General features: G+C 58.7%; 86 protein-coding genes and 1 pseudogene. 27 read left to right on the forward strand and 60 right to left on the reverse strand.

The features are described from left to right. Positions 1-379: 379 nt before the first annotated feature. Together FHW68_RS23650 and FHW68_RS23655 are read left to right on the forward strand one after the other, a co-directional pair. The gene (locus FHW68_RS23650; RefSeq protein WP_183683370.1) at positions 380-799 is read left to right on the forward strand and encodes an organic hydroperoxide resistance protein; all 420 of its coding nucleotides are present in this window, start codon (positions 380-382) and stop codon (positions 797-799) included. 32 nt (positions 800-831) lie between these two features. Further along, entirely contained in the window at positions 832-1,845 is a 1,014-nt protein-coding gene (locus FHW68_RS23655; protein WP_183683372.1) for an alpha/beta hydrolase, read from the forward strand. A 164-nt stretch (positions 1,846-2,009) separates the two neighbouring features. On the opposite strand, the gene FHW68_RS23660 is transcribed toward FHW68_RS23655, so the two are convergent. Further along, entirely contained in the window at positions 2,010-2,579 is a 570-nt protein-coding gene (locus tag FHW68_RS23660) for an elongation factor P (protein ID WP_095634698.1), read from the reverse strand. A gap of 48 nt (positions 2,580-2,627) precedes the next feature. Continuing rightward, positions 2,628-3,785, reverse strand: coding sequence for an elongation factor P maturation arginine rhamnosyltransferase EarP (earP, locus tag FHW68_RS23665; RefSeq protein ID WP_260296803.1), 1,158 nt, complete (start codon positions 3,783-3,785; stop codon positions 2,628-2,630). 124 nt (positions 3,786-3,909) lie between these two features. Between earP and FHW68_RS23670 the strand changes: the two genes are divergently transcribed. Together FHW68_RS23670 and FHW68_RS23675 are read left to right on the forward strand one after the other, a co-directional pair. Continuing rightward, positions 3,910-4,308, forward strand: a complete 399-nt coding sequence (locus FHW68_RS23670; protein ID WP_183683374.1) for a hypothetical protein — start codon at positions 3,910-3,912, stop codon at positions 4,306-4,308. Positions 4,309-4,322: 14 nt separating this feature from the next. Beyond that, the gene (locus tag FHW68_RS23675) at positions 4,323-4,805 is read left to right on the forward strand and encodes a GreA/GreB family elongation factor (protein ID WP_183683376.1); all 483 of its coding nucleotides are present in this window, start codon (positions 4,323-4,325) and stop codon (positions 4,803-4,805) included. 9 nt (positions 4,806-4,814) lie between these two features. Here the strand turns inward: FHW68_RS23675 and cysB are convergent, their stop codons facing one another. From cysB to FHW68_RS23700, 5 genes are all read right to left on the reverse strand, one after another. Then, on the reverse strand, positions 4,815-5,789 hold the full coding sequence (cysB, locus tag FHW68_RS23680; protein WP_008023282.1) for an HTH-type transcriptional regulator CysB: 975 nt from the start codon (positions 5,787-5,789) through the stop codon (positions 4,815-4,817). Between the two features lie 112 nt (positions 5,790-5,901). Next, complete coding sequence (locus tag FHW68_RS23685; RefSeq protein ID WP_183683378.1) at positions 5,902-6,405, reverse strand: universal stress protein; 504 nt, start codon at positions 6,403-6,405, stop codon at positions 5,902-5,904. A 97-nt stretch (positions 6,406-6,502) separates the two neighbouring features. Further along, positions 6,503-7,408, reverse strand: a complete 906-nt coding sequence (locus FHW68_RS23690) for a 5'-nucleotidase (RefSeq protein ID WP_095634703.1) — start codon at positions 7,406-7,408, stop codon at positions 6,503-6,505. Positions 7,409-7,592: 184 nt separating this feature from the next. Then, positions 7,593-8,549, reverse strand: coding sequence for a putative 2-dehydropantoate 2-reductase (locus FHW68_RS23695; RefSeq protein ID WP_183683380.1), 957 nt, complete (start codon positions 8,547-8,549; stop codon positions 7,593-7,595). After that, on the reverse strand, positions 8,546-8,932 hold the full coding sequence (locus tag FHW68_RS23700) for a co-chaperone YbbN (RefSeq protein ID WP_095634706.1): 387 nt from the start codon (positions 8,930-8,932) through the stop codon (positions 8,546-8,548). The genes FHW68_RS23695 and FHW68_RS23700 overlap by 4 nt, the downstream gene beginning before the upstream one ends. On the opposite strand from FHW68_RS23700, the gene FHW68_RS23705 reads away from it, so the two are divergent. Together FHW68_RS23705 and FHW68_RS23710 are read left to right on the forward strand one after the other, a co-directional pair. Beyond that, entirely contained in the window at positions 8,931-9,359 is a 429-nt protein-coding gene (locus FHW68_RS23705; protein WP_095634707.1) for a PilZ domain-containing protein, read from the forward strand. The genes FHW68_RS23700 and FHW68_RS23705 overlap by 2 nt on opposite strands. A gap of 143 nt (positions 9,360-9,502) precedes the next feature. Further along, positions 9,503-10,579, forward strand: a complete 1,077-nt coding sequence (locus FHW68_RS23710; RefSeq protein WP_095634708.1) for a 3-deoxy-7-phosphoheptulonate synthase — start codon at positions 9,503-9,505, stop codon at positions 10,577-10,579. Positions 10,580-10,644: 65 nt separating this feature from the next. On the opposite strand, the gene FHW68_RS23715 is transcribed toward FHW68_RS23710, so the two are convergent. Further along, positions 10,645-10,926, reverse strand: coding sequence for a GNAT family N-acetyltransferase (locus FHW68_RS23715; RefSeq protein WP_030132333.1), 282 nt, complete (start codon positions 10,924-10,926; stop codon positions 10,645-10,647). 628 nt (positions 10,927-11,554) lie between these two features. Here FHW68_RS23715 and oprI point away from each other — a divergent pair. After that, complete coding sequence (oprI, locus tag FHW68_RS23720; RefSeq protein ID WP_003172710.1) at positions 11,555-11,806, forward strand: outer membrane lipoprotei OprI; 252 nt, start codon at positions 11,555-11,557, stop codon at positions 11,804-11,806. Positions 11,807-11,935: 129 nt separating this feature from the next. Here the strand turns inward: oprI and FHW68_RS23725 are convergent, their stop codons facing one another. The 3 genes from FHW68_RS23725 to FHW68_RS23735 form a co-directional block, all read right to left on the reverse strand. Continuing rightward, entirely contained in the window at positions 11,936-12,907 is a 972-nt protein-coding gene (locus FHW68_RS23725; protein WP_095634709.1) for a L,D-transpeptidase family protein, read from the reverse strand. Between the two features lie 117 nt (positions 12,908-13,024). Then, positions 13,025-13,318, reverse strand: coding sequence for a hypothetical protein (locus FHW68_RS23730; RefSeq protein ID WP_008075246.1), 294 nt, complete (start codon positions 13,316-13,318; stop codon positions 13,025-13,027). 56 nt (positions 13,319-13,374) lie between these two features. Further along, entirely contained in the window at positions 13,375-13,980 is a 606-nt protein-coding gene (locus tag FHW68_RS23735) for an arylesterase (RefSeq protein WP_183683382.1), read from the reverse strand. Between the two features lie 10 nt (positions 13,981-13,990). Between FHW68_RS23735 and FHW68_RS23740 the strand changes: the two genes are divergently transcribed. Genes FHW68_RS23740 through greB form a run of 3 tightly spaced genes read left to right on the forward strand, consistent with a single transcriptional unit; the run spans position 13,991 to position 17,721 of the window. Further along, positions 13,991-14,674, forward strand: coding sequence for an ABC transporter ATP-binding protein (locus FHW68_RS23740; RefSeq protein ID WP_095634711.1), 684 nt, complete (start codon positions 13,991-13,993; stop codon positions 14,672-14,674). Next, positions 14,674-17,178: an ABC transporter permease gene (locus FHW68_RS23745; protein WP_095634712.1), complete on the forward strand. Its 2,505-nt coding sequence runs from the start codon at positions 14,674-14,676 to the stop codon at positions 17,176-17,178. Before FHW68_RS23740 ends, FHW68_RS23745 begins: the two co-directional genes overlap by 1 nt. A gap of 45 nt (positions 17,179-17,223) precedes the next feature. Then, positions 17,224-17,721, forward strand: a complete 498-nt coding sequence (gene greB, locus FHW68_RS23750) for a transcription elongation factor GreB (RefSeq protein ID WP_095634713.1) — start codon at positions 17,224-17,226, stop codon at positions 17,719-17,721. Positions 17,722-17,754: 33 nt separating this feature from the next. Here greB and FHW68_RS23755 read toward each other — a convergent pair whose 3' ends face one another. From FHW68_RS23755 to FHW68_RS23765, 3 genes are all read right to left on the reverse strand, one after another. Then, positions 17,755-18,063 carry a hypothetical protein gene (locus FHW68_RS23755; protein ID WP_095634714.1) on the reverse strand — a complete coding sequence of 103 codons (309 nt, stop codon included), beginning with the start codon at positions 18,061-18,063 and terminating at the stop codon, positions 17,755-17,757. 259 nt (positions 18,064-18,322) lie between these two features. Beyond that, positions 18,323-18,757: a DoxX family protein gene (locus FHW68_RS23760; protein ID WP_095634715.1), complete on the reverse strand. Its 435-nt coding sequence runs from the start codon at positions 18,755-18,757 to the stop codon at positions 18,323-18,325. 103 nt (positions 18,758-18,860) lie between these two features. Beyond that, entirely contained in the window at positions 18,861-20,282 is a 1,422-nt protein-coding gene (locus FHW68_RS23765; protein WP_183683453.1) for a transglycosylase SLT domain-containing protein, read from the reverse strand. A 237-nt stretch (positions 20,283-20,519) separates the two neighbouring features. Between FHW68_RS23765 and FHW68_RS23770 the strand changes: the two genes are divergently transcribed. The 3 genes and pseudogenes from FHW68_RS23770 to FHW68_RS23780 form a co-directional block, all read left to right on the forward strand. Beyond that, on the forward strand, positions 20,520-21,329 hold the full coding sequence (locus FHW68_RS23770) for a TatD family hydrolase (protein WP_183683384.1): 810 nt from the start codon (positions 20,520-20,522) through the stop codon (positions 21,327-21,329). 278 nt (positions 21,330-21,607) lie between these two features. Beyond that, on the forward strand, positions 21,608-23,089 hold the full coding sequence (locus tag FHW68_RS23775) for a methyl-accepting chemotaxis protein (protein WP_183683386.1): 1,482 nt from the start codon (positions 21,608-21,610) through the stop codon (positions 23,087-23,089). 216 nt (positions 23,090-23,305) lie between these two features. Continuing rightward, positions 23,306-23,566: pseudogene (locus FHW68_RS23780) on the forward strand (terminase); the annotation flags it as partial. A gap of 40 nt (positions 23,567-23,606) precedes the next feature. Here FHW68_RS23780 and FHW68_RS23785 read toward each other — a convergent pair. The 3 genes from FHW68_RS23785 to FHW68_RS23795 form a co-directional block, all read right to left on the reverse strand. Further along, positions 23,607-24,404, reverse strand: coding sequence for an acyl-CoA thioesterase II (locus tag FHW68_RS23785; RefSeq protein WP_095634719.1), 798 nt, complete (start codon positions 24,402-24,404; stop codon positions 23,607-23,609). A 132-nt stretch (positions 24,405-24,536) separates the two neighbouring features. Next, positions 24,537-25,304, reverse strand: a complete 768-nt coding sequence (locus tag FHW68_RS23790) for a CHAD domain-containing protein (RefSeq protein ID WP_183683388.1) — start codon at positions 25,302-25,304, stop codon at positions 24,537-24,539. Positions 25,305-25,348: 44 nt separating this feature from the next. Next, entirely contained in the window at positions 25,349-25,627 is a 279-nt protein-coding gene (locus FHW68_RS23795; RefSeq protein ID WP_095634721.1) for a hypothetical protein, read from the reverse strand. A gap of 245 nt (positions 25,628-25,872) precedes the next feature. Here FHW68_RS23795 and FHW68_RS23800 point away from each other — a divergent pair, with 245 nt between their 5' ends. Next, positions 25,873-26,913 (forward strand): patatin-like phospholipase family protein, encoded by a 1,041-nt coding sequence (locus tag FHW68_RS23800; RefSeq protein WP_095634722.1) that lies wholly within the window; start codon positions 25,873-25,875, stop codon positions 26,911-26,913. A 37-nt stretch (positions 26,914-26,950) separates the two neighbouring features. On the opposite strand, the gene FHW68_RS23805 is transcribed toward FHW68_RS23800, so the two are convergent. From FHW68_RS23805 to kdpF, 6 genes are all read right to left on the reverse strand, one after another. Then, positions 26,951-27,640, reverse strand: coding sequence for a response regulator (locus FHW68_RS23805; RefSeq protein ID WP_095634723.1), 690 nt, complete (start codon positions 27,638-27,640; stop codon positions 26,951-26,953). A 48-nt stretch (positions 27,641-27,688) separates the two neighbouring features. Continuing rightward, entirely contained in the window at positions 27,689-30,340 is a 2,652-nt protein-coding gene (locus FHW68_RS23810) for a sensor histidine kinase KdpD (protein ID WP_095634724.1), read from the reverse strand. A gap of 129 nt (positions 30,341-30,469) precedes the next feature. Beyond that, on the reverse strand, positions 30,470-31,015 hold the full coding sequence (gene kdpC / locus FHW68_RS23815) for a potassium-transporting ATPase subunit KdpC (RefSeq protein ID WP_183683390.1): 546 nt from the start codon (positions 31,013-31,015) through the stop codon (positions 30,470-30,472). A 291-nt stretch (positions 31,016-31,306) separates the two neighbouring features. Beyond that, a complete protein-coding gene (gene kdpB / locus FHW68_RS23820) occupies positions 31,307-33,364 on the reverse strand; it encodes a potassium-transporting ATPase subunit KdpB (protein ID WP_183683392.1) in 2,058 nt (685 codons plus the stop codon). A gap of 12 nt (positions 33,365-33,376) precedes the next feature. Continuing rightward, positions 33,377-35,086, reverse strand: a complete 1,710-nt coding sequence (kdpA, locus tag FHW68_RS23825) for a potassium-transporting ATPase subunit KdpA (RefSeq protein WP_183683394.1) — start codon at positions 35,084-35,086, stop codon at positions 33,377-33,379. Positions 35,087-35,094: 8 nt separating this feature from the next. Beyond that, positions 35,095-35,184: a K(+)-transporting ATPase subunit F gene (gene kdpF / locus FHW68_RS23830; RefSeq protein WP_007899818.1), complete on the reverse strand. Its 90-nt coding sequence runs from the start codon at positions 35,182-35,184 to the stop codon at positions 35,095-35,097. A 379-nt stretch (positions 35,185-35,563) separates the two neighbouring features. Between kdpF and FHW68_RS23835 the strand changes: the two genes are divergently transcribed. Continuing rightward, the gene (locus FHW68_RS23835) at positions 35,564-35,731 is read left to right on the forward strand and encodes a DUF2897 family protein (RefSeq protein ID WP_095634729.1); all 168 of its coding nucleotides are present in this window, start codon (positions 35,564-35,566) and stop codon (positions 35,729-35,731) included. Between the two features lie 256 nt (positions 35,732-35,987). On the opposite strand, the gene FHW68_RS23840 is transcribed toward FHW68_RS23835, so the two are convergent. The 27 genes from FHW68_RS23840 to mtnA form a co-directional block, all read right to left on the reverse strand. Beyond that, positions 35,988-36,839: a DUF1989 domain-containing protein gene (locus FHW68_RS23840; protein ID WP_183683396.1), complete on the reverse strand. Its 852-nt coding sequence runs from the start codon at positions 36,837-36,839 to the stop codon at positions 35,988-35,990. Positions 36,840-36,854: 15 nt separating this feature from the next. Beyond that, entirely contained in the window at positions 36,855-37,508 is a 654-nt protein-coding gene (locus FHW68_RS23845) for a GntR family transcriptional regulator (protein ID WP_183683398.1), read from the reverse strand. Positions 37,509-37,579: 71 nt separating this feature from the next. Then, on the reverse strand, positions 37,580-38,854 hold the full coding sequence (gene fabF / locus FHW68_RS23850; protein ID WP_183683400.1) for a beta-ketoacyl-ACP synthase II: 1,275 nt from the start codon (positions 38,852-38,854) through the stop codon (positions 37,580-37,582). A 32-nt stretch (positions 38,855-38,886) separates the two neighbouring features. Next, entirely contained in the window at positions 38,887-39,681 is a 795-nt protein-coding gene (locus FHW68_RS23855; RefSeq protein WP_183683402.1) for an SDR family oxidoreductase, read from the reverse strand. A 397-nt stretch (positions 39,682-40,078) separates the two neighbouring features. Further along, positions 40,079-40,414, reverse strand: a complete 336-nt coding sequence (locus FHW68_RS23860; protein ID WP_095634989.1) for a helix-hairpin-helix domain-containing protein — start codon at positions 40,412-40,414, stop codon at positions 40,079-40,081. Positions 40,415-40,526: 112 nt separating this feature from the next. Next, positions 40,527-42,521 (reverse strand): nucleoside-diphosphate sugar epimerase/dehydratase, encoded by a 1,995-nt coding sequence (locus FHW68_RS23865; RefSeq protein WP_183683404.1) that lies wholly within the window; start codon positions 42,519-42,521, stop codon positions 40,527-40,529. Positions 42,522-43,142: 621 nt separating this feature from the next. After that, complete coding sequence (locus FHW68_RS23870) at positions 43,143-47,027, reverse strand: glycosyltransferase (protein WP_183683406.1); 3,885 nt, start codon at positions 47,025-47,027, stop codon at positions 43,143-43,145. 4 nt (positions 47,028-47,031) lie between these two features. Next, positions 47,032-48,291, reverse strand: coding sequence for an ABC transporter ATP-binding protein (locus tag FHW68_RS23875; RefSeq protein WP_183683408.1), 1,260 nt, complete (start codon positions 48,289-48,291; stop codon positions 47,032-47,034). After that, on the reverse strand, positions 48,291-49,079 hold the full coding sequence (locus FHW68_RS23880) for an ABC transporter permease (RefSeq protein ID WP_183683410.1): 789 nt from the start codon (positions 49,077-49,079) through the stop codon (positions 48,291-48,293). The genes FHW68_RS23875 and FHW68_RS23880 overlap by 1 nt, the downstream gene beginning before the upstream one ends. A gap of 70 nt (positions 49,080-49,149) precedes the next feature. Beyond that, a complete protein-coding gene (locus FHW68_RS23885) occupies positions 49,150-50,247 on the reverse strand; it encodes an acyltransferase (protein ID WP_183683412.1) in 1,098 nt (365 codons plus the stop codon). A 217-nt stretch (positions 50,248-50,464) separates the two neighbouring features. Next, positions 50,465-51,478, reverse strand: a complete 1,014-nt coding sequence (locus FHW68_RS23890) for a glycosyltransferase family 4 protein (RefSeq protein WP_183683414.1) — start codon at positions 51,476-51,478, stop codon at positions 50,465-50,467. Then, entirely contained in the window at positions 51,475-52,434 is a 960-nt protein-coding gene (locus FHW68_RS23895; RefSeq protein ID WP_183683416.1) for an SDR family oxidoreductase, read from the reverse strand. The genes FHW68_RS23890 and FHW68_RS23895 overlap by 4 nt, the downstream gene beginning before the upstream one ends. Then, positions 52,431-53,354 (reverse strand): glycosyltransferase, encoded by a 924-nt coding sequence (locus FHW68_RS23900; RefSeq protein WP_183683417.1) that lies wholly within the window; start codon positions 53,352-53,354, stop codon positions 52,431-52,433. The genes FHW68_RS23895 and FHW68_RS23900 overlap by 4 nt, the downstream gene beginning before the upstream one ends. 43 nt (positions 53,355-53,397) lie before the next feature. Further along, the gene (gene rfbA / locus FHW68_RS23905; RefSeq protein ID WP_183683419.1) at positions 53,398-54,288 is read right to left on the reverse strand and encodes a glucose-1-phosphate thymidylyltransferase RfbA; all 891 of its coding nucleotides are present in this window, start codon (positions 54,286-54,288) and stop codon (positions 53,398-53,400) included. Further along, entirely contained in the window at positions 54,285-55,178 is an 894-nt protein-coding gene (rfbD, locus tag FHW68_RS23910) for a dTDP-4-dehydrorhamnose reductase (RefSeq protein WP_183683421.1), read from the reverse strand. The genes rfbA and rfbD overlap by 4 nt, the downstream gene beginning before the upstream one ends. Beyond that, a complete protein-coding gene (gene rfbB / locus FHW68_RS23915) occupies positions 55,175-56,251 on the reverse strand; it encodes a dTDP-glucose 4,6-dehydratase (RefSeq protein WP_095634977.1) in 1,077 nt (358 codons plus the stop codon). Before rfbB ends, rfbD begins: the two co-directional genes overlap by 4 nt. Before the next feature lie 230 nt (positions 56,252-56,481). Further along, the gene (locus FHW68_RS23920) at positions 56,482-56,721 is read right to left on the reverse strand and encodes a LapA family protein (RefSeq protein ID WP_183683423.1); all 240 of its coding nucleotides are present in this window, start codon (positions 56,719-56,721) and stop codon (positions 56,482-56,484) included. 27 nt (positions 56,722-56,748) lie between these two features. Beyond that, a complete protein-coding gene (ihfB, locus tag FHW68_RS23925) occupies positions 56,749-57,045 on the reverse strand; it encodes an integration host factor subunit beta (RefSeq protein WP_007899751.1) in 297 nt (98 codons plus the stop codon). Positions 57,046-57,195: 150 nt separating this feature from the next. Continuing rightward, positions 57,196-57,474, reverse strand: coding sequence for a hypothetical protein (locus tag FHW68_RS23930; protein ID WP_095634975.1), 279 nt, complete (start codon positions 57,472-57,474; stop codon positions 57,196-57,198). Between the two features lie 311 nt (positions 57,475-57,785). Further along, a complete protein-coding gene (gene rpsA, locus FHW68_RS23935; protein ID WP_092327163.1) occupies positions 57,786-59,477 on the reverse strand; it encodes a 30S ribosomal protein S1 in 1,692 nt (563 codons plus the stop codon). 119 nt (positions 59,478-59,596) lie between these two features. After that, a complete protein-coding gene (gene cmk, locus FHW68_RS23940; protein ID WP_095634974.1) occupies positions 59,597-60,286 on the reverse strand; it encodes a (d)CMP kinase in 690 nt (229 codons plus the stop codon). Beyond that, a complete protein-coding gene (locus tag FHW68_RS23945; RefSeq protein WP_260296807.1) occupies positions 60,283-62,490 on the reverse strand; it encodes a bifunctional prephenate dehydrogenase/3-phosphoshikimate 1-carboxyvinyltransferase in 2,208 nt (735 codons plus the stop codon). The genes cmk and FHW68_RS23945 overlap by 4 nt, the downstream gene beginning before the upstream one ends. 28 nt (positions 62,491-62,518) lie before the next feature. Then, positions 62,519-63,631 carry a histidinol-phosphate transaminase gene (gene hisC, locus FHW68_RS23950; RefSeq protein WP_183683427.1) on the reverse strand — a complete coding sequence of 371 codons (1,113 nt, stop codon included), beginning with the start codon at positions 63,629-63,631 and terminating at the stop codon, positions 62,519-62,521. A 12-nt stretch (positions 63,632-63,643) separates the two neighbouring features. Continuing rightward, positions 63,644-64,738, reverse strand: coding sequence for a prephenate dehydratase (gene pheA / locus FHW68_RS23955; RefSeq protein WP_090317904.1), 1,095 nt, complete (start codon positions 64,736-64,738; stop codon positions 63,644-63,646). Beyond that, entirely contained in the window at positions 64,738-65,823 is a 1,086-nt protein-coding gene (gene serC, locus FHW68_RS23960) for a 3-phosphoserine/phosphohydroxythreonine transaminase (protein ID WP_095634971.1), read from the reverse strand. The genes pheA and serC overlap by 1 nt, the downstream gene beginning before the upstream one ends. 228 nt (positions 65,824-66,051) lie before the next feature. Continuing rightward, on the reverse strand, positions 66,052-68,721 hold the full coding sequence (gene gyrA, locus FHW68_RS23965; RefSeq protein ID WP_095634970.1) for a DNA gyrase subunit A: 2,670 nt from the start codon (positions 68,719-68,721) through the stop codon (positions 66,052-66,054). 427 nt (positions 68,722-69,148) lie between these two features. Then, the gene (gene mtnA, locus FHW68_RS23970; RefSeq protein ID WP_183683429.1) at positions 69,149-70,225 is read right to left on the reverse strand and encodes an S-methyl-5-thioribose-1-phosphate isomerase; all 1,077 of its coding nucleotides are present in this window, start codon (positions 70,223-70,225) and stop codon (positions 69,149-69,151) included. Between the two features lie 109 nt (positions 70,226-70,334). Between mtnA and FHW68_RS23975 the strand changes: the two genes are divergently transcribed. The 5 genes from FHW68_RS23975 to FHW68_RS23995 all read left to right on the forward strand — a co-directional run bounded on the left by FHW68_RS23975 (position 70,335) and on the right by FHW68_RS23995 (position 75,273). Then, complete coding sequence (locus FHW68_RS23975) at positions 70,335-71,669, forward strand: TRZ/ATZ family hydrolase (protein ID WP_095634968.1); 1,335 nt, start codon at positions 70,335-70,337, stop codon at positions 71,667-71,669. Positions 71,670-71,739: 70 nt separating this feature from the next. Beyond that, a complete protein-coding gene (gene ubiG / locus FHW68_RS23980; RefSeq protein WP_095634967.1) occupies positions 71,740-72,438 on the forward strand; it encodes a bifunctional 2-polyprenyl-6-hydroxyphenol methylase/3-demethylubiquinol 3-O-methyltransferase UbiG in 699 nt (232 codons plus the stop codon). A 4-nt stretch (positions 72,439-72,442) separates the two neighbouring features. Continuing rightward, positions 72,443-73,114: an N-acetylmuramic acid 6-phosphate phosphatase MupP gene (gene mupP / locus FHW68_RS23985; protein ID WP_095634966.1), complete on the forward strand. Its 672-nt coding sequence runs from the start codon at positions 72,443-72,445 to the stop codon at positions 73,112-73,114. Positions 73,115-73,231: 117 nt separating this feature from the next. Then, positions 73,232-73,972 (forward strand): YciK family oxidoreductase, encoded by a 741-nt coding sequence (locus tag FHW68_RS23990; RefSeq protein WP_183683431.1) that lies wholly within the window; start codon positions 73,232-73,234, stop codon positions 73,970-73,972. A gap of 374 nt (positions 73,973-74,346) precedes the next feature. Next, entirely contained in the window at positions 74,347-75,273 is a 927-nt protein-coding gene (locus tag FHW68_RS23995; RefSeq protein WP_183683433.1) for a GGDEF domain-containing protein, read from the forward strand. A gap of 110 nt (positions 75,274-75,383) precedes the next feature. Here the strand turns inward: FHW68_RS23995 and FHW68_RS24000 are convergent, their stop codons facing one another. Beyond that, entirely contained in the window at positions 75,384-76,145 is a 762-nt protein-coding gene (locus FHW68_RS24000; RefSeq protein WP_221217261.1) for an iron-containing redox enzyme family protein, read from the reverse strand. Between the two features lie 77 nt (positions 76,146-76,222). Continuing rightward, the gene (locus FHW68_RS24005) at positions 76,223-78,679 is read right to left on the reverse strand and encodes an EAL domain-containing protein (RefSeq protein ID WP_183683438.1); all 2,457 of its coding nucleotides are present in this window, start codon (positions 78,677-78,679) and stop codon (positions 76,223-76,225) included. Between the two features lie 179 nt (positions 78,680-78,858). Here FHW68_RS24005 and FHW68_RS24010 point away from each other — a divergent pair, with 179 nt between their 5' ends. Next, positions 78,859-83,217, forward strand: coding sequence for a deaminase domain-containing protein (locus FHW68_RS24010; protein ID WP_183683440.1), 4,359 nt, complete (start codon positions 78,859-78,861; stop codon positions 83,215-83,217). A 13-nt stretch (positions 83,218-83,230) separates the two neighbouring features. Here the strand turns inward: FHW68_RS24010 and FHW68_RS24015 are convergent, their stop codons facing one another. The 5 genes from FHW68_RS24015 to FHW68_RS24035 all read right to left on the reverse strand — a co-directional run bounded on the left by FHW68_RS24015 (position 83,231) and on the right by FHW68_RS24035 (position 87,631). Then, a complete protein-coding gene (locus FHW68_RS24015; RefSeq protein ID WP_095634959.1) occupies positions 83,231-85,048 on the reverse strand; it encodes an ABC transporter ATP-binding protein in 1,818 nt (605 codons plus the stop codon). Beyond that, complete coding sequence (locus tag FHW68_RS24020) at positions 85,041-85,643, reverse strand: DsbA family protein (RefSeq protein ID WP_183683455.1); 603 nt, start codon at positions 85,641-85,643, stop codon at positions 85,041-85,043. Before FHW68_RS24020 ends, FHW68_RS24015 begins: the two co-directional genes overlap by 8 nt. 39 nt (positions 85,644-85,682) lie before the next feature. Then, positions 85,683-86,624, reverse strand: coding sequence for a rhodanese-related sulfurtransferase (locus FHW68_RS24025; protein ID WP_095634957.1), 942 nt, complete (start codon positions 86,622-86,624; stop codon positions 85,683-85,685). A 143-nt stretch (positions 86,625-86,767) separates the two neighbouring features. Next, a complete protein-coding gene (locus tag FHW68_RS24030; protein WP_095634956.1) occupies positions 86,768-87,097 on the reverse strand; it encodes a BolA family transcriptional regulator in 330 nt (109 codons plus the stop codon). A 12-nt stretch (positions 87,098-87,109) separates the two neighbouring features. Continuing rightward, positions 87,110-87,631 carry a DUF2059 domain-containing protein gene (locus tag FHW68_RS24035; RefSeq protein WP_183683442.1) on the reverse strand — a complete coding sequence of 174 codons (522 nt, stop codon included), beginning with the start codon at positions 87,629-87,631 and terminating at the stop codon, positions 87,110-87,112. Between the two features lie 192 nt (positions 87,632-87,823). On the opposite strand from FHW68_RS24035, the gene FHW68_RS24040 reads away from it, so the two are divergent. After that, a complete protein-coding gene (locus FHW68_RS24040; protein ID WP_095634954.1) occupies positions 87,824-89,218 on the forward strand; it encodes a class II fumarate hydratase in 1,395 nt (464 codons plus the stop codon). A gap of 138 nt (positions 89,219-89,356) precedes the next feature. Here FHW68_RS24040 and FHW68_RS24045 read toward each other — a convergent pair whose 3' ends face one another. Next, positions 89,357-90,319: a DMT family transporter gene (locus FHW68_RS24045; protein ID WP_095634953.1), complete on the reverse strand. Its 963-nt coding sequence runs from the start codon at positions 90,317-90,319 to the stop codon at positions 89,357-89,359. Between the two features lie 201 nt (positions 90,320-90,520). On the opposite strand from FHW68_RS24045, the gene FHW68_RS24050 reads away from it, so the two are divergent. Then, a complete protein-coding gene (locus tag FHW68_RS24050) occupies positions 90,521-90,715 on the forward strand; it encodes a DUF6316 family protein (protein ID WP_095634952.1) in 195 nt (64 codons plus the stop codon). Between the two features lie 136 nt (positions 90,716-90,851). On the opposite strand, the gene FHW68_RS24055 is transcribed toward FHW68_RS24050, so the two are convergent. Both FHW68_RS24055 and pap read right to left on the reverse strand, forming a co-directional pair. Beyond that, entirely contained in the window at positions 90,852-92,036 is a 1,185-nt protein-coding gene (locus FHW68_RS24055) for a thiolase family protein (RefSeq protein ID WP_183683444.1), read from the reverse strand. Positions 92,037-92,141: 105 nt separating this feature from the next. After that, positions 92,142-93,665: a polyphosphate:AMP phosphotransferase gene (gene pap, locus FHW68_RS24060; protein ID WP_095634950.1), complete on the reverse strand. Its 1,524-nt coding sequence runs from the start codon at positions 93,663-93,665 to the stop codon at positions 92,142-92,144. 164 nt (positions 93,666-93,829) lie between these two features. Between pap and mnmC the strand changes: the two genes are divergently transcribed. The 4 genes from mnmC (at position 93,830) to FHW68_RS24080 (ending at position 100,913) form a co-directional block, all read left to right on the forward strand. Further along, on the forward strand, positions 93,830-95,812 hold the full coding sequence (gene mnmC, locus FHW68_RS24065) for a bifunctional tRNA (5-methylaminomethyl-2-thiouridine)(34)-methyltransferase MnmD/FAD-dependent 5-carboxymethylaminomethyl-2-thiouridine(34) oxidoreductase MnmC (RefSeq protein ID WP_095634949.1): 1,983 nt from the start codon (positions 93,830-93,832) through the stop codon (positions 95,810-95,812). Positions 95,813-95,935: 123 nt separating this feature from the next. Further along, positions 95,936-97,708, forward strand: coding sequence for an N-acetylglutaminylglutamine amidotransferase (locus FHW68_RS24070; RefSeq protein ID WP_183683446.1), 1,773 nt, complete (start codon positions 95,936-95,938; stop codon positions 97,706-97,708). 3 nt (positions 97,709-97,711) lie between these two features. Continuing rightward, positions 97,712-99,460, forward strand: a complete 1,749-nt coding sequence (gene ngg, locus FHW68_RS24075) for an N-acetylglutaminylglutamine synthetase (RefSeq protein WP_183683448.1) — start codon at positions 97,712-97,714, stop codon at positions 99,458-99,460. 262 nt (positions 99,461-99,722) lie between these two features. Next, positions 99,723-100,913 carry an osmoprotectant NAGGN system M42 family peptidase gene (locus FHW68_RS24080; protein WP_095634946.1) on the forward strand — a complete coding sequence of 397 codons (1,191 nt, stop codon included), beginning with the start codon at positions 99,723-99,725 and terminating at the stop codon, positions 100,911-100,913. The last annotated feature ends 174 nt before the right edge of the window (positions 100,914-101,087 follow it).

Raw genomic sequence — 101,087 nt, forward strand, 5'->3', positions numbered from 1 at the left:
ACGTTGTTCATGGCAATGATCTCCGATGAGCCCCCGGTGAAAGCTTAGTGGGCGATCACAGGGGGGGAGGCGGGGGTAGCCATTTCATTAGGTTTCCGGTCGATTACATAAAGTGTGTACGACACAAAACCTGTGGGAGCGAGGCTTGCCCGCGAAGGCGTCCTCCCCGTCGCAAAAAATTTCACCACGCAAAAATCCCGCACGAAAGCCTCTACCTCAAGCCTCTCCTCCCCAATCGAATTGCTGAATGACAACTCAAAACAAATTTTTTCGAAAATTTATCTTGCGCACTAAATATTAGCGAGCTACATTCACCTCGCACTTACTTAGCGCGCAAACATTTAGCGCAAAAATATCAAACCCAAACGAGGCTCACACCATGCAAACTCTCTACACCGCAATCGCAACCTCCACCGGCGGCCGTGACGGTCGTGCGATCTCCAGCGACAACGTGCTCGACGTCAAACTTGCCACCCCGAAAGAACTTGGTGGCGCAGGCGGCGCGGCAACCAACCCGGAACAACTGTTCGCCGCGGGCTACTCCGCCTGCTTTATCGGTGCGCTGAAATTCGTCGCCAGCCAAAACAAACGCAAAATCCCCGACGATGCGTCGATCACCGCCCATGTCGGCATCGGCCAGATCCCTGGCGGCTTCGGTCTGGACATCGATCTGCACATCAGCTTGCCGGGTCTTGAGCAGGCTGACGCACAAAGCCTGGTCGAAGCTGCCCACCAGGTTTGCCCGTACTCCAATGCCACCCGTGGCAACGTCGATGTGCGCCTGCACGTTACCGTCTAACTGCTGACTCCAAGGCCTGACAGGAAATGAACATGAACACTTTCAGCAACGTCTTGACCGGTACCCTTCTCGCCCTGTCCATCAACAGTGCATTCGCAGGCAATGGGGTTGAACACAACACCCAGGCGTTCCTCGATGCACTGAACGCCGGCACCGGCAAACCGATTGAACAGCTCACGCCTGCCGATGCCCGTGCGGTGTTGGTGGGTGCGCAGGCCGGAGTGAAACTGACACTGCCCAAAGCCGATGTCAGCGAGAAGACTATCCAGGTCGACGGCCAACCGATCAGCCTGACCATCGTTCGGCCGGCGGGGGTCAAAGGCGAGCTGCCAGTGTTCATGTTCTTCCATGGCGGTGGTTGGGTGCTGGGGGATTTCCCGACCCACGAACGGCTGGTTCGGGACCTGGTAACAGGTTCGGGCGCGGCGGCAGTATTCGTCAATTACACCCCTTCGCCAGAGGCGCATTACCCGGTGGCGATCAATCAAGCGTATGCCGCGACGAAGTGGGTGGCCGAGCACGGTAAAGAAATCAACGTCGATGGCAAACGTCTGGCCGTGGCCGGCAACAGCGTCGGTGGCAACATGGCAGCCGTGGTTGCGCTGATGGCCAAAGACAAAGGCACGCCAGCGATCAGGTATCAGGTGTTGTTGTGGCCGGTGACTGACGCCAGCTTCGAAACGGCGTCTTACAACCAGTTCGCCGAGGGGCACTTCCTCACCAAAAACATGATGAAGTGGTTCTGGGACAACTACACAACCGATGCCAGACAACGGAACGAGATTTACGCCTCACCGTTGCGGGCAACCACCGCGCAACTCAAGGGCTTGCCACCTGCGCTGGTGCAGACGGCCAGCGCCGATGTCCTGCGCGATGAGGGTGAAGCCTATGCCCGCAAACTCGACGACGCGGGTGTGCCGGTCACAGCAGTGCGCTACAACGGCATGATCCACGACTACGGTTTGCTCAACGTAGTGAGCCAGGTGCCCGCAGTGCGTTCGGCAATGCTGCAGGCCTCTGAAGAGCTCAAGCAACATTTGAAATAAAGCAAAAAGATCGCAGCCTCGTTTCACTCGACAGCTCCTACAGGGGGAATACAAAACCCATGTAGAGCTGTCGAGTGAAACGAGGCTGCGATCTATTGATCCTGATCTTCGGTCACAAAAAAGCCCGACTCAATGGTCGGGCTTTTTCATTCCTCAAGCGGTGCTTATTTAGCACGGCCTTTGTAGGAACCGCCTTCGCGGGTATCGATTTCGATCATGTCGCCGATTTCGATGAAGTCAGCAACCGACAGCTCGGTACCGTTCTTCAGTTTGGCAGGCTTCATCACCTTGCCGGAAGTGTCACCGCGAGCGGAACCTTCGGTGTAGTCAACCTGACGCACGATAGTGGTCGGCAGCTCTACGGAAACCAGACGGTCTTCGAAGAACACGGCTTCACAGACGTCGGTCATGCCTTCTTCGATGAACGGCAGAACGCTTTCGATGTCTTCAGCGTTCAGCTCGTACATGGTGTAGTCAGTGGTGTCCATAAACGTGTAGGAGTCGCCACTGATGAAGGACAGGGTCGCTTCTTTGCGGTCGAGGATCACGTCGTCCAGTTTGTCGTCGGCGCTGTAAACGGTTTCGGTCTTGTAACCGGTCAGCAGGTTCTTCAGCTTGGTCTTCATGATCGCGCTGTTACGACCCGACTTGGTGAATTCAGCTTTCTGAACCAGCCAAGGATCGTTGTCGATACGGATCACGGTACCGGGTTTGAGTTCTTTACCAGTTTTCATTGCGAATATCCGAATTTGGATGGGATTTACAAAAATCTAGGCCGCGTATCATATCCAATTTAGGTAAAACTGTACCAGCGCTGCGGCAAGATCTGCCTGCAAGGCTTGTTCCAGACACCATGTCTCGGCATGTTTTTCCAGTTCAGGCCAGTGTTTGCGGGTTGATTTCCAATGATCGGTCATTGTCTCACCTGCATTCCACGCCCGCCATAGACCGCTGATCGCCTCGCGAGCGGGCCCGGACAGGCCTTGGGTGTAGAGGGTCAGGAAGGCGTCGAGCTTATCCAGGTGAATGTCTTCGTCCTGGCGATAGATGTGCCAGAGCAGCGGACGGCCAGCCCATTGGGCGCGGATGAAGGAGTCTTCGCCACGCACAGCGTTAAAATCGCAGCTCCACAGCAACAGGTCATATTGATCCTGTCGGACGAATGGCAGCACTTGCACGGTCAACGCGTCACGTACATGCACCGCCCCGGCCGTCAGCCTGTCCACCTTAAGCCAGCGTTCGACGTCGCCGAGAATCCGCCCTTCGGGGACCAGCAGATGAGTCGGCGTCGAGTCGGCCGCCATCGTGTCGAGCCAACTGGCCAACCCGGGATTTTCGTAGGCAAACAGCGAGATCAGTTGTGCATTCGGCGCACGATCAATTCCCAGGCCTTGCAGGAATTCTCGCTGCGCTTGCGGGCTTTGTTGAAACTGCCGACGCCGCTCGAGTAATCCCCTTTCACGCAACAAGCCACCAGTGCCCTTGCGAAAGCCCGGGAAGAAAAAGAACTTCTGCACGTTCTTGTACTTCACCGACGGCAAGCCGTGACAGCCGACGACCCAGTCTTCGGCACTCAAGTAATCGAGGTTCATCCACAGCGGCGGTTTTTCCCGTGCGGCCATGGCCTCCATATAGGCACTTGGCAACTGGCACGCGAAGGCGGCGATGACGACATCGGCGGCTTCGGTGGGCTGCCAGTCCCCCGACCACTGTCGCACCTCGACGCCCTGCTGCCACTGCTGCGCAGCGTTGATGTCGATGTCTGGACACAAACGCTCGAAGGCCCGCAGGTCATCGACCCACAAACGCACCGCCATTGAATGTTCGGCCACCAGTTGTCGGGCCAGGCGCCAGGTCACACCGATGTCGCCGAAGTTGTCGACCACGGTGCAAAAAATATCCCAGCGCCAGCGGTTTTTCACTTGAGGCATTTCAGGCATTCCAGGCTCCCGTTGGCAAAGGCGCCGATTGTCCGCATAAATTACTCCGCGCAGAAGAGCCGACGGCGATTAATCTTCATGCGACAATCGCCACTTGCCCGCGACCACCCGCCAGGAGGCAGTCATGCCCTACCGCCCCAACCCGCGCCGTCCCTTACCGATTCAGTTCAGTGCGCTGCAACTGACCGGCAGTATTGCCCTCGGTCTGTGGCTGGGATTCATCGCGATCGCACTGACTTGCTGGCTCGCCGGGCGTCTGTTGTTCAATGAGCAATTGGCATCCGTGACCCAGGCGGTGGAACAACTGGCCAAGCCACCGGTGGTTGAGCAACCCACCTCGCAGAACCCGATGTTCGAACAGTACGAGGACCACCTGCGCAGGAATGAACAGCAGCAAATGGTGGAACAGGCCCGAAGCAGCAAAAACAACCTGTCCAATCCAAAATGCCAGTTCTGGCTGCAGCAGAATCAAACGGCGCCGAGCGAAAAAAGCCGCGCCAACGTCCTGCAATTCTGCGACTGATCAAGAAGCTCTCCATGCACAAGCCGACCGTCCACCAACTGATTATCGACAAGCTGCGGATCGATCTCGATATCGCCGAACGCGCCGCGCAAACCGCCTACGAAACCGCGACCCACGAAGAAAACATAGCCGAAAACAAGTACGACACGCTGGGGCTGGAGGCGTCTTACCTGGCGGCCGGACAGGCTAGACGAGTGGAAGAAATCCGTCAGTCATTGACCCTTTGCCAGAACCTGACATTACGACCTTATGACGATCAGCGCGGCATCGAAATCGGTGCCCTGCTCGGCCTGGAAGACGAAAAGGGTCGCGAACAATGGCTGTTCCTGGCCCCCGACGCGGCCGGGCTGAAGATCGATCTGGTGGGGCAATTGATTACCGTCATCACCCCTCGCTCGCCGCTGGGCAAAAGCCTGCTGGGCAAGTTCGAAGGGGATGAAGTGGAGGTTCTGGTGGCGGGCACTCGGCAACAGTTTTCTGTCACCGAGGTCATGTAGAAAAAACGATTAATGCACCGGCAGTTCGACGCCGTCGAACAGCTCTTCCAGTTCCTGTTTGTTGTGGCACTGAATGGCCTTGGCCATGACTTCGCGGGTCAGGTGTGGCGCGAACTTCTCGATGAAGTCGCACATGAAGCCACGCAGGAAGGTGCCGCGACGGAAACCGATCTTGGTAATGCTGGATTCGAACAATTCGCTGGCATCGAGCACCACCAGGTCGCTATCGAGCTTGGGGTCGACCGCCATTTTTGCCACGATGCCCACGCCCAGGCCCAGACGCACGTAAGTCTTGATCACGTCGGCGTCGGCGGCGGTGAACACCACTTTGGGTGTCAGGCCGCGATGGCTGAAAGCTTCGTCGAGTTTCGAACGACCGGTGAAACCGAACACGTACGTCACGATCGGGTATTCGGCCAGGGCTTCGAGGGTCAGCTTCGACAGCTTGGTCAGCGGGTGGCCCTGAGGCACGACCACGCAGCGGTTCCAGCGGTAGCACGGCATCATCACCAGGTCGCCGAACAATTCCAGCGCTTCGGTGGCGATGGCGAAATCGACGGTGCCGTCAGCGGCCATCTCGGCAATCTGCATCGGCGAACCCTGGTGCATGTGCAGGGCAACGTCCGGGTATTGCTTGATGAAATTGCTGATCACCGGTGGCAACGCATAACGTGCCTGGGTGTGCGTGGTGGCGATCGACAAGGTGCCTTTTTTCTCGTTGGAAAATTCCTGGGCGATCTGTTTGATGCTTTCAACTTTGCGCAGGATTTCGCCGGCGGTGGTGATGATGCGCTCGCCGGCCGGGGTAACCCGGGTCAGGTGCTTGCCGCTACGGGCGAAAACCTCGACCCCCAATTCGTCTTCCAGCAGGCGGATCTGTTTGCTGATGCCCGGTTGCGAGGTGTAAAGGCTTTGGGCTGTAGCTGAAACGTTGAGGTCGTGGTGCGCCACTTCCCAGATGTAGCGCAATTGTTGGAGCTTCATATGAATCCCTCAAAGCAGGTAGACGCCACGGGCATCAGCGACGATATATAACTATATTAATGGTTTGATTAATAAATCTAGAACTTTTTATCAAAACGCCATTATTCGTGTCCTAGCGATCCCCTTTGCGGCGACGCTCCATCAGCGGCACCAGATAGACCGGCACTCGAGACAGTTGCAACACGCGCGCAGCGGTTCGGCCCAATGGCGTTTCCGCGCCAGCACCATGACTGTGACTCCCTACGATCAGCAAATCGACGGAGAGTTTCTGCGCCTGGTCGAGAATCACCTGCGACGGATCACCCTGCAGCACGCGCACTGCCTTAATCCGTTCCAGGTCCTGCTCCCCATCCCCTCCCAACTCTTCGCGAAAGCTGTCGAGCACCCGCTGCTCGATATTGGCAATCACCGTATTCAGGCCCTGACTGTGAAACTCGTTCAAGGCCTGCTCATCGAGGTAACTCTGAAGCACCGATTCGGCGAACAAACCCATCGGCTCAACCGCATGCACTACATACAAATCGGCGTTGAATGTTCGAGCCAGTGCCAACGCATGCTGCATCACAAAAGGTGCGTACAGACCGAGGTCGGTGGCATACAGCATCGAATGAATCATAGGGACCTCCTTTAATGCCAACACGGCGGAGATTGATTCAGCTTAGCAGTGCCGTGGCGAGTGCGACGCTCGGTGCAGTGCATTGGACCGCAGCGCTTTAAATCGACGACTCGTTACTGATGCCATGCGGCACGTGACCGGTAGCAACCACTTCGCGGGCCAGCTCGCAATGGCCGGCCTGGTCATCGAAAAAAACGTCGGCGGCAAAGGCTTCGAGAAAAGCTGATTTGGTCAACCCTCCAAGGAACAGCGATTCGTCCAGACGGATGTCCCATTCGCGCAAGGTGCGGATCACCCGTTCATGGGCCGGCGCCGAGCGCGCGGTTACCAAGGCGGTGCGGATCGGACAGGCCTCCTCGGGAAACTCGCGTTGCAGCAGATTGAGCGCCGCGAGAAAGCCTTTGAACGGCCCGCCGCGCAAAGGCTCGCGGGCCGCCTTACGCTCGCTGGCCTGAAACGCTGCAAGGCCTCCCGACTGATAGACCCGCTCCGACTCATCGGAAAACAGCACCGCGTCACCGTCGAACGCGATACGCAATTCATCGCTGGCAGCACGACTGGCACCGCCCGACAGAATAGTCGCTGCTGCGAAACCGGCATCCAGCGCACTGCGCACATCGTCGGAATGGGTCGAAAGAAACAGGTCACAACCAAAGGCTTTGAGGTAGGGATAAGGACTGCGCCCGCCGACAAATGCCGCACGGGAAATCGCCAGGCCATAATGATGAATCGAATTGAAAACCCGCAGGCCGGTGTCGGCGCTGTTGCGCGACACCAGGACTACCTCGACCCGTGCACGGCCAAGACTGGCGTTCAGGTTCAAGAGTTTTTCGACTAACGGGAACGCGTCGCCAGGCTCGAGAATTTCGTCTTCGTGTTCGATCTGATATTGCCGATAGGCCTCGACGCCGCTCGACAGATAAACCTTGTGGCTCTCGCTCAAGTCGAACAGCGCTCGCGAAGAAATCGCCAGCACCAGTTTGTCGTCTATGCCATTGGCCATGCCCTTCCCCTAATGCTCAATCAGTTAAAGCCGCAATGCTATCGAGGCTGCGTTCGGCTGCGAAGCAGTCGTGAATCCGGCCGACGGTCTGCCGGATGGTCTGGTTTTACGACTGCTTCGCAGCCGAACGCAGGCTTCGCCAGCTGCTACAAGAAGGTGCTATTGCTGAACTCCTTTGGCCGACTCAGTGATTACGTCGGTCGATGAAACTCAAGCTGCGATACAACGCCTCGATGCGCGGTAATTCACATCCCGCGGCCTTCGCCGCTGCCAGTGGCCGAGTGTAGATGGCATCCAGTTCCAGCGGTCGCTTGTGCAGGAAGTCGTGGTACATGCTCGGCCAGTAGTCGGGCATTTTCTCAGTCATCATGAACAGATAATCGGCGTAACCGGGCGGCATCTCGTGACCGCAGGCCTGGGCCCCTTGAACCACTTCGGCCATCAGGGCCTGAATCAGCGCGCGGCTGTCGGCATCCGCCATTAACGGCGTGGTGCTGGCGCCGAGCAGAACCGACAGGCCGTTGTAGGGGATATTCCAGACCAGTTTCTGCCAACGCGCCTGATGCAGGTTCGCCATGGCCTGAGCGTCGATGCCGGCGGCGCGGAACAGCCCGGCGCCCTCCTCGACAATGTGCATGCGCGCCTGTTCATCGGCGACGGGGCCACTGTGGTAGCCAAGGTTCACCGCACCGAGCGCCTGATGGGTAATGACCCCTGGGCCGGCGCGATGGACGCAAATCAGACAGAGCCCGCCCAGCAGGTGCAGCGAGTCGGGGAGCAACTCGCGCAGACAGTCTTCAACGTCCAGGCCATTTTGCAGCAACAGCACTTTGGCACCCGGTGCCGCGGCTTGAATAATGGCGGGGGCCAGGTCCGTGTTACTGGTGGTCTTTGCGCCCACCAGTAACCAGTCGCACGGCGGCATGTCGGCAGCCGACGAATAAGCCTGGACCGGGTTCAGGAGCAGCGGCCCCAACGACGCATGATCAAGTTGCAAGCCGCGCTCAGACACCGCTGCAAATTCACTGCGCAACAGGAAATGCACATCGAAGCCAGCACGCGCGAGCATCAGCCCGTAGAAACCACCGATCGCGCCGGTTCCGATAATGCCGATGGTCGGTTTGGTTCCTGTCTCAGTCATGGCAATTCCTCTGCTGGTCGATTCAACGCCTGCCCCACGGCTTCGTTGAGCGCTGTGCGGGTCAAACGCGACTGTAGTGCCCCGAAGAATTCACCGTCGCGCACTACAAACAGCGCCGGCAAATGAAAGACCCGATAACGCTCGACCACTCCGCCATTGTTCCCGGCATCGATCCAGCACAGTCGATCGACCGCCAGATCGAGCATGGGCAATTGCTCACGGGCAAAACGGCAACTCGCGCAACCGACGCTGGTAAAGATCACCAGGGAAACGCCGTTCATCGCCAATAGCCGTTGGTCGGCGTCGAAATCGGTCAGTTCCGATTCGACCACTATACTGGGAGAAACGATGTCAGATGGCCGACACAGGGAGTCCGTGTTCATGGGACGTTATCTTCCTCATCCTGACGATGTACCCGTCGAATTAACGTTGCTCAAACGTGAGTGCATTTCGCGACAACAGCTGCACACTATCAGCCTCGGCGGCATGGCTTGCAATTACCACCGCGGATGGCGAAGGGGCACCGCACTTCAAGTGCGCATGCCGACCCTGAGCACCACGATCTGTTACCTGGGCTATGTGGCCTGGTGTCTGCGACGAAAACGCAGCTATCTGGTGGGCATCGCCTTCGTTGATGAACAGACCCTGTTCAGCGCGCGAATGGGCGAGCAGGTTTGCCAGATCGAACGTTACTGCCGTCAGCACGAACCCCAAAGCGAACAGCTGAATAACCAGACCCTGGCCCTCGAATGGGTCCAACTGCACGCCAACGAGTTCTCCCACGACACGGTTCGCAAGGCATTTGCATAAGTAATGCTGGATTAAACCGGTGTCTGCCCATTGTCGAGCCACGGTGTAACGCGCTAAGGTTCGGCTCCCCGACGCGCTTAATTTGCTGTGCTCCGCCGCGCGGGTTCGCTGGCGGCCGGCACCTGTGACCTGACGAGTAAACGATGGCTGATTTACCGATCAACGACCTTAACGTCGCCTCCAACGAGACCCTGATCACTCCCGATCAGCTCAAGCGTGATATCCCTCTGAGCGACGCTGCCTTGCGCACCGTCACCAAGGGCCGCGAAGTCATTCGCAACATTCTTGATGGCACCGACCACCGCCTGTTCGTCGTGATCGGGCCGTGCTCGATCCATGACATCAAGGCTGCCCACGAATACGCCGAACGTCTGAAAGCGCTTGCGGCGGAAGTGTCCGATACCTTGTATCTGGTCATGCGCGTGTACTTCGAGAAGCCACGCACCACCGTAGGCTGGAAAGGCCTGATCAACGACCCATACCTGGATGACTCGTTCAAGATTCAGGATGGCTTGCACATTGGTCGTCAGTTGTTGCTGGACCTGGCCGAAATGGGCCTGCCGACCGCAACCGAAGCCCTCGACCCGATCTCCCCGCAATACTTGCAGGACCTGATCAGCTGGTCGGCGATCGGTGCACGCACCACCGAATCCCAGACTCACCGGGAAATGGCGTCCGGCCTGTCCTCGGCTGTCGGCTTCAAGAACGGCACCGATGGCGGCCTGACCGTGGCCATCAATGCCTTGCAATCGGTCTCCAGCCCGCACCGCTTCCTGGGCATCAACCAGGAAGGTGGCGTGTCGATCGTCACTACCAAGGGCAACGCCTACGGTCACGTGGTGTTGCGCGGCGGTAATGGCAAACCGAACTATGATTCGGTCAGCGTCGCGCTCTGCGAGCAAGCGCTGAACAAGGCGAAGATCAAGCCGAACATCATGGTCGATTGCAGCCACGCCAACTCCAACAAGGACCCGGCCCTGCAACCGCTGGTGATGGAGAACGTCGCCAACCAGATCCTCGAAGGCAACCAGTCGATCATCGGCCTGATGGTCGAAAGTCACCTGAACTGGGGCTGCCAGGCGATCCCCAAAGACCTCGCCGACCTGCAATACGGTGTGTCGATCACCGATGCCTGCATCGACTGGACCGCCACCGAAAACACCTTGCGCAGCATGCACGCCAAGCTCAAGGATGTATTGCCGAAACGCGATCGCACCTGATCGCCGTTTCACCCATAAAAAACGCCAGGCTTTAACCTGGCGTTTTTTTTATGCGTCCGTTTTGATCACAGCTTGGCGGCATGCCGCTGGTGACGCTCCATGTAGCGCTCCACATAGGAACACGATGGAATGACTGTGTAGCCCATTTCCTCGGCGTACTGCAGTGCCTGCTCGGTCAACGCCGCCGCGATGCCGCGACCACGCAGCGCATTGGGCACAAAGGTACGATAAATATCCAGGGTCTGTTTCCCCAGATCCATATAGGTCAGGTAGGCACGATAACCGTCCACAGTGGTCTCGAATTGATGACCAGCCTGGTCATGGTGGATGGACAACGCCTCGCTCATCACTACTCCTCGCGGGTCTTTGATTCTGACCCCTACCTTACCGATGTTTTTCCGGCGAAGGAACATCTACGCCACCCTGTGCCTGAATGGACACCGAGAGAGCAACACCAATCTCGCGCAACCGAGCACGTATCAAATAGTAGGCACCATTGGCAGAAATGCTCAAGGGACGCTCGTCATGCTGGCTGGCGGATGTTGCTGGGTAATGCAGGGGCGGCCCGACCGGAATCTTCCCGAGTCCGGGCCTGAACATTGCCGGATATTGAGACTTGAGACGAGCGCCCTTTGTTTAAGTCACCTCAACATGGATAAAGATATGAGAGCCGCTGCGCAAAATTCGAACAAAAGTGTGGACGATTCCATCTAGACGGACTTTAGTGGTGACTGAAAAACAGCTGTGCGCTGAGGAACTTTCCTTTGGCGGATCGCTCTGTTCGGGCCTCGCAGCTGGATATTTTTTATACAATGCAGTTAAAAGTTGATCGAAAAAGAATCAACGCCTACAATTTTTTTTGCTTCTTGCTCTACGTCAGTTTACTTACTACAAGTAATGGGTAGTATGTACGCCGGCTATTTCCTCACTCTGAGGAGACAGCTACTTAATAGAAAGTCCTTGAAGGGGAACACGATGAACAACGTTCTGAAATTCTCTGCTCTGGCTCTGGCCGCAGTTCTGGCTACCGGTTGCAGCAGCGTATCGAAAGAAACCGAAGCACGTCTGACTGCTACTGAAGACGCAGCAGCTCGCTCCCAGGCTCGTGCAGACGAAGCTTACCGTAAAGCTGATGAAGCTCTGGCTGCTGCTCAAAAAGCACAACAGACTGCTGACGAAGCTAACGAGCGTGCTCTGCGCATGCTGGAAAAAGCTAGCCGCAAGTAATAGTCCTTCGGGATTGTTATCAAGCCGACCCATTTTTTGGGTCGGCTTTTTTATGGGCTGACGTTTGTGCAGGCCATAAAAAACCCGCCGACGCGGCCTGCGTCGGCGGGTTGCTTTAAAGCGAAAGCTTTACTGCTGCAGGTCGATCGGCGCACTCGTGACCATCGACGCCGACGCATTCGGCACGGCGATTTCCACCGGCAGGCCATCTTCAGCGGCAACCACGTCACGCACCACATCCCAGTTCATGCGCAAGTTGTTGGTGATGTCCTCACGCTTGAGCATCGCATTGATCACTGCGGTGTGCTTGTCGACCACCGAAGGATTGCCCGAATCGTCCAGCGGTGTGTGCGCTTCCAGATAAACCTTGCCGGCGCTGAGGCCGAACTTGTAGGGATCGTTGATGATCCGCACCGACGTCCCGACCGGCACCATGCTGGCCATTTCCAGCACGTTGTTGTTGAACATGCGGAAGCAACCGTGGCTGGTGCGCATGCCGATACCGAATTTCTTGTTCGAACCGTGGATCAGGTAGCCCGGAGTGCCAAGAGTGAACTTGAACGGCCCCAGCGGGTTGTCTGGGCCGGCTGGCACTACGTTCGGCAGCGGATCGCCATCGGCGGCGTGCTCGGCCTTGATCGACGCTGGAGGCGTCCAGGTCGGGTTCGGCGTCTTGGCGATGATGCTGGTGTGGGCGATCGGCGAGCCCCAGCCTTCACGACCGATACCCAGCGGGAAGGTGTACACCACGTCCCGGCCTTTCGGGAAATAGTAGAGACGGTATTCAGCCAGGTTGATGACGATGCCTTCACGGGGGCCCGGCGGCAGGATGAAACGCGTCGGCAAGACGATTTCGGTCCCGGCGCCCGGCAGCCATGGATCGACTCCAGGGTTGGCCGCGACCATTTCCGAATAGCCCAGATCGTAGGTGGTGCCAAGGTCGGCGAAGGTGTCTTCGTACTTGGCCTTGATCACTTGCACCTGACCGATGATGTCTTCACCGGCAGGTGGCAGGGGTAGCTCCAATGCTGCTACCGGACCCGCGACACAGAGGGCGGCAAGAGACAGGCAGCGGGTGACGGCGGGAAAGCGCGGCAACATCCGGAAAATCCTTCGCATGATCGACAAGGGTATAAAAACAGGATTGTACACCGCTGCCCGTTATTTCGGGGAGACGTAAAGACCTGTGGTTGAGGGTAAGCCCCTTACCACAGGGATCTACAGCTCGAACCGCAACTCAGGCCAGATCGGCGAGGTGCCGCGTTTTTGCGACTCCAGAATGGCCCGGCACAGCGAGCACAGACGCTGGTCCTGGAACACGGTACGGTCGACGCTCGACCAGCGCGGTTGCGCCGGCAACAGGCTGCCGCACAAGGTTCGGTCCACCGAGCCGCCCAATTCCAGCTGACGAGTCACCAGATGCACCCGCACTTCCTGGCAGGCAAACAGATCCAGCTGTTCGTCAGGCTCGATCAGTTGGTAGGCAAAAAGGGACCAGGCAGGACGCGGCATCGGGGGCTCCAAATCGGGGGCGCCACCTTAGCCGAAACACCGCCGCTAGAAAAGCGTCAAAGCAGCGGTTTCAGTGTCGGCCAGACATTTTCCAGCAACTTGTCCTGAGCCGCCGCGGTCGGGTGCAGGCCGTCGCCTTGCATCAGGTCTGGATGACCGCCCACGCCGTCGAGAAAAAACGGCACCAGCGGGATTTTTTTCTCATCGGCCACCTTGGTGAAAACCTCGGCAAAGGCCTGGGTGTAACGCGCACCGTAATTGGGCGGCAACTGCATGCCCAGCAGCAGCACCTTGGCACCACTGGCGCGGGAGCTGTCGATCATCGACGCAAGATTTTGTTGCAATTGTATTGGCAGCATTCCCCGCAACCCATCGTTGCCCCCCAACTCGAGGATAACCAGCTCGGGCTTATGCTCTGCAAGCAGCGCCGGCAGGCGCGCCCGGCCTCCGGCGCTGGTGTCGCCGCTGATGGATGCATTGACCACCCTATCGTCGAAACCTTCGCGCTTGAGCCGTTGCTCAAGCAATGACACCCACCCCAAGCGGGTATCCAGGCCGAAACCGGCGCTGATACTATCGCCAACGATCAGGACTGTACCCGCCGCTGCGCTCTGGGCCATGCACATCAAGGCCAGGCCAGCACTCAAAAACCACACACGCATCGGATTCTCCATGGGCGCAAGCATTCTCACCGCGAAGAACCTCAGCAAAGTGGTTCCGAGCGCGGAAGGTGAACTGACTATCCTGCACGAACTCAGCCTGGAACTGAACACGGGCGATAGCCTGGCCATCGTCGGCGCCTCCGGTTCCGGCAAATCCACCCTCCTGGGTCTGCTTGCCGGCCTCGATCTGCCAAGCAGCGGCGAAGTCACCCTCGCCGGGCAAGGCCTGAGCAATCTCGATGAAGACCAACGGGCACGCATTCGCGCTGAGCATGTGGGGTTTGTTTTTCAATCATTCCAGCTGCTCGACAGTCTCAATGCTTTAGAAAACGTCATGCTGCCGCTGGAGCTCGATGGCCGCAAAGACGCCCGCGAGCGCGCTACCGAATTGCTGCAACGGGTCGGTCTGGGCCAACGCCTGACCCACTCGCCGCGCCAGCTTTCCGGTGGCGAGCAGCAGCGCGTGGCGATTGCCCGGGCCTTCGCCGCCGAACCCGACGTGCTGTTCGCCGATGAGCCCACCGGCAACCTCGACAGCCACACCGGCGAGCGCATCAGCGATTTGCTGTTCGAACTCAACCAGGAAAGCGGCACGACCCTGGTGCTGGTGACCCACGATGAACGCCTGGCACATCGCTGCCGGCGCCTGATCCGCCTTGAAGCCGGCCTGCTGGTCGCCCCTCTGGAGCCTTGATGGCACGCTTGCCGCTGTTGCGCCTGTTCAGTATCGCCCTGCGCCAATTATGGCGCGATGCCCGCGCCGGTGAATTGCGCGTTTTGTTCTTTGCCTTGCTGGTGGCGGTAGCAGCGAGTACCGCTATCGGTTACTTCGGTGCCCGCTTGAACAGCGCCATGATGCTGCGCGCCACCGAGTTTCTCGGTGCCGATCTGGTGCTTGAAGGCAGCTCTGCGGCGCGCCCCGAACAAATCAGAAGCGGCGCGGAGTTGGGCCTTGAACACGCTCAAGTCGTGGAGTTTTCCAGCGTCATCGCCACCGACAACGGCATTCAGCTGTCCAGCATCAAAGCCGCCGATGACGTCTACCCGTTGCGCGGCGAACTGAAAAGCGCCCCCGCGCCCTTCGCGCCCGAAGAACCCGGTGGCGGACCGAAACCCGGCGAAGCCTGGGTCGAAGCGCGACTGCTGACCGCATTGGACTTGAAGATCGGCGACAGCATCGACGTCGGCATGAAAACCCTGACCCTGGCGCGAGTGCTGACCTACGAGCCGGATCGCGCCGGCAATTTCTACAGCCTGACGCCACGTGTGCTGATCAATCTCAGCGACCTTGAGGCAACCGGTGTGGTGCAACCCGGCAGCCGGGTCAGTTACCGCGAACTCTGGCGCGGCAACGCCTCGGCGCTGGAAACCTATCGGCAGCTGATCAAGCCAGGCCTGGCGGCCAACCAGCGTATCCAGGATGCTCGCGATGGCAATCGGCAGATCGGTGGCGCCCTGGGCAAGGCTGAACGCTACTTGAACATGGCCAGTCTGGTGGCGGTGTTGCTGTCCGGCGTGGCGGTGGCGTTGTCGGCGACACGCTTCGCCACCCGCCGCTTCGATGCCAGTGCATTGCTGCGCTGCCTGGGCCTGTCCCGTCGGGAAACCATGGTGCTGTTCAGCCTGCAACTGACCGTACTTGGATTGCTCGCCAGCGTCAGCGGCGCCCTGCTCGGCTGGCTGGCGCAGCTGGGGCTGTTTGCATTGCTGCATGATTTATTGCCGACCGATGTTCCACCGGGTGGCCTGCTGCCGGCCATCGCGGGGATCGGCACCGGGTTGGTAGCGCTGGCCGGTTTCGCCCTGCCGCCATTGGCCGCTTTGGGTCGAGTACCGCCGTTGCGCGTGTTGCGTCGGGACATGCTGCCGATTCCGTCCAGCAGCTGGATCGTTTATGGCACGGCATTGGGCGCCCTCGGCCTGATCATGTGGCGCTTGAGCCTGGACCTGTTGCTGACTTTCGCCCTGCTCGGTGGCGGTGTGATCGCGGCACTGGTGCTGGGCAGTTTGCTGTTGCTGTTACTCAAAAGCCTGCGCCGGATGCTGGCGCGCGCCGAATTGCCATGGCGCCTCGGCTTGGGCCAACTGCTGCGCCATCCATTGGCGGCGGCCGGCCAAGCCCTGGCCTTCGGTTTGATTCTGCTGTCCATGGCGCTGATTGCTTTACTGCGTGGCGAGTTGCTCGATACCTGGCAAAACCAGTTGCCGAAAAATGCCCCGAACTACTTTGCCCTGAACATTCTGCCGGCGGACAAACAGGCCTTTATCGATCGACTGATGGAGTTGTCGGCACAATCGGCGCCGCTGTACCCGGTGGTGCCGGGACGGCTGATCAGCGTCAATGGCGAGCCGGTGCAGGAGATCGTCAGCAAGGATTCGGCCGGTGATCGCGCCATTCAACGCGACCTGAGCCTGACCTGGGCGGCCGACTTGCCGGCAGGCAACAAACTCATTGCCGGCAACTGGTGGGATCAGCAACCATCGGATGAAATACCGGGTGTATCGGTGGAAGGGAAAGTCGCCGAAAGCCTCAAGCTCAAACTCGGCGATCACATGGTATTCACCGTTGGCGGAATGAATAGGGAAGCGAAAGTCACCAGCCTGCGGGAAGTCAACTGGGACAACTTCCAGCCGAACTTTTTCATGATTTTTCAACCCGGCACCCTGAAGGATTTGCCGGCGACCTATCTGACCAGTTTCTACCTGGCGCCCGGTCACGATCAGCAGATCGTCGATCTGTCCCGAAGCTTTCCAGCAGTGACCATTCTGCAAGTCGAAGCGTTGCTGGCGCAGCTGCGCAGCATTCTCGGCCAAGTCACTCTGGCGGTGGAATACGTGCTGTTGTTTGTGTTGGCGGCGGGCATGGCGGTGTTGTTCTCCGGCTTGCAGGCAACGCTGGATGAACGCATTCGCCAAGGTGCCTTGTTGCGAGCGCTAGGCGCCGAGCGACAGTTGCTGGTCAGGGCCCGGCGGATCGAGTTCGGCCTGCTCGGCGCGGTCAGCGGATTGTTGGCGGCACTGGGTTCGGAATTGGTGAGCCTGGTGCTCTACCGCTACGCCTTCGACCTGCCCTGGCATCCGCATCCATGGCTGTTGGTGTTGCCATTGATTGGTGCCGTACTGATCGGCGGTGCCGGTGTGTTCGGTACGCGCCGCGCCTTGAACGCCAGCCCCCTGACAGTCTTGCGCGAGGGTTGATAAACTCAAGGGCCCTGACACGCATTTAACTATATAGAAGTCGCCATGAGCCGTTATCGCCCTCCCCGCACCGCTGGCACCGCGCTGATTACCCCCGAAGGTGAAGCGCGGATGCGGGCCGAGTTCCATGAACTCTGGCATGTGCGCCGACCGCAAGTCACGCAATCGGTCAGCGAGGCGGCGGCACAGGGCGATCGCTCGGAAAACGCCGAGTACACCTACGGCAAAAAGATGCTGCGCGAGATCGACAGTCGCGTGCGCTTTCTCACCAAACGCCTGGAAGCACTCAAGGTGGTCAGCGAAAAGCCCAGCGACCCGAACAAGGTCTACTTTGGCGCGTGGGTCACGATTGAAGATGAAGACGGCAAAGAATCGCGCTATCGCATCGTCGGGCCGGATGAGCTGGATCTTAAACTGGGCCTGATCAGCATCGACTCACCGTTGGCGCGCGCCTTGATCGGCAAGGCACTGGATGCCGAAGTGCGGGTCCAGACACCGACCGGTGAACAACTCGTGTATATCGTGGCGATCGACTATTTTTGAGCCGCGACGCTCTGAGCCGCAGCGCTCTGAATCTCAGCGACGGGTAATCAACCCTTGGCGTGCCACGCGAGTCAGCTGCCGGATCACTTCCGGCGCGTCCTCGATGCCGGGTGCCAGAATCACCGCCAGATCGAAACTGTCGTTGGCAAACCGTGCCAGTGACTCGCCATCGTCGACAAACTGAATCAGGAAGGCAGCGGGTCCACCGGTACGACGTGGCCAGCCGTCGAGGTAACGCAGAAGCGTCGGCTGATGTTTACCGCCAAGCAGGATTTTTGGATTGCGCTGGGTGAGGTGTGCCGTGATCGGCGCGGGGCGTATAACGGGGCTTAATGCATTCATTGTGTCGTGTCTCTGCCTCAAAAGTCTGCATGGCAGGTGAGAGGCAACACCGAACCAGCGCTTTAGCGGTATTTCGAAGCCTGCTTCAAGCTTCTATCGGCAACTGAATGAGTCACCTGGCGCCCCGCAAGTAGCTGTTTAAATCGGCGCATGGGCAGCATCCTAGAGAAGCTGACCGGACAGTGTCAAGAATCGCGCGCAACAAAAAAGGCCTGCACAGTGCGTCGCACAATGCAGGCCTTTTCGTTGAACCAGGGGATCAGTTGGTGATGGCGCGGTCGACCGACAGCTTGCCTGCACCTTCGATCAGCACCGCGAGGCTGCCACCGAGCAAAGCCAGGGCGAATTCATAACCGTTGTTGGTCATGAACAGACCGTTACTGATGTGTACCGTGAAAATAGCCACCAGCGCGAGGAAGGTCAGCCCCAGCGCTGCCGGGCGTGCCAACAAGCCGATGATCAACGCCAGACCGCCGAAGAACTCAGTACCACCGGCCAGGATTGCCATGACATTGCCCGGCGCCAATCCAATGCTTTCCATGTACTGCGCGGTGCCGGCAATGCCGTAGCCGCCGAATGCCCCGAAGAGTTTCTGGGCGCCATGGGCTGCGAAGATGATCCCGACGAAAATTCGCAGAATCGTCAGACCGTAGCCCGCGCGAGTGAACAGTACCTTGTTGATCAGAGTGCTCATGCTGTGTCATCCATTGTGAATGTGTGTTGGTTGGCCGCTATATTAATCAGAAAAACTCATGTTAAAAGCGCAAAAAACGCACCATAACAATCAGCTTAGTCGATCATTTCCGTGAGACCACTTTTTGTCCCTGGGGCTCCAACGATTCCCGCTCCCGATCGAACGCCAAGTAATACTTGTTCACGCTATTAACATAGCTGACAGCCCCCATTCCCACCTGCTCCATGGCGATGCGCTCGACCTGGAAAAACCACTGATTAGGATTCAAGCCACGCCGCCGGGCTTCGGTGCGCATGCCTTGAACCCGCTCCGGTCCCATGTTGTAAGCCGCCAGCACGAACGCCATGCGCTCGCGTTCATTGAGTTTGGGGCTGGCAAAAAACTTGCGGCGGATCATCGCCAGGTACTTGGCCCCGGCCTGCACATTGGCGTCCAGGTTCTGAATGTTGCTGACACCCACCCGTTGGGCGGCGGACGGGGTGATTTGCATCAGGCCGGTGGGGCCGCTGCCACTTCTGGCGTTGGGTTGCAGCGCCGATTCCTTGAAGGCCAGCGCCGCCAGGTTCAGCCAGTCCATGCCTTGGGCTTCAGCGTGTTTCTGCAACACCGGTCGAAGTTTTTCCAGGCGCTGCCGATCAGCCTTGGCCAAGGGATAGTGCACTTGATACAGGCGCCGATAGATCCGCATGAACGCCGCATCCTGGTCCGACGGTTTCTTGTATGTCGTCAGGAAGCGATCGATGCTCGAACGCAGCATCGAGGCGTCGCGGCGCACGAACCAGTATTCCTCGCCTGGCTCGCTGATAACGACCTGTCGATCGAAGCGTAATTTGGGCAGGATCTTGCCCCAGCGTTCGGCAATCGGTTGCTCGACAATCGTCAGATGAAAAATTCCGCCCTGGACCATTTCCAGCACGTCCTCGACCGCCAGACTGGGATCGACCCATTCGATCTGCACTGGCGGCAGTTTGTGCAGCGCGAGCTTCTGATTGATCTGACTGACCGCATCCCCGGCGGCACTGCCGGTGGGCAGCGCGAGGGTTTTGCCCGAGAGCTGTTCGAGACGGGTGTAACGTCGTTCGCCTTTGATTCCCACCAGCAGCAACGGCACGTTACTGGAAACCGGCTGACTGGTACTGACGGCGAGGCCCGGTTGCGGATCGAGCAATTCCCCCGGCGCAACCAGATCACCCTCCCCGCGCTGTAACGCGCCGAGCAGCTGGTCCTTGGCTTTGGGGATGATTTTGAGGGTGATTTCCTGGCCATCGCGGGCATGGCCATTGAGGTATTGCTCGAAAGCACGCAAGCGGTGATATTCGACGCCGATGGCCTGGCCCTGGACTTCACCGGAGCTGTTGCGGCTCTGGTTGACCAACACCCGCAACACCCGACTGCTGCGAATTTCCGCCAGGTCGCGGACCTTGGCCGCCGGCACGGCTTGCAACGGCCCGGCTAGACGTGCGACCGCCGGCATGGGCAGCAGCAACGAACAACATAGCAGTAGCAAAACCGAGGGACGAATCATCCACTCTCCGGAAAGAATACGGGTCGACTTCATGGGTAACTTCACGATGTCGAGCGACAGAAACAGAGCGCCTGAAGCGCCAGCAAAGTGCGTGAGAGTGGCACAGTGATAGCAAATCCACCAACCCGACCTCGCGCGCGGGCCTCAACAGACAGTTTTAACTCGTTGTAGTTCTTGGTTTTTCTTATAAATCTACAGCTCTGATATGCTTTCCGGCCTTTGGTCCGAGGTAGCACCATGCAACTCATCGATATCGGCGTCAACCTGACCAATCCCAGTTTCGCCGACAAACACCAGGCCGTGCTCGACCGCGCCTATGCGGCCGGGGTCTGCCAACTGGTGCTCACCGGGACCAGCGTCGAGGGCAGCGAACAGGCGCTGGAGCTGTGCCAGCAACTGGACGAAAGCGCTCAACGGCTGTTCGCCACCGCCGGTATTCACCCGCACTCGGCCAGCGACTGGAACGCCGACAGTGCTCAGCGTTTGCGCAGTTTGCTCAAGGAGCCGAACGTGGTGGCCGTGGGTGAATGCGGCCTGGATTTCAATCGTGATTTCTCGCCCCGCCCGCAACAGGAAAAAGTCCTGGAAGAACATCTGGCGATGGCGGTCGAACTGCAATTGCCGGTGTTTCTGCACGAACGCGATGCCAGCCAACGATTGCTGGAGATCCTGCGTGATTACCGCGACCAGTTGCCAGCGGCCGTGGTGCACTGTTTCACCGGCGAAAAGAAAGCGCTGTTCAGTTACCTCGATCTGGATCTGCACATCGGCATCACTGGCTGGATTTGTGACGAGCGCCGAGGCACGCACCTGCATCCACTGGTCAAGGAGATCAAACGCGGGCGCTTGATGCTGGAGAGCGATGCGCCGTATCTGCTGCCCCGCAGTTTGCGCCCCAAGCCGAAGAATGGCCGTAACGAGCCGGCGTACCTGACTGAAGTGTTGCGTGAGGTGGCGTTGCATCGCGGGGAAAGCCAGGAAGACCTGGCAAACCACACCACAGCATGCGCACGGGCATTCTACGGGCTGCCTTCGATCCCCCAGTAACCACAATTCCCTGTGGGAGCGGTATGTGGCGAGGGGGCTTGCCCCCGTTCGGCTGCATAGCAGTCGTAAACCATTGCATGCGGTGTACCTAATACACCGCGATTGCAGGTTTTGGGGCCGCTTCGCGACCCAACGGGGGCAAGCCCCCTCGCCACACAGGCTCGCTCCCACATTTGGATAGGCTGTGCTCGTTGACCTGCATCAACATCTGCATCCCTGCATAGCGGCACAATGCTGGCACCTTGCCAAAACTGTTTCCGCTATCAGAGAAGACCTCCATGGGTGCCTGGCTTAGCAATATCTCGTTGAAATACAAATTCTGGGCGGTCAACGCCGTTGCCTTCGTCACCACTTTGTTGCTGGTGTTGTACGCGGTGCAGCTTGAACAACAAGCCCGCAGCCACGCCGCCCAAGCGTCGGCCCAGGCTCAGGCGCGGTTGCTCCAGGCCTGGCCCGCCGGGCAGCCGCTGCCCAAGGCCGATAACCTGTTGACCTTCAATCGCGGCCAGGCACCGTTATTCAACGGGCAACCGCTGCTGGAGCTCACGGGTAACCAGGGTTGGACCGAAATCAACACCTTGCCGCTGTTCGGTGACAACCCGTTGATGGGCGCCGAGGTATTCACTCGCCCCGAGGGTCAACAGGTTGCGGTGATTGCCCATGGCCCGAGCCTGAGCCAAGTGTTCGGCGAACGCTTCACCCACTATGCGGTCGCGGTATTCATCCTGATGCTGGCAATGCTCGGCGCCTCGCAACTGTTGATCCGCTTCCTGCTCAGCCAGCTCAACACGTTGAAAGACGTGATGCTGCATGTCGAGAAAAGCGGCGACCTGTCGGCCCGTGTGCCGCTGGCTTGCAAGGATGAAGTCGGGCAGATGGCCAACGCCTTCAACGCCATGCAGGCCGGTTACCAGCGGGTAGTCAACACCGTCGCCAGCACCGCGCGGCAACTGGATGTCGGGGCCGCGCGGCTGGCTTCGAGCATGAACGAGGTGCGTCACGGCATGCTCGGTCAGCAAAGCGAAACCGATCAGGCCGCCACAGCGATCAACGAAATGACTGCCACGGTCCATCACATCGCCCAGCACGCCGGCGCCACCCGCGACCTCTCGCAAACGGCCGACACCCTGGCCGGCAGCGGCCAGGAAGTGGTCACTCGGGTGCAGAAGTCGATTGGCGGGTTGTCCATCGGTGTGCAGCAAACGGCCGAGATGATTCAGCGTCTGGCCGAGGACAGTCAGAAAATCAACGGCGTGGTCAGCGTGATCCACAGCATCGCCGAACAGACCAACCTGCTGGCCCTTAACGCCGCCATCGAAGCGGCCCGGGCCGGTGAAATGGGTCGCGGGTTTGCGGTGGTCGCCGATGAGGTGCGTAACCTGGCCAAGCGAGTCCAGGCGTCCACCGACGAGATCACCACCATGGTTTCAGCGCTGCAGGCCGGCACTCGGGACGCCGTGGACTTCATGCAGGAAAGCTCGTACAAGGCGGACGACTGCATGCAGCAGGCTCAGGAAGCCAGCGTGGCCCTGGCCGAGATCACCGGCGCGGTGGCGCAAATGCGTGAAAGCAATACGCAGATCGCAGTGGCGGCCGAGCAGCAGAGCCATGTGGCGGAGGAGATGAATCGGGCGGTGGTGAGCATTCGCGACGTCACCGAAAACACCGTGCAGCAGACCGTGAATTCGGCGATCACCAGCAATGAATTGGCGATGCTGGCGGGGGAATTGAGCAAGGCCATAGGTCAGCTGAAACTGTGACGGCCTCATCGCGGGCAAGCCCGCTCCCACAGGATTAGCGCTATTTTAAAATTTGCGCATTACCTGTGGGAGCGGGCTTGCCCGCGAAGGCGTCAGATCGAGCAACATCGATCTTGACCATCACACCTATTGCGCCGATAGCCAGCCTTGATTCGTCGACCGCTTTTGCCGGGCCTATTCTTTATTCAAGCGCCTCACGAATAAAGGACAAGCATCATGGGCAAACGTCATCCCAACTTCCCCGCCTGGCAATGGCGAACCTACCCGCATCATCAGGATCCGCCCCACCGGGTGTTGCACCGGATTGCCGTGCCGCTGTTCATTGTGGCGTTTTTACTGATGGTTTCGGGGGTGTTCAGCCGGGATCCGGCGAGCATCGCGATTGGCATAATCGGCCTGATCGCCGCCCTGGGCCTCAAGCGTCACGGCCACCGCCTGGAGGCGCAAGCCGACGAGCCGTTCAGTGATCGCAAAGACCGTCGTCATTGATCAGGAATCAGGAATCAGGAATCAGGAATCAGGCGAAAATTGTGACTGTCTGCCGGCTCATGGCAATCAACTGACCGTCTTCGCTCCACAGTTTTGCGGCGGCGTGCCCGTAGCCGTCTGCGGCATACTCGATTTCCACCAGGTACTTGCACCAGTCCAGCGTGCTGAATGCGAGCAATGGCTGAACGAATTCGATGGTCCAGGTCAGCGTGCTGCCTGCCGCCGGTTTCTTCAGATGTGACAACAGAGACGGCGGCCAGGCATCAACCAGCGCCAGAATATGCGCCTCGCTGACCACTTCGTCCTTCCCTTCTCCACGCAAGCGCACCCAACCTCCCATGTCGCGGGAGGTATTGCCGGTGAACGGCAGGCCACCGACACTCCAGCGCATTGCCAAATGACGCATGAATTCCGGAGTAACCCCTTTGATATAGGGCATTTCCTGACAGTCGTCCCAGTGCTTCATCTCGGGCGCAGCATTGGCCGTGACCGCCACTTCGGAAGGTCGCGAGGCGCCGAAGCTGCCCTGGACCAAGGTCACCACTTGCCCCTTCTGTATTGCCCGGCCCAGTACCTGGCTGACGGCTTTGCCTTCGCGCAACACATCGACTTCAAAACTGACCGGCACATCGGGCTCGACCGGGCCGACAAAGGTGATGGCCAGCGAACGCACCGGACGATCCGCCGGGACTTTTGCGCGCATGGCTTCGTATTGCAAGGCGGCTATCAGCCCCCCAAAACTCGCCCGGCCCTGGCCCCATTCGGCCGGAATAGACAGCTCCTGCGGCTGACTGCGTACAGCGTCGAGCAGATCGGAAAAGTGCATGGGAACCTCAGAGGCATGAAAATGGATGGAACGATCTTAACCAGCGCACAAAATAGACACAGCGCTTATTCCGGCCAAAGAACCTGACAGATAAGCCGGATGACGCCACAACCCCGTAGGAGCGGTGGGTGTTCAGGATTTGAAGCAGTCGGCGCTCAGTTTGTCGAGCACGCGGTCGGCATGCGCTTCGGCCTCGGCCAAGGTGGTTTTCCAGGTCGCGACACAGGGCTGCAAATCGGGCTCTTCTTTCGCGCGCTCCAGCCACTGCCAGCTGTCGTGCCAATCGCCCAAGGCCGCCTGCGCGGATTTCAGTCTGGGCAGGGCCACTTTGGGCAAGCGGTCCAGCTCGGGGTAGGCTTCGATGCCATAGCGCACGCGCTTGATCAGCAGGCGCAGGCGATGGCGGTCATGGGCGGGATCATGCAGGGCCTGGTCGAGTTTCTTCCATTGTTTGGCCAGGCGTTTTTCGATGCGCTTGCGCAAGCCCTTGAGCAAACCCTGACGCTGGGAAGCCCGCAGGAAACGCGGAAAAGCATCGAGGATCATCAGCATCTGCGCCACTTCCGGGCTTGCCGCGACGACGGGATAAACCTCGTGCATCCGCACCATACGCCGGTGCGCGGCCTCGGGTTGATCGTGCTGGAGCAGGTAGGCCGCCAGCACTTCGCGATCACGCAATGGCGTGGTCAGGTCACCGACCCGGGATGCCGCCGCTTCCAGTTGTTCGACCCCGGGCAAACCGCGCAAGGGCCGCAGCAAGCTGCGCAAACGCCGCACGGTGGTGCGCAGATCGTGCAGCGCTTCAGCGTCGGTACGGGCACTCAAGCGTGCCTGGCAGGCGAGCAGGCGAATGTCCAGGCTCAGAACGTGAGCCACCAACCGATCAACCAAGGCAGACATCGCTTGCTCCGTGAATCGTATTCCCCCATTGGCTATAGCATGCTTCAACGGCCGGCGCGAGATTCACGAATGTAGAAGCGCGCCTTCTCGGCCTTCTTGGTGCAACCCTCGTACGCTTCGAATTGCTGCTGGGTCTTGGCGCCGGTCAACAACGACAATGCCTTGGAGTAGCTGACAGTCCCGGCAAAGCCCTCGACCTTGGCCAGATCCAGTTCACGCCAGGCGGCGTCGAGCTGGTTACCACAGCTGTCACGGTAAGCGGTTTTACCGGCACAACCGGCGAGTGCCAAGGCAATCAAGGGCACACAGATCCAGACTTTCATTACTCACACCTCAACGATAGGTAAACATGCATGCACGTAAGACGGTCTGGCACGTGAAAAGTGCCTTGGGCCCGCCGCGGAAACATGCCGTGGAAACATGCTGTGGAAGCATACGACCGGCGAGAATACCCATTCGCCTCTCCACAGTGTCAAAAAACGACGCACCGGCCCCCTCGAACGACCATAGCAATTGAAGCGTGCCCCTCGATGGGTGCATTGTTGAACCTTGTCAGAGAGGTCGATTCATGAAAAAGCGTGTCGCACTGGTGTTGGGCTCGGGTGGCGCCCGGGGCTACGCCCATATCGGCGTCATTGAAGAAATCGAACGACGCGGCTACGACATCGCCTGCATCGCCGGTTGCTCCATGGGCGCAGTAGTCGGCGGGATTTATGCCGCCGGTAAACTCAAGGATTACCGCGACTGGATCGAGAGCCTGGATTACCTGGACGTGTTGCGTCTGGTGGACGTGAGCTTTCGCCTGGGCGCGATTCGCGGAGAAAAAGTCTTCGGGCAGATCCGCAAGATCGTCGGCGAAATCAACATCGAAGACCTGCGCATTCCTTACACGGCGGTGGCCACGGACCTGACCAACCAGCAGGAAATCTGGTTCCAGGAAGGCTGCCTGCACCAGGCCATGCGCGCTTCGGCGGCGATCCCCAGCCTGTTCACGCCGGTGATGCAGGGCAATCGTATGCTGGTGGACGGTGGTATCCTCAACCCGTTGCCGATCGTGCCGGTGGTGTCGAGCCATTGCGACCTCATCATCGCAGTCAACCTCAACTCCACCAACCAGCGTCATTATCAATTACCAGTGATCCAGCGCCCGGCCGCGTTCAAGACCCGCTTCGACAGCCTGATCAACTCACTGGGCTCGAAATTGCCCTTCCGCCGCAAACAGGCCGAACAATTGCTGCTGCTGGAAAAGGAAGCGTTGATGGCCGAAGCGGCCGATATCAATCCGTGGATCGAATCCGCCGAGCCCGAAGGCCAGCAACCGGCGGCGGCCCCGGAAAGCAACGGCGCACCGAAATCCGCCACCGGCTCGTTCATCATCGACAACGTCGGGCCGGCGTCCTTGCTGGACCTGATCAACCAGAGTTTCGAGGTGATGCAGACCTCATTGGCGCAGTACAAGATTGCCGGCTATCCGCCGGATATCCTGATCAACGTGCCCAAGCGGGTGTGCCGGTTTTTCGAGTTCTACAAGGCGCCGGAGTTGATCGCGCTGGGGCGTGAGATTGCGCGGGATACGCTGGATCGCTATGAGAATGAGCGGGAATCTTGAGGCCTGACGATCGTTCCCACGCAGAGCGTGGGAACGATCAGGCATCAAGCAATCGATACCCAACCCCCGCTTCGGTAACGATGAACCGTGGCCGAGTCGGGTCATCCGCCAGTTTCTGCCGCAAGTGCCCCACCACAATCCGCAGATAATGGCTGTCTTCGGTGTGAGTCGGGCCCCAGATGTCCTTGAGCAATTGCTGCTGGGTGATGACCCGCCCCGGATGCCGTGCCAGTTGCGCCAGTACCGCGTATTCCTTGCGCGTCAGCGCCACTTCGGCGCCATCCAATAGCACCCGGCGATAAGCCAGGTCGACGGTGAGCGGGCCGAAGCTGAGCGCCGCTTGCTGGGCCTCACCCGTCGGCGCCTGACGCAACAAGGCGCGCACCCGGGCCAGAAATTCCTGGATGCCGAACGGCTTGGTCACGTAGTCGTTGGCGCCGCCATCCAGAGCCTGGACTTTCTGCCCTTCGCTGGCGCGCACCGAAAGCACCAGCACCGGCATCGTCGACCATTCGCGAAACTCGCGCAGCACCTGCTGGCCGTCCATGTCCGGCAGGCCGAGGTCGAGCACCAGCAGGTCGGGCTTGTTCAATGCGGCCTGGGCCAGGCCTTCCGTGCCGGTGCCGGCCTCCAGCACTTTGTAGCCTTGGGAAACCAGGCTGATGCGCAGGAATTTGCGGATCTGCGGTTCGTCGTCGATGACCAAAATGGTCGCGGTCTGGCTCATGAATTCACATCAACACAAAGAAGTGGCAAGAGAGTAGCGCAGGCGAGATCAGGCTTCACTGTCCAGTCCCGGCTGAGTTTGCAATGGCAGGTGCAGCGTGATGCAGGTGCCGCGTCCGCCGATACCGTCGGCGACGCTGATCCGCCCGCCATGGGCACCGACCATGCCCTGACAAATCGCCAGCCCCAGCCCGGTGCCCTGCCCGCCGCGATCGCCGCGAGCAGCGGTGTAAAACATGTCGAAAATCTTCGCCCGGTCCTCCTCGGGAATCCCCGGCCCTTCATCGCTGACGGAGAAAAACAGCTCGCTGTCAGTGGCCCCGGCACGCAATTCCAGGCGCCCGCGGGGCGGCGAGAAACGCGCGGCGTTTTCCAGCACATTGACCAGTGCTTGCTCGATCAACGCGGCATGCACATAGAGCAGCGGCAATTCGGCCGGCACGTCGGTGATGACCTGCAACGATGCCAGCACCGCGCGCAGACGATTGAGCGAACTACCGACGATGTCTGCCGGTGACACCCAGTCCCGCGAAAGCTTCAGGGCGCCGTGACCGAGGCGCGTCATGTCCAGCAGGTTTTGAATGTAGCGATCCAGCCGCTCGGCTTCATCGCGGGTGCCTTCGAGCAGTTCGCGGCGGTCCTCCAACGGAATCGCCTCGCCCAGCGCCAGCAGGCTGTCGATGCTGCCGCGCATGGAGGTCAGCGGCGTGCGTAAATCGTGGGACACCGACGCCAGCAGCGCGCTGCGCAATTGCTCGGTTTCGCCATGCAAACGTGCCGCCTCAAGGTCATCGGCCAGTTGCGCGCGGGCCAATGCCTGGGCCAGCGGTTGGCTCAACGCGGTCAACAAGCGCCGCCGCTGGCCGCTCAGGGTCTGGCCTTCTTTGGCGCACACACCGAGCAGCGCCAGCGGTCCATCGTCCACCGACAGAGGCCACCACCACCAGCGCCCGAACGGCAACGTACCAGTGCCCGCGCCGGCCGGTTGATCATGTTGCCAAGCCCAATCGGCGGCAGCGCGCTCGGCTTCGGAGAACTCCAGCGGCCCGCCGGTTTCGACTTTCCAGCCGCTCTGGCCATCGCGATTGAGCAGGCACAGTTTCAGGCCCGCCCAGCCGTTGAGGTGCTGCGCCGCAGCGCTGATCACAGCCTGACGGTCGGTGGCGGCGGTGAGTTTGCGGGACAGATCGAGCAGTTCGCTGGTTTCTTCCTGGGTGTCGCGCAAGGCCTGCAATTGCCGCCGTTGCCGCGCCGCCAGGTTGCCGGTGAGGGCCGCCATCAGCAGGAAGAACAGCAAGGTCAGCACGTCTTCTTCGCGCTGGATGCTGAAAGAGAAGTTCGGCGGGATGAACAGAAAGTCATAGGTCAGAAACGACAGTGCCGCGCAGGCCAAGGCCGGGCCGAGACTGCTGCGCACCGCCACCAGTAACACGGCCGCGAGGAACACCAAAGAAATGTTGGGCAACGGCAAGACGCTCGAAACCGCCCAAGCCAGGGCAGTGGCAAGCACTGTCGCCACCAGCGCCAATGCGTAGTCGAACCAGACCAGCGACTGCGCCGAGCGTTGGCGCGGTTGATGCTGTTCCTGATCGCTGTCGAGCACGTTGATTTCCAATCCGCGAGCATTGCGCAGCAAACGTGACGCCAGACCGCCGCCGAACAACCGTCGACGCCAACGCTGGCGTGACTGGCCCACCAGCACCAGGCTGGCGCGTCGTTCAGCGGCGTGCTGGATCAGGGTTTTGGCCACCTCACCGGCGCGCAGCAACACCACTTCACCACCGAGGCGTTCGGCCAGTTGTTGGGCGCTTTGCAGGCGCAGTCGCGATTGCTCGTCGCGCACACGGCCGTTGTCCACATGCACCAGGCTCCACGGCAGATGCCGCCGCTGGGCCACACGACTGGCGTGACGCACCAGCCGCTCGGCCTGAGCATCGCCATCGACGCCCACCAGCAAACGACCGCGAACCGCCGGTGCGGCCTGCCCCAACTGGCGATAACCCTGGGCCAGATCGTTATCGACCTGAGCGGCGGCGGTTTGCATCGCCAGTTCGCGCAGGGCGGTGAGGTTGGTCTGGGTAAAGAAGGCATCGATGGCCGCTCGCGCCTGCTCCGGCACGTAGACCTTGCCCTCGCGCAAACGCTCCAGCAATTCACGCGGCGGCAAGTCGATCAGCAGCAATTCGTAGGCTTCTTGCAGCACCCAGTCCGGCAAGGTTTCGCGCACCTGAACGCCGGTGATGCCGCGCACCTGATCGTTGAGACTTTCCAGATGCTGGACGTTGACCGTGGTGAACACGTCGATGCCGGCGGCCAGCAATTCCTGAATGTCTTGCCAGCGTTTGGCGTGTCGGCTGCCGGGGGCGTTGCTGTGGGCCAGTTCGTCCACCAGCACCAGTTTCGGTCTGGCGGCCAGCAATCCGTCGAGGTCCATTTCTTCGAGCATCACGCCGCGGTATTCCGAGCGCACCAACGGCTGCTGCGGCAAGCCGCTGAGCAGCGCTTCGGTTTCGGCGCGACCGTGGGTTTCGACCACCCCGGCCATGACTTTCACGCCCTGGCGCAGTTGGGTGTGGGCGGCTTGCAGCATGGCGTAGGTCTTGCCGACCCCGGGGGCGGCGCCGAGAAACACCTTGAGCCGGCCACGGCCATCGCGGGGCAGGTTTGCTAACAGCGCATCGGCGCGGCCGGAGTCACTCATCTGTCATTGCCTTGTTCGGTTTGAAATAGAGGTGAAGCGTTAAAAGATCGCAGCCTTCGGCAGCTCCTACAGAGGTCGTGGTGTCGACACGGTCAATGTAGGAGCTGGCGAAGCCTGCGATCTTTTGATCTACAGCTTCTGCAGAGCCAGGTTCAACTCAAGCACATTCACCACCGGCGGCCCCACCAACGGCTGCTCGATGTGCGCATCCAGCAATTGCTCAAGCGTAGCGACCGGCAGGTTGCGCGCCGTCGCGACACGCGCCAGTTGATAGGCAATCGCGGCCGGAGGCAAGTGCGGATCGAGGCCGCTGCCGGAGGTGGTCAGCATCGCCAACGGCACCGGGCCTTGGCCAGCCACCTGCAATTTATTGGCCTCGTCGATCACCCGAGTGGCCAGCGCCGGATTGCTGGGCGAGAAGTTGCTGGCGCTGCTCGACACGGTGGCAAAGGCACCGGCCGATGGCCGCGGGTGGAACCAGCCGTCGCCGACGAAATCCTGGGCGATCAGCGACGAGCCGCGAACCTTGCCATCAGCGTCGCGCACCAGGCTGCCATTGGCCTGGTCCGGGAAAGCGACCTGGGCGACGCCGGTGACCACCAACGGGTAGGCGACGCCGGTGATCAGGGTCATCAGCAACAACAGGCTCAGGGCCGGACGTATCAATGTGGACATTTCAAAATCCTCGATTCGATAAAAAACTCAGGTCTGGAAGCTACTGCTCAGCCCGGTGGCAAAGGGGCTTTTGTGGTGAGGGGGCTTGCCCCCGTTGGGTTGCGCAGCAGCCCCAAAACCTGAAACCTCACTCATTCAGACATATCGCGTACATCGGGCTGGCGACTGCTTCGCAGCCGAACGGGGGCAAGCCCCCTCGCCACAAAAAGCGCTCTCTTCACAAAGGCCCTTTGCCACAAAAGCCACCATAAAAGCCCTTCACCACAAAAAAACCGCACACGCAGATCAACCTCAAACCAGATGCAACGCCGTCAACAGCATGTCGATCGCCTTGATGCCCACGAACGGCACCAGAAGCCCGCCCAGGCCATAGATCAGCAGATTGCGCCGCAGCAACGCCGCCGCGCTCACCGCCTGTACCCGCACACCGCGCAGTGCCAGCGGAATCAGCACCACAATGATCAAGGCGTTGAACACAATCGCCGACAGGATCGCGCTGCGCGGGCTGCTCAGATGCATGACGTTGAGCACACCCAGTTGCGGGTAGATCGAGGCGAACAGCGCCGGCAGGATCGCGAAGTACTTGGCCACGTCGTTGGCGATGGAAAAGGTCGTCAGTGCACCGCGGGTCACCAGCAATTCCTTGCCGATTTGCACCACGTCCAACAGCTTGGTCGGGTCGCTGTCGAGGTCGACCATGTTCGCCGCCTCCCGTGCCGCTTGCGTACCGTCGTTCATCGCCATGCCCACGTCCGCCTGAGCCAGGGCCGGGGCGTCGTTGGCGCCATCGCCGCACATGGCGACCAGGCGACCGTCGTTCTGCTCGTGGCGAATGCGTGCCAGTTTCTTCTCCGGCGTGGCTTCGGCCAGTACGTCATCCACGCCCGCTTCGGCAGCAATCGCAGCGGCGGTCAACGGGTTGTCGCCCGTGACCATGACCGTGCGAATCCCCAGCTTGCGCAGTTCGGCGAAACGCTCGCGAATGCCGGGCTTGACCACGTCCTTGAGGTGAATGACACCGAGCAATTTGCCATCGACGCAGACCAGCAACGGCGTGCCGCCACTCTGGGCGATCCTGTCGATTTCCCGGGACAGAGGCGCGGCCAGATCGGCGCGTTTGAGGCCGACGAAGGTCAGCAGCGAATCCACCGCGCCTTTGCGATAGACCCGACCTTGATAGTCGACCCCAGACAAGCGGGTTTCAGCACTGAATGGCACAGCGGTCAGCACCTCGGCGGACGGCTCGGGTTGCGGATGAAGACCGCGCAGGTACTCGACGATGGATTTGCCTTCAGCCGTGTCATCGGCCAAGGAGGCAAACAACGCGCCTTCGGCCAGTTCCCTGGCAGTGACACCCGGCGCGGCATAGACCGCGGAGCAGCGACGGTTGCCGAAGGTGATGGTGCCGGTCTTGTCCAGCAGCAGGACATGCACGTCCCCCGCCGCTTCCACGGCGCGACCGGATTTGGCGATCACGTTCAGGCGCACCAGACGGTCCATCCCGGCGATACCGATGGCCGACAACAAACCGCCAATGGTGGTGGGAATCAGCGTGACCAACAACGCCACCAGGAACACCAGCGGCAGGCTGCCGTTAGCGAAGTGGGCGAACGGTTGCAGGGTCACTACCACCAGCAGAAAGATCAGGGTCAGGCCGATCAGCAGGATATCCAGCGCCACTTCGTTCGGGGTTTTCTGGCGTTTGGCGCCTTCGACCAGCGCGATCATGCGGTCGAGGGTCGACTCCCCGGGGTTGGCGGTGATGCGCACCAGCAGCCAGTCGGACACCAGCCGAGTGTTGCCGGTGACCGCCGAGCGGTCGCCGCCGGACTCCCGAATCACCGGCGCCGACTCACCGGTAATCGCCGCTTCGTTGACCGCCGCGATGCCTTCGATCACCTCGCCGTCACCGGGGATCATTTCCCCTGCTTCCACGCGCACCACATCGCCCTTGCGCAGGCTGGTGGCGGGCACTACCTGAAAGCTGCCATTGGCGTTTTTGCGCCGGGCACTCAAGCCTTCGCTGCCGGCCTTGAGGCTGTCGGCACGGGCCTTGCCGCGACCTTCGGCCAGCGCTTCGGCGAAGTTGGCGAACAACACGGTGAACCACAACCACAAGGCGATTTGCGCGGCGACGAAAGTCGGCACGGCGCTGTCGGGAATGAAGCACAGCACGGTGGTCAGAATCGCGGTCAGTTCCACCACCAGCATCACCGGCGCACGTTGCAATTGCCGTGGGTCGAGTTTTACGAACGCTTGCACCAGCGCCGGGCGCCAGAGGGCCGAGATCGCGGTTTTCGGTTGTTCCGGCGCCTTGACGACGGCGGCTTTAGTTGCGGGCATATTCATCATGGATTCCCCTTAGAAGCCCAAGCTCAGGTGTTCAGCAACAGGCCCCAACGCCAGTGCCGGCAGGAAGGTCAAACCACCCACCAGCAAAATGGTCACGGTCAACAGCACCACGAACAGCGGGCCGTGAGTCGGGAAGCTGTTCTGGCCGATCGGCGCGGTTTTCTTCATCGCCAGGCTGCCGGCCAGGGCCAGTACCGGGAGGATGTAGCCGAAGCGCCCGATCAACATGCCCAGCCCCAGCATCAGGTTGTGGAACGCGGTGTTCGCCCCAAATCCCGCAAACGCCGAACCGTTGTTGGCGCTGGCCGAGGTGTAGGCGTACAGCAACTGGCTGAAACCGTGAGCACCGGGGTTACTGACCGCCGCGACCGGGCCTGGCAGGCTGGCGGCAATCGCGCCGAGCACCAGCACGCCGACCGGCATCACCAGCAACGTCACCACCAGCAACTGGACTTCTTTGGCTTGCAGTTTCTTGCCGAGGTATTCCGGCGTGCGGCCGATCATCAGCCCGGCGAGAAACACCGCTATCAGCACGTTGAGCAACATCCCGTAGAGCCCGGCCCCGACGCCGCCGAAAATCACTTCGCCGACCATCATGTTGATCATCGCGACCATGCCGCTCAGGGGGTTGAGGCTGTCGTGCATGCCGTTGACCGAACCGTTCGACGCCGCCGTGGTGGTTACCGACCACAGCACCGTGGCGGTGGTGCCGAAACGCGCTTCCTTGCCTTCCAGCGGCGCGGTCTGTTCGACGGCGACATTGGCCAGGGCCGGGTTCGGTTGATATTCAGCCCACAGCGACGTCGCGCCGCCGATCAAAAACAGCGCCAGCATGCAGGCGATGATTGCGCGGCTCTGACGCAGGTCTTTCACGTAATGGCCGAAGGTGAACACCAGCGCCACCGGAATCAGAATGATCGAAGCGACTTCGAACAGGTTGCTCCACGCCGTCGGGTTCTCGAACGGGTGCGCCGAGTTGACGCCGAAGAAGCCGCCGCCGTTGGTGCCCAGTTGCTTGATCGCAATCTGGCTGGCGGCCGGGCCGAGGGGGATTACCTGATCGACGCCCTGCATCGTCACGGCGTTCACGTAGTGGGCGAACGTTTGTGGCACGCCCTGCCACACCAGAAACAGCGCCAGCAGCAGGCACAGCGGCAGCAGGCCGTAGAGGGTGGCGCGGGTCATGTCGACCCAGAAGTTGCCCAGGGTTTTGGTGGATTTGCGGCCGATACCGCGCCCCCCTATACCTCGACAGAGTGCAACCAGAACCGCCAGGCCGGTGGCAGCGCTGACGAAGTTCTGCACGGTGAGGCCGGCCATCTGACTCAGGTAGCTGAGGGTCGCTTCGCCGCTGTAGGACTGCCAGTTGGTATTGGTCATGAAGCTGACGGCGGTATTGAACGCTTGCGTCCATTCCTGACCCGGCAAATGTTGCGGATTGAGCGGCAAATAATCCTGAAACAGCAGGATCGAAAATAACAGCAAAAAACCCGCAAGGTTAAAGGCGAGCAAGGCCAGGGTGTATTTCTGCCAGCTCTGCTCTGCCTGCGGATCGACGCCGGCCACCCGATAACACCCCCGCTCCACCGGCCCGAGGATCGGCGACAGCCAGGTGCGCTGCCCTTCCATCACCTTGTAGTAGAAGCGCCCCAGAAACGGTGCCGGAATCAGCACCACGGCGAAGAAGGCGAGGATCAGCCAATAGTCATAACTGTGCATAGCCGCTCCTAGTTCCGGTCTGCGCGCAACAGCGCAACCAACAGATAAATGAACAGCCCCACCGCCAATAGCAGCGACACCCCGTCCAGAACGCTCATGGAAATTCTCCGTGTTACGGCGTATTGCCGCGTGTGGAGTGATTGTCGGGACGGAGGCTGTAAAGGCGCGAGATCGAGGGGTGTGACGGGGCATAAATAAAGCGTAAAGAGTGGGGGGATGGTTTTGTTACAGCGGTGTCCGGTCGGGCCTCATCGCGGGCAAGCCCGCTCCCACAGGGGACGGTGGTGTATCGATAAACGCATATCCTCGTGAGAGCGGGCTCCTACGGGGGAATGTGCAAGTTTTTGAAGCGGGGCCGGATGAACGGGACATAACAGGCCTAGAATGGAACCACTGCGAAATTTCATCGCTCAAAAGTGATATGCAGGATCGATCGGCGAACCCTCGCCCACCGGCCTGCCCTTAAGGAGAGCCGTTATGCCCTGGTATGCCTGGTTGATTCTGATCGTTGCCATCGGCTCTATCGTTGGCGGTCTGATGCTGTTGCGCGACACCGCCCACAAGGTGGAATTGACCGAAGAGCAACGCAAACGCGTCGCCGAACGCAATGCCGAAGCGGATGCCAAGGATGCGCAGGACCGCTGACAAATAAACCCGCCATAACTGGCGGGTTTATTTTTGCGCACCCCCATCCCTGTGGCGAGGGGGCTTGCCCCCGTTGGGCTGCAAAGCAGCCCTGAAACCAGCCACCGGGATAATCCAGGCACACCGCATACAGCCGGTTTACGACTGCTTCGCAGCCGAACGGGGGCAAGCCCCCTCGCCACGAAGCCCCCTCGCCACAAAGTCTATCGCCACAAAAAACCTCGTTACCACACAAGCATTTCTGCTCACCGAGTCATTACTTTTCCCAATCGGCCTTGGCAATGTGCAAACCATGCAGCCCTTTGTAAGCCGCCCGTTCCGGCTGGCTCCAGCCTTCAAGCAAGGACGCCTCCAACCGGTAAATCTCCACCCCCAACGGGCGACACACACTCAACGGATCCTGCGCATCCGGCCCCCACATGGCCAGTGACAAATCCCCACCCGGGCACGTCGACAACGCACACAACAGATCAATCTCGGCAAAGAACTCCAGGTAATCGCCCTGCTGCGCCGGGCAGGCTTTCATGAAGTACAGGTCGTCGTGGTTCAGGCCGGTGCACTGGAAAATATTCAGCACATCGTGCACGTCAAACTCGGTCAGGCCATGGGGTAACACGGCGCGGGTCAAATTCGAGTGGCAGTGATGATGGAAGTCCTCGCCGGTGAGCATTTTGTTCACGTACGGATCGCAACGCGTCCCCAGCAAATCGTGCAAACGCCCGCCGTGTTCGTCGATGCCGTACCCGGCCAGGCTATCGTCGGTGATGGTCACCAGCGGCCGTAAAAAGGGCAGGTTCGACCAGAGCCGGTCATGGGTGCTGACATGCGCCCCCTGCAACTGCCGGGTCCGCGCCGCCCACAACCGCTCGCGCGGGTCGTGGGCATTCCAGACATTGAAGTCCCCTACTTGCGGGCCAACCGGGGTCGTGACCCTGAACACATGCCCGGCCGGCACATGCCAGGCGCGGCCAGTGCGGATCGGCACTTCGAACTGTTCGATCAGCGTGCGCCCCTCTTTCTTGTCCCGGACTCTCTCGTAGAAAGCCGTGTCCACCTGCAAGGCCGAGCCTTTGCTGACTTGATAGGCCGTCGGATAGTCTTTGTACATGGCACAAATCCTCGATCAGTGATGGGAAGAAGGGGCAAGCAGCTGCAACAGGAGCTGTTCGGAGTCGTCGAGATAAAGGCTCATCGCGTCCCCGGCCGCGCACTTGTCGCCATCGGCCAGCAAGTCATGTATCTGCCGGTCGCGGGCCAGCCAAGGCGCCTGAAAACGTGATTCATCGGGAGCGGTGCAAAACACCAGGCGCAATTGCGCGACGACATTGGTGAAAAACTCATCGAACAACGGACTGCGCAGCAATCCGACGATGTGTTGATGAAACGCCAGGCTGTGGGTGCCGACGGCGCGCCAGTCCTCACGCTCCCGGGCCAACTCGGTGGCCTCCAGGGCTTCAAGCATCCGGTCGGACTGATATTCACGCAATGGCTGACTGGCGCTGATGGCTTGCAGCTCCAGGGTGCGACGGACCTTGAACAGATCGCGCACATCGTCCGCGCCCAACCGGCGCACCATCACACCCTTGTTGCGGACATAACGGGTCAGCCCTTCCTGGCCCAGACGGTGCAACGCCTCGCGAATCGTGTTTCGCGAGACGTTGTAAGCCGACACCAGATCGTTCTCCACCAATGCCATGCCCGGTAGCAAACGACCGCCGATGATGTCAGCGCGTAACTCCAATGTGATGTGGTCGGCCAGGGACAGTCCGCTGCTCATACTCAACGCCTCCAGATTGTTCAACAATCGTCAGCGAATGAGTAATCACTATTCGTGCCATCTGCCTTGAACTAGTCCTCCCAGTATTTGAACAACACACTGGCATTGACGCCACCAAACCCAAAGCCATTGGATAACGCGTAATCGATGGTCATTGGCCGCGCCTGACCGTGAACGATGTCCACCCCTTGCGTTGCCGGGTCCGGGTTATCGAAGTTGAGCGTGGCCGGCACCACCTGATCGCGGAGCGCCAACAGGGTAAAGATCGCCTCGATCCCGCCGGCAGCGCCAAGCAAATGCCCGGTGGCCGATTTGGTCGACGTCACCGCGATCTTGTTGTCCGAGCCGAACAACGACTTGATGGCCGCCAATTCCCCCAGATCCCCAATCGGGGTCGAGGTCGCGTGAGCGTTGAGATGCTGCACCTGCGACGGCGAAATGCCCGCCTGGGCCAACGCCAGCGCCATCGCCCGACGCGCGCCGCTGCCATCTTCAGGCCCCGCGGTCAGGTGATAAGCATCGGCACTGGTGCCGTAACCGACCAGTTCGGCCAATGGCTGAGCGCCGCGCGCCAGGGCATGTTCCAGGGATTCGATCACCAGCAGGCCCGAGCCCTCGCCCATCACAAAACCGTCACGCCCACTGTCGAACGGTCGCGAGGCGCGCTCCGGGGTGTCGTTGTAACCGCTGGACAACGCCCGAGCCGCCGCAAACCCGGCAAGGCTGACACGATCGATCGCCGCTTCCGCGCCGCCGCACACCGCAATATCCGCCTCACCACAGCGAATCAGCCGCGCCGCGTCACCAATCGCCTGAACCCCGGCCGCGCACGCTGTTACCGGAGCCCCCAAAGGCCCCTTGAAACCGTGCTCGATCGACACATGGCCCGCCGCGAGGTTGACCAGAAACGAGGGAATGGTGAACGGCGACAAACGTCGCGGGCCACGGCTATCGGTGGTGCGCACCGCATCGGCAATCGCGCCGAAACCACCCACGCCCGAGCCGATAATCGTGGCAGTGCGTTCCTGGGCATTGACGTCTTGCGGATGCCAATCGGCCTGCTCCAGTGCCTGACGTGCCGCCTCCATGGCAAACATAATGAAGCGGTCCATCTTCTTCTGTTCTTTGGGCGGCGTCGCCCGGTCCGGATCAAAACCCGCCTCCGGATCTTCCGCCAGCGTCTGCACCGCGCCACCGACCGTGGTGGTCAGATCGGCAACCACCTCGTCCGGCAACGTCCGCAACCCGGAATGCCCAGCCAACAAACGCGCCCAAACCGCTTCGACGCCACTACCCAACGGCGACACCAGGCCCATGCCCGTGACGACTACTCGACGATTACTCATAACGCAAATACCTCAAGCCGATACATGGCGCCTCACTTGTAACGCGTGGCGGCCGTGCTTCTGGACAGATTCGGCGCCATCGCATGACGCGCCGCCATAAAGGCCTCCCACTCGGAGGCATTCGGTAACGAAGGAATGGTGATCAACTCACCCTGGTCCAGACCCGACAATGCCGCGTCGACCATCTCCCCCGCTTCCATGATCATGTCCGCCGGAATCTGGGACGCATCGATACCGGAGCGCTCCATGATCTCGGTGCGCGTGACGCCCGGCAACACCGCTTGAACCTGAACCCCGGTGCCCTGCAGTTCGGCGTCCAACGACTGGGTCAGGCTCAACACATAAGCCTTGCTCGCGCTGTACGTCGCATTGAACCGCTCCGGAAACAACGCCACCACCGAGGCAATGTTAATAATCGTCCCCCGCCCGGCCTTGGTAAAACCGGCCGCCGCCGCCGAAGCCAACCGCGTCACTGTAATGACGTTCAGCTGAATCAAACGTTCCAGCTCATCCAGATCCGCATTGGCAAGCAAACCATCCGCCGCGACACCGGCGTTATTCAGCAACAGGCTGATACTCGAATCGCTACGCAGACGCTGCTCAAGCTTCAACACATCATCCTTCTGCATCAGATCCGCCTTCAGCACCTCCACCTGAACACCATGCGCCGCGCGCAACTGGCTCGCCGCAGCCTCCAGCCGTTCCTGATCGCGAGCCACCAGCAACAAATCAAAACCACGCGCCGCCAACCGCTGCGCGTAAACCGCACCGATACCGGAAGATGCGCCGGTAACGAGGGCCGTACCTTGGTTCTGGACAGAATTCATGACGGTGCTCCTGGAGGATGCTTGAAGAAGGTGAGCGTCTGAAAATCAGGGCGCATCAACAAATAACGAATTTATTATAGGCATAATTTAAGCGCCATATGATAGACGTAATTTTTCCCGTCCCGATGAAAGGCGCCAGATCGCCTTATGCCGGTCAGTTAAGCGAGCAAACCGCTTTTCGCTTTTCGCTTTTCGCTTTTCGCTTTTCGCTTTTCGCTTTTCGCTTTTCGCTTTTCGTAGGAGCCAGGCTTGCCGGCGAAGGCGCACTTAAGGACGCCTTCGCCGGCAAGCCTGGCTCCTACAGGTGCATTAGCCGGATCGCCCTCTTCGGTGCTATGCATTCGGTAATATGCAAAAGGCCGGTCAATGACCGGCCTCTTGGTGTGGATTTACAAGCTTAGTTCACTTCCAGCTTCTCGCGATTCTTGTCCAGAATAGCCTTGCCAATCCCCTTCACTTCCAGCAATTCGTCAACCGACGAAAACGGCCCATTACTCTCACGATACGCAACAATCGCCTTGGCTTTCGCCTCACCGATCCCGGCCAACTCGCGCTGCAAGGTTGGCGCATCGGCGCCATTGAGATCGACTTTGGCGGTTTGAGCCTGGGCAGCAGCATCCAGCATCAAGGGTGCCTTGGCAGCCTCCGGCGCAGCCGTCGGTGCAGCAATGGCCGCAATAGAGGCGCTGGTGAGCAAGGCAAAAACCAGAGAGTAGAAATAGCCAGTACGCATAAATGAAGCTCCATGACATCGATTGAGAAAGCAGCTTTTCCGAAGCTGCCTTCCAAACTTAGGCGATGTGGTGGAGCTGTCAAAAATGTGTCCGTTACAGGATGTGAAACAGTCAGGGCTCGAGACGGCGTTGCTGATGAATCCAGTCGACAATCTCCCCGTCGGGGGTATAGCCGCTGACCGTTTCGCGCAGGAGTTGGCGCACGCGGGAATAATCGTCCTGCTCGACAGCCAGCAACAAATCAGTCAAACGGCTCTTGAGCACATCCCAGGGCAAATGATCTTCATTGGCCGTCATGATCATCGGATGCGGTGTCGCCGCGACGTTATCCCCGATCAACAACTCTTCATAGAGCTTCTCGCCCGGACGCAGGCCCGTAAACTCGATCGAAATATCGCCCTGGGGATTTCGCTCGGAACGGATGCTCAAACCGGACAGGTGAATCATCTTCTCCGCCAGCTCGACAATTCTCACCGGCTCGCCCATGTCCAGCACAAACACATCACCGCCCTGCCCCATGGAACCGGCCTGAATCACCAGTTGCGCCGCTTCCGGGATGGTCATGAAGTAACGAGTGATCTTCGGGTGCGTGACCGTCAAAGGCCCACCCGATTTGATCTGACTGTGGAACAACGGAATCACCGAACCGGAAGACCCCAACACATTGCCAAAACGAACCATGGTGAAACGGGTTTTATTGACCCGGGATACATTGGCTTTATCGCCAAACAGCACCGGAGCGATTTCACGACTGAGAGCCTGAAGGGTCAACTCCGCCAGACGCTTGGTGCTGCCCATGATGTTGGTCGGACGCACGGCTTTATCCGTAGAGATCAACACAAAGTTGGCCACACCCGACTGCAACGCAGCCTGAGCAGTGTTCAGCGTGCCAATCACATTGTTGAGCACGCCTTCGGCAATGTTGTGCTCGACCATCGGCACATGTTTATAAGCCGCCGCGTGATAAACGGTATCCACGCGCCAGGTCTTCATCACATCGAGCAGTTTATGCGGATGACGGATGGAACCGAGAATAGGCAACAACTGAACCGACACCGACTCACGGCAAGCGCGCTGTTCCAATTCCGACAAAATGCTGTAGAGGTTGAACTCACTGTGTTCGAACAGAATAAGCGTGGTCGGGCCAAGGGAGAAAATCTGCCGACACAGCTCCGAGCCAATCGACCCACCGGCGCCAGTGACCATCACTGTCTTGCCTTTGATACAGCGCTCGAGCAAATCAGCCTGGGCTGGCACGGCATCGCGGCCGAGCAAATCAGCGATATCCACTTCCTGAATGTCTTCAACCTTGACCCGACCGCTGGCCAGATCGGTGAAGTTCGGGACGCTTCGCACGTGAAGCGGATAACCTTCCAGCAAATTGAGAATTTCCCGGCGCCGGGCACGGGTGGATGATGGTAGCGCCAAGAGGATTTCCTGGGCGCCGGTGACATCGATCATCTGCTGGATGTGTTTGGGTTTGTAAACCTGAAGGCCGGAGATAGAGCGATCGGCAATGCTGGAATCGTCGTCGATGAAGGCCACTGGGCGCATGACTCGCCCCATGCGCAACGCAGCAACCAACTGATTGCCGGCCACGCCTGCGCCGTAGATGGCGACTTTGGTGAGGCCGTCGTCACGGCTGGTGAAGGGGACGTGCTGGGCGGCGGTGAACCAATCGCCCATGAAGTATTGGCGCATGCACAGGCGCAGGCCGCCGATGATCACCATGCTCAGCCACCAGTAGTTGAAGATGATGGAGCGCGGGACGACGGCTTGGTGGTTGCTGTACCAGTAGACGACCAATGCCAGAATCAGCGATGACAGGCTGACCGCTTTGATAATGACGACGAGTGCGTCGTTGCCGAAGTAACGCATCACCGCCCGATACATTCCGAAACGGATGAAGAGAGGGATAGCGACAACTGGAGCACAGAGAAACAGCCAGAGATGAACCCTTAGGGGATTGATCATCTCGTCGACCCCCAGTCGGACGATAAACGCCAGCCACAAGGCGACCCAAACGAGAACAACGTCCGTTAACACCTGAATCAGTCGCTTCTGTCGTCGCGGCAACCCCAGCAAGAAGCCGCGCAATCTATCCATTTTCCCCTGTTCCAATCTGGCCTACTCCATTGCTTGAACCGGCGAACGACATTGTACGGAGGTAAGGAGGTTCGTTACAGAAAAAAGAACGATGCTGTCAATGGGTGGTTCATGGATCGTATGTGGAGCGCTTACCGTGGTACTTCTCACCAGCAACGCTACGGTAAATTATCTCCTGGGAAAATGGGTAGGATTTATGGATCACAGGCCGTGGGATGGACTATGCAGTAACAACAGCTTGATGGCCGGCTGCTGTTGGTGACAGTACTGTCGCTATTGGCTGGCTCTCAACCAACCTACTTTAGGTTTTCGAAAGCCGACCGAAAGGCCAAATTGCAAAGGCCGAAATCTCCTTGCCAAAAGGTCAAAGGCATCATCAAGCCTTGATTTTCATTAATTATCCCGGACATTTGACCAAACGACGAACGGCGTAGGCTTCATGGATCGCATACCAAAATCCAGTCCAGCGATATAGCAGTCTGGTTTCGTGATTCACCTGTATGTACGCCACAGAAAAAAATGCCCCGTATCTTTCAACGGGGCGCTGCGCAACTGGCCAGGTTTTCATCCAATCTGTGAAGATAGCTCCTTCTGCATCTCCTGTTGATCGGCTTGAGCCAGTTATCCACTGACCTGACTGTAGCACTCGCAGGATTCCGCAGCCCGTTGTTTGGCAATGGAATAAGCTTCGTGCAATAGCTTGTGCCGCTCCAAACGCACATTCGGATCAGCCGGAGTGCGGAACAGAGAGGTGGTTTTCGGTACGTAAGTAAAAGTATTGCCGTAACCGTACCGCAGCCACAGATTCCAATCCTCAAGATTGCTCATGTCGATCTCGAATCCTCCGCGCTGCAAATAGAGATCGCGCTGGAAAAGCAAGGACTGGATCGGGATGAAGTTGTGATCAAGCAAAATGTTGTAGTCATACTCATGCTTGAAGTAAACCGGCGTCTCATGACTAACTTCGGTGTAGCGGCCATCAGGCCCTGTCACCGTTCCGACTTCCATGGCCAGCGAATAAGCGGCAACCGCCTCGCGATTCTTCGCCAACGCTGCGACCAGCACTTCGACGTGATCGGAAAACAGCAGGTCGTCATCATCAAGGAACATGCAATAGGTACCCTTGGCCATTTCAAGCCCATAGTTGCCTGTCACGGAACGCCCGACTTTATCCATACCGTAAAATCGGATGGAACTGCCCACCTGCTGCTGGAACTCGGCCACCAGCTGCTTCATGGTCTGGCCGCCATCTTCCACCACCACCAATTCCACGTTCGGGTAGGTCTGATTCAATACCGATATGATCGCCTGGCGAAGGAACTCGTTACGGTTACGGTAGGTCCGGGTAACGATTGTCACCAACGGAGCGTCGGCCAGCGCCTCTCCCACCGTCCAGAACGCACCATCGCGAATCATATCGTAATCGAAGCCGCGGAAAGGGAAGTAACTGTCTTTGCTTGAACCTTTGCCCGATAAGAAATGTGGCGTTTTTCTGATGATTTTGCCGAAATTCGCAATCAAGTCACGGCGTACACCGGCATAAACTTCCGGACGGAACAACAACGCACCTTGCAGCACCAGTGCCCCAAACTTGTCGCTGAGGTCGCCGTAGCGCAAACGCAAATAAGCATTGGCCAGCGTACTGCCAGTGAACTGAATGGGCTTTACATGGTTTTCATGTTCATAGGTGTAGTGATAAACCAACGCCGAAGGACAGTACTTCAACTGATAACCGTAAGAGCGGAACCGATAGGACAGCTCTACATCCTCGCCATACATGAATATCTCATGTTCGTACCCGCCGACTTTTACATAAGCCGAACGCCTGATCAGAATGCAGGCATGCGAGGACCAATTGGTTTCCTGAGTGACCGGATCATAGTATTTGGGATGTTCATAAGGTGCCTGGCGCAGTTCCCAGGAGGCAACGGCTCCAACCGTATCCGACAGGGCCGAAGCCGCCACTTTCCCAATCGAGTCGCTGGCGAAGACGATATCGATGTTACTGATCAGGACAAATTCTGACTGCCCTGTCTTTATCGCCTTGTCATGCCCCAGCCCAAAGCCCACATTCTCGCCCTGGATGATTTCGAAACCTGCCAATTCAGCGCCGAGCAGTGTTTTCCAGCGCTGCAGATCCTGAACAGTGCTGTCTTTGGAACCGTTATCGACGAAACACAAGTTCAGCTTCTGTAGAGAGTAGTTCTGGGCTTTGAGGGACTCGAAGAAACCATCGACCCACTTGCTGCTGTTGTACGTCACGATCGAGACATCGATCACCGGCTGAACATTGAGCACCGGCATGTTCAACAGGTGGCCGAAGCGTCGATCTGCGACGACCTGAACCGCTTTGAGGTTATGTTGCGAGTTAATGGCCCGCATGACATTGGCGCGCGCAGCTTTTGAATAGTGATTCAAGCGCATGCGGATTCCGACCAGAAAGGGAAGTTTCTGATAGATCGGGCGCAAAACGGTGCGAGGACTGGCTAGCACGCCTCGCAATTTCCACCAGGCCCGCAAAAGCAAACGTCGCACGCCTCTGAACAGACGGGTCATGCGCCAGGATTTGGAGATATAGATATTGTGCAGTTCACCCTTTAGAATCAGTATTTCTGATTTGAGGGCTTCGATTTGCTGGTTCAGTTGCTCCTGCTCTATGAGCAGTCGGTTCTGTGTTTGCAGCAATACATCGTTGTCTTGAAGATATCTGTCGTCCAGCACCGAAGTGAACTTTTCATCCATGACTGAGAGTTGACCCTTCGTCAAAAGTAGTTCATCACTAACACTTGCCAGCTCGCTTATTGCGGCCAGATGCGATTCATTGAGGTTTGACAGTTCGCCGCCCATTTCCTGGTTCTTTTCTTCGAGCCAAGTAATATAGGACTGCTGACGGTAGCTTTCCAAATCAGGGTCAAACTTATTTCTCGTGGGATCGACCGTGATTGTCCGGGCAAGACGGGAAAGATGCGCGGAAGGCTCATTGAATTGTGCCTCCCCCAGAAAATAACGCGACTGTGCAAAATCCAGGATTTGCGCCCGCAGCTTTCTGGAACATGGCGCCACCGCCTTGTGTTCCTGCCACAGCATCGCAAGATCCGCCGGTTGAGTGACATCAATGGTCAGACCTGTGCCTGAATACGGCGCCTTGCCCAGGGCATATACAGTCTTGCCCGCCAGAGCGGCTTCGAACCCGGCCGAAGAATTGATCGTGAACACCACATCGGCGCTAGCAATCAGATCCGTGATGCTCTCTTCCTTATCAGCCACCAGAACATGTTCAGGGAGCGCCGGCACGTCATCGAGAGGGTGTGGTTTGACCACCACCTTATAGTCAGAGCCCTCCACCACGCCGACCACATGCTGTACATACCCGGCCATGCTAAAAAATGGAGAGCCCATAATGATGTTGGAATCGTCCTGCACCTGAAGCAGGATCAGTATCGTAGGGACACGATTGGTGCCTCGGAAACGATAACTTTCCTCCATCTGTTGCAGACGCACCAGAGCGGCTTCGACCGACAGTTCTGATTGCTCCTGCCGATAATCGGTAAACTCGGCACTGAAGCCACTGCGTACATTAACGCCTCGACTGTCCGAGTAGTAACCCATCGGATTCGGTGCACGCAACATCCCGAGCTCGTTGAACAGCAAAGGAATGCCTTTGGCTGCGCAAACGGTTTCGAGACTGCCGTCATAGTTCCAGCAGAACACCAGTTCCGGATCGACATTGTTGATCAGAGATTCGACGAATCGGTCGTGAAACCCTAGAGGTTCTTTATTAAGGAGACACTTCCAGTCGTTCAACCAGTTCGAGGTCTGCGCGTCTGGATAGTCGCAGTTATAGGAGGCCGGGCTGATCCACGTGTGGCCGAAGTCAGGGTATTCGCTCTTCAACTCATTGGAGCCGACAAAAATACATTCCCAGCCATCATCGGCAAACCTTTTCGCCAGCGGCAGGTACACGTCAACAATGCTGCTGAACAGCGTCGGACGCTCTCTCAATACTAACGGTAGCGTGTAAAAAACCACGCGTTTGAACTTCCTCGGCGCTACTTTGACTGCCGGATCACCCGCCGCGATGCTATTGGGGGGAAGGTTGAATTTAACCACCGAGTTCGCCGCAATGATCGCACCCTGTCCGATCACTGCCCCCGCCAGCACCGAAGCATTAGCGCCGATCCAGACATCATCACCGATTTCCACCTCTGCCAGCCTCAGCCCTTGATCCTTGATTGGCGAGTGCAAGTCATAGCGATGAGTCGATGACGTAATGGAAACGTTGGGCGCGATCAAAACATCTTTACCAATGATGACCTTGCCGCTGCCGTTCACCCATGTCCCATAATTGATGACCGTGCCAGATGAAACACTCAAGTAGCCTCCGGCACCGCATTCGATGACGACGTTATCCCGGATTTGAACGCCGTCCTCAATGATGCAAACAGCCGTTTCGTCTACATGAAACTTGACTGTTTCTGCGATATCAGCATTACCAATTTTAAGCATGATATTAAGCAACCTTCACAACGTTCACTGTTGACGGGCAATAAGCAACTCCAACGATCTGGCGCCCGCCAGACACACTCAACTTCCTCATCGGCCAGCGTTGATCCAGTTCAACTCGCTCCCCATCCAGGTTGGCCATGCCGATGAACAGAAAGTACTCCCCGGGAGCCACGTTGAGCGAGAAGGAAAAACTGATTTTGTAGGCCCCTTTCTCGAAGTCGAACTTGCAACCGGCCAGCAAGGTGTTATCGCCCGCCACATCGACGCCTTTTGCATCGCGCAACGAGTAGCCGATGACCACTTCACGCAACTCGGTATAAGACTGGACGTAGCAATGCATCGTGACGTCTTCTGTTGGTTCGAAGTGATTGGTCAACGTCCCGTCTGCACTATAAAAATCAACGGCGTTGATCTTCGCAGCGCCGGAACCGAATCGAACTTCCGAGATATCGCCTAACTCGGAATCATAGGACACATCGGCGTGCTGCTCTTCAACCACCGGCACCGCCACCGAACTGCTGTTACGCACCTTTTTTTCATAGTTTTTGGTGGCTGTCAGCACGTCGGTGCTGTAATCGATAATTTGACCGTTCTGCATCACGATGACAGCCTGACAGAAACGAATCACCGACTGGGTATCGTGAGAAACGAAAAGGATGGTGGTACCACGCTCCTGCATATGCTTCATCTTGAGCATGCACTTGAGCTGAAAGCCAGCATCTCCGACGCTTAACGCCTCGTCGACGATCAGTACGTCAGGTTCGACATTAATTGCCACGGAAAATGCCAGCCGCGCAAACATCCCGCTGCTGTACATGCGTACGGGTTGATTGACGAAGTCGCCGATGTCGGCAAATTCAAGAATGGCCCCAATACGGGTTTGCATCTCGGCATGGGAGTACCCCATCAGGGATCCCTGGAAATAAATGTTTTCCACGCCAGTGTAATCCGGATTGAACCCAGCGCCCAACTCCAGCAGCGATGCCACCCGGCCAACAACCTTGACCTCGCCGCTCGTAGGTGTCAGCACTCCTGTAAGGATTTTCAACAGGGTGCTTTTACCCGCACCGTTCTTGCCCAGTATCCCGACGGTCTGGCCTTTCTGGACCGAAAAGGAAACATCGGTCAGCGCATGAAAATCATGGTGTTTATGCTTGCCGAAAAGCGAAAGAGCCTCGACCAGTCGGTCTACGGGCTTGTTATAAAGCCGGTATACCTTACTGACGTTATGGACGCTGATTGCGCTCTCATTCACTGCATTCATTACAAAACATCCGCAAAGTGAGGTCTTAATTTTTTGAATGTACGCCAGCCCACCAGCGTCAAGACAATCAATACCCCCCAGAAAAACAGGGTCTGAGTTGGTCGTTCCCAGAACCAGATCCCGCGAATAAGCGAATCCCTGAATCCTTCGACAATGTAAGCAAACGGATTCAGGCGCAGATAAGACACTGCCCGCCCCTGAATCGCATCAATATCCCAGAACACCGGGGTCAGCCAGAAACCGAACTGCGTGGCCATCGCCACTAACTGGCTCAAGTCTGGGAAGAAAATCACCACCGAACTGGTAATCCAGGCGATCGCCAACAACAGCATGAACAAACAGGCAATGTAATAGCCGACTTGCAACCAGTAAAGGTTCGGCGAATAGCCATAAATAACGAGCAGCAACAACAGTATAAACACGAAGAAAATGTGCACGAGTACCGCGGAGCTGAGTTTAACCAGCGGCAGCAATGAAACCTTGAAGACAATTTTCTTTACCAGAAAACTGTTTTCCTTGACCGCCGTGCAGCCGGAGTTCAATGCTTCAACTGTGAAAAACCACGGCACAAGTCCACATACCAGCCATAGAACAAAAGGAAAGTCTCCGTGAGGGGCCGCCTTGAAGCCGAACTGAAACACGAACCAGAGGATCAGTGTCGTAGCGCATGGCTGAATGAAGACCCACAAAAAACCAAGGTAGTTGGTCAGATATCGTGCACGAAGGTCATTTGAAATCAGGCTCAACAGAATCCTGCGATCCGACAGCATCCCCCTGAGCCAGCTCATCGAAAATCTCCTTGCTTTGCAAACACACTTTCCACTGCTTTTAACCCACCGCACAACATCATAAATTCCATTAACTATCCGCGCTCATCGACTTGAGTTTTTCGCTGACAAGGGATGTGGATACAGGCTTGGGTTCTTCACTGCCCGCCAGGACTCTGGACTTGTCCTTGGGCTTGAACTTCAACACGCGTTTCTCCACCAGGTGCCACGAGGCATAGCCCAGCATCAAGGTAATGACGATGGTGACAAACAGATACATCGGGTAAGAAATATTCGGAAACTTGAGCAATACAAACTGCTGTACCGGGAAAGCGTAAATGTAAACGCCGTAGGAGCAGTCACCCACGCGGTTGACCCAACTGCCCAACCAGCTTCGAGATAGACCGTAGGCCAGAACGACATAAGGCAACGCAAGCCAGAGCAAAAACTTGGAAACCGCGGCATACGGTGCCAGCAGAATGGTTGCCATGATCAGTACGCAGACACCTGACAGACTAAACCAACGCTCCAGCCGCCACTTTGCATAACAGGCACCGATCATGAAATAGACACCTGTCAGGAAAATATTCCTGACATCGGTTCCGTAAACCACCACCAGAGGGGCATCACGCCAGCACCAGAAAACCACGGTAAGCGCGAACAGTGCAGTGACCGCCGTATAAACCCAACGTCCGCCCTTGAACAGCAGCCCCAGCCCCATCACCACCAGATACATGAAAAACTCGACAGGCAGACTCCACAACGAACCGTTGACCGCGTTGGGAACCCTTGCATGCTCAAGAACACCGGGCAGATAGAACACCGGGCTCAAGATGATATTTTTTATATAAGACCAGAATTGCGGATGCGCGAAATACTCACTGACTGTCAATGTGGTGAAAACCGGCCCCAGCACAAACATGCTAATCAGGACGACCACAATCAGCGCCGGAAAAATCCGCAACGAACGCTTGATAAGAAAGTTGGCCGCCGACGGAGTGAAATCCCAGCTTTTGACGATCAAATAACCGCTAATAATAAAGAATATTTCGATGCCCAGGCCGCCATAGGAGGCTAGGCCAAGAAATCCGGCAGGGGGATTTCCATAGAACGCGAATGAGTGTGCGTAAAGAACCATCAGCGCAGCAATAAGCCGAAGCAAATTTAAATTATTATCCTTATGCTGCATGTATTACGGCTCCAACTCTGATTGAACTTCATCAAATATTTTGACTGGGTTGTTAGGATGTCGAATAGCCCATGGACATCCACCTTGTAATACAGCCCCCACAGCCTGGCTTGCGCGAGCCCTCGCTCGGCGGTCGCGGATCATATCATTTTCCGGATCTGGCACCCACGCCCACCCAACCCTCCACAGGACGCCACTCACGATCTCACGCGGGGGGTCAACTCTCCCGGGTACCGGCCTTGAACCTCGCGGCCAACCAGAGCAAAGGAGCGTAGGCAATGATTAGGCCGATAACGCCAGGAACAAATCCCGACGCTACCGCAATAGCCCAGGGCAGCAACCAAAACACGTTGAGTCCGACAACACCCAGCGTCACAGCCTTGTGACTGCGATACTGACGAGAAGCGTACTGGTAGGCGTGACTGCGATGCGCCTGATAAACCTTGTCGCCATTCAACAGGCGCTGGCAAAGAGTCCACGTGGCGTCGACCACAAACGCTCCCAGCAGGATCACCCAACTCCACAAAAACGCGGATGACACGGCCCCGGCGGAGAGCGACAAGATCCCCAAAGCAATACCCAAAAAGCCGCTTCCGGCATCGCCCATGAAAATCCGCGCGGGCGGATAATTCCAGCACAGGAAACCCGCCACGGCCCCAGCCAGAACCAGCGCCACCCAAAGCGGCTCAAGCTGCCCAGTGATCAGGTAAACAAGACCACTACCCAGACAAACACACATTGCCTCGGCACTCGCCAGGCCATCGATGCCATCCATGAAGTTGTACAGGTTGAGCATCCAGACCAGGTAAATCACCGCAAACACATTGCCCAGCCAACCAAGGTCGATCATGGCACCGAAGAACGTGACAGGTGCCAGCCCGTCAAGCCAGTACAACGCCCAAACCGCCGCAACGAAATGCCCGAGAAGGCGCCATTTTGCAGCGATATGGCCATGATCGTCGGCAAACCCGATAATAGCGACCAACAACCCGCTTCCAAGCAATGCATACAATGTATCGATGCCTAAAAGGCCGAAAGCACCGAGCACGGGCAGCGCAACCAGGAAGCCGAAAACGATCGCCACTCCACCACCCCGGGGCGTGGGTACGGAGTGAGAACTGCGCTCGTTAGGAATGTCTATCAAGCTTTTGGATAATGCGTAGCGTCGCAGTCCTCCGGTCAAACCCCAGGAGAGTGCGAAAACTGTGACAAGCAACCCGCCAAAAATCATTTCGTATGCGTATCCAGAAAATGGCCTGCGGTGCGCCGCATGGCAGTATCCACATCAATCGGCGGAACCCAACCGAGCAACTCGCGGTTTTTGCTGATATCGACCCGCAACGACTCACACACCCGCCGTGCCACAGCGCGCTTGCCGATGGCAGCGGCTCCCAGCGTCAACAACACGGACGGCACGGGCAGCAACCAGGCTTTTTTTCCTAGCGCCGACGCCAGATGACGCAGCAACCGTGGAGTCGACAGGTCGTCACCGTCACTGACCAAAAAGATTTGCCAGGCAGCCCCCGGATGATCGAGACAAGTCTCGATCAGATCGACCAGGTTGCCGATCGACACCATACTGCGCTGGTTCCGAATCCCGCCCAGAGGCAGGATCAGGCCTTTGTCGAGCCATTTAATCAGGCTGAGAAAGTTAGCCTTGACCCCTGGGCCGTACACCAGCGGCGGACGGATTATCACGATCTCCATCCCGGTCTCGCGCCCAAGCAGCATCAACGCCAGTTCCGCCTCGTGCTTGGACACCCCGTAAGGATCCAGTGGAGCCGCCACGTCATCCGCAGTAAATGGCCGCCCCGCAGCAGTGCGCTCACCATTAACTTTGATCGAACTGATGTAAACAAAGCGCTTGACCCCGGCCTGAGCGGCCATTCGAGCCAACTGCAACGTACCGTCCACGTTAACCCTGCGAAACTCGGTCAGTGCATCCTGTTCCGTTTCGTGCATGACATGCACCCGCGCCGCCGCATGCACAATCACTTGCACACCTGTCATTTGCGCAGCAGTGGCCGCTCCCAACTGAAAACGCACCACCGGGCACAATCCCTGCAGACATGTCGAACCTCGTACTGCCGCCACGGGCATGAATCGCCGACCAAGCAGCAACCGAAACACGACAGCCTCGCCAACGAATCCACTTGCCCCTGTTACCAATACCTTCGGCGCGGTCATCGAGCGGATTTCCCCATTAGCGCGGTAGCCCAACAAATCAGAAAAAACAAAACACGATCCCTGATCCGCCGCCGGCAACGCCAGGCGGACAACGACAGCCGGATCAATTGCCACCGTCGCAGTTGCAACCAAGAGCCGACAAAGGGATCGGCATCCTGCCCGACCAGTCGCGCGATCAAGCGGACTTGATTGAACCACCAGCCATCATGAATGGTTGTATAACGTGCGATCATCGAACCCAGGCCAGTATTCGCTCCCACCTGGTTACGCTCATGCTGGCGATAATCCATGGACGGCACCGGATCGATATACCAACGATAACCATGGCTGCGGGCAAAAGCGTAGCAGTACCAGTCGTGCAGACTGACGCTTTGCAGCGCATCCCAGTGAACCAGCATCGACTGCTTCATGGCCTTCACCATGGGAGCCTTCAGAACATAGGTACAGCCAGGACCAGCCGCCTCAAAAAGAAAATCCCAGCAGGTTTGCGGTTGCGCCTTGTTCAGCAGTCGAGTTCTACCATCCTCCCAGAAAGCGGTAACGTTACTGGAATAAGCATCAACCTTGCGTGATTGCAGAGACTCGATAGCCCTTTTTAGTTTATCGCCATGCCAAAGATCATCCTGGTCGGCAAACGCAACGAAATCGTAGGACTCGATATCAACATCACGGATCAGTCTGAAAAAATTGCGCGCGGCACCACCGAAGCGGCCGCCCGGTGGCAGGACAATGATGCTTGGATGCCTGGCAGCAAAGGCTGCACACCAGTCTTCGGTCCCGTCAGTGGAAGGGTCGATGCTGATGTGGACGGTAACGTCCACGGCAGACTGACCAAGGATCGAGGTCAGTTGCTCTTCAATCCAATGCATACCGTTGTAGGCGGCCAGTAAAACTGCAACCTTGGGAGATTTTACTGGCATGCCATTCCTGCTTGCATGGGGAGAGGAAGATCAAGCTCTCGTCTTAGCGAGAAGGGGAATCCAGCAGTTTCTGCAGGTACTGACCATAACCAGTCTTCTTCAGAGCATCAGCCTGAGTACTCAACTGCTCGGCACTAATCCAGCCATTGTGGTAAGCAATCTCTTCCAGGCATGCCACTTTCAGGCCTTGGCGCTGCTCGATGGTGTGCACGAAGTGACTGGCTTCCAGCAGCGAATCATGGGTACCGGTGTCCAGCCAGGCGAAGCCGCGGCCGAGCATTTCGACGTTGAGGGTCTTCTGCTCGAGGTAGGCACGGTTAATATCAGTAATTTCCAGCTCGCCACGGGCAGAAGGCTTGATGCTCTTGGCGATTTCGACGACCTGGTTATCGTAGAAGTACAAGCCAGTCACCGCGTAGGCGGATTTTGGCTTCAGCGGCTTTTCTTCGATGCTCAAGGCACGGCCGGCAGCGTCGAACTCGACGACGCCAAAACGCTCCGGGTCCGACACGTGGTAACCAAATACAGTCGCACCATGCTCTTGAGTGCTGGCGGAACGCAGGTTCTCGGAGAAGTGCTGACCGTAGAAGATGTTGTCGCCCAGGATCAGGCAGCACGGGGCTTTGCCGATGAACTCTTCGCCGATGATGAAGGCTTGTGCCAGACCGTCCGGGCTAGGTTGCTCGGCGTAGGTCAGCTTGATGCCGTACAGGCTGCCGTCACCCAGCAATTTCTGGAACGATGGCAGGTCTTCAGGGGTGGAGATAATCAGGATTTCGCGCATACCCGCGAGCATCAGTACCGACAACGGATAGAAGATCATCGGCTTGTCGTAGATCGGCAGCATCTGCTTGGACACGCCGAGGGTCAACGGGTGCAGACGCGTGCCCGAGCCGCCAGCCAGGATGATGCCTTTACGATTTGTCGTGGTCATTTATTCAGGACTTCCATCAGCATTCGGGTGACGCCACTTTGCCAATCCGGCAAGTGCAGAGAAAAATTGTCGCGCAGCTTCTGAGTGTTCAACCGTGAGTTCAGAGGGCGGCGCGCCGGTGTTGGGTAGGCAGTTGTGTCGATCGGATTGATCGTCGTGACGGCAAGTTCTTCCCCGTTGGCCTTGGCAAAACCGATCACATGGCTGGCATAGCCGTGCCAGGACACTTCACCACTGGCCGCCAGATGATACAGGCCCGCCAGTTCAGGGCGTAGCTGGACCTGCTGAATGGCCAGCGCCGTTACGTCGGCGATCAAATCTGCGCCGGTCGGGGCACCGATCTGGTCGGCGATGACGCTCAGGGTGTCGCGGTCCTTGGCCAGACGCAGCATGGTCTTGGCAAAGTTATTGCCGCGAGCGCCGTAGACCCAGCTGGTGCGGAAGATCAGGTGCTTGCAGCCCGAGGCAATGATCGCTTGCTCGCCGGCCAGTTTGCTGGCGCCGTAGTGATTCACCGGAGCGACGGCATCGGTCTCTTGCCACGGCGTCAGGCCTTCACCGCTGAACACGTAGTCGGTCGAATAGTGAATCAGCCAGGCGCCCAGGGATGCAGCTTCTTCAGCCATGACCTGGCTGGCTTGACCGTTCACACGGTCGGCCAGTTCGGTCTCTGATTCGGCTTTATCGACGGCGGTGTAGGCCGCAGCGTTGACGATGACATCCGGCTTGACCTGACGGATCGTTGCACGCAATGCCTCAAGATCAGACAGGTCACCACTCAAACCATCGACCGGGTGACGATCAAGGGCGATCAACTCGCCAAGCGGCGCAAGGGAGCGTTGAAGCTCCCAGCCTACCTGGCCATTTTTTCCCAACAGGAGGATTTTCATGCTTTGTCCGAACGATCCGTGTAGTTCTGGTCGATCCATTGCTGGTAGCTGCCGCTTTTCACGTGAGCGACCCATTCAGTGTTGTTGAGGTACCACTCGACGGTTTTGCGGATGCCGGTTTCAAAGGTTTCTTCCGGCGTCCAGCCCAGCTCGCGCTGGATTTTGCTGGCGTCGATGGCATAGCGCTGATCGTGGCCTGGGCGATCCTGAACGTAGGTGATCAGGCTGGCATGGGGACGATGCGCGGAATCTGGACGCAGTTCGTCGAGCAGTGCGCACAGGGTATGCACCACTTCGATGTTTTGCTTTTCGTTATGGCCGCCGATGTTGTAGGTCTCGCCGATCACGCCTTCGGTCACGACTTTGTACAGTGCGCGGGCGTGGTCTTCGACGTAGAGCCAGTCACGGACCTGGTTGCCTTTGCCATACACCGGCAGCGGCTTGCCTTCCAGTGCGTTGAGAATGATCAGCGGGATCAATTTCTCCGGGAAATGGCAAGGGCCGTAGTTGTTCGAGCAGTTGGTCACCAGCGTCGGCAGGCCATAGGTACGAGCCCAGGCGCGAACCAGGTGATCGGAGCTGGCCTTGCTGGCCGAATATGGCGAACTTGGCTGATACGGGGTGGTTTCAGTGAAGAGGTCTTCCGGACCTTCGAGGTCTCCGTAGACTTCGTCGGTGGAAATATGGTGGAAGCGGAAGTTGGCTTTACGCGCCTCATCCAGTGCCGCCCAATAGTGGCGAGCAGCTTCCAGCAAGGTGTAGGTGCCGATGATGTTGGTCTGGATGAACTCAGACGGACCGGAGATCGAACGGTCAACGTGAGACTCTGCGGCCAGGTGCATGACGGCATCTGGTTGGTGTTCACGCAGGACACGGTCCACTTCATTACGGTCGCAGATGTCGACGCGTTCGAACACGTAACGCGAGTTCTGGCTGACTTCGGCCAACGACTCAAGGTTACCGGCATAAGTCAGTTTATCGACGTTAACGACAGAGTCGGCAGTGTTGGAGATGATATGACGAATGACTGCCGAGCCAATGAACCCTGCGCCGCCGGTAACTAGAATTTTCACGCGAAACCTTACCCTTAAGTTGCTGACAGGGCCGTCAACCGCGCACTGTCTAATCCATGAATGCAAAAGCCATCAAGTCAGCCGTGGCTTCTGACAGAGTCAGTCTGAACCGATGTGGGAAAATTACCCCTATCAGCCAAGCGCAGCATTTTACAGCTTAATGAAGGTTTTACTAATGGATATGGACAAGCTATGACGCAAATTCGACGCGTGTAACGGGTTTGTCGCGATCAGACAAGGCGCTTGCGTGAAGCTCTGGACGTACGCCCCAGAAACCAGCCGAGAATCGGCCCGATCGCCATGCCAATCAGCAGCGCAATCACCATGACCAGCGATACTGGCAACTGCGGGCCTGCCCAGCCCAGGAACAGCAGTGACACGCTTTGCTGGTTCTCAAGTACGAACGCCAGGATGGCGAGAACGAGCAACAGGACAAAGGTAGCGAGAAGTACACGCTTGAGATTACGCATCAGCGATTCCTTGAAGTGCAGCAGCTGTCAAAGCCCCTCCTCCTCTTCCTCGTTCACGCGATCGCGCAGTTCTTTGCCTGGCTTGAAATGCGGAACGAACTTGCCGTCGAGGCTGACGGACTGACCGGTTTTCGGATTGCGGCCTACGCGCGGTGCGCGATAGTGCAAGGAGAAGCTGCCAAACCCACGGATCTCGATTCGATCACCGGTGGCCAGACATTGGGACATTTGCTCAAGCATGGTCTTGATGGCCAGCTCCACATCCTTGGATGAGAGCAGCCCTTGATGGGTGACAATTCGTTCGATCAACTCCGACTTCGTCATATTTTTCCCTTCTTTTTCAAGCAGCTAGGAAAAGCGCTTCAAAGGTTTTAGCATGCCCGGAGAAATTTGAACAGCCTGAGTTTTGACATATCTTTCCTCGTAATGAAGCGGCCGATTCCAGAACATCGAAACATTGCTCTAACCCGCCATTCATCTACAGATAACCAGCATGGTGCGCGTCAGATAACCCGCGGGATTGAAGCCGAAAGGGAATAGATCCTCTTCCTTGGCATCATCGGACCTGACGATAACTTTATACCCAGCGCCCTTGCATTCTTTTGCAGCTCGCTTGTGACACTTTTCCCATCCGGAACCCAACCCTGAACAATCGATCTCTATGCCACTGACTCCGCGTACCGCGCGAGTCTTGGCGCTCGTGGTACAGCCCGCCAATACCAACACTGCTATCACGACAATGAGCTTGTTCATTCGCTTCCTTATGCCGGGCACAATGCCCAGCGGTCGTTCACTTCAGACTAAGCCTAGCCTCGAATAGATGATTGACCTGTATGAAGCTACAGACAATTTATGTAGATAATTGGTTTCACAAAAGAAATAAGGTAGTGGGCCGACTGCTTTTCGTAGGAGCCAGGCTTGCCGGCGAAAACGCTCTTGCGGACGCCTTCGCCGGCAAGCCTGGCTCCTACGAAAAGCAGTGGTGTCAGCCCCCCTGGGATTCACCAAATCGCAGACACAAAAAAGGGCGACCGAAGTCGCCCTTTTTTATGGTCTGTCAGAACTTAGTTCTGCTTTTCCATTTGTGCACGCAACAGGTCGCCCAGAGTGGTAGGACCAGCAGCGATGCTATCCGAAGGCTTGTCTTTCAAGCTCTGGATGGCTTCTTTCTCTTCAGCATCGTCTTTCGACTTGATGGAGAGCTGGATTACACGGCTCTTGCGGTCAACGCTGATGATCTTGGCTTCTACTTCCTGGCCTTCTTTCAGAACGTTACGCGCGTCTTCAACGCGGTCACGGCTGATTTCGGAGGCTTTCAGAGTCGCTTCGATATCGTCGGCCAGAGTGATGATGGCGCCTTTAGCGTCAACTTCTTTCACGATGCCTTTAACGATGGCGCCTTTGTCGTTCTCTTGAACGTACTCGGAGAACGGATCGCTTTCCAGTTGCTTGATACCCAGGGAGATGCGCTCGCGCTCTGGGTCAACCGACAGGATAACGGTGTCCAGCTCGTCGCCCTTCTTGAAGCGGCGAACGGCTTCTTCGCCCACTTCGTTCCAGGAGATGTCGGACAGGTGAACCAGACCGTCGATGCCGCCATCCAGACCAATGAAGATACCGAAATCGGTGATCGACTTGATGGTGCCGGAGATTTTATCGCCCTTGTTGAACTGGCCAGAGAAATCTTCCCATGGGTTAGATTTGCACTGCTTGATGCCGAGGGAGATACGACGACGCTCTTCGTCGATGTCCAGAACCATGACTTCCACTTCGTCGCCGACTTGTACGACTTTCGAAGGGTGGATGTTCTTGTTGGTCCAGTCCATTTCGGAAACGTGTACCAGGCCTTCAACGCCTTCTTCCAGCTCAGCGAAGCAGCCGTAGTCGGTCAGGTTGGTTACACGAGCGGTAACGCGAGTGCCTTCTGGGTAACGGGCTTTGATAGCAACCCATGGATCTTCGCCCAGTTGCTTGAGGCCCAGGGAAACACGATTGCGCTCGCGATCGTACTTCAGAACCTTGACATCGATCTCGTCGCCAACGTTGACGATTTCGGAAGGATGCTTGATACGCTTCCAGGCCATGTCGGTAATGTGCAGCAGGCCATCGACGCCACCCAGATCGACGAATGCGCCGTAATCGGTGAGGTTCTTGACGATACCTTTGACTTGCTGGCCTTCCTGCAGGGATTCCAGCAGAGCTTCACGCTCGGCGGAGTTCTCGGCTTCGAGGACGCTGCGACGGGAAACGACAACGTTGTTGCGCTTCTGGTCGAGTTTGATGACCTTGAATTCCAGCTCTTTGCCTTCCAGGTGCGTGGTGTCGCGCACTGGACGGACGTCAACCAGAGAACCTGGCAGGAACGCACGGATGCCGTTAACGTCGACAGTGAAGCCGCCTTTAACCTTACCGTTGATAACGCCCTTGACCACTTCTTCGGCTGCGAAGGCTGCTTCCAGAACAATCCAGCATTCAGCGCGCTTGGCTTTTTCACGGGACAGCTTGGTTTCACCAAAGCCGTCTTCAACCGAGTCCAGAGCAACGTGAACTTCGTCACCGACGTTGATGTTCAGCTCGCCAGCATCGTTGTAGAACTGCTCAAGCGGGATGAGTGCTTCAGACTTCAGGCCAGCGTGAACGGTTACCCAGCGAGCCTGGTAATCGATATCAACGATAACACCGGTGATGATGGAGCCTGCCTGAAGGTTCAGGGTTTTTAGGCTTTCTTCAAAGAGTTCCGCAAAGCTTTCGCTCATTTTAATTCCTGTAGATAAGGGCGAAGAATACGCCCGTCTCCACACCCCAGACGGTGTGGGTTAGTTTCATATGAAAGAAACACCGCAGGACTATGACTGGTCCCCTGCGGCTTTCTTGGTCACCCGGCGATATCGCGAATGGCGATCTCGCTCTCGATGCGTTCCAGCACCTGATCGATGGACAACTCCGTGGAATCCAGCTGTATCGCGTCGGCCGCCGGTTTGAGCGGGGCTACTGCGCGCTGGGTGTCGCGCTCATCGCGCGCACGTATCTCATCTAGCAGACTCGACAGACTAACACCATCGACTTTGCCCTTCAACTGCAAGTATCGACGGCGCGCACGCTCCTCGGCACTGGCGGTCAGGAAAATCTTCAACGGTGCGTCGGGAAATACCACCGTGCCCATGTCGCGACCATCGGCCACCAGACCCGGCGGTTCCTGAAATGCCCGCTGGCGCTGCAGCAGCGCCTCGCGAACGGCGGGCAGCGCAGCGACCTGGGAAGCGCCCGCGCCGATACTCTCGGTACGAATGATATCGCTGACTTCGTCACCTTCCAGAATGATGCGTTGCAGCTGACCGTCGGTCGCCGCGATGAATTGCACATCCAGATGAGCGGCAAGTTTTTTGAGCAACTCTTCGTTCGTCAGATCGACGCCATGGTTATACGCCGCGAACGCCAGCAATCGGTACAGCGCACCGGAATCCAGCAAGTTCCAGCCCAGGCGCTTGGCCAGCATCCCGGCGACAGTGCCTTTGCCAGAGCCGCTTGGCCCATCAATGGTGATGACCGGTGCGTTGATTTTCACGACTGAGCCTCTTGTGCAACACGGATACCGACCTGCGCGCACAGCGCGAGGAAGTTCGGGAACGAGGTCGCGACGTTGGCGCAGTCATGGATGCGGATCGGTGCAGTGGCACGCAGCGAAGCGACGCTGAAGGCCATGGCAATCCGGTGATCGCCGTGACCATGCACTTCGCCGCCGCCGATCTGGCCGCCGTCGATGATGATACCGTCCGGGGTCGGTTCGCATTTGACGCCCAGTGCCAGCAAACCATCCGCCATGACCTGGATCCGGTCCGATTCTTTCACGCGCAGCTCTTCGGCGCCACGCAGCACAGTGCGTCCTTCGGCACAGGCCGCAGCCACGAACAGCACCGGGAATTCGTCGATGGCCAATGGAACCAGCGCCTCAGGGATCTCGATACCTTTGAGTTTAGCTGCGCGTACGCGCAGATCCGCTACCGGCTCGCCGCCCACTTCACGCAGGTTTTCCAGGGTGATGTCCGCACCCATCAGGCGCAGGATGTCGATCACGCCGGTACGGGTCGGGTTGATGCCGACGTGCTCCAGCACCAGCTCCGAACCTTCGGCAATCGACGCGGCTACAAGGAAGAACGCCGACGACGAGATGTCGCCCGGCACTTCAATGTGGGTCGCGGTCAGCGTGTGGCCGGACTCGACCGAGGCGGTCGCGCCATTGACGGTGACCGGGTAGCCGAAGCCGCGCAGCATGCGCTCGGTGTGGTCGCGAGTCGGTGCCGGTTCGGTGACGGTGGTCTTGCCTTCGGCATACAGACCCGCCAGCAACAGGCAGGATTTAACCTGGGCGCTGGCCATCGGCATGGTGTAAGTCAGGCCCTTGAGCTTGTTGCCGCCACGGATGGTCATCGGTGGACGACCTTCAGCAGCAGTCTCGATCACGGCGCCCATTTCGCGCAGCGGATTGGCCACGCGATTCATCGGACGCTTGGACAACGAGGCATCGCCAGTCAGCGTGCTATCGAAGCTCTGCGCAGCCAACAGGCCAGACAGCAGACGCATCGAAGTGCCGGAGTTGCCCAGGTAGATCGGGCCTGGCGCAGGTTTGAGACCGTGCAGGCCGACGCCATGGATGGTCACACGACCGTGGTGCGGACCTTCGATGACAACACCCATGTCGCGGAAGGCTTGCAAGGTCGCCAGAGCGTCTTCGCCCTCGAGGAAACCTTCCACTTCGGTGACGCCGTCAGCCAGGGAACCGAGCATGATCGAACGGTGGGAAATCGATTTGTCGCCCGGTACACGAATCCGCCCAGTCAGGCGGCCACCAGGTTGTGCCAGGAAAATCAGATCGTTGGAATTCATAGCGTCCACATAGGCCCGGCGGGCCAGGATTTTACTGAAATGCTCGCGGGCAACCCGGGCGCGCGTGAACACGCCCAACAATTGGTGCCCATCCCCTGCATCGACCGCGTCGCGCAAGGCGTCGAGGTCGCTGCGAAATGTATCGAGTGTGCGCAGGACAGCTTCGCGGTTGGCGAGGAAGATGTCGTGCCACATGACCGGGTCGCTTCCGGCGATTCTTGTGAAATCGCGGAAACCGCCCGCAGCGTAACGGAAGATCTCAAGATTTTCATTGCGTTTGGCCAACGAATCGACCAAACCGAACGCCAGCAAGTGCGGCAGATGGCTGGTCGCCGCCAGCACTTCGTCATGACGCTCGACCTGCATGTGCTCGACGTCGGCACCCAATTCGCGCCACAACCGGTCAACCACTGCCAGCGCGGCCGGATCGGTCTGATCCAGCGGCGTCAGAATCACTTTATGACGACGAAACAGTTCGGCATTGGAGGCTTCCACCCCGCTCTGCTCGGAACCGGCGATCGGATGCCCCGGCACGAAGCGCGTCGGCATGCCGCCAAACGCCTCGGTCGCCGCGCGCACCACATTGCCCTTGGCGCTGCCGACATCGGTCAGGATCGCCTGCCCCAGTTTCATGCCCGCCAACAGCGCGAGCAGTTTTTCCATGGCCAGGATCGGCACTGCCAGTTGAATCACGTCAGCGCCCTGGCAGGCTGCCGCCAGGTCATCTTCGCAGCGATCCACCACGCCCAATTCGACTGCCAGCTTGCGCGACTGCGGGTCGAGATCGACCCCGACCACTTCACGACACAGGCCGCTTTCACGCAGGCCTTTGGCAAACGAACCGCCGATCAAGCCCAGACCGACCACCACCAGGCGACCGATCATAGGTTGAGCAGGTTGCAGTGCAGTGACATCAACCACGAGCCAGAACCTTGGTCAGCGCTTCGAGGAAGCGGCTGTTTTCCGCTGGCAGACCGATGGTGATGCGCAAGTGATTCGGCATGCCGTAATTGGCCACCGGACGCACGATCACGCCTTCGCGCAGCAACCCCTCGAACACTGGCGCCGCAACGCGACCCAGATCGACACAGATGAAGTTGCCTTTGGAGGGAATCCAGCTCAACCCCAGCTCGCGCAAACCCGCTTGCAGCTGCTGCATGCCGGCCTCGTTCAGGCGACGGCTTTCAGCCAGGTAGTCGACGTCTTGCAGCGCGGCACAAGCGGCGGCCAGTGCGAGGCTGTTGACGTTGAACGGCTGACGCACGCGATTGAGCACATCGGCGACGATGGCCGAGGACAAGCCGTAACCGACCCGCAGCGACGCCAGACCATAAGCCTTGGAGAAGGTGCGCGAGACCAGCAGGTTCGGGTAGGCCGCCAGATAATCCAGGCCGTCCGGCAAATCGCTGCCTTCGGCGTATTCGATGTAGGCTTCGTCCAGCACCACCAGCACATGGGCCGGCACGTCCTGCAGGAAGTCATCCAGCGCCTGGGCGTCGAACCAGGTCCCGGTCGGGTTGTTCGGGTTGGCGATGAACACCACGCGGGTATCGGCATCGATCGCGGCGAGCATGGCCGACAGATCATGGCCCCAGTCTTTGGCCGGGACCACTTTTGCCTGGGCGCCGACGGCCTGGGTGACGATCGGATAGACCGCAAACGCATGGGCGCTGAACACCGCGTTCAGGCCTGGCGCCAGATAGGCGCGCGCCACCAGCTCCAGAATGTCGTTGGAGCCGTTGCCCAGCGTTACCTGGTTGAGCTCGACGCGGCACTGATCGGCCAGCAGGGTCTTGAGCGCAAAACCGTTGCCGTCCGGATAGCGAGTCAGCTCGGCCAGCGCTTGGCGAATCGCTGCCAATGCCTTGGGACTGGCGCCCAACGGGTTTTCGTTGCTCGCCAGTTTGACGATATTGGCCGGATCGAGGTTCAGCTCACGGGCCAGTTCGTCCACGGGTTTGCCCGGAACGTAAGGCGAAAGTTGTTGCACGCCCGGCTGTGCCAGAGCGAGGAAGTTGCCACTCATTTGCTACCGCCCTTAGAGAACTGCTTTCGGGTAGGAACCCAGCACTTTGAGTGCTACTGCTTCCTGACTGATCTTTTCCAGCACACCTTTGACCAGTGGGTCGCGGTGGTGGCCGACGAAGTCGATGAAGAACACGTAGGTCCATTTACCGCTGCGCGACGGACGGGTCTCGATGCGCGTCAGGTCGATGCCATTTTCATGGAACGGCACCAGCAACTCATGGAGCGCGCCGGGTTTGTTGCTCATGGAGACGATGATCGAGGTCTTGTCGTCGCCGGTCGGCGGTACTTCCTGGCTGCCGATCATCAGGAATCGCGTGGAGTTGTCCGGACGATCCTCGATTTTTTCGGCCAGACGAGTCAACCCGTACAGACCGGCGGCCATGTCGCCGGCGATCGCTGCCGAGTTCCATTCACCCTTGACCCGCTTGGCTGCTTCGGCGTTGCTCGAAACCGCCACGCGCTCGACATTCGGGTAATGGGCGTCCAGCCACTTGCGGCACTGGGCCAGGGACTGGGCGTGGGAATAGATGCGGCTGATGCTGTCGGTCTTGGTGTTTTCACCCACCAACAGGTGATGGTGAATCCGCAATTCAACTTCGCCGCAGATCACCATGTCGTGCTCGAGGAAGCTGTCGAGGGTGTGGTTGACCGCGCCTTCGGTGGAGTTCTCCACCGGGACCACGCCAAAGTTCACCGCACCGGCCGCGACTTCTCGGAACACTTCATCGATCGCCGCCATCGGCTTGCTGATCACTGCGTGGCCGAAGTGCTTCATGGCCGCCGCCTGGGTGAAGGTGCCTTCAGGGCCGAGGTAAGCCACTTTCAGCGGCTGCTCGAGGGCCAGGCACGAAGACATGATTTCGCGGAACAGCCGCGCCATCTCTTCGTTGCCCAGCGGCCCCTGGTTACGCTCCATCACACGCTTGAGCACCTGGGCTTCACGCTCAGGACGATAGAACACCGGCACTTCGCCTTCGGCCAGCGAGGCCATCTTTACTCGCGCAACTTCCTGGGCGCAACGTGCGCGCTCACTGATCAACTCCAGGACTTTTTCGTCCAGAGCATCAATGCGCAGGCGCAGTGCCTTGAGTTCTTGCTCAGACATCAGCCGTGTTCCTTCTCGAACTCTGCCATGTACGAAACCAGTGCGTTGACCGCAACGATGTCGACGGCGTTATAGATGGAGGCACGCATGCCGCCCACGGAACGGTGGCCCTTGAGGTTCAGCAAGCCGCGTTCGTCGGCACCGGCCAGGAACGGCTTGTCGAGACGATCGTCGGCCAGACGGAACGGCACGTTCATCCACGAGCGGTCCGACTTGTTGATCGGGTTGCTGTACAAACCACTGGCGTCGATGAAGTCATACAGGGTGCGCTGCTTGACTTCATTGAGCTTGCCGATGGCTTCGACGCCACCTTGCTCTTTCAGCCACTCGAACACCAGGCCGGACAAGTACCAGGCCAGGGTTGGCGGGGTGTTGTACATCGAGCCGTTATCGGCCGCGACCTTGTAGTTGAGCATGGTCGGGCAAATGGAACGGGCGTGACCGAGCAGGTCTTCGCGCACGATGTTCACGACAATGCCGCTCGGGCCGATGTTTTTCTGCGCGCCGGCGTAGATCATGCCGAAACGCGAAACATCCACCGGACGCGAGAGAATGTCCGAGGACATGTCAGCGACCAGCGGCACATCACCGGTTTCCGGGATCCATTGGAATTCCAGGCCACCAATGGTTTCGTTCGGTGCGTAGTGAACGTAGGCCGCGTCTTTGGACAGGCTCCATTCGTTCTGACCGGGGATGGCGAAATAGTCGTAAGGCTTGGCGGTGGCGGCAACGTTGACGTGGCCGTAGCGCGAGGCTTCTTCGATAGCTTTCTGCGACCAGATACCGGTGTCGATATAGTCGGCGGTGCCGCTTTCCGGCAACAGGTTCAGCGGAATCTGAGCAAATTGCTGACTCGCGCCACCTTGCAGAAACAGCACTTTATAGTTCGAGGGGATATTCAGCAGATCACGCAGATCCTGCTCGGCCTTGGTGGCAATGGACACGAACTCATCGCTGCGATGGCTCATTTCCATGACCGACAAACCCTTGCCGTGCCAATCAAGAAGTTCACCCTGGGCGCGCTTCAGAACAGCTTCGGGAAGCGCCGCAGGACCGGCACAGAAGTTATAGGCTCTCTTGCTCACATCCAATCTCGCTCTGATTTGGTGGTCACTTAAATCTTTCGGTCTGCGGATGATCGTTCCCACGCTCTGCGTGGGAATGCATCCAATGACGCCCTGCGTCATGGGACGCGGAGCGTCCCGAGCGGCATTCCCACGCAGAGCGTGGGAACGATCCTGTGCAGTGTCGCAAATTTTCAAACAGAACAAATAACAAGGGGGCGAATCTTCATCCGCCCCCTGCTTGCCCGCTTACTCTTGCGGCTCTTCGTCAGCGGCGGCGTCGAGTTGCTGGTCTTCGACAACGTCGTCGATCACGACCTCACCGTCGAACACCGCGCCCTCTTCACCTTCGAGCCCTTCGCTTTCCAGCTCTTCGCCTTCGACTTCCGACGGCTCCTGAACCCGCTCCAGGCCTACCAGCGTTTCATCGCTGGCCAGCTTGATCAGGGTTACGCCCTGGGTGTTACGACCCAGGCTGGAGACTTCGTCGACACGGGTACGAACCAACGTGCCCTGGTCGGAAATCAGCATGATCTCCTCGCCGTCGAGCACCTGGACTGCGCCGACCAGACGGCCGTTACGCTCGTTGCTGACCATGGCGATAACGCCCTGACCGCCACGCTTGTACTCAGGGAACTCAGTGATCGCGGTGCGCTTGCCGAAACCACGCGCCGAAGCGGTGAGAATCTGGCTGCCTTCTTCCGGGATCAGCATGGAAATCAGCTTCTGGCCTTCCGGCAGACGCATACCGCGGACACCGCGAGCGGTACGGCCCATGGCGCGAACGTCGGTTTCCTTGAAACGAGTGACCTTGCCGCCGTCGGAGAACAGCATGACTTCACGCTCGCCATCGGTAATGGCGGCAGAGATCAGCACGTCGCCTTCGTCCAGCTCCAGCGCGATCAGGCCGACGCTGCGTTGACGGCTGAAGGATTCCAGCGGGGTCTTCTTCACGGTGCCTTTGGCAGTGGCCATGAAGATGAAGTGACCTTCGGTGTATTCCTCGACCGGCAGCATGGTGGTGATGTATTCATCACTGTCCAGCGGCAACAGGTTGACCAGCGGACGACCACGGGCAGCGCGGGACGCTTCCGGGATTTCGTAGGTTTTCAGCCAGTACACTTTGCCTTTGCTGGAGAACAGCAGCAGCGTGGTGTGGCTGTTGGCGACCAGCAGGTGAGCGATGTAGTCCTCATCCTTGACGCCAGTGGCCGATTTGCCTTTACCGCCACGACGCTGAGCCTGGTACGCAGCCAATGGCTGGGTCTTGGCGTAGCCACCGTGGGAAATGGTCACGACGCGTTCTTCTTCCGGGATCATGTCGCCCAGGGTCAGGTCGAGACGCGCATCGAGAATCTCGGTGCGACGCACATCGCCGTACTCGGCGCGGATCACTTCCAGCTCTTCGCGGATCACTTCCATCAGGCGCGTGGCGCTGCTGAGGATGCGGATCAGTTCGCCGATCTGGTTGAGGATCTCTTGGTACTCGGCCAGCAGCTTTTCGTGCTCCAGACCGGTCAGACGGTGCAGACGCAGCTCCAGAATGGCTTGCGCCTGTTCCGGCGACAGGAAGTACTTGCCGTCGCGCAGGCCGTATTGCGGGTCCAGGGTCTCTGGACGGCAAGAATCGGCGCCGGCACGTTCGACCATCGCAACCACGGCGGAAGATTCCCAGGCCGTGCTGATCAGCGCTTCCTTGGCTTCCGATGGCGTTGGCGAGGCCTTAATCAGGGCGATGACCGGGTCGATGTTCGACAGGGCAACCGCTTGACCTTCCAGAATGTGGCCACGTTCGCGTGCTTTGCGCAGTTCGAACACGGTACGGCGGGTCACCACTTCGCGACGGTGACGAACGAAAGCTTCCAGCAGGTCCTTGAGGTTGAGGATCCGCGGACGGCCGTCGATCAGCGCGACGATGTTGATACCGAACACCGCTTGCAGCTGGGTCTGGGCGTAGAGGTTGTTGAGGATCACCTCAGGCACTTCACCGCGACGCAGTTCGATCACGACGCGCATACCGTCCTTGTCGGACTCGTCGCGCAGCTCGGTGATGCCTTCGAGCTTCTTCTCTTTGACCAGCTCGGCGATCTTTTCGATCAGACGCGCCTTGTTCAACTGGTAAGGGAGTTCGGTGATGACGATCTGTTGACGACCACCGACCTTGTCGATGTCTTCGATGGTCGAGCGGGCACGCATGTAAATGCGTCCGCGACCGGTGCGGTAGGCTTCGATGATGCCGGCGCGACCGTTGATGATCGCGGCGGTCGGGAAGTCCGGACCGGGGATGTATTGCATCAGCTCATCGACGGTCAGTTCCGGGTTGTCGATGAGTGCCAGGCAACCGTCGATGACTTCACCGAGGTTGTGCGGCGGAATGTTGGTCGCCATGCCCACGGCGATACCGCTGGAGCCGTTGACCAGCAGGTTGGGGATACGGGTCGGCATGACCGCCGGGATCATTTCGGTGCCGTCGTAGTTCGGCACCCAGTCCACGGTTTCTTTGTGCAGGTCTGCCAGCAGCTCGTGCGCCAGCTTGGTCATGCGCACTTCGGTGTATCGCATGGCCGCGGCGTTGTCGCCGTCCACCGAACCGAAGTTGCCCTGACCGTCTACCAGCAGGTAACGCAGCGAGAATGGCTGTGCCATCCGAACGATGGTGTCGTACACCGCGGTATCACCGTGAGGGTGATACTTACCGATCACGTCACCGACAACACGGGCAGATTTCTTGTACGGCTTGTTGAAGTCGTTGCCCAGCTCGCTCATCGCGAACAGCACACGCCGGTGCACGGGCTTCAAGCCATCGCGCGCATCCGGCAGTGCCCGCCCGACAATCACGCTCATCGCGTAGTCGAGATAGGACTGCTTCAGCTCGTCTTCGATATTGACCGGGAGGATTTCTTTGGCCAGTTCGCCCATGAGAAGCCTGATTCCTTTTTCTGGTGAAACTTCGTCACATCCATATGGGACGAACGAAGCTCGCCGATGCAGACTGAGTGCCGTGCACCGACTTACGACAAATCAACGAGTTATGCCATGGATCTGCGCAGTAAAGGCAGCCACATCAGGCTACCCTGGAAACCGCCGGATGTTATCACAAGAGCCGCCACGCACCTATCCCCCAGATGCGCATGGAGCATAGTTAGTTGACCGGTGACAGGCTTGAAAGGGACGAGAGGGGCTTAGAGGCTTGATGAATGCGGATTTCAGGCCCGATTCAGGCTGTTTTGTTGACTTTTCGGGCCTAATCGCGGGCAAGCCCGCTCCCACAGGTTTGGATGAGCGCTACAGAACCCTGTGGGAGCGGGCTTGCCCGCGATAGCGATTGATCAGACACCAGGGATCATCAATGCAACCGCTTGCGGCACATCAACTGCGCCATTTTCACGGTGTCCGGCCGTTCGACGATGCCTTTTTCGGTGACGATGACATCGATCAGGTCAGCCGGGGTCACATCGAACACCGGGTTGAACGCATCGACATTCGCCCCGAGCCGCTTGCCGCCGACTTCCAGCAACTCGCGACCATCGCGCTCTTCGATGGGAATCTCGTCGCCACTGGCCAGGTTCATGTCGATGGTCGAACTCGGTGCCACGACCATGAAGCGCACGCCGTGGTGCATGGCGTTGACCGCCAGTTGGTAGGTGCCGATCTTGTTCGCCACATCACCATTGGCGGTAATGCGGTCGGCGCCGACGATCACCCAGGTCACGCCCTTGGTTTTCATGATGTGCGCAGCGGCGGAATCGACATTGAGGGTCACGGGGATGCCCTCGCTGGCCAGTTCCCATGCGGTCAATCGCGAACCTTGCAGCCATGGCCGGGTTTCATCGGCGTACACGCGCTCGACCATGCCTTCGATGAACGCCCCGCGAATCACCCCCAGCGCCGTGCCGAAGCCGCCGGTGGCCAGTGCGCCGGTGTTGCAGTGCGTGAGAATCGCCTGAGCGTTGCCCTGATGCTTGCGGATCAAGTCCACGCCCAATTGGGCCATGGTCAGGTTGGCTTCGCGATCACTTTCATGAATGGCGATGGCTTCGGCCTCCAGCGCCGCCAGAGGGTCTGTGTCTTCCTTGAGGCGGTCCAGGCGGTCGCGCATGCGATTCAAGGCCCAGGACAGATTAACCGCTGTTGGACGAGAATCGACCAGCAACGCGTAATCCTCTTCCCACGCGGCCTGCCAGTCCCCGCCCTCGGAAATACAGGCGCGGGCTGAAAGCACCATGGCATACGCAGCACTGATGCCAATGGCCGGCGCGCCGCGCACCACCATTGAGCGAATGGCCTCAGCCACGCTCGCGGCGCTGGTGCAGGCGATCCAGGTTTGCTCGAATGGCAAAATACGCTGATCCAGCAGATACAGGACGCCATCACGCCAATCGATGGCTTTCACCTTCTCCGCAGCCAACAGTCGATCGCGCATCCACTTACCCCGCACTCATGAACAAAAGCCGTCGATTATAGCGATCCCCCTGCGAAGACGCTCGGGTATACTTCGCCATCCTTTACAAAAGCACTGGAACCGACTTTCGATGCCGACCCCCACCGCTGCGCTCGACCTATTGTTGCTGCCGACCTGGCTGGTACCTGTCGAACCGGCTGGCGTGGTCCTCAAAGAGCATGCCCTGGGCATCCGCGATGGTCGTATCGTGTTTATCGGCCCGCGCGCAGCCGCCTTGAAGTTTAACGCAGCCGAAGTCCGCGAATTGCCGGACATGTTGCTCGCCCCCGGCCTGATCAATGCTCACGGGCATGCGGCAATGACGCTGTTCCGCGGCCTGGCCGATGATCTGCCATTGATGACCTGGCTGGAAAACCACATCTGGCCCGCTGAAGCCAAATGGGTAGACGAGGCGTTCGTACGCGACGGCACCGACCTGGCCATCGCCGAGCAGATCAAAGGCGGCATCAGCTGTTTCTCCGACATGTATTTCTTCCCGAAAGTCGCCAGCGAACGCGTCCATAACAGCGGCATTCGCGCCCAGATCGCCATTCCGATTCTCGATTTCCCGATTCCAGGCGCCGCCACGGCGGATGAAGCCATTCGTCAGGGCGTTGAATTATTCGGTGATCTCAAGCATCACCAGCGAATCAAAATCACCTTTGGCCCCCATGCACCCTACACCGTGGGCGACGAAACCCTGGAAAAAATCCGGGTGATCGCCGAAGAACTGGACGCCTCGATTCACATGCACGTCCATGAAACCGCCTTCGAAGTGCAGCAGTCGGTGGCGCAAAGCGGCGAGCGCCCGCTGGCCCGCCTCGGTCGCCTGGGCCTGCTCGGGCCGCGCCTGCAGGCCGTTCACATGACCCAGATCAGCGATGAAGACCTGATGCTGCTGGTAGAAAGTAACACCCATGTGATTCATTGCCCGGAGTCGAACCTGAAACTGGCCAGCGGTTTCTGCCCGGTCGAGCGTTTGTGGCGGGCCGGGGTCAATGTGGCGGTCGGCACCGATGGCTCGGCCAGCAACAATGACCTCGACCTGCTCGGCGAAACCCGCACCGCTGCGTTGCTGGCCAAGGCTGTCGCCGGTTCCGCCACCGCGCTGGACGCCCATCGCGCCCTGCGCATGGCTACGCTCAACGGTGCCCGCGCGCTGGGCATCGAAGCCCAGACCGGTTCGCTGGAAGTCGGCAAGGCGGCCGACATTGTTGCGTTCGACCTGTCGGGCCTGGCGCAGCAACCGGTCTATGACCCGGTTTCGCAATTGATCTATGCCACTGGCCGCGACTGCGTGAAACACCTTTGGGTCGCTGGCAAACAACTGCTCGACGACCGCCGCCTGACCCGCCTGGATGAGGCGCAACTGTGTGCCACTGCCAAGGCCTGGGGCAGGCGCATCAGCGGCCACACCGAATCGTAAGTACCGAATTGTAAGCACCCTGGACCGAAACCGGGGCAACAGGATTTTTCAAGTTTAGAGGACTGACACCATGAGCAACGTCGACTACGCCGAAATCGCCAAATTCGAAGCCCTGGCCCATCGCTGGTGGGACCGCGAAAGCGAGTTCAAACCGCTGCACGACATCAACCCGCTGCGGGTCAACTGGATCGACGAGCGGGTCCATCTGGCTGGCAAGAAAGTCCTCGACGTCGGTTGCGGCGGCGGCATCCTCAGCGAAGCCATGGCTCTGCGCGGCGCGACCGTGATGGGCATCGACATGGGCGAAGCGCCGCTGGCCGTCGCTCAACTGCACCAGCTGGAATCCGGCGTGAGCGTCGAGTACCGGCAGATCACCGCCGAAGCGCTGGCAGAAGAAATGCCCGAGCAATTCGACGTGGTCACCTGCCTGGAAATGCTCGAACACGTGCCGGACCCGTCGTCGGTGATCCGCGCCTGTTTCAAGATGGTCAAACCAGGTGGCCAGGTGTTCTTCTCCACCATCAACCGCAACCCGAAGGCCTATCTGTTTGCCATCGTCGGCGCCGAATACATCATGAAGCTGCTGCCGCGCGGCACCCACGACTTCAAGAAATTCATCCGCCCCTCCGAGCTTGGCGCCTGGAGCCGCATGGCCGGCCTGACCGTCAAGGACATCATCGGCCTGACCTACAATCCATTGACCAAGCATTACAAACTGGCGGCCGACGTGGACGTCAATTACATGATCCAGACCCTGCGCGAGGAGTAAGCCGATGCGTATCAGAGCAGTCCTTTTCGACATGGACGGCACCCTGCTCGACACCGCGCCGGATTTCATCGCCATCTGCCAGGCGATGCGCGCTGATCGTGGTTTGCCGCCAATCAACACTCAATACATTCGCGATGAAATCTCCGGCGGCGCCAAAGCGATGGTTGCCGCGAATTTTTCCATGGACCCGGAATCGCCAGGGTTCGAGGCACTGCGTCAGGAATTTCTCGACCGCTACCTCAAGGGGTGCGCGGTCCACAGCCATCTGTTCGACGGCATGGCCCAGGTGCTGGAAAAAATCGAAAAAGCCAATCTGATCTGGGGCGTTGTCACTAACAAGCCGGTGCGTTTCGCCGAGCCGATCATGCAGCAGCTGGGCCTGGCCGACCGTTCGAAAGTGTTGATTTGCCCCGATCATGTGAAAAACAGCAAACCGGATCCGGAACCTTTGATCCTGGCGTGCAAGATGCTCGACCTGGACCCGGCCAGTGTGCTGTTTGTTGGCGACGACCTGCGCGACATCGAGTCCGGCCGCGATGCCGGCACCAAAACTTGCGCGGTGACCTACGGTTACATTCACCCGGACGATAACCCCAAGCACTGGGGCGCAGACGTGTTGATCGATCATCCGCTGGCGTTGCTCGAAGTGTTGGATAACGCTTTGTGCAGTTGCTGATTCAAATCAAAAGATCGCAGCCTGCGGCAGCTCCTACAGGAGACCGCGATCGGCGTAGGAGCTGCCGAAGGCTGCGATCTTTTTCGGCCCTGTTAACGGATTATGTTGAGGTTTTTCATGTTTGATTATTCCGCCCGTCCTGACTTGCTCAAAGGCCGGGTCATCCTGGTCACCGGCGCTGGCCGTGGCATCGGTGCCGCCGCTGCAAAAACCTACGCCGCCCACGGTGCCACTGTGCTGCTGCTGGGCAAGACCGAGGCCAACCTGACTCAGGTCTATGACGAAATCGAAGCGGCCGGGCACCCACAAGCGGCCGTGATTCCGTTCAATCTGGAAACCGCACTGCCTCATCAATACGATGAACTGGCGGCCTTGATCGAGACCGAGTTCGGCCACCTTGATGGCTTGCTGCACAACGCATCGATCATTGGTCCACGTACCCCGATCGAGCAGTTGTCGGGCGAGAATTTCATGCGCGTCATGCAGGTCAACGTCAACGCCATGTTCATGCTCACCAGCACGTTGCTGCCACTGCTCAAGCTGTCTCAGGACGCCTCGGTGGTGTTCACCTCCAGCAGCGTCGGTCGCAAGGGCCGGGCGTACTGGGGCGCCTATGGTGTTTCCAAATTCGCCACCGAAGGGCTGATGCAAACCCTGGCCGATGAAGTAGATACCGTGGCACCGGTGCGCTCCAACAGCATCAACCCAGGCGCTACTCGCACCAGCATGCGCGCTCAAGCCTACCCCGGTGAAAACCCGCTGAATAATCCGACACCCGAGGAGATCATGCCGGTCTACCTTTACCTCATGGGTCCGGACAGCACCGGCATCAATGGCCAGGCATTCAACGCTCAGTAGTGCCCGTGCGTCGCTTTTCTGCCGCGACGGCTTCCCGCCGCGGCATTCAAACCTGGTGGTAACTACCCCTTCTTCAGGTCAAATAAATGACATCACGTTGCGCAGCATCCCGCCTATAACCTTCCAGCACCTTGATTTATAAAGCTTTTTATTCGACTGAACCGAATGGCATGACTTTCGCTCTAATTTTGCTCAAACACGCCGTGTGAAAGCAGACGAGGCGGAGCTTCAGCCGAGAGGTTACTAATCTTCGGCAAAGCGGACTAAACTCGAGCCAAATGTCCTACGGGACTGATGGACCAGTATGACGCGCAGCCCAAAGCCGCTCTCACCCAGCCTGTAAGACAGCCTTACTGCTTAGGGGCTCACGCCATATGAAATCACCTTCCCAGACCAACGCAATTGACTTCGACAGTGCCAAATTGCAACGCCTGGGCTTTGGTCAGCAGCCTCCCCTTCTGGAGCGGCCCGACAGTCTTGCGCAACTGCGCCAAACGCTGGGCCTGCAACTGCAAACCAGTCTTGAGCCGCAACGCATTCTCGGACTTTTCTTCCGTGAAATTCAGCGTCTGGTGCCGCTGGATGCCTTGAATTATGAACATCAGCCCAGTGACTTGCGCCTGCAATTGGGCACGCGAGGCCATCATTCAATCAGCTACAGCCTCAGTCATGAGGGCGAGCAATTGGGTGAACTGGTGTTCCGTCGCAATCAGCGTTTCAGCGAACAGGAACAGGGCAACCTGGAGTCCCTGTTGTCGGCCCTGCTCTTCCCCATGCGCAACGCTTTGCTTTATCGCGCAGCGACTCAAAGTGCATTGCGTGATCCGCTGACCGATACCGGCAACCGCATCGCCATGGACCAGACGCTGGAACGTGAAATCGAGATGTCGCGGCGACATTCGCAGCCCTTGTCGCTGCTGATGCTGGACATCGACCATTTCAAACAGATCAACGATACCTACGGGCACACTGCCGGTGATGAAGTGCTGAAGGCCGTGGCGTCCTCGATCAAAAACCAGTTGCGCAACGTCGACATGGTGTTCCGGTTCGGTGGCGAAGAATTTCTGATTCTGCTTTCCAACACCAGTCGAGAAGCTGCCGCCATGGTCGGTGAACGACTGCGGTTTGCGGCGCAGGCTCAGGACTATATGGCCGAGGGCAAGATGATCGAACTGACGGTCAGCATCGGTTGCTCGACGCTGCTTCCCGGCGAGTCTGCCGAGAGTTTGTTGCGACGGGCCGACAGTGCGCTGTATGTGGCCAAGCGTGAGGGGCGTAATCGTCTTGCGATGGCGGGGTAATGTAAAACTCAAGTGTTCTTGAAGAGATCGCAGCCTTCGGCAGCTCCTACGGACAGCGGCCTGTCATGACACCCCGCCGACTGTAGGAGCTGCCGTAGGCTGCGATTTTTTTAGCTTTCGGCCAGCTCCATCCGCTCACGGGCTACAGGCGCTTTCACTGCCAGTTCCAACTGCATGCAACGTTCCAGGAACAGATACATGTAGTCGTAACTTTTGCAGACAGCCTGGCGCAATTCCACTTGCAGCGCTTTGCTCGGGTTCATGCCCGCCAGGGTGCAGATGATTTCCAGGGCTTCCCATGGATGGGCATCGTCGTACTGGGCATGCATCTTCAACCACTTCATGGCCCGCTTGCGATCTTCCTCGGGGAATGAGGCCGCATAGACGCCATTGGAGCAAACCAGGGCCGACCACTCCCCCGTCGCCCCTTCGATGGCGTAATTGGTGGCGGCGATAGCCACGATCAGCGAGTCCGACGAACTGGTGTGCCAGCACCAATGGCTCAAGGCGTGAAGCTCCGGCGGTACGCGTTGCGCTTGCAGATCTTCCAGACTGATACCGTGGGCACGGCTCCAGTGCACCCAATAGTCGGCATGGTTCAATTCGACGCGAATGTTACGCATCAGCCAGCGACGCGCCATGTCTTCGCCAGGGTGGCGCGCAAAACGGGTCTTGGTCAGGTTCTGTGCCATGTACAAAGCGAACTGTTCGACCACCGGCCAGCCACCAATAAGGTACTGACGCATGGTTTTTGCACTGAGTCTGTTATCTCGCATGCGTTGATACAGTTCGTGTTCGACAACCCGGCGCTTGCTCTCGCTGCAATCCTGGATCAGTTGCTGAGCCCAGGCGGGATAACTTGCAGCTTCCATGAGTGGTCCGGTTCTGTTGAATGTGTCGATCACTGTCGCGCTCCTTTTGATTGTGATTTTAAGATCAACAAGAGATTTCAACGGAATGTACCGGGCGCCTTGAACAACACAGGTCGGGGCCGGACAGGACGACTTTGCAAACTATCCCAGGTAAACAGATGCGGGCGTTCAATCACGTACCCTTGAGCGTAATCCACTCCGATCTCCAGCAATGCCTGCTCGATCTGAGGTGTTTCAACGAACTCTGCAATCGTGCGCTTACCCATGACATGACCGATGTGATTGATCACTTCGACCATGGCGCGGTTAATCGGGTCGTCCAGCATATCCTTTACGAAACTCCCGTCGATCTTCAGGAAGTCTACAGGTAAATGTTTCAAGTAAGCGAATGAGGACATGCCGGCACAAAAGTCATCGAGCGAAAAATGACAACCTAAACCTTTGAGTTCATTAATAAATTTAGTTGCGCTGGCCAAATTTGCAATCGCGCTGGTTTCTGTAATTTCAAAACAAATCATTTCAGGTGGAATTGAATATGCAACAAACTGTTCACGAAGAAAGTCCAGAAACGCCTCATCTCCGATAGTAATGCCTGACAGATTTATCGCACACATGGCTAACGGCCCTTCGTGCTCTTCGGCGATGCATTGGGCTATGACTTTGAAAACATTCTCCACCACCCATCGATCAATCGACGTCATCAAACCGTAACGCTCAGCGGCGGGAATGAAACTGTCCGGCAGAATCATCCGTCCCGCTTCGTCATGCAGGCGCAGCAGTATTTCGATATGCCCGCCGCCATGCTCAGGGCCAAGCGGTGCGATTTCCTGGGCGTACAGGCAGAAGCGGTCTTCTTCCAGCGCTACATGCAGGCGCTGCACCCAGGCCATTTCACCAAACCGCATGGACAGCTCCGAGTCGTCGGCGTGATAGACCTGCACCCGGTTGCGCCCCTTTTCCTTGGCCATGTAACAGGCCATGTCAGCAGCACGCAGCGAAGCTTCAAGGGTGGCCGGACTCTGGACCACATGCACCAGGCCAATGCTCACGGTGGTCACGAACGGCCGGCCTTTCCAGACAAAATGCAGGTTCTGCACGGTCTGGCGCAGGCCTTCGGCGATTTTCTCGGCCGCTTGCGGCGCGCAGTTTTCCAACAGAACGCCAAACTCGTCCCCCCCTAGCCGGGCCAGGGTGTCGCCTTCGCGCAAACCTGATTGCAACAACGCACAGATATGCCGCAACAACTCGTCGCCCGCCGCATGGCCGCAGGTGTCGTTGACCAGTTTGAATTGATCCAGGTCGAGAAACATCAAGGCATGGCGCCCCGCCTGGCGCGTCAGGTTATGCAGGGCCTGCTCCAGCCGATATTCGAATTCGCGGCGGTTGGCCAATCCGGTCAAGGCATCATGAGTCGCCTGCCACGACAGATTGGCGATGTATTGCCGCTCCTGGGTCATGTCATGCAGCACCAGCACGGTGCCACTGACTTTGCCCATATTGCGGATCGGCGCGCCGACAAGCGTGACTGACACCGTGCTGCCATCCAGACGCTGGATCAGTTTGGAATGTTCGCTGCCACCGCCGAGCTGACCGCTCAAAATGTGCTCGATCAAGGTAAAACCGTCAGCCTGGGCGTTTTCGTCCAGCAGATTGAACAACGCGGCCAATGGCAGCCCCGCCGCCTGTTCGGCCTTCCAGTGCGTCAAGGCCTCGGCCGCCGGATTCATATAGGCAATCGCGCCCGCGACATCCGTGGTGATCACGCCGTCGCCAATCGATTGCAGCGTGGTCTGTGCCCGGTCTTTCTCCAACTGCAAGGCATCGGCGAAGGCATGGCGCTGCTTGAGCAGTTTATGCGTACGCAACAGCGCCAACACAATCAAACCCAACGCGGTAGCCAGGTTCGTCACCAACAGCAGACGAAGAATCACCCGCGAGCCTTCGCCCAAGGCATCGCTGAACGCTTTGGCGGCAGGTGTCACGCCATCGTTGATGGCTAAAATCTGTTCTTTCCAGCGTTTGACGTCGGCATCGGTGGCCTGGCTATCGGCAATGGGCTGATGCATCTCCCGCGCGACTTCATCGAGTCGCACCAGATATGCGTCACCGACCGTCCACAGCTCGATGGCTTTTTCCAGGTAACTGAAATTCCGGAAATTGAGGTACAGCCAAATCAGGCTGGAGACGTCGTCCGGATGGTTGCCGCCCTTGAGTATCGCGACTCGCGCGGCGTCGATGTCGGGGGGGTGATGATCCAGTGCCAGGCGCAATTCATGGCCACCCTGAGGCACGGCAATCGCGTTCTGGTATTTGAGAAAAATCGCTTCGTCGCGGCTGTCGGCGTAGAGGTTGAGGTAATAGATGGCGTCTTTCTGGCCCTTGGACCACAGGCTTTCGCCGCCGACGTAACCGCGAACCGCCGAAAGAACGTAAAGGCTGACACCCCCCAGCAGTGCCTGAAATAACACGACGGCGATAAAAGGCCAGACGATGCCCAACAACCGAGGGGTTCCGAGAGTCCGTTTCTGCTTCATGAGGTCCTTTGCATACGCACTGCCAGATCATCATCAGGTTCAAACCGCTATCGCTAGACTAGGGTGCGATCTCACTCCCGGCAAGCCGGGACACTTGAACGCCTATATATATGTACCGCCTTGAAGATGCCCGAAGCGTTGAACCTGACGTTTCATACATTCCCGAGCGGTACCTTGTCATGCAATCTCCGACTTCAACCTCATCTCATCACCACAACGCCGAGTTGGCGGAATATGGCGTTTTACTGTCACGACTTCGCGATGCTCTGAACTCAGGTATTCACACAGATAATGTCTTTCTACACCCGCAACCCTTCTCGCCGCTGGCTCGAGAGTACGAACAAGGAGACCGTCACGTCGAACGTGAAATGCAGAACATTGGCGGGCAAGTCCGCTCCGATCGCCTGCTCAGCCTCACCCAGGTATTGAAGTATTACGGACTTGAAATGGCGCCGCCGCAAAATAACGCCACCCTCGCCAAAGCGATTCGCGAGCTCGAAGAGCGATGCGCAATCCATCGATTGGGCCTGGAGCAGGGCAATGACATTGCGCTTCTGTTGTCTGTCGATGATCAGCAAAAAATCAACAATGAGATCAGCCTGGTGTTGGGGGATGAAGAGACACCCATAATCGATCGTCTGGCACGAGAAGCCGACTCCCCCATTACCGCCGAACACTTTCGGACCACGCCCAATGACTGCCTGCTGCGCTTGCTTGACAGCCATAAGGCACGTTATCTGGCCGGGCGCTTGCTCGATGTATTGGGCTGGTATGGCGCGCATCCGGGCGAAGAAACCATCCCCGGCCTGGGCATCCGGCTTCTGGCTGAAGCCTTGCGTATCTGGTATCGCCCTTCACCCCAGGAACAACCCGATACCATTGCCGGCTATCGTCTGCGACAAGCCTCGAACCACGGCAAAAGCTATCCATGCCTGCGTCGCGAATTCGAAAATCACCTGCTCGATTCCGGGAGAGTCACGACGGATCTGGAAAAAATCGTCCTCGCGCGCCTGCTGTTGTCGACGTTTCCGATCGAGTTCCAGGTACGGGACATTCCTGCGGATATTCTGTATGCCAGCTCGGTGGTGTGGGTCAACTTCGTCCATGGCGCCAACCTTGCCCATGCTCTCGATCCATGCCAGCTGCAACGCATGACTTTTCAGCAGTTGGTGGATTTCCCGCTCAAGAAAAGCGCAAACGCCTCTGTGGCCTTGCGTAACCTGATAGCACTGACTCGCGCGCCCGCCGCGCTTGCATGGGCTCATGCAACGGGCGCTCTGGCGCCCAACCAGGAAACTGCAGATAAATCACTGCTGTTGCTGAACGCCGTGACGGCGCTGGAAAACCATACCCAGCGCCTGAACGATGCAATCATTCAACTGAGTGCCGAACTACCGCAACGATTGAACGTGGCACAAGAACAGCTGGACAAGGTGTTTGGCGACTCACTGGAAAGTCCGGATAAAATCCGCTTGATGCCCTATGACGGTAACCCGGTAGCCCGCAACAAGCGCAGTATTATGGATACGCCGGACGTGGCGAAAACAACCTGGTCGATGATTGAGGTTTACGCGTCAAAAGGGTTCGATGCGCAAAAAAAATGGTACATCAGCCACAACGGCAAAGTCAGAAACCGCTGGATGTGGCTGGACGATAACGGCAGGATCAAACACGACTATTTGCGAGTAAAAGAAGGCCGTCAACCGTTCTTCGGGAACCCGCCCCCATCCGTTCTTCCCGACTTCAAGACGCTGTTCGACACGCATTTCAACGACTATCTCGCCAAGACCCGATCCGCTTACCAATACCTGATCAATAGCCAGCTCGTCACACTCCCATTGCCTGATCGCCAGGCACTGGAACATGGTGAAGTCAGGTTCTTCACTTTAAAAAACGAAACGGAAAACAGCGCGCCCGATGACGAAACCGCGCAGGTTGCACTCCCGCGCAGGGCGCGCATGGGCTTTGTGCTGCAAGCCACTTATCAGACCAAAGTCACCTACTATGAATGCTTGCCCCGCGCAGGTGTGATCCGGGTACGCCCGGATATTTCAGGCGACAGTGATGACAGGGATTTGTATGTTACCGAACATGCCGATAACCACAGTTCTTCGGTTTGCAGATCCAGCTTGCCATTCGACTGGAACGCGCATCAAACCGGAACGCCCCCAAAAGCGAACGCTTCCTGCGGAGCCATTCTCGACTTGCTGGGTGCTCCCCTTCCTCCCTCGCTGATACCGCCAGCACTGCACAGCAGTTGGCCCAATCTCACACTTTCCTCCCCTCGCACCCTGAAAATCGCTTCTTTCATTGCGCAAAACCTGTTCTATCTTGATGAAAACAAACTTCGTGACGAAGCTTGGGGGGAGCCGACGGAATTAGAGCGTGAGCTGAATAAACAGCACTGGATCCACAGTATCAAGGAATTCATTCCGTTCTGGGGCGCCCTTGAGGACTTGCAATCAGACAGCCTGGGCACCCGAATTCTGGGTGCCATTGGCCTGGTTGTCGATATCGTTTCGTTCGCCATTCCCTTGGGGAAATTCGCCGCCGGCAGTATCAGGTTAGTGGTTCGCGCAGGAAAGATGGGCGTGCGCACGACCCTTCCATTAATGGCTGACGTATCAAAAAAACTCATCACTTCAAGCCTGAAGAATCTCAACCCCCTGGACGGCGTTCCCGATCTTCTGCGGCTCACTGGCCGCGGCTTACAGAAGGCTGGCCGAACAGTCATGTACCTCGAAAACAAAGCGCTGTTCCAACTCAAGAAACTTGCCGGTCGAGTTGATCAGTATGACTTCATCAATCGTCTGCCTCAGATGACCGAGCCGGGACGCTGGAAACCGCTGACGGATGCTGATCAGCTCGCCATTGTCAAAGGCATTGAAGACGTCCCGGTGCGCAATGTCGATGCATCCGGCTCACGCTACTGCTTGCTTGACCCCATGACTTCCCGGCCCTATGGCCCGCGGCTTACCACCCGCTCAGGCGACCTGTCGTTGGGGCGTTCCAGTTACAACACGCTGGAACAGAACAACCACCACGTCGTTGTCGAACTCTCCGAAAACAGCCACGTTCGGGAAGTGCTTGAAGTTGATGGCAAGACAACGCTTTTCATCGACGACCAACCTTATCGGTTGAAGAGCAACGCGCTATGCCGCGCTGACCTGATCGATGACACATACAAGGTGATCCCCTGCCGCGTACGTCGCACGCCCAGCCCCGGGCTGTGCAAGACAAGTTATGTCGTTCGCGACCCGGCCCCGACTCCGGATATCGGGAGCGTCGATGATGTAAAAGGTTGGGCACCCTGGTTCGGAGACACCCTATACATCCCGGCTACCGGCAGAACTGCGATGCGCATTGATGCGATGCTTACGCCCTCGACACTGACCGCCACGATGGAATTTCAAAAGGGCATCTATGGCCGAGTCATGATCAGCGTTCCCGCTACGGGACACGATCTGGTCGATAGCGTGCGCACGGGCGCCACTATCGTCGAAGCAATCGACGGGGCGAAACACTATATTTTCACGCGCCTGGACGCCGGACATTTTTACGTCGCCGAGCGTGCCAAGGGGCAGAACGTATTCGACACTTTGACGTTCAAGAAAGCCGAAACCCTGCCCGAGGCATTGAAAAGCGAGTTGATGGTGATCTACACCGGCTCTCTGAATGCCAACAACATGGTCAGAATCCATGGTCAGGCATCGGTCGAGCGAGCATTGAAAGCCATGGATGACATCGCCATTTCGATTGGTAGCCATGCCAACCCGCCCGATACACTCAAATTGCTCAAGGTTGATACCAGCCCGGGGGAAGCGGCGCTGTTCGATCACTCCACAAGAATGATTGTGCGTAGCTCCACTGATGGTGCTGCAACCTGGTCGTTGTCCAAGGCCGCGCCCGACAGTGTGCGTGAAACAACCGCAGAAATTTTCAATAACCTGTTCGGGAGAACGGTCATAACCGTCAATCCATCGACTCAGACGGGACCTAAAGCATTGAAAATCGATGACACGATGAGGCAACTGCAACGCCTGATCAGCACAAAAACAGGCCGCCCCGTGCATAGCCCCAGGAACATTGCGTTCGCCGAAATCAAGACCAAGGCGGGAGTGCATGAGGTTTATGTCAGCGTTTCCGGCCAACAAGGTGATACCGATTTTCTGCCGTTGTTTGCCAAAAACAGAACTACGAACGAGGTAAAAGTCGGCAACACCCGCTACTTCAATATCGACCGTGGAGCCCGCTTCCCGGAGACGGCACTTAGCGTAACGCCCGAAGGCAAGCTGCAGGCAATCCCCCACACCATCGCCAATATTGAAACATACACACCTGCGCTCACGTCTCGTCCCACCTCGCTGGATACCGAGAGCAAACTCATCGACGTTATTCGAGGCAAATACCCTGACCCCAAGGATCTGAATTCCATCACGATCGCCACCACCATGGCGCCCTGCGACTCGTGTTCGGTTGTCATGAAGCAATTCGCCTATGACGGCAATCCCGATGCACTGGACGTGATCTGGAAGTAAATACTCGCGTTAATCAATGCTGCTGCAAATGCCCATACAGCTTGGCGTACAAACCACCATCGGCAATCAGCTGCTGATGGTCGCCATCCTCGGCAACCTGGCCGCCGTCGAACACCAGTACCCGGTCGGCCTGTTTCACGGCCGACAACCGGTGCGCAATGATCAGCGTGGTGCGGTTGCTCAAGAACCGCGCCAGTGCCTGGTGCAGGTTGTATTCGGTGGCCGCGTCCAGGGCGGACGTGGCTTCATCGAGAATGACCACTTTGGGTTCGGCCAGCACCATCCGCGCAATCGCCAGCCGTTGACGCTGTCCGCCGGATAAACGCACGCCGGAACGGCCGACAACACTGTCCAGGCCGTTGGGCAATTCGCGCACGGTCGTGTGCAACTGAGCAATTTCCAGTGCCTGCCAGCAGGCCTCGTCGCTGCGTTCGCGGCCCATGGTCAGGTTGGCGCGCACGGTGTCGTTGAACAGTGCCGGATGTTGCAAGACCACGGCGACATTTTCACGCACGGTTTCCAGACCGATCTCTTGCTGAGTCGAACCACCGAAACGGATGGTGCCGGCCAGCGGCGTGTACAAGCCCAGCAGCAACTGCACCAAGGTGCTTTTACCACCGCCGCTGGCGCCGACGATCGCGACTTTTTCGCCGGGGGCAATCGACAGGTTCATTTGGTTCAAGACCAATTCGTCGCCGTAGCCGAAACTCAATCCCTGAACTTCGATGCCCACCGTGTCGCGCCCCTGGAACGGGTCGACACTGCCCCTGTATTGCGGCTCATCGGCACGGGCCAGCAACTCGTTGATCCGCGACAGCGCACCGCCAGCGGCGTAAAAGGCGTATTGCAGGTTGAGCAGTTGTTCCACCGGACCGATCATGAACCACAGGTAGCTGAACACGGCCAGCATCTGGCCGATGGACAGGTCGGAAAACAGCACGGTGAGCATGGCCGCGGCGCGAAAAATATCGATGCCGAACTGAAACAGCAAACCGCTGGCACGGTTCGATGCATCGGTTTTCCATTGCGAGCTGACTGCGTAATCACGCACTTCACGCGCTCGCTGGCCCAACCGTCCGAGGAAAAACCCCTGTCGATTACCGGCACGCACTTCCTGGATGGCATCCAGGGTTTCGGTCAAGGCCTGGGTGAAGCGCGAGGTGCTGTCGTTCTCGAGTTTCTTCAGGTGTTTAACCCGCTTGCCCAACTGCACCGTGGCATAGATCACCAGCGGGTTGAACAGCAGGATCAGCAGCGCGAGTTTCCAGTGCATCCACATCAGGATCGAGGCGGTGCCCACCAGCGTCAGCATGGCCACGAGGAAACGACTGAGCGTTTCGCCGACGAATTTGTCCACGGTGTCCAGGTCGGTGACCAGGTGCGTAGTCACCGTGCCGCTGCCCAGGCTTTCGTATTCGCCCAGCGAGATGCACTTGAGCCGTTCGATCAACCGCACCCGGATCCGGTACACGATGTCTTTGGCCAGCGCCGCAAACAATTTCGCCTGCACCACGTTGAACAACAACGCCGCGCAGCGCAGTGCCAGAGTCACCAGCAGCATCAGGCCAATGTAGCCCGCGGCTTTCTGCCAGACATCGGGCAGCGCGTGGTTCATGATTTTCAACGCAGTGTCACCATGGCCCAGCAGTACTTCGTCGACCAGCAACGGCAACAGCAAAGGGATCGGTACGCTGCACAGCGTTGCCAATACCGCGACGCCGTTGGCAATCCACAGGGATTTTTTATGGTGAAGGGCCAGACGACGGATTTCTGCCCAGCTCAGACGGTCGACACGTGCAGGGGCTGGAACGTCGTCGGGCAGGTCATGCACAGGCTGCGCGCTCCAGCCAGCGGCCGAGCAACGGTGACAACACATTCAACGGTTGATACCCATTGGTCAGCAACGCCAATTGACCATCACGCTCTGCCAGCAAGGTCGGAAAACCGGCAATGCCCAGGTCCTGGACCCAGGTGAAATCGGCAGCGGTGGCGGTGTGTTGATCGGCACGGTCGAAGGCGGCGGCGAACTCGATGCGCGGCAAACCGGCCTGCTCTGCCAGCTCCACCAACACGCTGGCATGAGTGACGTCGCGGCCTTCGGCGTAGAACGCATGCTGGATCAACCCGAGCAGTTTCCACGCGCAATCCGGTGCCAGGCTGCGCGCCGTCACCAGCGCCCGACAGGCAGGCTCGGTGTCGTAGACAAAACCGTCGGGCAACGCGCCTTCAAACTTGAACGGTTGGCCGGTGGCCTCGTGGACCGCCTGCCAGTGCTCAAGGATATAGCGTCGAGTAGTCGGCTCCAGCGCCGAGCCGCTGCCGGTGCGCAAACCGCCGACCACCAAATGCACGTCCACCCCCGCTGCCTGCGCCTGCTCGACCAGCGCCTTGGCCACTGGCGCAAAGCCCCAGCACCAGGAACACATCGGATCCATCACATAAAGCAGGCGACATGCTGACATGGTTCAAGCCTCGGAAGGAGTTTGCTTGTAGTTGTAACCAATCGGGTGCGGCAGGTTGCGCGCCTTGGCCAGTTCGATCTGCTTCTGCCGGTCGATGGCGCTGCGACGGGTTTTCTCACTCAGCTTATCCCAGCAATGCGGGCAACTGATGCCGGCCACATAATGCTCGGACGCGCGGTCTTCGACGCTGACAGGCGTACGGCAGGCATGACATTGATCGTAGTCGCCCTCGCTCAGGTCGTGGCGCACGGTCACGCGGTTATCGAACACGAAGCAGTCGCCCTGCCATTTGGTTTCTTCCTGCGGCACCTCTTCGAGGTACTTCAGGATGCCGCCCTTGAGGTGATAGACCTCGTCGAAACCCTGGCTGAGCATGTAGCTCGAAGCCTTCTCGCAGCGAATGCCGCCGGTGCAGAACATCGCGACTTTCTTGTGCACGGCCGGGTCGAAATTGGCTTTGATGTAGTCGGGGAACTCGCGAAAACTGGTGGTCTTCGGATCGATGGCGCCTTCAAAGGTGCCGATCGAGACTTCGTAGTCGTTGCGGGTGTCGATCAGCAGCACTTCGGGATCGCTGATCAGCGCGTTCCAGTTCTGCGGATCCACATAGGTGCCGACCTTTTTGTTCGGGTCCACGCCTTCAACGCCCAGGGTGACGATTTCTTTCTTGAGTTTGACTTTGGTGCGGTAGAACGGCTGCTCGTCGCAGTACGACTCTTTGTGATCGATGTCGTCCATGCGCGGGTCGTTCTTGAGCCAGGCCATCAGCCCGTCAATGCCTTCGCGGCTGCCGGACACGGTACCGTTGATGCCTTCTTCGGCGATCAACAGCGTGCCTTTGATGCCGTTGTCGACCATCGCTTGCAGCAGGGGCTCGCGCAGGGCGACGTAATCTTCCAGGGTGACGAACTTATACAGTGCCGCCACGACAATCTGTTGTGTCATGGGTGATTCTCCAGGTGGCTACCCTCGTAAGGGGTGAACCGGATGCGAAAAAAAACGCGCCGGATGAGCGGCGCGTTGCGGATTCTAGCAAAACGGCAGCCTCAAGCGGCAAGCTTCAAGCTGCAAGTTCGAAGCACGCCTCTTTAACCTTGTAGCTTGCGGCTTGCGGCTTGCGGCTGCTTCTCTCCGCCCGCACAGGTCGGCGAGGCCGGGGCTGCGTCGATCTGTGCCCATTCCTGCGGCGTGTAGGTATGCAGCGCCAACGCATGGAACTCGCCCATCAGTTCACCCAACGTGCCGTACACCTTCTGGTGACGCTTGACGCGACTGAGGCCTTCAAACTGCTGGCTGACCACCACGGCCTTGAAGTGGGTCTGCAACCCACGGCTGTGCATGTGGCTTTCATCCAGCACTTGCAGGTGCTCAGGCTGTAACAGCCCGAGCGTCGATTCGATGCGTTGTTGCATGGTCATCCCTAACTCCGCTCAAGGATTTTTCTTGGCAGGAGCGGCGCCTTTAGGCTCCAGCTCGGCCGTCATGTCAGCCAGCAGTTTGTTGACCACAGGCACCGCGCTTTCCAGCTTGGCCTGGGTCATCTGGGCCGATTGCTGAGTCAGCTGCGGCATTTTTTCCAGGACTTTCTTGCCCAGTGGCGACTTGTAGAACGCGACCAGGTCTTTCAGCTCGGATTCGCTGAAGTTGGTAGTGTAAAGCTTGACCATGTCCGGCTTCAGCTTGTTCCAGCCAATGGCTTGATCCAGAGCGGCGTTGGCCTTGGCCTGGTAAGTTTCCAGCAGGGCTTTTTTCGATTCAGGGGCTTTGGTTTGGGCAAAGCGCTGAGCGAACATTTGCTGCACTTGCATGTACACCGGAGTGCCCAATTTGTCAGCGTGCGCCAGGGTCAGGAAAGCTTCGGCACTGGCGTTGTGGCTGGCGGTATCGGCAAAAACCTGGCCGCTGGCGCAAACCAGTGCAACCGCGGTACAGATGGCACGAAGACGAGTCATCGAGTTTCCTTTTCTAGCAGGCGAGGCAAAACCTCAAGGGCGACCATTCTGCACCTAAAAAAGTGTGTCACTCAACCCCAAGCCTTGTCGCACCTGATTTAGAGGGGCTGAACGGTCAAATTCCAGACTGATGGAACCACGGCCGGCGATCAGGGCCTAAACTGCGCTATCAGACCGACAGGAGTGTGCATGATGAGCCGTATCGAAACCGACAGCCTGGGCCAGGTGGAAGTCCCGGACGACGCTTACTGGGGCGCTCAGACGCAACGCTCGCTGATCAACTTCGCCATCGGCAACGAGCGCATGCCGCTGGCCGTGTTGCACGCCCTGGCCCTGATCAAGAAAGCCGCGGCGCGCGTCAACGATCGCAATGGCGACCTGCCCGCCGACATCGCCCGGCTGATCGAACAGGCCGCCGACGAAGTGCTCGACGGTGACCACGACGAGCAGTTCCCGCTGGTGGTCTGGCAGACCGGCAGCGGTACCCAGAGCAACATGAACGTCAACGAAGTGATCGCCGGTCGCGCCAATGAACTGGCCGGCAACCCGCGCGGCGGCAAGACGCCGGTGCATCCCAACGATCACGTCAACCGTTCCCAGAGTTCCAACGATTGCTTCCCCACGGCCATGCACATCGCGACGGCTCAGGCGGTGCAGCAGCATTTGCTGCCGGCGATCAGCGAATTGTCGGGCGGGTTGGCGGAGTTGTCCGCGCGGCACATGAAACTGGTCAAGACCGGTCGTACCCATATGATGGACGCCACGCCGATCACCTTCGGCCAGGAACTTTCGGCGTTCATCGCGCAACTGGATTACGCCGAACGGGCGATCCGCAGCGCCCTGCCGGCGGTCTGTGAGCTGGCGCAGGGTGGCACCGCGGTCGGCACCGGATTGAACTCGCCCCACGGTTTTGGCGAAGCGATCGCTGCTGAATTGGCCGCCCTTTGCGGCCTGCCGTTCGTTACGGCCCCCAATAAATTTGCCGCCCTGGCCGGCCACGAGCCGTTGGTTACGCTCTCCGGCGCCCTGAAAACCCTTGCCGTCACCCTGATGAAAATCGCCAACGACCTGCGCCTGCTGGGCTCCGGGCCGCGAGCGGGGTTTGCCGAAGTGAAACTGCCGGCCAATGAGCCCGGTAGCTCGATCATGCCCGGCAAGGTCAACCCGACTCAGTGCGAAGCCCTGTCGATGCTGGCCTGTCAGGTCTTGGGCAACGACGCTGCCATCGGGTTTGCGGCGAGTCAGGGCCACCTGCAATTGAACGTGTTCAAACCGGTGATCATCCATAACCTGCTGCAATCGATCCGCTTGCTCGGTGATGGCTGCAGTAACTTCCAGCAGCATTGCATCGCCGGGCTGGAACCGGACGCCGAGAAAATGGCCGAGCATCTGGAACAAGGCTTGATGCTGGTGACGGCGCTGAACCCGCACATCGGCTACGACAAGTCGGCGGAGATTGCCAAAAAGGCTTACAGCGAGGGGCTGACCCTACGTGAGGCGGCGTTGCAGCTGGGCTATCTGACCAATGAAGAGTTCGATGCGTGGGTGCGGCCGGAGGATATGCTGGAGGCTGGCAAGCAGGGGTGAATCTGAAGTGATTGAGTGCCTGGCAGTCAGCCATCGCGGGCAAGCCACGCTCCCACAGTTTTGTGTCGATCCTGAATATTTGTGATCGACACCAAACCTGTGGGAGCGTGGCTTGCCCGCGATGAACGATAACGCGGTCTACCGTGTGACTGCCATCCGCACCCGCCGGGCACGAAGCCCGGCTATCAACGACGGCCCCAACGCCACCAGCGCCGACCCCAACACCACCAGCACCGCCCCGCCATACCCCAGGCCGTTGATCTGCTCTGCTTGCACATACTCCGGCCATAACCATGCGGCCACAGCCACGGCAGCAAAGGTCACCAGCGGCGTGATCGCCAGCGTGGCGCTGACCCGCGAAGCTTCCCAATGGGCCAGGGCTTCGGCGAAGGCGCCATAAGCGATCAGCGTATTCAAACAGCACGCCAGCAACAGCCAGCCTTGCAGCGGACTCAATTGCAGCGCTTCCAGCGGATGCACCCATGGCGTCAGCAACAGCGCGCAGAACAGGTAAATCACCATCATCACCTGCAGCGAATTCCATACCGTGAGCAACTGCTTCTGGCCCAAGGCATAAAAGGTCCAGACCGTGGACGCCAACAGCACCATCAGCACGCCGGCGGTGTAATCGGTCAGGGAGGTGAGCAGTTCACTCAAGCGCTGATTGAAAAACAGCGCAAAGCCGATCAGCAGCACCAACAAGCCAATCCCCTGCCCCACGCTGAACCGTTCCTTGAACACGAACACACTGGCGACCAGCAACATGATCGGGCCCATCTGCACCACCAGTTGCGCGGTACCGGGGCTGAGCAGGTTCAGGCCCATCAGGTACAGCACGTAGTTGCCGACCAGTCCGAATACCGCCATCAACACCAGCCAGCCACCGCGCGGGCCGAGGACTTTGCGACTCGGCAGGCGTTTGCTCGCTGCCAGATAAATGAACAGGCAACCGCCGGACACCAGCAGGCGAAACCAGGTCACCGTCACCGGGTCCATCACCAGCAGCACTTGCTTGAGCTTGATCGGCAGGATTCCCCACAGCAAGGCGGTCAGCAAGGCCAGGCACAGACCATAAACCCAGCGACCCGATGAAATATGCATGCTGACCCCGAAGCCGATTGGCGAAAACGCTCATTCTAGGCTCAGATCGGAGTGCGACACAGGGACAGTTGCCGACAGGCCGCGAATGAAACTGTGCAGGTCGCCCCCTAAAGTTGACGATATGCCGTCGATCAGCTGCCCAGGCATGGCCAGTGGTTCATGCATAAGCTCATTGAAACCGTCACCCGCAGGAGATCGCCCATGTACGGCATGCGCGCCCAAGACAACGCCCCCGCCACCCACTTTCGTTGTGACCGCTTGTGTCGGGTGAATGGAGAGCTGTATTTCACCACGCGGGAACGCACGCTGGAGGGGCCGTTTGAAAACCGGGAAGCAGCGGCGCGTGAGATTCAGGCGTATATCGAGCGGATGCAGTTTTTGTGCATGGGCCGGTAACCGCCGCGCCTGCATCGCGGGCAAGCCCGCTCCCACAGGTTTTGTGGCGTTCGCAGGATTTGTGATCGCCGCTAATTACTGCGGGAGCGGGCTTGCCCGCGATAGCAATGCAACAGTCACTACAAAACCAGGGTACTTACCGCACCGCCTCAAACAACCCCGTCGCCCCCATCCCGCCTCCCACGCACATGGTGACGATGCCGTAGCGCAAGCTACGCCGCTGCAATTCACGCACAATGTGCCCGACCTGCCGCGAACCGGTCATGCCGAATGGATGGCCGATGGCGATCGAACCGCCGTTGACGTTGTACTTGTCGTTATCGATTTCCAGCCGATTGCGGCTGTACAGGCATTGCGAGGCGAACGCTTCGTTGAGCTCCCACAGATCGATGTCGGCAACCTGCAATCCCTTGGCCTTGAGCAACTTCGGCACCGAAAACACCGGGCCGATGCCCATTTCGTCCGGCTGACACCCGGCCACGGCAAAACCGCGGAAGAAGGCTTTGGGCTTGAGCCCCAGCGCCAAAGCTTTTTCCAGGCTCATCACCAGGGTCATCGAAGCGCCGTCGGACAGCTGCGACGAGTTGCCGGCAGTCACCGAACCGTCTTCGGCAAACACCGGTTTCAACCCGGCCAGGCTTTGCAGCGTGGTGTCCGGGCGATTGCAGTCGTCGTGATCGACGGTGCCCTCGAGAATCTGCACCTGGCCGGTAGCCTTGTCTTCAACGCGATACTTCACCGCCATCGGCACGATTTCATCGTTGAACAACCCGGCGGCCTGCGCCAGGGCAGTACGTTGCTGGCTTTGCAGCGCGTACACATCCTGCTCCTGGCGACTGACAGCGTAATGACGCGCGACGATCTCGGCAGTCTGGCCCATGGGGAAATAAATACCCGGCACCTGCTCTTTCAGCAGCGGGTTGATCAGGTTGTCGGTGTTGACGCTTTTCATGGTCAGGCTGATCGATTCGACGCCACCGGCGACGATGATGTCGCTGCAGCCCGAAGCGATTTGATTGGCGGCAATGGCAATGGCCTGCAAGCCTGATGAACAGAAGCGGTTAAGGGTCATGCCACCGGTGCCGATGCCCAGATGCGACAGCACCGCGACGTTACGGCCGATGTTGAAGCCCTGGGCGCCTTCATTGGAGCCGGCGCCGACGATGCAATCCTCGACGCTGGCCGGGTCGACGTCATTGCGCGTGAGCAGCGCATTGACACAGTGGGCCGCCATGTCGTCCGGGCGGGTCATGTTGAACTTGCCGCGAAAGGATTTGGCCAGGCCGGTCCGTACGCTGTCGACGATCACCACTTCACGCATGGCATACACCTCATTGTTGTTGTCAGTCAGGAGTGGGACCGAGCATAAGTCCACCCTATGACTGACCGCGACAATCATTCACCTCGCGTATGCGTCGCCATCGGTTCAGCGCTTGCGTTTTCGCAGTTTCTTCTCGCGTTTGTCGGACTTTTCGAACGCTTCTTCCAGCGCCTGGTTAAGGGTGCGCAGGACCTTGACCCGCGCCCAGCGCTTGTCGTTGGCTTCCACCAGGGTCCACGGTGATACCTCGGTGCTGGTGCGATCGACCATGTCGCCGACGGCGGTGCGGTAATCGTCCCACTTGTCGCGATTTCGCCAGTCGTCGTCGGTGATCTTGAAACGCTTGAAGGGGATTTCTTCACGCTCCTGGAAGCGCTCCAGTTGGGTCTGTTTGTCGATGGCCAGCCAGAACTTGACCACGATCACCCCGGCGTCGGCGATCTGTTCTTCGAAGTCGTTGATCTCACCGTAGGCGCGCAACCAATCCGCCTTGCTGCAATAACCTTCGATGCGCTCCACCAGCACCCGGCCATACCAGGAACGGTCGAACACAGTGAATTTGCCCCGGGCCGGGATATGCCGCCAGAACCGCCAGAGATACGGCTGGGCCCGTTCTTCCTCGGTAGGCGCGGCGATCGGCACGATGTCGTACTGGCGCGGGTCGAGTGCCGCGGCCACCCGACGGATCGCCCCGCCCTTGCCTGCCGCGTCATTGCCTTCGAACAATGCAATCAACGCGTGGCGACGCATGCGCTTGTCGCGCATCAACCCGGAAAACCGTGCCTGTTCGGTAATCAGTTGTTCTTCGTAATCGTCCTTGTCCAGGCTCAGCGTCATGTCCAGGCTGTCGAGCAAATTCACCTGATCGACGCTGGGGAACAAGGGCGCGGCGCTGACTTTGTCCGGATGAATCCTGGGTCTTTTCAGTGCACTTTGCAGGCCATCGAGCAGAATCTTGCCGACTGCCAGGCTTCGATAATTCGCGTCCACGCCTGCAATCACATGCCACGGCGCATAGTCGCGGCTGGTGCGGCGCAGCACCCGTTCGCCGTATTTGACGAATTTGTCGTAGGTCTGCGATTGCTGCCAGTCCAGCGGGCTGATGCGCCAACTGTGCAACGGGTCATCAGCTAGCGCCTTGAGCCGCGCTTTCATTTGTTTTTTGGAGAGATGAAACCAGAACTTGAAGATCAGCGCGCCTTCATCGCACAGCATCTTCTCTAGCCGCTCGGCCCCGTTGATGCTTTGATCGAGTCGTGGATCCTTGAACAAGCCATGAACCCGTCCTTGCAGCATCTGGCTGTACCAGTTGCCGAAGAAAATCCCCATGCGGCCCTTGGCCGGGAGCATCCGCCAGTAGCGCCAGGCGGGCGGTCGCGCCAGTTCTTCGTCGGTCTGCTGGTCGAAGGTGCGAACCTCGATCGAGCGCGGGTCCATCCATTCATTGAGCAACTTGACGGTCTCGCCCTTGCCGGCCCCTTCAATGCCGTTGATCAAAATGATCACTGGAAAGCGCTGTTGCTGCCGAAGTTCGAACTGCGCTTCGAGCAAAGCTTCACGCAGGGCCGGCACTTCGGCGTCATAGGTTTCTTTGTCGATGGTATGACCGATTTCGGCAGATTCGAACATGGAGCAGCTCCTTGGGGATTGAGCAAGACTAGCGGATTGGGCAGGTCGTCATCAGAGAAATTCCCAGGGGCGTTTTTTGTGGCGAGGGGGTAACCATAGATGTAGGAGCGAGCGGTGCGGCAGCGATCGGCTAGAATGGCCACCTTGTCGTTGCCGAGCCTGCCATGAAACCTGTATTGCCCCACGCCCAACTCGATTGGGACGCTCAAGGTCGTCCGCGTTCGCGGGTGTTCGATGATGTGTATTTTTCCGACCAGTCGGGCCTTGAAGAAACCCGATACGTGTTTCTGCAGCAAAACGATTTGCACGAGCGTTTCGCCGCCTTGCCGGCGGATGGACGACTGGTGATTGGCGAGACCGGATTCGGCACCGGGCTGAATTTTCTCTGTGCCTGGCAGTTGTTCGAACAACAGGCGGTGGCCGGCGCGCGACTGCATTTTGTCAGCGTCGAAAAGTACCCGCTGAGCGCGCCCGATCTGCAACGGGCCTTGGCGTTATGGCCGGAACTCAAGCCGTTTGCCGATCAATTGCTGGCGCAATACGTCGCGATCCATCAAGGCTTTCAGCGCCTGGTGCTGGACAACGGCCGCGTCACCCTGACCTTGCTGATCGGCGATGCACTGGAGCAGTTGCCACAACTGGATGCGCAGATCGACGCCTGGTTTCTCGACGGTTTCGCCCCGGCGAAAAACCCCGACATGTGGACCGCCGAATTGTTCGCCGAACTGGCGCGCCTGGCGGCACCCGGCTCGACCATCAGCACCTTCACCAGCACCGGTTGGGTGCGCCGGCTGCTGAACGCGGCAGGTTTCAAGATGAAGCGCACCCCGGGCATCGGCCATAAATGGGAAATTCTGCGGGGCACGTTCCTCGGTTGGCCTGAAGAGACCGCTAAACCAGCCATGGCAAAACCCTGGTTCGCTCGCCCACAGCCGCTGACCGGCGAACGCCGCGCCTTGGTGATCGGTGCCGGGCTGGCCGGTTGCGCCAGTGCCGCCAGCCTGGCCGCGCGGGGTTGGCACGTGAGCTTGCTGGACCGCCACGCAGCACTGGCGCAGGAAGCCTCGGGCAATCCTCAGGGCGTGTTGTACCTCAAGCTTTCGGCCCACGGCACAGCGTTGTCGCAATTGATCGTCAGCGGTTTTGGCTACACCCGCCGTCTGCTGGAACAACTGCAGCGTGGCGTCGACTGGGACGATTGCGGGGTCTTGCAACTGGCCTTCAATGCCAAAGAAGCCGAACGTCAGGCGCAATTGGCCTCGGCCTTTTCACCGAGCCTGGTGCACCTGCTCGATCAACCCCAGGCCCAGGCCCGGGCCGGCATCGAATTGGCCCACGGCGGCTTGTTCTACCCTGAAGGCGGCTGGGTTCATCCGCCCGCGTTGTGCCAGTGGCAGGCGGGCTCAGCGAACATCCAGTGGCTGCCCCATCGCGACGTGCTGGAACTGCGCAAGGTCGATGATCAGTGGCAAGCCTGGAACGGCGATACGTTGCTGGCCAGTGCGCCGGTGGTGATACTGGCCGGCGCCGCCGAGATCAAGCGTTTTCCTCAAAGCGCCGATTTGCCCCTCAAACGCATTCGCGGCCAGATCACCCGACTGACGCAAACCCCTGAAAGCCAGCGCCTGGCCACCGTGGTCTGCGCAGAAGGCTATGTAGCGCCCGCACGCCTGGGCGAACACACCCTCGGCGCCAGTTTCGATTTCAAAAGCGATGAGCTCGCCCCAACTGTCGCCGAACACCTCGGCAACCTGGCGTTGCTCGAGGAAATTTCCACTGACCTGGTCGCCCGTCTGCATGCTCCAGAACTGGACCCGCAACAGCTTGAAGGACGCGCGGCATTTCGCTGTACCAGCCCGGACTACCTGCCGATCGTCGGACCGTTGGCCGACCAGGCTGCCTTCGTCCAAGCCTATGCCGCGCTGAGCAAAGATGCCCGGCAAGTGCCCGATGCGCCCTGCCCATGGCTTGAGGGGTTTTACGTCAACAGCGGTCATGGTTCTCGCGGCTTGATCACCGCGCCATTGTCTGGCGAGTTGTTGGCGGCATGGCTTGAAAATGAGCCGCTGCCCTTGCCCAGAACCGTGGCCGAGGCCTGCCATCCCAATCGTTTTGCCTTGCGCCAGTTGATTCGCGGAAAAGCCTGATCCATGGGCATATAACTTATCGGTCTAAAACTCCAGGGGTTCAGCTGGGTCAGTTTCCGGGTACCCGCCGTTTTTGGCGAGGTATCGATTGACCCTCCCCAACGGAAAAACCGGTAAGGACTTATGTGCGGATTAGCTGGAGAATTACGTTTCGACCATCAACCTGCGGACCTCGCAGCCATTGAACGAATCACCCATCACCTGGCCCCTCGTGGCCCCGACGCATGGGGTTTCCACAGCCAGGGGCCGATTGCCCTGGGCCATCGGCGCCTGAAAATCATGGACCTGTCGGACGGCTCGGCCCAGCCGATGATCGACCACCAACTGGGCCTGTCCCTGGCCTTCAACGGCGCGATCTACAACTTCCCGGAACTGCGCACTGAGCTTGAAAACCTCGGTTACGCCTTCTACTCCGATGGCGACACCGAAGTGCTGCTCAAGGGGTATCACGCCTGGGGCGAAGCTCTGTTACCCAAACTCAATGGCATGTTTGCCTTCGCCATTTGGGAGCGCGACGCCAAGCGTCTGTTCATGGCCCGCGACCGTCTCGGCGTGAAGCCGTTGTACCTGTCGCGCACCGGTCAACGCCTGCGCTTTGCCTCCTCCCTGCCGGCCTTGCTCAAGGGCGGCGACATCAACCCGATCCTCGACCCGGTGGCGCTCAATCATTATCTGAATTTCCACGCCGTGGTTCCGGCCCCGCGCACCTTGCTGGCGGGCATCGAGAAACTGCCCCCGGCGAGCTGGATGCGTATCGACGCGGACGGCAGCACCGAGCAGAAAACCTGGTGGACCCTGCCCTACGGCCCACATGCCGACGAAGTGAACCTGACCCTCGAAGACTGGCGCGACCGCGTGCTCGACAGCACCCGCGATGCGGTGGCGATCCGTCAACGGGCGGCGGTGGATGTTGGCGTGCTGCTTTCCGGCGGCGTCGATTCAAGTCTGTTGGTAGGCCTGTTGCGCGAAGTCGGGGTCGAAAATCTGTCGACCTTTTCCATCGGTTTCCAGGATGCCGGCGGCGAGCGCGGTGACGAATTCCAGTATTCGGACCTGATCGCCAAACACTACGGCACGCAACACCATCAACTGCGCATCGACGAAAAAGAGATCATCGAGCAACTGCCCGCGGCGTTTCGCGCCATGAGCGAGCCGATGGTCAGCCATGACTGCATCGCGTTCTATCTGCTGTCGCGGGAAGTGGCCAGGCATTGCAAGGTGGTGCAAAGCGGCCAGGGCGCAGACGAGTTGTTCGCCGGGTATCACTGGTATCCGCAAGTGGATGGTGCGAGCGATCCGTATGCGGCGTATCGCGATGCGTTTTTCGACCGCAGCTACGCCGATTACGCCGCCACGGTGCAGCCGAAGTGGCTGACGGCCAACGACGCGGCCGGCGACTTCGTGAAGGAGCATTTCGCCCAGCCCGGTGCCGACGCAGCCGTGGACAAAGCCTTGCGCCTGGACAGCACCGTGATGCTGGTGGATGACCCGGTCAAACGCGTCGACAACATGACCATGGCCTGGGGTCTGGAAGCGCGTACGCCGTTTCTCGACTATCGCCTGGTGGAGTTGTCGGCGCGGGTGCCGGGCAAGTTCAAACTGCCCGATGGCGGCAAGCAAGTCTTGAAAGAAGCGGCGCGGCTGGTCATTCCCAGTGAAGTGATCGACCGCAAAAAGGGTTACTTCCCGGTCCCCGGCCTCAAGCATTTGCAGGGTGACACGCTGAACTGGGTGCGCGAACTTCTGCTCGATCCGAGTCAGGATCGTGGCCTGTTCAACCCCGCCATGCTCGACCGCCTGCTGACCGATCCACAAGGTCAACTGACCCCGTTGCGCGGCTCCAGGCTGTGGCAATTGGCAGCCCTGAACCTGTGGCTCAGTGAACAAGGAATCTGATCGATGAAACCTCACGCCACGGCTTATAGCCAACGCTTGTTGCGCGGTCAGACGCCCTCTTATGAACGCCTGCAGGCGCGCCTGGCCGAAGACGGCAGCGAATTGGGCGCCGCGCCAATCGCGGTGCATTGCGGTTGGGGCCGGCTGCTGATCGGCCATACCTTTCCCGATGCGGCGAGCCTTGCCCAAGAGTTGCTCAATGAGCAACCCGGTGAGCGGGACATCGCCTTGTACGTTGCCGCGCCCCAGCAAGTGTTGGGGCTGGAGCCGGCGCAACTGTTTCTCGACCCCTCCGACACCTTGCGCCTGTGGTTCAGCGATTACCGTCAGGCCACCCGAGTGTTTCGCGGTTTTCGCATCCGTCGGGCGCAAAGCGAGGCGGACTGGCAGGCCATCAATCAGCTGTATCAGGCACGCGGCATGCTGCCCATCGATGCGAACTTGCTGACGCCCCATCACCAGGGCGGCCCGGTTTACTGGCTGGCCGAAGATGAGGACAGCGGCACCATCATCGGCAGTGTCATGGGCCTGAATCATCACAAGGCCTTCAATGACCCGGAAAATGGCAGCAGCCTGTGGTGCCTGGCGGTCGATCCCCGCTGTTCGCGCCCAGGCGTCGGTGAGGTGCTGGTGCGGCACTTGATCGAACACTTCATGAGCCGTGGCCTGAGTTACCTGGACCTATCGGTGCTGCACAACAACCGTCAGGCGAAATGTCTTTACGCCAAGCTCGGTTTTCGCAATTTGTCGACCTTCGCCATCAAGCGCAAGAACGGCATCAACCAGCCGTTGTTTCTTGGCCCTGGCCCGCAAGCCGAGTTCAATCCGTATGCGCGGATCATCGTCGAGGAGGCGCATCGGCGCGGCATTGATGTGCAGGTGGATGACGCGCAAGCCGGTTTGTTCACCTTGATTCACGGCAGTCGTCGGGTACGTTGCCGCGAATCCCTGAGCGACCTGACCAGCGCCATCAGCATGACGTTGTGCCAGGACAAAAGCCTGACCCACAAAGTGCTGAAAAACGCCGGTCTGGCACTGCCCGCCCAACAACTGGCGGGGAGCGTGGACGACAACCTGGCGTTTCTCGACGAGCACCAACGGGTGGTGGTCAAACCGCTGGACGGTGAACAAGGCCAAGGGGTGGCGGTGGATCTACGCACTATCGAAGAGGTCCAGCACGCCATCGAAAACGCCCGCACCTTCGACAGTCGAGTGCTGCTGGAAAGCTTCCATGAAGGCCTCGACTTACGGATTCTGGTGATCGGCTTCGAAGTGGTCGCCGCCGCCATTCGCCGACCGGCGGAAGTGGTGGGCGATGGTCAGCATTCCATCGGTGCGCTGATCGAGGCCCAGAGCCGTCGCCGTCAGGCAGCAACCAGCGGTGAAAGCAAAATTCCGCTGGACCACGAGACCCAGCGCACCGTGCAGGCGGCAGGTTACGACTACAGCAGCATTCTGCCGGCCGGTGAGCATCTGTTCGTGCGGCGCACGGCCAATCTTCATACCGGCGGCATTCTTGAAGACGTCACGGCGATTTTGCATCCAACCTTGGTGGACGCGGCGGTGCGTGCGGCGCGGGCGCTGGATATTCCGATGGTCGGGCTCGACCTGATGGTGCCGGCCGCCGACCAGCCACAGTATGTGTTTATCGAAGCCAATGAACGCGCCGGGCTGGCCAACCATGAACCGCAGCCGACGGCCGAGCGGTTTGTGGATTTGCTGTTTCCGCATAGTCATCCGGCGGCCTCTTAGTAATGCAGTGCCTGGACGGGCGTCTTCGCGGGCAAGCCTCGCTCCTACAGATATGAGGCGACGATACCAATTCTGTAGGAGCGAGGCTTACCCGCGAAGGCGGCCTGACAGGCAACGTAGATTTCCTTTCATGATCGTTCCCACGCTCTGCGTGGTAATGACTCCTCGGACGCTCCGCGTCCACTTGGGACGCAGAGCGTCCCTGGCTGCATTCCCACGCGGAGCATGGGAACGATCAGCCCTCACGTCATCAGGAGTTTCCATGACCCGCAAGATTCCCGAACCGGATCTCGATTATCTGCAAAAAGTCCTGCTGGAAATGCTCGCCATTCCCAGCCCCACCGGCTTCACCGACACCATCGTGCGTTACGTCGCCGAGCGTCTCGAAGAGCTGGGCATTCCCTTTGAGATGACCCGTCGTGGCACCATCCGCGCCACCCTCAAGGGCAAGAAAAACACCCCGGACCGTGCCGTCTCCGCCCACCTGGACACCATTGGCGCGGCGGTTCGCGCGATCAAGGACAACGGTCGCCTGACCCTGGCGCCGGTCGGTTGCTGGTCCAGCCGTTTTGCCGAAGGCAGCCGTGTCAGTCTGTTCACCGACAACGGCGTGATCCGCGGCAGCGTGTTGCCGTTGATGGCTTCCGGGCACGCATTCAATACTGCCGTGGATGAACTGCCGATCAGTTGGGATCACATCGAATTGCGCCTGGACGCCTACTGCGCCACCCGCGCCGATTGCGATTCGCTGGGGATCAGCGTCGGCGATTTCGTCGCCTTCGACCCGTTGCCGGAGTTCACCGAAAGCGGCCACATCAGCGCCCGTCACCTCGACGACAAGGCCGGCGTTGCCGCACTGCTGGCGGCGCTCAAAGCCATTGTCGACAGCGGCGAAGAACTGATGATCGACTGCCATCCGCTGTTCACCATCACCGAAGAAACCGGCAGCGGTGCAGCGGCTGCGCTGCCTTGGGATGTCAGTGAATTCGTCGGCATCGACATCGCGCCGGTCGCGCCCGGCCAGCAATCCAGCGAACACGCGGTGAGCGTGGCGATGCAGGATTCCGGCGGGCCTTATGACTATCACTTGTCCCGCCACCTGCTGCGGCTTGCCAGCGACAACGAACTGCCGGCGCGTCGCGACCTGTTCCGCTATTACTTCAGCGATGCTCACTCTGCCGTTACGGCCGGCCACGACATTCGCACCGCCCTGCTCGCTTTCGGTTGCGATGCAACCCACGGTTATGAACGCACCCACATCGACAGCCTAGCCGCCCTCAGCCGCCTGCTCGGCGCCTACATCCTCAGCCCGCCAGTGTTCGCCAGCGATGCACAACCGGCCAAGGGCTCACTGGACCGGTTCAGTCATCAGCTCGAACACGAGACGCAGATGGAAAGCGATACCCGGGTGCCGTCGGTGGACAGCTTGATCGGGCAGCGTTCAGACGGTTGATTGTTTCCTACGAGCGTCCCCTGAGGCATTCCCACGCAGAGCGTGGGAACGATCAAGACGCAATATCCCGCACGACGCGTACCTAATGAAATGGCTACCCCCGCCTCCCCCCCTGTGATCGCCCACTAAGCTTTCACCGGGGGCTCATCGGAGATCATTGCCATGAACAACGTA

The organism is Pseudomonas sp. Tn43, from assembly GCF_014192635.1.
Lineage (GTDB): Bacteria > Pseudomonadota > Gammaproteobacteria > Pseudomonadales > Pseudomonadaceae > Aquipseudomonas.

Coding starts and splice junctions, on each gene's coding strand:
- FHW68_RS23735 (WP_183683382.1), bottom strand. CDS start 13,980: ATGCGTGTGTGGTTTTTGAGTGCTGGCCTGGCCTTGATGTGCATGGCC.
- ihfB (WP_007899751.1), bottom strand. CDS start 57,045: ATGACGAAGTCGGAGTTGATCGAACGAATTGTCACCCATCAAGGGCTG.
- kdpB (WP_183683392.1), bottom strand. CDS start 33,364: ATGAATATGCCCGCAACTAAAGCCGCCGTCGTCAAGGCGCCGGAACAA.
- ngg (WP_183683448.1), top strand. CDS start 97,712: ATGAAACCTCACGCCACGGCTTATAGCCAACGCTTGTTGCGCGGTCAG.
- FHW68_RS23705 (WP_095634707.1), top strand. CDS start 8,931: ATGGGACGTTATCTTCCTCATCCTGACGATGTACCCGTCGAATTAACG.
- FHW68_RS23765 (WP_183683453.1), bottom strand. CDS start 20,282: ATGATTCGTCCCTCGGTTTTGCTACTGCTATGTTGTTCGTTGCTGCTG.
- FHW68_RS23795 (WP_095634721.1), bottom strand. CDS start 25,627: ATGAAAGTCTGGATCTGTGTGCCCTTGATTGCCTTGGCACTCGCCGGT.
- FHW68_RS23725 (WP_095634709.1), bottom strand. CDS start 12,907: ATGTTGCCGCGCTTTCCCGCCGTCACCCGCTGCCTGTCTCTTGCCGCC.
- earP (WP_260296803.1), bottom strand. CDS start 3,785: ATGCCTGAAATGCCTCAAGTGAAAAACCGCTGGCGCTGGGATATTTTT.
- FHW68_RS23805 (WP_095634723.1), bottom strand. CDS start 27,640: ATGAGCCAGACCGCGACCATTTTGGTCATCGACGACGAACCGCAGATC.
- greB (WP_095634713.1), top strand. CDS start 17,224: ATGAGCCGTTATCGCCCTCCCCGCACCGCTGGCACCGCGCTGATTACC.
- FHW68_RS23920 (WP_183683423.1), bottom strand. CDS start 56,721: ATGCGTAATCTCAAGCGTGTACTTCTCGCTACCTTTGTCCTGTTGCTC.
- FHW68_RS24000 (WP_221217261.1), bottom strand. CDS start 76,145: ATGGAAGCTGCAAGTTATCCCGCCTGGGCTCAGCAACTGATCCAGGAT.
- FHW68_RS23930 (WP_095634975.1), bottom strand. CDS start 57,474: ATGAACAAGCTCATTGTCGTGATAGCAGTGTTGGTATTGGCGGGCTGT.
- FHW68_RS23775 (WP_183683386.1), top strand. CDS start 21,608: ATGGGTGCCTGGCTTAGCAATATCTCGTTGAAATACAAATTCTGGGCG.
- FHW68_RS24045 (WP_095634953.1), bottom strand. CDS start 90,319: ATGCATATTTCATCGGGTCGCTGGGTTTATGGTCTGTGCCTGGCCTTG.
- FHW68_RS23760 (WP_095634715.1), bottom strand. CDS start 18,757: ATGAGCACTCTGATCAACAAGGTACTGTTCACTCGCGCGGGCTACGGT.
- kdpC (WP_183683390.1), bottom strand. CDS start 31,015: ATGTCCACATTGATACGTCCGGCCCTGAGCCTGTTGTTGCTGATGACC.
- pheA (WP_090317904.1), bottom strand. CDS start 64,738: ATGTCTGAGCAAGAACTCAAGGCACTGCGCCTGCGCATTGATGCTCTG.
- hisC (WP_183683427.1), bottom strand. CDS start 63,631: ATGAGTGGCAACTTCCTCGCTCTGGCACAGCCGGGCGTGCAACAACTT.
- rfbA (WP_183683419.1), bottom strand. CDS start 54,288: ATGACCACGACAAATCGTAAAGGCATCATCCTGGCTGGCGGCTCGGGC.
- cysB (WP_008023282.1), bottom strand. CDS start 5,789: ATGAAGCTCCAACAATTGCGCTACATCTGGGAAGTGGCGCACCACGAC.
- FHW68_RS24030 (WP_095634956.1), bottom strand. CDS start 87,097: ATGACCATGCAACAACGCATCGAATCGACGCTCGGGCTGTTACAGCCT.
- FHW68_RS24005 (WP_183683438.1), bottom strand. CDS start 78,679: ATGAAGCAGAAACGGACTCTCGGAACCCCTCGGTTGTTGGGCATCGTC.
- FHW68_RS23860 (WP_095634989.1), bottom strand. CDS start 40,414: ATGCGTACTGGCTATTTCTACTCTCTGGTTTTTGCCTTGCTCACCAGC.
- FHW68_RS24080 (WP_095634946.1), top strand. CDS start 99,723: ATGACCCGCAAGATTCCCGAACCGGATCTCGATTATCTGCAAAAAGTC.
- ubiG (WP_095634967.1), top strand. CDS start 71,740: ATGAGCAACGTCGACTACGCCGAAATCGCCAAATTCGAAGCCCTGGCC.
- fabF (WP_183683400.1), bottom strand. CDS start 38,854: ATGAGTAATCGTCGAGTAGTCGTCACGGGCATGGGCCTGGTGTCGCCG.
- FHW68_RS23655 (WP_183683372.1), top strand. CDS start 832: ATGAACACTTTCAGCAACGTCTTGACCGGTACCCTTCTCGCCCTGTCC.
- FHW68_RS24020 (WP_183683455.1), bottom strand. CDS start 85,643: ATGTGTTCCTGGTGCTGGGGCTTTGCGCCAGTGGCCAAGGCGCTGGTC.
- FHW68_RS23885 (WP_183683412.1), bottom strand. CDS start 50,247: ATGCAGCATAAGGATAATAATTTAAATTTGCTTCGGCTTATTGCTGCG.
- FHW68_RS23865 (WP_183683404.1), bottom strand. CDS start 42,521: ATGGATAGATTGCGCGGCTTCTTGCTGGGGTTGCCGCGACGACAGAAG.
- FHW68_RS23710 (WP_095634708.1), top strand. CDS start 9,503: ATGGCTGATTTACCGATCAACGACCTTAACGTCGCCTCCAACGAGACC.
- FHW68_RS23880 (WP_183683410.1), bottom strand. CDS start 49,079: ATGAGCTGGCTCAGGGGGATGCTGTCGGATCGCAGGATTCTGTTGAGC.
- FHW68_RS24025 (WP_095634957.1), bottom strand. CDS start 86,624: ATGACACAACAGATTGTCGTGGCGGCACTGTATAAGTTCGTCACCCTG.
- FHW68_RS23715 (WP_030132333.1), bottom strand. CDS start 10,926: ATGAGCGAGGCGTTGTCCATCCACCATGACCAGGCTGGTCATCAATTC.
- FHW68_RS24055 (WP_183683444.1), bottom strand. CDS start 92,036: ATGCGTGAAGTGGTGATCGTCGACAGCGTACGGACCGGCCTGGCCAAA.
- FHW68_RS23895 (WP_183683416.1), bottom strand. CDS start 52,434: ATGACCGCGCCGAAGGTATTGGTAACAGGGGCAAGTGGATTCGTTGGC.
- rfbD (WP_183683421.1), bottom strand. CDS start 55,178: ATGAAAATCCTCCTGTTGGGAAAAAATGGCCAGGTAGGCTGGGAGCTT.
- FHW68_RS23770 (WP_183683384.1), top strand. CDS start 20,520: ATGCAACTCATCGATATCGGCGTCAACCTGACCAATCCCAGTTTCGCC.
- FHW68_RS23870 (WP_183683406.1), bottom strand. CDS start 47,027: ATGCTTAAAATTGGTAATGCTGATATCGCAGAAACAGTCAAGTTTCAT.
- FHW68_RS23945 (WP_260296807.1), bottom strand. CDS start 62,490: ATGATCGGTCGCCTGGTGGTGGTCGGTCTGGGCTTGATCGGCGGTTCG.
- FHW68_RS23755 (WP_095634714.1), bottom strand. CDS start 18,063: ATGAATGCATTAAGCCCCGTTATACGCCCCGCGCCGATCACGGCACAC.
- FHW68_RS23975 (WP_095634968.1), top strand. CDS start 70,335: ATGCCGACCCCCACCGCTGCGCTCGACCTATTGTTGCTGCCGACCTGG.
- FHW68_RS23685 (WP_183683378.1), bottom strand. CDS start 6,405: ATGATTCATTCGATGCTGTATGCCACCGACCTCGGTCTGTACGCACCT.
- FHW68_RS23810 (WP_095634724.1), bottom strand. CDS start 30,340: ATGAGTGACTCCGGCCGCGCCGATGCGCTGTTAGCAAACCTGCCCCGC.
- FHW68_RS23845 (WP_183683398.1), bottom strand. CDS start 37,508: ATGAGCAGCGGACTGTCCCTGGCCGACCACATCACATTGGAGTTACGC.
- FHW68_RS23740 (WP_095634711.1), top strand. CDS start 13,991: ATGGGCGCAAGCATTCTCACCGCGAAGAACCTCAGCAAAGTGGTTCCG.
- kdpF (WP_007899818.1), bottom strand. CDS start 35,184: ATGAGCGTTCTGGACGGGGTGTCGCTGCTATTGGCGGTGGGGCTGTTC.
- FHW68_RS23990 (WP_183683431.1), top strand. CDS start 73,232: ATGTTTGATTATTCCGCCCGTCCTGACTTGCTCAAAGGCCGGGTCATC.
- FHW68_RS23900 (WP_183683417.1), bottom strand. CDS start 53,354: ATGCCAGTAAAATCTCCCAAGGTTGCAGTTTTACTGGCCGCCTACAAC.
- rpsA (WP_092327163.1), bottom strand. CDS start 59,477: ATGAGCGAAAGCTTTGCGGAACTCTTTGAAGAAAGCCTAAAAACCCTG.
- FHW68_RS23650 (WP_183683370.1), top strand. CDS start 380: ATGCAAACTCTCTACACCGCAATCGCAACCTCCACCGGCGGCCGTGAC.
- FHW68_RS23855 (WP_183683402.1), bottom strand. CDS start 39,681: ATGAATTCTGTCCAGAACCAAGGTACGGCCCTCGTTACCGGCGCATCT.
- FHW68_RS23700 (WP_095634706.1), bottom strand. CDS start 8,932: ATGAACACGGACTCCCTGTGTCGGCCATCTGACATCGTTTCTCCCAGT.
- FHW68_RS23745 (WP_095634712.1), top strand. CDS start 14,674: ATGGCACGCTTGCCGCTGTTGCGCCTGTTCAGTATCGCCCTGCGCCAA.
- oprI (WP_003172710.1), top strand. CDS start 11,555: ATGAACAACGTTCTGAAATTCTCTGCTCTGGCTCTGGCCGCAGTTCTG.
- FHW68_RS23675 (WP_183683376.1), top strand. CDS start 4,323: ATGCACAAGCCGACCGTCCACCAACTGATTATCGACAAGCTGCGGATC.
- FHW68_RS23785 (WP_095634719.1), bottom strand. CDS start 24,404: ATGCACTTTTCCGATCTGCTCGACGCTGTACGCAGTCAGCCGCAGGAG.
- FHW68_RS23690 (WP_095634703.1), bottom strand. CDS start 7,408: ATGGCCAATGGCATAGACGACAAACTGGTGCTGGCGATTTCTTCGCGA.
- FHW68_RS24050 (WP_095634952.1), top strand. CDS start 90,521: ATGTACGGCATGCGCGCCCAAGACAACGCCCCCGCCACCCACTTTCGT.
- FHW68_RS23670 (WP_183683374.1), top strand. CDS start 3,910: ATGCCCTACCGCCCCAACCCGCGCCGTCCCTTACCGATTCAGTTCAGT.
- FHW68_RS24035 (WP_183683442.1), bottom strand. CDS start 87,631: ATGACTCGTCTTCGTGCCATCTGTACCGCGGTTGCACTGGTTTGCGCC.
- kdpA (WP_183683394.1), bottom strand. CDS start 35,086: ATGCACAGTTATGACTATTGGCTGATCCTCGCCTTCTTCGCCGTGGTG.
- FHW68_RS24010 (WP_183683440.1), top strand. CDS start 78,859: ATGCAATCTCCGACTTCAACCTCATCTCATCACCACAACGCCGAGTTG.
- FHW68_RS23835 (WP_095634729.1), top strand. CDS start 35,564: ATGCCCTGGTATGCCTGGTTGATTCTGATCGTTGCCATCGGCTCTATC.
- mtnA (WP_183683429.1), bottom strand. CDS start 70,225: ATGCGCGATCGACTGTTGGCTGCGGAGAAGGTGAAAGCCATCGATTGG.
- FHW68_RS23890 (WP_183683414.1), bottom strand. CDS start 51,478: ATGATTTTTGGCGGGTTGCTTGTCACAGTTTTCGCACTCTCCTGGGGT.
- pap (WP_095634950.1), bottom strand. CDS start 93,665: ATGTTCGAATCTGCCGAAATCGGTCATACCATCGACAAAGAAACCTAT.
- FHW68_RS23800 (WP_095634722.1), top strand. CDS start 25,873: ATGAAAAAGCGTGTCGCACTGGTGTTGGGCTCGGGTGGCGCCCGGGGC.
- mupP (WP_095634966.1), top strand. CDS start 72,443: ATGCGTATCAGAGCAGTCCTTTTCGACATGGACGGCACCCTGCTCGAC.
- FHW68_RS23695 (WP_183683380.1), bottom strand. CDS start 8,549: ATGACTGAGACAGGAACCAAACCGACCATCGGCATTATCGGAACCGGC.
- FHW68_RS23660 (WP_095634698.1), bottom strand. CDS start 2,579: ATGAAAACTGGTAAAGAACTCAAACCCGGTACCGTGATCCGTATCGAC.
- FHW68_RS23875 (WP_183683408.1), bottom strand. CDS start 48,291: ATGAATGCAGTGAATGAGAGCGCAATCAGCGTCCATAACGTCAGTAAG.
- FHW68_RS24040 (WP_095634954.1), top strand. CDS start 87,824: ATGAGCCGTATCGAAACCGACAGCCTGGGCCAGGTGGAAGTCCCGGAC.
- FHW68_RS23790 (WP_183683388.1), bottom strand. CDS start 25,304: ATGTCTGCCTTGGTTGATCGGTTGGTGGCTCACGTTCTGAGCCTGGAC.
- FHW68_RS23840 (WP_183683396.1), bottom strand. CDS start 36,839: ATGTACAAAGACTATCCGACGGCCTATCAAGTCAGCAAAGGCTCGGCC.
- FHW68_RS23730 (WP_008075246.1), bottom strand. CDS start 13,318: ATGCCGCGTCCTGCCTGGTCCCTTTTTGCCTACCAACTGATCGAGCCT.
- FHW68_RS24070 (WP_183683446.1), top strand. CDS start 95,936: ATGTGCGGATTAGCTGGAGAATTACGTTTCGACCATCAACCTGCGGAC.
- FHW68_RS23995 (WP_183683433.1), top strand. CDS start 74,347: ATGAAATCACCTTCCCAGACCAACGCAATTGACTTCGACAGTGCCAAA.
- gyrA (WP_095634970.1), bottom strand. CDS start 68,721: ATGGGCGAACTGGCCAAAGAAATCCTCCCGGTCAATATCGAAGACGAG.
- mnmC (WP_095634949.1), top strand. CDS start 93,830: ATGAAACCTGTATTGCCCCACGCCCAACTCGATTGGGACGCTCAAGGT.